Here is a 95,023-nt window from a genome sequence, read left to right as displayed (position 1 = left end):
CGGCGCCGACCGACCAGAGGCCGGCCAGCCCCTCGATGTACTCCTTGCCCTTGTCGTCCCACACGCGGATGCCCTCGCCGCGGGCGATCACCATCGGCCCCTGCGCCTCGTGCGCGCGAAGGTTCGTGTTCGGATGCAGCGTGTGCGCCATGTCGGCCGCAGCCAGCGAGTTCGAGAGTGTGTCCATGGGGGATCCCCGTTCTGAAGGCTCCGCGCGGGCCGGTCGGCACCGCCGGATGGTTTCACGTGTGACAACAGCGCCGATGCGCCGGATCGGTCAAGCCGCGGCGGTGCGCTTGCGGCGGTTCATCAGCGCGGCGAGCGCCGCCAGAAGCAGCGTGCCGACGATCAGCACGAAGGCGGCCGCCGCGATCGCCGGCGAGATGTTCTCGCGGATCGAGGAGAACATCTGGCGGGCGAGCGTGCGCTGATTGGGGCCGGCGACGAAGAGGGTCAGCACCACCTCGTCGAGGGAGGTGGCGAAGGCGAAGACCGCGCCGGTGACGACGCCGGGGAGCGCCAGCGGCAGCGTCACGCGGCGGAACACGGTGGCGGGCGAGGCGCCAAGGCTCGCCGCTGCGCGCTCGACCCGCCGGTCGATGCCCTGGAGCGCGGTCGAGACGCTGATCACGACGAAGGGCACGCAGAGGACGGCGTGCGAGAGGATCACGCCGAGATAGGTCGAGGTGAGATCGAGGCCGCCGAGCGAAATCTGCAGGCCGACGCCGAGCACCACCGCCGGCACCACCATCGGCAGTAGGAAGAAGGTGCGCAGGACGTTGGGGAAGGGGATCAGCCCGTTGCGAAGCCCGAGCGCGGCCAGCGTGCCGAGCACCACCGACAGGACCGTCGCGCCGGTTCCGATGATGAGGCTGTTGACGATCGACAGGCGCCAAGCGTCGGCGGTGGCGAGCTCGGTGAACCAGCGCGTCGAGAAGGACGGGATCGGGTAGTTCAGGAAGATGCCGCCGGTGAAGGCGAGCGGCAGGATGGCGACGAGCGGCGCGAGAAGGAACACCACCGCGAGCGCGCCGAAGAGGCCTTGAGCGGGCTTCAGCATGGTCAGGCCCCCAGCGGCGTGCCGGAGCGCGAAAGCCGGCCGTAGACGAGGTAGAGGATCGTGGTGACGACGAGGAGGATGAGGCCGAGCGCGCCGGCCATGCCCCAGTTCGCGGTCTGCAGCGCGTAGAAGGCGATGATCGAGGAGATCATCTGGTCGTTCGGGCCGCCGACGAGAGCCGGCGTGATGTAGTAGCCGATCGCCACCATGAAGACGAGGAGGCACCCCGACAGAATGCCGGGCATGGCGAGCGGCAGGAGGATGCGGCGGAAGGCGGCAAACGGCGGCGCGCCCATCGAGGCGGCGGCCGGCATCAGTGTCTTCGGGATGGCGTTCACCACCGAATAGATCGGCAGCACCATGAAGGGCAGGAGAACGTGCGTCATGGCGACGACGACGCCGGTGCGGTTGAAGATGAGGGGGAGGGGCCCGTCCGTCAGACCGATCGCTTGGAGCGCGCCGTTGATGACGCCCTGGTCCTGGAGAAGGATGAACCAGGCGGCGGTGCGCACCAGGAGCGAGGTCCAGAGCGGCAGGAGGACGGCCATCATCAGGACGTTGCGTTTCCAGCCGGTGGTCGCCGCCATCAGCATGGCGTAGGGCAGGCCGATCGCCAGGCAGCACAAGGTGATCGTCGCGGCGATCAGGAAGGTGCGGGTGATGATCAGCCGGTTGGCGGACGCGCCGGCGGGCAGGCTCTCGACCGCGCCGGCCTCGTTGCGCGTGAGATCGACGGCGGCCAGCAGATTGCGGTCGGTATAGGCGGAAGACGCGGTCTGGATCGCGCTCCAGAAGGCGGGGTCCGCCCAGCGCTTGTCGAGGGCGGCGAGATCAATGGCGCCGCCGTTCCCGTCCTTTGCGGCGCGCTGTGTCTTCGGGATCAGGGTGCGGAAGCCCGACACGTCGCTGTTGAGGCGGCGGACGGCCGCGCCGAGCCCGATCGCGTCGGCCTCGGCCAGATCGGCGACGAGCGCCGCTTGCGTTTCGGCATCCGGCACGCCCTCGCCGCTCCAGGACGAGATCGCGGCGGTCGTTCGCGGCAGGACGGCGCCGACCGCCGGGTCGCGCACCGAGACGGAGACCATGGTCCAGAGCGGCCAGAGGAAGAAGACGCCGAGAAACAGGAAGAGCGGCGCGACGAGGCCCAAGGCTCGAAGGGTTGAGCCGGTCCGCGTCATGCCGGGAACACCGCGACGTCGGCCGGATCGATCACGACATGGGCGGGCCCGCCGACGGCGGGAGCACCGAGGCGGCGCTCGGCGCGCGCGATGAGGCGCAAGGGGCCGCGCGACAGGTGGAGGCGCAGGTGGTCGCCCTGGTAGACGACGTCGTCGACGCGCGTCTCGATCGCGTCGGGCCGTGCTTCGGCGGACACGTGCAGCCGCTCCGGGCGCACCGAGACCATGACGGCGGTGCCCGGCCGGAAGGTCGGCCCGGGCACGGCCTCGAGGCTGGTGCCGCCCTCCAGCGCAAGGCGCGTGCCCTCGGTGTCGGAGGCGTCGACCGTTGCGCGGAGGAGGTTGGTCTCGCCGATGAACTGGGCGACGAAGGCGTTCTCGGGGTGGTCGTAGACCTCGGTCGCCGTGCCGATCTGCGAAATTCGGCCCTTGTCGAAGATCGCGATGCGGTTCGACATGGTCAGCGCCTCGCCCTGGTCGTGGGTGACGAAGACGACGGTGAGGCCGAGGCGGCGGTGCAGCTCGCGGATCTCGAGCTGCATCTCCTCGCGCAGCTGCTTGTCGAGCGCGCCGAGCGGCTCGTCCATCAGGACGACCTTGGGCTCGAACACGAGGGCGCGGGTCAGCGCCACGCGCTGCTGCTGGCCGCCCGACAGCTGGTCGGGGCGCCGGTCGCCGAGATGGCCGAGGCGGACGCGGTCGAGACCGGTCTTCACGCGGGTCGCGATCTCGGACTTGGAGAGCCCCCGCATCTGCAGGGGGAAGGCGACGTTCTCGGCGATCGTCATGTGGGGAAAGAGCGCGTAGTTCTGGAACACAACGCCGATGCCGCGCCGGTGCGGCGGCAGGTCCTCGATGCGCTCGCCGTCCATCAGGATCGTGCCGGAGGAGGCGTTCTCGAAGCCCGCCAGCATCATCAGGATCGTGGTCTTGCCGGAGCCGGACGGCCCGAGCAGCGACAGGAATTCGCCCTTCTCCACGGCAAGGTCGAGGTTCTCGACGACCCTTGTCTGGCCGAACGACTTCGACACGTCCTGGAAGTGGATGAAGGTCATCGAGCCTCGTCGCGGTGGTTCGGGGGTACGGAAGAAAACGGGCCCGGCAACGGAAGCCGCCGGACCCGAAAAGGGTTGTTTACTGCGCCACCCAGGCGTTGAAGCGCGTGTTCAGCGCCTCGATGTTGTCGACCCAGAAGTCGGTGTCGAGCGGGATCGCGACGTCCAGATTGGCCGGGGCCGTCGGCAGCTGCGCGGCGACCTCGGGCTTCAGCATCTCGCCGGCCGCCTTGTTGGGCAGGCCGTAGGCGATGTAGTCGGGCAGCTTCGACTGGTTCTCCGGCTGGCTGGCGAAGGCGATGAAGTCGAAGGCCGCGTCCTTGTTGGGCGAGCCCTTGAGGACGACCCAACTATCGACCGCGTAGATCGAGCCCGGCCAGACGATCTGGAAGTTCTTGCCTTCCGACTTGTTGATGCCGGCCAGACGCCCGTTATAGGCCGAGGTCATCACCACTTCGCCGGACGCCAGAAGCTGGATCGGCTGCGCACCGGCCTCCCACCAGACGAGGTCCTTCTTGATCGTGTCGAGCTTCTTGAAGGCGCGGTCGACGCCTTCCGGGGTCGCCAGGACCGTGTAGACCTCCTTCGGCTCGACGCCGTCGGCGATGAGGGCGAACTCGAGCGCGTATTTCGGGCCCTTGCGCAGCGCGCGCTTGCCGGGGAACTTCGCGGTGTCGAAGAAGTCGGCCCAGCTTTTCGGTGCTTCCTTCAGCTTGTCGGCGTCGTAGCCGAGGCCCGTCGTCCAGACGATCGCGCCGACGCCGCATTCGTTGACGGCCGACGGGATGAACTTGTCCTCGCCGCCGAGCTTCGACCAGTCCACCGGCTCGTAGATGCCGTCGGCGCAGCCGAGCGCGAGTTCCTCGGCCTCGACCTGGACGGCGTCCCAGTTCGGCGTGCCCCCTTGCATCTTGGCCGAGAGGACGCCGTAGCCGCCGTCCCACGATTCCTCCAGCACCGGCTTGCCGGTCTTGGCGGCATAGGGCTTGAAGTAGATCTCGCGCTGGGCGTCCTGGTAGTTGCCGCCCCAGGACACGACGGTGAGGTCGCGTGCGGCGGCCGGAACCGCCGCGAGAAGCGAGGCGGCCAGAAGGCCGCCGACGAGAGTGCGAATGGTGGACCGTGACATGGCGTTGCTTCCCCCGGCTTGTTGAACCGTTCGAAACTCAAGCACGAAAGGGGGAAACCGCAAAACCCTTCGCGCGGGCGCTCGAAATAGTTTCCATCGCCTCAATAGGTCGGCGGGGTGATGGCGCTGATCAGCTCGGCGGGCTCGGGTCCGGGATTGCGGAAGCGGTGCGGCGTCTCGCTGTCGAAGTAGTAGGCGTCGCCCGGCTCCAGCACGCGCGTCCGTTCGCCGACGCTGACCTCGACGCGGCCGGCGGTGACGATGCCCGCCTCCTGCGCCTTGTGTGAGAAAGCCTCGCCCGTGTCGGCGCCCGGCTGGTAGGTCTCGCGCAGCATCAGGAGCTTGCGGCCGGGATGGTTGATGCCGACCATGCGATAGGAAATGCTGGTCGTGCGGCCGATCTCGGGCAGGTCGCCGCCGCGGTAGAAGGGCGAGTGGGGCGCCGCCTCGCCGAGTTCGGAGAAGAAGCCGGTCAGCGTCGAGCCCATCGCCTCGAGGATGGCCTGGAGCGTATCCACCGACGGGCTCATCCGGTCGCGCTCGAGAAGCGAGATGGTGGAATGGGCGATGCCCGAGCGCACCGCGAGCTCGCGGGTCGACAGCTGGCGGCGGCGGCGCATCTCGCGGATGGCGGCTCCGATGGCGGGCATGGTCGTCTCCTCTGGCGGGCGGCCGGGCGGCGTTGAGTGCTCATCATACTGAACAGGGCGCGCGGTGTCCTTGCCGCCTGGTGGCGCTTCTGCGAGCGTCCTGCGTGCAAAACCAGCACGGAAACGCCCGATGCCCCACGAGATCGACAGCCTTCGCTCCCGCCTCCGCTTCGTCAAGGCTCCCAAGCCGCAAGGCGAGACGCATGCGAGCGTCGCCGGGACGGTGTCGGAGATTCTTGCCGCGGTGCGCAGCGAGGGCGATTCGGCGGTGAAGCGCTACTCCGCCGCCTTCGACAAGGTGGAGCCGGCGGCGGTCGAGGTGAGCCGCGAGGAGCGCGAGGCGGCGGTGGCCCGGCTCGACCCGCAGACGCGCGCCGACACCGAATTCGCCATCGCCAACGTGCGCGCGTTTGCCGAGGCGCAGCTCGAGACCATCATGCCGCTCGAGATCGAGCTTCGGCCCGGCCTCCATCTCGGCCACCGCGTCATTCCCGTCCAGCGCGTCGGCGCCTATGTGCCGGGCGGGCGCTACCCGCTCCTGTCGGCGCCGATCATGACCATCGTGCCGGCCAAGGTCGCCGGCTGCCCCGAGGTGATCGCCTGCCTGCCGCCGACGGCGGCGGAGGCCATGGTCGCGGGCTGCCACTTGTCGGGCGCGGACCGCATCTTCCGCATCGGCGGGGCGCAGGCGATCGCCGCGATGGCCTATGGCACCGAGACCATTCCGGCCGTGCACAAGATCGTCGGGCCCGGCAACGCCTACGTGAACGAGGCCAAGCGACAGGTCTTCGGGCCGGTCGGCATCGACCAGCTGGCGGGTCCGAGCGAGATCTATACGCTCGCCGACGAGACCGGCAACGCCGAGGTGATCGCGACCGATCTCCTCGCCCAGGCCGAGCACGACATCCACACCCGCGTCGGCCTGATCACGACGCACGCCCCGCTGGCGGAGGCGGTGATCGCGGAAGTTGAGCGCCAGCTGGAGACGCTGTCGACTGCCAACGTCGCCCGCGTCTCGTGGGAGGCGCAGGGCGAGGTGACGGTCTGTGCTTCCGAGGACGACATGGTCGCCTATTCCGACTGGATCGCGGCCGAGCACCTGCAGGTGCACACGCGCGACCCGAAGGCCTTCGCGGCGAGGCTGACGGGCTACGGCTCGCTGTTCATCGGCACGAAGGCGAGCGTCGTCTATTCCGACAAGTGCTGCGGCACCAACCACACACTGCCCACGATGGGCGCCGGACGCTACACCGGCGGGCTCTGGGTCGGCTCCTACGTCAAGATCGCGACGCACCAGTGGCTGGACGACGAGGGCGTCGCCGCGGTCGCGCCGCCCGCCTCGCGCCAGAGCGCTTCGGAAGGGCTCGAGGGCCATCGCCGCGCGGCCGCCCTGCGGCTGGAGAAGCCCGACCTCTTCCGCTGATCCGGGCGCGCGCCCCACGCCGCCGACGAGCGGGCGGCGGGCGGGGCGTTGGTGCGGGCGTCGTATATGATATGCTGGCGGGGCTCTCGGAGACCCGCCTCGTGACGAAGATCGAATACCGGACCCTCAACGACCTCGCCTACGATCGCATCCGCGAGGGTCTGATGGCCGGCAGCTTCCATCCCGGACAGGTCCTCGTGATCCGCACGCTGGCCGAAAGCTACGGCATCTCGACGACGCCGGTGCGCGAGGCGCTGCAGCGGCTGGTCGCCGAGCGGCTGCTGACGCTCCTGCCGAACCGCTCCATCGCGGTGCCGGCGCTGGAAGCGGGCAAGTATGCCGAGCTCGCGCGCATCCGTTGCGAGCTGGAGGGGCTGGCGGCGGAACTCGCCGCCGCGCGCGTGCGCAAGGCGACCCTGCGCAAGCTTGCGCGGCTCACTGACGACATGGACGAGAGCCTCGCCGCGCGCGACCACGACGCCTATCGCCGCCAGAACCAGGCCTTTCACTTCGCCGTCTACGGCGAGGCGGCCTCGCCGCGCCTGTTCGAGATGATCCAGGACCTGTGGAGCCAGACCGGCCCCTACATGAAGGAGCTGTTCGGGGCGCCGGCCTACGAGCCGAAGGCGAACGAGGCGCATCGCAGCGTGCTGGCCGCGCTGGAAGCAGGCGACGGCGCGCGCGCGCGCGCCGGCATCGTCGCCGACCTCACCGTCGCCGGCACCTTCCTCGTGCCCCACCTCGAGGCGGTGGAAGGGGCGCGGCGGCGCGTGTCGGAGCCGGCGTGAGGCAGAGCGCCTTCCAACCGGGTTAGAGTTTCGTCGTCGTCGTTCGGACGAGCGTTTCGCGGCGGGGCGTTTTCGTTCCGCGGCGGCGTTGCCCGCCGGTCACGATGCGGCGGCATCGCTTCCTCGTCACGCCTTGCCGCGAAACGACCTTCCCCATCGTGCCGATCCCCCCTCCAGCCGAGAGGCGCTCGATCTCAGGCCGTCGCCTGGAGCGAGGCTTCGAGCACCTCGGCGAAGAGGTCGGCGTTGCCGCGGTCGAAGACCAGCGGCGGACGGATCTTCAGGCTGTTGTGGTGCTTGCCCGAGACCGAGATCAGGACGCCGCGCTCGCGCATGGCGTTGACGACGCGCGAGGCGCGCGCACGGTCGGGGGCCCGCGTCTGCCGGTCGGCGACGAACTCCACCGCCATGAACAGGCCGGCGCCGCGCACGTCGCCGACGCCGGGATCGTCGGCCGAGACCGCCCGCACGCGCTCGAGGAGATGGCGGCCGGTCTGACGCGCGTTCTCCTGCAGCCCTTCGGCCTCGATCGCGTCGAGGACGGCGGCGGCGGCCGCGCACGAGACCGCGTTGCCGCCGAACGTGTTGAAGTAGCGGGCGTTGCGGCCGAAGTCGGCGACGATCTCGGGGCGCATGACGACCGCCGAGATCGGCTGGCCGTTGCCCATCGGCTTGCCGAGCGTCACCATGTCGGGCACGACGCCGTGGCGCTGGAACCCCCACATCGCCTCGCCGGTGCGCCCGAAGCCGGGCTGCACCTCGTCGGCGATGAAGAGGCCGCCCGCCGCGCGGATCGCCTCGGCCGCGCCCCGGAGGACGCCGGTCGGCCCGGCCAGCACGCCGTCGCTGGTGAAGAGGCTGTCGACGATCAGCACCGCCGGCCGGATGCCGTGACGCCGGAGGTCGGCGATCGCGGCCTCGACGGACGCCTGGAACGCCGCGCCGACGTCGCGCTCGCCCATGTGGTAGCGGTCGGGCGCGGGCACCGTGCGCACATGGGGCCCGAGATCGACGGAGGGCCCGAGCGAGGGCGAGAAGGCGGCGACGCTCTCGGTGATCCCGTGATAGGCGTTCTCGGTGACGATGATGCCGGTGCCGCCGGTGCGGGCCTTGGCGATCCGGAGGGCGAGGTCGTTGGCCTCGCTGCCGGTGCAGGCGAACATGACCTGGGACAGCTCGGCCGGGAAGGTCGCGACGAGACGCTCGGCATAGTCGAGGATCGCCGTGTGGAGGTAGCGCGTGTTGGTGGCGAGCACGCCGACCTGCGCGCGGATCGCCTCGACGACGCGCGGGTGGCAATGCCCGATCGAGGTGACGTTGTTGTAGGCGTCGAGAAAGGCGCGGCCGGTGTCGTCATAGAGCCAGACGCCGTCCCCGCGTACGAGATGGAGCGGCGTCTCGTACATCAGCCGATAGGCCGGTCCGAGGACGCGCGCGCGCCGCGCGACCAGCGCCTCGTTGTCGGGGCTGAGGTTGCCGCGCCCCGGCACGAAGGCGTTGGGCATGGACAGGTCGGCGGTGGCGCTCATGCGTGGGGCTCCGGCGGGTCGATCGACCGGGATCGGTCGCGGCAGCCAGGCATCGGCCGCCGATTTCGATACATGATATACCAGATGATGGGGCGGGCAAAGATGCGATCGGCCGGTGACGGCATGGGTGTCGGCCATGCCGAAAGTGTCGGCGAGTGGCGCATCGCCTTGCTGGATTGTCGTATATGGTATATCACAAATGGCGATCGCTGAGCCTGTCGGCTTTCCGCTTCCCGAAGCCATCTGGCGAAAGGCCGGCCATGTCCCATCCCGAGATCGCCGAGCCGCGTTCGGCCTTCACCACGGCGGCGCCCGCCTTCGGGCTCGACGAGATCGAGAGGATGGTGCGCGAGCGCTATGGGATCTCGGCCCGTGCCACGATGCTGACCAGCGAGCGCGACCTGACGGTGCGCCTCGACGCCGAGGACGGCGCGCGCTTCGTCCTCAAGATCGCCAACGCCGCCGAGGATCCGGGCGTCTCGGAGTTCCAGAACCGGGCGCTCGAGCATCTCGCCCGCGCCGTGCCGGACGTGCCCGCCTCGCGCCTCGTGCGCACGCTGGACGGCGCGCCGGAATTCTTCGCGCCGCGTGACGCTGAGCACCATTTCACGCGGCTCTTGACCTGGCTGCCCGGCCGCCCGCTGTTCGGGAGCGTCCGCACGCCCGCCCAGATGCGCGGCCTCGGCACGGCGCTCGGCCGGCTCGCCAAGGGATTGTCGTACTTTTCGCACCCCGCCGCCGAGCACGAGATCGTCTGGGACATCCGGCGCTCGCCCGGGCTTCTCCAGCACACGCGCCATGTCGCCAACCCCGCGCTGCGTGCGCGCGTAACGCGGATCTTCGAAGCCTTCCGCGACGAGATCGCGCCGCGCGAGGACGCGTTGCGGATGCAGGTCGTCCACAACGACTTCAACCCGTTCAACCTTCTGGTGGACGAGGCCGAGACCGACCGTCTCACCGGCATCCTCGACTTCGGCGATCTCGTCCGCACGCCCGCGATCTATGATCTCGCGATCGCCAGCGCCTATCAGGTGGCCGACGAGGGCCATCCGTTCGAGCCGGTCGCGGCGCTGGTGTCGGCCTATCATGCGGTGCATCCCGTGCCGGAGGCCGAGCTCGACCTCCTGCCGCAGCTCGTCGGCGTGCGGCAGGCGATGACGATCACGATCGGCGAATGGCGCGCCAGCCGCTATCCCGAGAACGCCTCCTATATCCTGCGCAACCACGCCAAGGCCCGCTCGGCCATGGCGCGCTGCGAGGCGGTGCCAGCGGGTGAGGCACGAGCGATGCTGCGCCGCGCCTGCGGGGTCTGAAGCGCGTTCCGACCGGGTCGAACGGCCGTCGTCGTGGTCCTTCGGCTGCCCGTCGGCAGTGAGACGTCATCATCGCCGTGCCGATCATTCCCATCCGGCCGGGAGAACGCTTCAGCCCTTCGCAAATCCTGCAGTGCCGCCGCTGCCGAGGCGCGGCGAGGGCGTGTCGAGGCTGAGCGCGGCGTCGCGGAAGCGGATCGGCGTGCGCAGGCCCGGCACCCCGTCCGGCTCGATCCGCATGCCGCGGTGTAGGACTTGGGGGTCGGCGAAGACGTCGGCGAGTGTGTTGATCGGACCGGCGGGCACGCCCTCGCGCTCCAGATCGGCGAGCAGCGCGTCGCGCGTCACAAGGAGAAGCCGCCCCTCCATGATCGCGACCAGCGCCGCCCGATGGGCGACGCGGGCCTCGTTGGTGGCAAAGCGCGGGTCGGTGGCGAGGTCGGGCTCGCCGATCACGGCGGCAAGTTTTGCGAACTGCCGGTCGTTGCCGCAGGCGATGACCACATGCCCGTCGGCGACCGCAAAGCCTTGGTAGGGCACGATGTTGGGATGGGCGTTGCCGAGGCGCTTCGGCGCCGTGCCGCTGGCGAAGTAGTTCAGCGCCTGGTTGGCGAGCACGCCGGTCATGCAGTCCATCAGCGCCATGTCGACATGGTCGCCGCGCCCGGTCCGCTCGCGCCGGGCCAGCGCCGCCTGGATCGCGATCACGCCGTAGAGGCCGGTGAAGATGTCGGCGAACGCGACGCCGATCTTTTGCGGCGTGCCGTCCGGCTCGCCGGTGAGGTCCATGATCCCGCCCATCGCCTGGATCATGAAATCGTAGCCGGCCCGTTGCGCATAGGGGCCGTCCTGCCCGAAGCCGGTGACTGAGCAGTAGACGAGGCGCGGGTTCTCGGCCGCCAGCGTCTCGTAGTCGAGGCCGTATTTCGCAAGGCCCCCGACCTTGAAGTTCTCGACGAGGACGTCGGCCTCGACAGCCAGCCGGCGCAGCAGCGCGCGGCCGTCCTCGGTCGAGAAGTCGGCGACCACCGACCGCTTGCCCCGGTTGGCGGCGTGGAAATAGGCCGCCGTGCGCTCGCCGTCGTGGGTGATGAAGGGCGGGCCCCATCGGCGGGTGTCGTCGCCGTCCGGCGCCTCGACCTTGATCACCTCGGCGCCGAGATCGGCCAGCGTCTGGCCGATCCAGGGCCCGGCGAGGATGCGGGCGAGTTCGAGGACCTTGAGGCCCCTCAGCGGCGTATCCGCCATCAGAAGAAGGCCTGCAGCCCGGTCTGCGCGCGGCCGAGGATCAGCGCGTGGACGTCGTGCGTGCCCTCGTAGGTGTTCACCGTCTCGAGGTTCTGCGCGTGTCGCATCACGTGATACTCGCCCATGATGCCGTTGCCGCCGTGCATGTCGCGGGCCTCGCGGGCGATGGCAAGTGCCTTGCCGCAGTTGTTGCGCTTGACGATCGAGATCATCTCCGGCGCCATGCGGCCCTCGTCGAACAGGCGCCCGACCCTTAAGCTCGCCTGGAGCCCGAGCGCGATCTCGGTCTGCATGTCGGCGAGCTTCTTCTGGACGAGCTGCGTCTGCGCCAGCGGGCGGCCGAACTGGGTGCGCTCCAGCGTATAGCTGCGCGCGCGGTGCCAGCAGTCCTCGGCCGCGCCGAGCGCTCCCCAGGAAATGCCGTAGCGCGCCCGGTTGAGGCAGCCGAACGGGCCCTTCAACCCGGAGACGTTCGGCAGCAGCGCATCCTCGCCGACCTCGACGCCGTCCATCACGATCTCGCCGGTGATCGAAGCGCGCAGGCTGAGCTTGCCCTCGATCTTCGGCGCGGTCAGGCCCTTCATGCCCTTGTCGAGCACGAAGCCGCGGATCGCGCCGTCATGGGCGTCCGACTTCGCCCAGACCACGAAGACGTCGGCGATCGGCGCGTTGGAGATCCACATCTTGGCGCCGTTCAGGACATAGCCGCCGTCTGTCTTGCGCGCCACGGTGCGCATGCCGGCGGGGTCGGAGCCGGCGTCGGGCTCGGTCAGGCCGAAGCAGCCGATCCATTCGCCGCTGGCGAGCTTGGGCAGATACTTCCGGCGCTGCTCCTCCGACCCGTAGGCGTAGATCGGATACATCACCAGCGAGGACTGGACCGACATCATCGAGCGGTAGCCCGAATCGACCCGCTCCACCGCGCGCGCCACCAGCCCGTAGGACACGTAGGAGGCACCGGCGCAGCCGTACTCCTCCGGCAGCGTCACGCCGAGGAGGCCGAGTTCGCCCATCTCGCGGAAGATATCAGGGTCGGTCGTCTCCTTGAGATAGGCCTCGACGACGCGCGGGCGCAGGCGCTCCTCGGCAAAGCCCGCGGCCGTCTCGGAGATCAGCCGCTCGTCCTCGCTCAGCTGGTCGGCGAGGAGGAACGGGTCGGCCCAGTCGAAGCTCGCCTTGGACGGAGCGGCGGGCGCGGCGTTCGGAATGGTGCTGGCGGGAAGGGCGGACATGGTCGCTTCTCCTGTCTGGTGCCGGCGATCCTGCGCCCGCTCGCGCGCTCGCGCAAACGATGATATCGGATCGAAACATTCATGCATTCGATGAAGTCGGCCGATGCGACCCGCCTACCATCCGACGATCGCCGAGCTGCGCGCCTTTGTCGCCTGCATGGACAAGGGGTCGGTGACGGAGGCCGCGGCCAGCCTCAACCTCACGCAGAGCACGGTCAGCCGCTCGCTCGCGCTTCTGGAAGACAAGCTCGGGGTGCCGCTCTTCCACCGCGTGCGCAAGCGCCTCGTGCCCTCCGATGCCGGGCGGCTCTTTGCGGTGGACGCGGCGGCCGTCCTCGCCCGGCTCGACGAGGCGAGCGTCAAGACCATGGCCTTCGGCGGGCGGCGCGAGATCCTGAACCTTGCCGTCCTGCCGACCTTCGCCGCGCGCTGGCTCGCCCCGCGCCTCGTCGCCTTCTCGCGCGCCGAGCCCGGCATCAGCCTCAACGTCAGTGCGCGGCTCGGCGCGGTGGACTTCGACCGCGACGGGTTCGACGCGGCGATTCGGCGCGTGGGCGCGGCGGCGGGAAGCGGGGGCGGTCTCGTCCTCCTGGCCGACCGGCTCTGCGCGGTGGCCAGCCCCGAGCTTCTCGACGGGCGCGAGGCACGAGGGGAGGGGGCGCTCACCGGCCTTCCGCTCCTCCAGCAGGCGACGCGCCCGACGCTCTGGCTCGAATGGTTCCGCGAGGCCGGGCTCGACGCGCGCGACATCCTGCGCGGCCACCGGTTCGAGCAGTTCGCGATGGTGGTCGAGGGCGCGGTCGCGGGCCTCGGCGTCGCGCTGGTGCCGGATTTCGCGGTGGAGCGGGAGCTTCGCGCCGGCCTCCTGACGCTCGCGTCGCCCCGCCGCCTCGCGCTGCCCGATCCCTATACGCTTCTCCATCCTCCGCGCAGCCTCGAGCGGCCGGCCTTTGCCAAGTTCCATCGCTGGCTGCGCGAGACGGTCGAGCGGGACGCCGCGTCCGCGCCCTGACGCCGAGACGGTCCGCGCCCGGCGCAAACTTCAACCGGGGCGGGTGAATCTCGACCCCCGGTGGCGGGATCAGCGTCAGCGTGCCTGGCGCCTGGTGCATGTGTCGCGGGCCGAAAACGCAGAGTTTTCAAAGGATTGATTTGCGGACCGGCGACGGCTGACGGCCGGCACCGAACGGTCCCGTGCGATTCATTCAAATCCTATCTTTTAACTTTTGACGGGTAATTTTTGGTCGTCAAGCAACCGAACGATCGGACCGACGTTGATGGCGCCTTTCTCGCTCGGGTCCACCTGCACCCTGTCGCAGGCCGAGACCATCCAGGCCGCCCTGAGCGAGCATCTTCTCGACCATGCGGGCGAAGGGCTTCTCGTCGACGCCTCAGCCGTCGAGGAGGCCGACATCAGCCTCGTCCAGATCCTCGTGTCGGCCGGGCGCACCGCCGCCTCGCGCCATCTCGCCATGACGCTCGAACCCTCGCCGACGGTCTCAGCGCTCCTCGCGCGTGCGGGCCTCGGCGACTGGGCCGCGAGCCTTCGCGCCTGAGCATTTCGAAAAAAGGTCAGTTCCCATGGGCAAGCCCGTTCTCTGCGTCGACGACAGCGCGAGCGTCCGTCAGATGGTGTCGTTCACGCTGGAATCGGCCGGCTACTCGCCGACCACGGCCGAGGACGGCGTCGATGCGCTCTCCAAGCTGTCGGGCCACCGCTTCGCGCTGGTGATCACCGATCTCAACATGCCCAACATGGACGGCATCACGATGATCTCGAAGATCCGTGCCATGCCCGAGCATGCCGGCATGCCGATCGTCATGCTGACCACCGAATCCGACGACGCCAAGAAGGCCGCCGGCAAGGCCGCCGGCGCCACGGGCTGGATCGTCAAGCCGTTCGACCAGACGCGTCTCCTGGCCGTCGTCAACAAGCTGATCGGGGCCTGATGCCATGAACAGCGGGAACGCCGTCGAGATCTTCCTGAACGAGGCCCGCGACCTCCTGGAGCAGCTGGAAGCGGCGCTGCTCGATCTCGAGGCGCGTCCCGACGATGCCGAGCTCATCAACACCACCTTCCGCGCGCTCCACACGCTGAAGGGCTCGGGCGGCATGTTCGGCCCGCCCGACATGGCCGCCTTCGCCCACAAGCTGGAGGACGCGTTCGAGCGGGTGCGTCGGGGCGAGGCGCCGCTGACGCCCGCCCTCGTCGGCGTGCTCCTGGCTGCCACCGACCAGATCCGCCGCCTCCTGTTCGAGCCGGCGCCGGCGCTCGCCGCGCGCAGCGCCGAGCTCGTCGAGGCGCTGCAGGCCGCCGTCGGCGGCGAGGCCTCCGGCACGCCGGCTGCCGTGCCCGCCGCCGCCGCCATGCCGCAGGCGCCGGCCGCCAGCCGCTTTGCCATCACGCTGCGCCTGCCTGCCAACGCGCTCCTCTTCGGCACCAACCCGCTGGCCCTCCTCGACGAGCTACGCGCGCTGGGCGAGGCCGAGGTCGAGGCGCTCACCGACGCGGTGCCGGAGCTCACCGTCCTCGCGCCGACCGAACTGCATCTCGCCTGGCGCATCACCCTTTCCACCGATCAGGGCCTCGGCGCGATCGAGGACGTCTTCATCTTCGTCGACGAGCCGGGCGCCGTCGCGATCGAGGCGCTCGGCACGGCCGAGGCCGCGCCCGCTCTCGCGCCGGAAAGTGTCGAGCCGGTCGCCGTCGCGGCTCCCCCCGCCGCCAAGGCCGAGCCGGCCAGGGCCGAGGCGAAGAGCCAGGCGCAGCCGGAGGCGAGCGTCCGCGTGTCGGCCTCGCGCCTCGACACGCTGCTCGACCAGGTGGGCGAGCTGGTGATCGCGCAGGCGCGCCTGACGGCTCTCACCCACCAGCGCCACGACCCCGTCCTCACCGCCGTGGTCGAGGAGATCGAGCGCATCTCGGCGGACCTGCGCGACAGCGCCATGGACATGCGCATGCTGCCGATCGACTCGCTCTTCTCGCGCTACCGGCGCGTGGTGCGAGACCTGTCGAGCGATCTCGGCAAGGAGATCGACCTCGTCCTTTCGGGCGAGGACACCGAGCTCGACAAGACCGTGCTCGACCGCCTCGGCGATCCGCTCGTCCACATCATCCGCAATTCGATCGACCACGGCATCGAGATGCAGGACCGCCGGCTGGCCGCGGGCAAGTCGAAGCGCGGCACGCTGCGCCTTTCGGCCCGCCAGTCCGGCACCGAGGTCATCATCACGATCGAGGACGACGGCGCCGGCCTCAACCGCGAGCGCATCCTCGACAAGGCACGCGCCGCCGGCATCGTCGCCGACGGCGTGACGCCGCCGAACCGCGAGATCGACGAGCTGATCTTCCACCCCGGCCTGTCGACGGCCGCCGCCGTGTCGAACCTGTCGGGTCGGGGCGTCGGCATGGACGTCGTGCGCCGCACGATCGGCGAACTGCACGGCTCGATCGAGATCGCGACCGAGCCCGGCCGGGGCACGCGCTTCACGCTGCGCCTGCCGCTGACGCTCGCCATCATCGACGGGCTCCTGGTGCGCGTCGGCGAGACGAAGTGCATCCTGCCGCTCGCCAATGTCGAGGAATGCGTCGAGCTCGCGGCGATCGAGTGCCGCACGTCGAGCGGGCGCAACTTCGTCGACATCCGCAACACGATCGTGCCGATCTTCCACATGGACGCGATCTTCGGCACCGCCTCGGCCGAGGACGGGATCGTGGTGGTGGCCGACACCGACACGGGCCGCGTCGGCGTGGTGGTGGACCAAGTGGTCGGCCAGCACCAGACCGTGATCAAGCCGCTCTCGCCGTTGCACCGCGCGACGCCGGGCCTGGCCGGCGCGACGATCCTCGGCGACGGCTCGGTGGCGCTGATCCTCGACATCAACACCCTGGTCCGGCAGGCGGGCGCCGCGCGCGCCGACCGCCTCGCCGCCTGAGCCGGAGCGCGAACCGATGACGCAAGCCCCCGCCGCCGCGCCCGACCTCGCCGCCGCGCCGCCCGTCGACTTCCTCACCGTCTCGCTCGGGCAGGATGTCTTCGCGCTCGCCGTCGAGGCGGTGCACGAGGTGCTCGACCCGCCGCCCGTCACCACCGTGCCGAACGCGCCGGCCTTTGCGCCCGGCCTCGTCAACGTGCGCGGCAACATCATGCCGCTGATCGATCTCCGCCGCCGCTTCGCCATGCCCGCGGTCGCCGACACCGAAAGCTCGCGCGTCATCGTCTCGCGCGTCGAGACGGGCGGCGAGGGCTTCTTCGTCGCGATCAAGGCCGACGCCGTGCACGAGGTCGTCTCGCTCGAGCGCGCGGCCGTCGAGCCCGTCCCCGAGAACGGCACGCGCTGGCCGCTGCGCTTCCTGCGCGGCGTCGTGCGCCACGGCGGCGGCTTCGTGGTCCTTCTCGACCTCGAGACCGTGCTGCAGGCCGATCCCGCGCCCCTGCCGAACTGAACGTTCCGCCCGCCCTTCGCCCAGCCTTCCACAACCCTTCGGCTCCCTTCCGATCCCGGACCCCTCCCGATGCGTATTACCATCAAGACCAAGCTGATCTGTTCGTTCGGTGCGGTTCTCGCCCTTCTGGGGACGGCCGGCTATTTCGGCATTTCCAGCCTCGGCCAGACCAACCAGTCGATGGCCGACTTCGCCGCCGGCCCCTTCCGCCAACTCGGCAGCGACATGGAGATGAAGGTCGCGATGATGGACACGCGCCGCGCGCTTGTCGGCATCCTCCTCTCCACCGATGCCGCCGAGATCGCGAAGCTGAAGGGAGCGGTGCAGCAGAACTGGCAGGACATCGAGCACCAGAGCGCGCTGATGCTCGGGACCTTGGACGACGAGGGGCGCAGGGCCGCCGCCGATCTCGCGCCCGCCGTGGTGAAGGCCCGTTCGGTGGTCGACGACGCTCTCTCCCTTCTCGAGCGCGCCGACAATGCCGCGGGCGACAAGGCGATCCGCGAGGTCGGCGCCGCGGTCGATCCGCTGCTCGCCGATCTGGCCGGGCTGAAGTCCGGCTTCGAGGCATCGGGCGCGCGCAGCGAGGCGGCCCTTGCCGGCGACATGGCCTCCGGTCTGGAACGCGCGCGCTTTGCCGCCGTCTCGGCCGTCGTGCTCGGCGATGCGCAGGCGATCCAGGGCGCGTCCGACCGCGTCGACGCGCTGACCAACGAGTTTGCGACACGGCTCGACGCGGTGGCCGCCAGCCCTGCGGCCGGCAGCCAGGCGGGCCTCATCCAGAAGCTGCGCGCCGAATGGAATGCGGCCGACACCGTCCTTTCGCAGACGGCGGCCTATGGCGTTCGCAACGATTTTGCCAACGCGCAGTCGGCCCTCGATACCCAGGTGGCCCCGACCCTCGGTGCCCTCAGCGACCGCCTCGACGAACTCGCCCGCCAGGCGTCCGAGAGCGCGCAGTCCTCGGTGACGAGCGCCCAGGCGAACTACGAGAGCACCCGCACCATGCTGATCGCGATCGTGATCGGCGCGCTGGCGATCGGTGCCGCCGCCGCGGCCTTCATGGCGCTGTCGATTTCGCGCGGGCTGCAGCGTTCGGTGAAGCTCGCCGAGGACATCGGCGCCGGCGACCTGACGCAGACCGTCGCGGTGCGCTCGGACGACGAGATCGGCGACCTGACCCGCGCCATGAACACGATGACCGAGAACCTGCGCACCATCGTGTCGGAGGTGACGCGCTCGGCCGAGCAGGTCGCCGCCGGCGCCCAGCAGTCGGCGGCGACCGCCGAGCAGCTGAGCCAGGGCGCAACCGAACAGGCGGCCTCCACCGAGCGCCTCGGCCAGGGCGCCGGCGAACAGGCGGCGGCGACGGAGCAGGCGTCGTCGGCGATGGAGGAGATGGCGGCCAACATCCGCCAGAACTCCGAGAACGCCTCGACGACGGAAAAGATCGCGGCGCAAGCCTCGACCAGCGCCGAGCGGAATGCGCACCATCGCCGACAAGATCCGGATCGTGCAGGAGATCGCCCGCCAGACCGACCTTCTGGCGCTGAACGCGGCGATCGAGGCGGCGCGGGCCGGCCAGCACGGCAAGGGCTTTGCGGTGGTGGCGTCCGAGGTGCGAAAGCTTGCCGAGCGCTCACAGATCGCGGCGACCGAGATCGGGGCGCTGTCGGGCACGACCCTGAAGATCGCCGAGGAAGCCGGCGGCATGCTGCAGCAGCTGGTGCCGGACATCCAGCGCACGTCGGAACTGGTGGCCGAGATCTCGGCGGCCTGCCGCGAGCAGAACGCCGGCGCCGAGCAGATCAACCAGGCCATCCAGCAGCTCGACAAGGTCACCCAGCAGACCAACGAGACCGTGGTCCAGCTCGACGAGGTGACGCAGCAGAACGCCTCGGCCGCCAACGAGATGGCCGCCACCGCCGAGCAGCTCTCGTCGGAAGCCTCGCGCCTCACCGACCGCGTCGCCTTCTTCCGCCTCGCCGAAGATGCCGGTGCCGCCACCCGAAAGGTCCCGGCGCCGCGCGCCAAGGCCGACGTGCGCCGCCTCCAGGCCGACGTCCGGGGCTTTGCCGAGAGCCGCGCCGGCGCTCCGGCTCGGTCCCCGGCCAAGCCGGTGGCCAAGCCCGCGGTCAAGGGCTTCGACCTCGACCTCGGGGACGGCGACGACAACGGCTTCGAGAAGATGAGCGCCTGACGCTTTTTCTGCCGGCCGCTTCGGCGGCCGGCCGCAGCCCCTCGAGACTTCCAGCATTCCTGAAAGGCAGATCCCGTGCGCCTCACCATCAAGACCAAGCTGATCGGTTCCTTCGGCGCGGTTCTCGCCCTTCTGGGCACTGCCGGCTACTTCGGCATTTCGAGCCTCAGCGCGTCCAACGCGATGATGCAGCGCTTTGCCGAGCGCCCGTTCGTCCAGGTCAACAACGCCAAGGACATCGCGACCGGCGTCGTAGACCTGCGCCGGCTGATGTTCCGCATGTATCTCGAAAGCGACCCGGCCGCGTTCGAGAAGCTGGCCGGCGAGTACGAGGGGCGCTGGGGGCAGATCGAAACCTCGTTCGAGCGTTTCGTCTCCGCGATCGATCCGTCGCGCCAGTCCGAAGTCGCCGATGTGAAGCCGGCGATCGACAGCCTCCGCCAGGTATCGGACAAGGGCATCCCGATGTTCCGGGAGGTGAATGTCGACCTCTCCGATGTCGCTCTCGTCGAGACCGGTTTCCTGTTCGACAAGCTGGTCGCGGAACTGAACGCCCTGTCGGATGGGGGAACCGTCAGCGCGCTCACCGATATGGCGGCTGCCAAGGAGGCGATCTACGAATCGCGGCTCGCCATGGTGTCCGCGCTGGATCTCAGCGATGTCGGCGCGATCGCCGCTCAGCGTGCCGCGCTCGACGACATCGCCAAGGGCTTCGACGCCGCACTGGCGAGGCTGGAGCGCGTTCCGGGCATCGCGCCGGCGGCACTTCAGTCGATCGAGACGAACTGGGCCGCCTTCAACAAGCTCGCGATCGGCTTTGCGGACCGGGGCGTCGACAACATCAACAGCCGCGCGCTCGCATACCAGACGGGGACCATCGTGCCCGAGGCGACGAAGCTCTCCGCCCGCCTCGACCAACTGGTGACGCGCGCCCAGCAGGTCGCCGACCAGTACGTGGCGGACGCGCAGGCAACCTACGTCTCCACCCGCAACATGCTCGTGGCCCTCGTGGCAGGCGCGCTCGCGATCGGCGCGGCGGCCGCCGCCTGGATGGCGCTGACCATCTCTCGCGGCCTTCAGCGCTCGGTGAAGCTTGCCGAGGACATCGGCGCCGGCGACCTGACGCAGACCGTCGCGGTACGCTCGGACGACGAGATCGGCGATCTGAACCGTGCCATGAACGCGATGACCGAGAACCTGCGCGGGATCGTGTCGGAGGTGACCGGGTCGGCAAGCCAGGTCGCCGCCGGCTCGCAGCAGTCCTCGGCGACCGCCGAGCAGCTGAGCCAGGGCTCAACCGAACAGGCGGCGGCGACGGAGCAGGCCTCGTCGGCGATGGAGGAGATGGCGGCCAACATCCGCCAGAACTCGGAGAACGCTTCGACCACCGAATGCGCACCATCGCCGACAAGATCCGGATCGTGCAGGAGATCGCCCGCCAGACCGACCTTCTGGCGCTGAACGCGGCGATCGAGGCGGCGCGGGCCGGTCAGCACGGCAAGGGCTTTGCGGTGGTGGCATCCGAGGTGCGAAAGCTTGCCGAGCGCTCCCAGATCGCGGCAACCGAAATCGGGGCGCTGTCGGGCACGACCTTGAAGATCGCCGAGGAAGCCGGCGGCATGCTGCAGCAGCTGGTGCCGGACATCCAGCGCACCTCGGAACTGGTGGCCGAGATCTCGGCAGCCTGCCGCGAGCAGAACGCCGGCGCCGAGCAGATCAACCAGGCCATCCAGCAGCTCGATCAGGTGACGCAGCAGAACGCGGCCGCCGCCAACGAGATGTCGGCCACCGCCGAGCAGCTGTCCGCCGAGGCCGGCCGCCTCAACGACCGCGCCGGCTACTTCCGGCTGGACGACGCGCGCCAGGCCGCCCGCTCGGCGGCGCACGCCGGCGACGCCCGCGCCCTCCAGGCCAAGGTCGGACGCTTCGCCGCCGCCACGGCCGCGCCGAAGAGCAAGGCGTCCGCGCGGCCGGTCGCCAAGGGCGGTTTCGACCTCGATCTCGGCGGCGACTGCCAGGATGCCGGCTTCGAAAGGATGAGCGCATGAGCTTTGCCGCCGGCTACGACCACGATGCGTCCGGCACGGATTCGCCGGACGAGGAGATCGCGCGCGAGATCTTGACCTTCCGCCTCGGCTCGGAGACGTTCGGCATCCGCGTCGCCCACGTGCGCGAGGTGCTCGACTACAAGCCGATCGCGCGCATCTCCAACGCCCCGTCGATGCTCCTCGGCATGATCGACGTGCGCGGCACCGGCGTGCCGGTGGTGGACCTCAAGTCGAAGCTGCGCATGCGCGGCTTCGACGACGGCGAGCCGACAGGCGACAGCCGCATCGTCGTCCTCGACTTCGAGGCGGGCGGCGTCCGGCGCACGGTGGCGGTGATCGCCGACACGGTGCACGAGGTGACCGAGTTCGCCGCGGAGGACGTCGAGCCGGCGCCCGAGTTCGGCGAGACGTGGAACTCGTCCTTCATGACGGGGCTCGGCCGGCGCGGCGAGACCTTCCTGACGCTGCTCGACCTGCCGCGGCTCTTCGAGGCGGAGCGCTTCGAGTTCGCCTGACGCGAGACGATGCCGCCTCCCCGGCGGCCCCACGCATGCGGGCCGTCCTTCTTCTTCCAGCACCGGACCCGACCATGGCGCGAGCCGCGACCCTTCCGAAAACCGCCCCCGTGTCCGCCGGCGCCCACACGGCGAGCCTCGACGCGGCGACCTTCCGCGAGCTGGCGGTGCTGGTGGACGAGAGCTGCGGCATCGTGATGAGCGACGCCAAGCGGGTGATGCTGGAAACGCGGCTGCGCCGCCGCCTCGTGGCGCGGGGCCTCGAGGACTTCCGCGCCTATCTGGCGCTCCTTCGCTCGCCCGAGGGGCGCGCCGCCGAGCTGCAGGCCTTCACCGACTGCGTCGTCACCAACGAGACCTCGTTCTTCCGCGAGCCGCCGCATTTCGAGTACCTGACGCCGGACGAACTGCGGCGCCTCGCCGAGGGCGGGCGCGAGCGCTCGCTGCGCATCTGGTCGGCCGCGTCCTCGAGCGGGCAGGAGGCCTACAGCCTCGCGATGATCGCCGACGACGCCTCGAACGGCGGCCAGCTCTTCCCGTGGACGGTGACGGCGACCGACATCTCGGTGCGCATGCTGAACGCCGTGCGCGAGGGCGTCTACCACGCCGACGCCGTGCGCAACGTGCCGGCGCGCCTGCGCCAGAAATACCTGACGCCGGTCGGCACGGCGGCCGACCAGGCGATGAGCGTGCGGCCCGAGCTTCGGCGCAACGTCCGCCTCGGCCAGATCAACCTGATGCACGGCGAGTACCGGCCGGGGCAGACGATGGATGTCGTCTTCTGCCGCAACGTCCTCATCTACTTCCAGCCCGACGCCCAGCTCGAGGTGGTCGGCAAGCTCCTGCGCCATCTTCGCGTCGGCGGCCTCCTGTTTCTCGGCCATGCCGAATCCATCCGCTCCACCCGGCTCCCGCTCCGGCTGATCCGCAGCAACATCTACGAGCGGACGGAGTGAGCGCGATGGCGTCCATCAAGGTCCTCATCGTCGACGATTCGGCGAGCGTGCGCACGATCCTGTCGGAGATCCTCAACGCCGAGGCCGACATCGAGGTGATCGCCACCGCCTCGAACCCGTATTTCGCGGCCGAGCGGATGCGCGAGGCGGTGCCGGACGTCATCGTCTGCGACATCGAGATGCCGCGCATGGACGGCATCACCTTCGTGCAGAAGCTGATGAGCCAACGCCCGATCCCGGTCGTGATCTGCTCGTCGCTCGCCGAGGCCGGCTCCAAGATGGCGCTGCAGGCGCTGGAGGCGGGCGCGGTCGAGATCATCACCAAGCCGCGCGTCGGAACGCCCCAGTTCCTGATGGAGGCGAAGACGCGCATCTGCGACGCGGTGCGCGCGGCGTCGAAAGCGCGCGTCGTCGCCCGTACCGCCACGATCGACGTCCAGAAGAAGCTGACCGCCGACGCCGTGCTGCCGCCGGTCTCGGGCCGGCCGATCGACCGCACCACCGACAAGGTCGTGGTGATCGGCGCCTCGACGGGCGGCACGGAGGCGCTGCGCCGGCTGCTCGAGGCGCTGCCCGAGAACTCGCCCGGCATCGTCATCGTCCAGCACATGCCGGCAGGCTTCACCAGCGCCTTCGCGCGCCGCCTCGATGGCCTCTGCCGCATGGAGGTACGCGAGGCGGCGACCGGCGACCGCGTGGTGCCGGGCCTCGCGCTGATCGCGCCCGGCAACCACCATCTCCTCCTCCAGCGCTCGGGCGCCCAGTACCATGTCGAGGTGCGCGACGGGCCGCTGGTGACGCGCCACCGCCCCTCGGTCGACGTGCTCTTCCGCTCGGCGGCGCGCGCGGCCGGCGCCAACGCGCTCGGCGTGATCCTCACGGGCATGGGCGACGATGGCGCCAAGGGCATGCTGGAGCTGCGCCAGACCGGCGCCCACACGCTCGGCCAGGACGAGGGAACTTGCGTCGTCTACGGCATGCCCAAGGAAGCCATGAAGGTCGGTGCGGTGGAGGCCGAACTGCCGCTCGACAAAATCCCCGCCGAAATCCTCCGGTTTGCGGCCGATCCCTCCTTCAAGCCAGCGGCGGCCAAGCGATGACGACACGCGCGAACACACTTTCCAGCGCGGCTCCCGCCGCCGCCGCCGCACCCGGCCCCGGCGACTTCGAGCGGCTCGCCACCGCGCTCGTCCGCTGGACGACGGCGAGCGAGAGCGTCTTCCTCGACGCCGGCGAGCGGTTGCGCACGACGCACGGCCGGATCGCGGGCGTGCGCGAGGGCATCGCGCGCGCGACCGAAATCTTCACCCAGCCCGTGATGGCCGAGGCGCGCGCCTCCCTCGTCGAGGCCGCGGCTAGCGTCGAGACGGCGTGGCAGCTGACCGCCGAGCGGCAGGAGCGGATCGGCGAACTGAACGCGGCGGTCGAGAGCGCCCGCAGCGCCTCCACCTCGCTGAAGACCGTGTTCCGCGTCCTCGACTACATCGTCGTGATCGCACGGGCCCAGGTCGAGAGCATGGCGGGCGCCGAGGTGGACCTCGTGTCCTTCTCGCGCACCGTCGACGATCTCGTCACGTCGGGCACGTCGGTCGCCCAGTCGATCGACGAGCGGATGGGGTCGCTCCGCGCCGCGCTTCAGGAAAGCCGCACCATCGCCGCGCGCGCGGTCACCACTGGCGACGAGCGCGCGCTCGCGGGCGGCTTCCAGGCGCTGATCGACCGGATCGCCGAACAGCAGGGCGCGGCGGCCAAGAGCCGGGACGAGGCGCAGCGCGCCTTCACCGCCGTCTGGCAGGCGGTCGCCGGCGCCGTGATGGGCCTTCAGGCCCACGACATGGCGCGCCAGCGGCTGGAGCACACCGTCCAGAACCTCGAGCGGATCGGGCCGCTGCGGCGCGACGGGTGGCTCGTCGAGGGCGAGGCGCCGCTCGAGCCCGCCCACCGGGAGGCCGCGGTGCGCCGCATCGCCCGGCTCGAGACGGCCCAACTCGACGATCTCGCCGCGACCTACGGCGCGCTGATGGACAAGCTCGGCCTCGACCTTGCCGCGATCGCCGACCGGCTCGACGACTGCGGCGACATTCTGGAAGGCCTGCGCGCGCCGGGCACCGGTACTGAGGGCATGGCGGCGCTGGAGGCGGGCGCCTCGCGCCTGCGGGCCGCGATGGAATCGGGCGCCGAGGCGCGCCGGACGCTCGCCGCCAGCCTGTCGCGCAGCGTCGAGCGCACCGCCCATCTCATCGAGATGACCGACCAGATGACGGGGCTCGAGTTCCACCTCAACCTCGCCGGCCTCAACGCCGCGATCCAGGCCGCCCATGTCGAGGGCGGCGACGAGACGATCGGCTATATCGCCCGCGTGATCCGCGAGCAGTCCTCGCAGGCGCGCGAGGAGGTGGACGTGATCCGCGTCGGCACCGAGCGCGCGGCCGCCGCCACGCAGGACCTCGCCGACCGCCTCCTGCCGGCGATCGCCGAGGCGGAAGCCTCGGTGGACCGCAATCTCACCACGGCCTGCACCGGCCTTGCCAGCGCCGAGGCCGAAAGCGCGCGCGCGCTTGCCGCCAGCGCCGAGGCCGCCGGCGGCATGGGCGACGAGATCCGCGCGGTCCTCGAGATGATGTCGCTGCACGAGGAGGGCACGGCGATGATGCGGGCGCTCTCCGTCGCGATCGCCTCGCTCGCCGCCGCATCCGCGGCCGGCGAACTCCCGGCCGGGGAGGCCGCGCGTCTCGATGCGCTCCTGTGCGCCGGCTACACGATGAAGGAGGAGCGCAGCGTCTTTGCCGCCGCACTCGGGGGTTCGGGCGGCGAGACCACCGCCACCGCTGCGCCCGCCGCTACTGCCCCGGCCGACGACGACTTCGACGACATCCTGTTCTGACGGCGGGCCGCGCCGTTACCAGCCGGGCGCGACCGCGCGCGGCGGGGGAACGAGCCCCGAGCGCGGCGTGAGGTCGCCCGGCGGCCAGGCGAGCCCGTCGAAACCGTCGCCACCCCGCCGCAGGAGCGGGCTCGTGAACGGATCGGCGGCCGCGACGCCTGCCCAGCGCACTGATAGCGTGTCGATCTCGCGCTGCAGCGCGGGCGCGGCCAGCCCGCCGGCGGCCTCGTCCGCCGGGGCCTCGCAGACGAGACGCGCATCCGGCGCGACCACGATGCGGCGTCCCAGCGCCTGAAGCTTCAAAGCATAGTCGGCTGAGAAGAGGTGGCGCGGGAACAGAACGGAATCGAACCCGCCGAGCGCCAGGAAGTCCGCCCGCCGCGTCGCGAACACGCGGCCGCTGACGGCCGACACCTGATGGGCGACGAGAAGGCCGTCGCCGTGACCGGGATCCTCCGCGCCTCGGCCGCGATAGCGCGGGCGCGGCGCGGCGCCGAGGTCGAGCGCGAGGCCCGCATCGACGATATCGCCGGCGCGGCCGATGAGAAGCGGCGCCACGAGGCCGGTCGCGGGATTGGCGAGGCGGCCGAGGAGCTCGTCCAGCCAGCGGTCGTCGAGCGGCGTGACGCCGACCGACAGGAGGCAGAGCGCCTCGCCGGACAATCGCGCCGCGGCATCGCTTAAGCGGCGAGCCGGCGAGCGGCCGGGTGCGGCGCCTTCCGCCTCGACCCCGCCGAGGCGCAGGCGCGCGAGCGCCGCACTGTCGAGGCGCGGCGAGGACACGAGGACCGTCGCCGCGCGGCGTCGGCGCGTCGGCTCCAGCGCCTCCAGGGCGGCGACGACCGCCGCCTCGTCCTGCCAGCCGGCGTCGAGAAGGATCGAGCAGGCACCGGGCAGCGGCTCGCGCCGGACCCTCACGGCGGGAAGGCTCGCGGGCGGGCGCGGCTCGACCGTGGCGGCAAGCCCGCGCGCGACGAGATGCGCGCGCACCGCCGCCGCCAGGCGATCCGTCGCGCCGGGAACAGCGGACGGGACGGTGAAGCCGAAACCCGGCACGTGAAGATGGCGCGCGGTGCCCGAGAGGGCCCGGTCGAGCGGATGCAGGAACAGACGATCGGCGTCGCCGACGCCGGCCTCGAGGGCGGCGAGCGCCGCTTGGCGACGGATCGCGAAGGGCGCGCCCGCGCAGCCCTGCTCCAGGGCGCGCTCGTGGTCGAAGGCGGTGGCGGCGAAGGGCGCCGGCTCGCCGCCCTCCAGCATCAGGAGGCGGTCGCCGAAGGCGATCGCAGCGCCGGGCTCCGAAAGGAGCGCCTCCACCAGACGCTCCGGCCCGCCGGGGCGGGCGAGCGTTCCGGCCGGCATCACCAGCACCGCCTCGCACTCGGCCGCCTCGCCCTCGAGGAACCCTTCGAGATCGGCAGGCTCGAAGCCGCCGTCGCGCGCCGGCAGGACGACGCCGATCCAGTCGCCGAGCGCGTCGAGCGCGGGCGCGGCAAGGCTCGCCTCCGCGCCGTCCTCGCCGACGAGGGCGACCGCGACGGGCGGGGTGCCGAGACGCGGCAGGGAGGAAAGCGGAAACCGCGCCTCCCACCGCGCGACATCGGCGAACGGCACCGCTTGCGGAAACCACCGGTCGAAGCGCTCGCCGCGCAACCGCTCGCCCTCGGTCTCGGCCCGTTCGTCGAGAAGGGCGCCGAGCGTATCGGCAAAAGCGAGGACCGCGACAGAGCCGCCCGGCAGCGGCTGGCCGTCGGCATGAACCTCGACCTCGTGCAGCCGACCGTCGGCGAACTCGTCCGGCAGCCGCAGGCGAAAGGCGGGCTCGGCGCGCAGGTGCCCGCCGCGCCGCACCTCGCGCCAGCGATCGGCGAAGGCGAGCGCGACGATGGCGTCGTCGATGCGCGCCTCGATCCGCGGCGGCGGGCCGTCCGCGGACGGGCGATGCACCCAGCCCTCGAGATCGAGGCCGCCCGGCCAGCGCACCGCGCCCGCCGGGCCGAGCGGCGCCGCGAAGGGCTCGCCCGCGTGCAAGGGGATCGGTGGCCCCACGGGCTCGCCGCCGTTGGCGAGGCGGATCGCGGCCGTCGTCGCATGGGGCAGCACCGCGGGGTCGAGCGCGAACACGAAGCCGTGGCACCCGTCGCCCACCGCCGCGGCGCCCTCGCGCTCCGCCCCGAGCCGCAGGTCGGCGCGCGCCAGCGCCACTGGCACGCCGTCGAGCAGGAGCTCCACGACGAAGCGATGCTCGGGATCGGCGGGATCGGCGGCCCAGCCTTCGATCAGCGTTTCGCCCGTGCGGCGGACGGCGAGGCGCATCGCGCCGTCGTCGGCGGGACGGGGCGGGGTGTCTGTCGTTCCGGCGGACAGGCGCCTACGCCGCGAGGCGACCAGCGAACCAATCGACGATGGCCTGGACGGTGTCTCGCTCATCGCGGCTCCGATCGAGAAGAAGGGACGGGGGGAGGGGATCGAGCGCGCCGTCGCTCCAGTCGACCTGCGCGCCGGGGCGGCCGGTCTCGGCGATGATCCGCTCGAAGAGGGCGAGCGAGGGATCGGCGGGCGGCAGCACCAGCGCGGCGGCGCCCGATGCGGCGGCGACGAACTCGCCGGGCCCGAGCCGGCCCGTGGCCGCGATGCCGCGCCCGATCAGCGCGAGGTCGTCTGCACTGGCGCCGACCACCGCGAGCCGCGCGCCGGGCAGGCGGGCGCGGAGCGCTGCGCCGAGGCGCTGCGCGAAGGCGAGCGAGGCCGGGGCGGGGACGCCCATGACGAGGGCAAGCCGGCCGTCCGTCTCGGCGGGCGGGAGATGCGGTTCGGCTTCCGGCGGTCCCCGGAGCCATGCCGCCGCCGGATCGCCCTCCAGCGCCCAGCGGAGCAAGGCTTCGGTGGCGCGGTCGAGGGCGAGGATCGAGACCGCGCGGTCGCCGAGTTCCGCGCGCCAGGCGAGCGCGTCGGCGGCCAGCGGATGGGCCCCGCCCGGCTGCGGCGTGCCGGCAAGGATCGTCATGGTGCCGCCGAGCGGCCGGATCGCGTCGAGCAGGCCGCTCGGCGGAGGCGCGCCGACGAGATCGATCTCGCCCGGCGCCAGCGCCGCGAGCCACGCTGCCAGCGCGCCGCCCTCCGCGGCCAGGTCGTACCCGAGCGACTGCGGCGCGCCGCCGCCGACGCTTGCGAGGTCCGCCCGGAGCCCGGCGCCCGACCGGCGCCACGTCAGCACCACCGCGCCGGCGGCCGCCTCGCCGAGGCGATGGAGATGTTCCACGAGTACCGCGCTGCCCGCAGGTGCGACGAGGAGGCGCGGGCGGCCGGTCGGCGGGCAGGCCTCCTCCAGCCTCGCCCGTGCCGCCCGCAGCGGATCGGCGCGGCGAAAGGCGGCGCTTTCCGCGCGGATGCCGGGACAGCGGCGACGAAGACGCCGCAGGTTGCGCGCCACCAGCATGGCCTTGTCCGGCCCGAACGAGCGCGAGCCGTGATGAGGCACGAAGAGCGCGGGAGCGGCGACGTTGCGAAACCCCGCCTGCCGCGCCGCCAGCGTCCATTCGAGGTCCTCGAAATAGCCGCGCTCGTAGATCTCCGACGGCGGACCCACGGCGGCGAGGCAGTCGTGGCGCAGGTACAGTGCGAAGCCGATGCCGTTCGGCAGCGCGACGGGCGCGGTGTCGAGGCGCCGCGCGGCGGCATCGAGCCGGGCGGCCTCGGTCTCAAGCGGCAGCGGCGCCGCCTGCCCGAGGCGCGGCCAGCTCGTCCACTCGCCGTTGTTCGACAAGGGTGTTGCGGTGCCGATGTCGGGCGCGGCATAGGCTGCGTCGGCCAGCCGCTGGAGGGCACCGGCCGGCAGGATCGCATCGGCGTTCAGCACCAGCGCGTCCGAGCCTTCGCCGCCCTCGAGGCCGAGCGCTACCGCGCCGGGAAAGCCGCGGTTCACGTCCGTGCGGCGAAGCTCGAGGAGACCGCGTGCGGCAAAGGTCTCGAGAAGCGCGGTGATGGCGGGAAAGGGCGAGCAGTCGTCGACCGCGACGAGCCGGGCGCCGGGGTGGCGGGCGACCTCGAGGACGGCCGCGCGGAGCGCCGCGCGCGTCGCGTCGGGATCGCCGAAGACGGGCATCACCACCCGCACCGGACGACGCGCCGGGATGGCGGTGGGCGGCGCGCCCAGGCGAGGCGCCTCGCGACGGCGCGAGCGGGCAGGGAGCGGGCCTTGCGCCACGATGCGCCCGTCGCGCTCCAGCCGCCAGCCCTCCACCGCCCCGGCCACCCCCTCGTCGAGCCGTGCGCCCGAGGCGCCCGGCGGCAGGAAGCCGAGATGGGGCAGGGGCAGGAGCGTGAAGCGTTGCTCGCCCGCCGGGCCGGGCAGCACGAGGCGGGGCGCGGGATCGCCGCGCCAGATCGCCCAGCCCGTCAGCCGGCCGTCCGCAAGATCGGCGATGAGCGCCGCGTCCTCACCGGCGCGAAAGAGCGCGGCCAGCGCCTGGGCCAGCGCGTCGTCGGCGGCCACGGGATTGGACAGGATGCGCCGGGCGGCGAGGCGCACGCTGTCGCGGTCGGCGGCGAGGCGCAGCGCGATCAGTGCGGCGGCGGGATCGAGCGGGTCGGCGAGGAGGGCGTGTGAGAGCTCGGCGTCGGCCGCCTCGCGCTCGCCCGCCGCCGAGAGGCCGAGCGCCAGAAGCGCGCGCTCGGCCGCCGTCGCGGGCTCGTCCAGCCGCACGCGCCGGCGCAGGAGCGCCACCGCCTCCTGCGGGGCGCCGTCGCGAAAGCGCCGGGCCGCCAGACGCGTCAGCGCCTCGGCGTGACGCTCCGGCAGCGCCAGCGCCGCGTCGCATGCCAGGAGGTCGGTCCAGTCCATCGCGCCTTCGAGCACCGTGATCGATCGCCCTTCCTTGGCAGAACTGGCTGGCGGCGGCCTGACCGGCGGCGCGGGCGGCCGTCGTCTTCACCCTTTGCTTGCCCTGTCCGCAGGTCCCGCTTGCGGCGTCGGCCGGTCGTGGCAAGCTGCAGGCTGACGCAGTGCGCCAGCCGGGATCCCGAGCCATGAGCCAGACCGACGACACGAAGGACACGGGCGACGCGCGCGACCGCTCGGGCGGCTCGTCGTCGTCGTCCGGCTCGAACGCCTCGGCGGCCGCAACGGTCGCCATGTCCGGCAGCATCGCGACCACCGCCACGGCGACGGCCGGCGCCACGGGCTCGGTGGCCGGTGGGGGCGGGTCCCGCGGCGGCGCGGACGGTGCGGGGAGCGCGGGCCCGACCGGTGCCGCGACGAGCACGACCGAGGCCGGTGGCGCGACCGGCGCGGCCGACGGATCGACGGGTGCCGGTTCGCAGGCCGGCGGCGGCATGGCCGCAGGACCCGGCGGCGCGCGGCAGGCGGGCCCGCATGCCGGGCCGGGCGGCGCATCCGCCGGTGTCGGCGGAGCGAGCCTCGGCGGATCGACGGCTGGCGCGGCCGCCGGCTCGGCCGGTAACGGCGGCGGTGCGCCGGCCGGCGGCGGTTCGGCCGCGGCGCGCGACGGCGGCCCCGAGCGCGGCGAGGCTGGCGGCGGGGGCGGCACGGAAAACAGTGGTTCAGGCGATGGCGGCGCTGCGGCCGGTTCCGGCGAGGGCGGAGGCGAGGGCGGCGCATCAGGCGGCGATGGCGGCGGGTCCGGTGGCGGCGGCAGTTCCGGCGGCAGCAGCGGCACGGCGGCGAGCGAAGCTGCCGCCGCCGCGACCGGTGGCTCGGACACCCACGGCTCGTCGGGCTCGACCGCTGGTGGTTCGGGCGGCGGTTCGTCCGGTGCCGGCGTCTCCAGTGGGGCCGGCCCCGGCGGCGGCGCCACCGGCGCGGACAGCGGCACCACGCTCGGCGGCAGTACCACCAGCGGCCTCACGCCCACCGTTTCAATCGACATCGCGCCCGTCTGCTTCCGGCCGGGGACGCGCATCGCGACGCCGGCCGGCTCGGCGGCGATCGAGGATCTGCGACCCGGCGACCTCGTCCTGACCGTGGACGGCGCGGCGGAAGCGGTGCGCTGGATCGGACGCCAGACGGTCCCGGTGCGCGGCAGCGACCCGCTGCGTGTCCTGCCGATCCGCATCCGGGCGGGCGCGATCGCGGACGCCGTGCCGAGCCGCGACCTGTTCCTGTCGCCCGACCATGCGGTCGGTCTCGGCGGCATCCTCGTCCATGCCTCGGCGCTGGTCGACGGCGTCGCTGTCACACGTGAAACGCCGGTCGGCGAGACGATCCTCTATCTCCATGTCGAACTCGCGCGCCACGCGCTGATCCTCGCCGAGGGGCTGGCGGCCGAGAGCTTCGTCGACAATCTCGAGCAACTCGGCTTCGACAACTGGGAGGAGCGCGAGGCGCTCGTGCCGGACGCCGCGCCGGTGGCCGAGATGGACCTGCCGCGGGCGAAGTCGCGCCGGCAGGTGCCCGCAGCCCTCCGCCGGGCGCTGGAGACGCGGGCCACCGCGCTGTTCGTGGACCGGGACCCGCTCGCCGCCTGACGGTCAGGACTTAGCGCAGCGGCATTTCAGACCGGGGACGCGACGCGACGGGTCCGCCGACCCCGCCCGAAGGCGGTGCGGCTCCAGTGCCGCTCGCTCGCCTTGTAGGCGGCGAGGCAATGGATCGCGACATGAGCGAGACAGTCCGCCCGGTCGAGGAGGAGCGCGTCGTCCGCCTCGCCCGATGACGGCCGGGCGAGAGCGCCGGCCCAGACCCGCGTCAGCAGGCCGGGACCCGTCGCCAGCCACAGGATGTCGCCGTCGCCGCGATTGACCGCCGCGCTCGCCTGAGCAAGCGCCCTGAGGACAAGGGGATGGCCGGGGCGCGCGGCAAGGAGATTGTTGCCGACCGAGCCGAGGTCCTCCTGATAGGCGAGGAGACCGGCGCCGCGGGCGATGAGCGGCGCGATCGGACGGAGGCACCGGTCGTCGGCATCGACCCAGACCCCGCCCTCGCGAGCGAGGAGCGCCAGGCGAAAGAGGTCCGCCTTCATCGCCGGCTCGCGGGCCCGCGCGAAGGCCGCGGCGGTGGCCGGCGGGGCGTGCGCCGCCAGCCAGCCTGCCGCCTCGCGCTCGCTCCAGACGCGGTGCGTGAAGCGGGGGTTGAGGTCGCGCCAGGTCGCCATGTAGGCGGCGACGTCGGCCGGCACCGCGTCGTCGGTCCAGAACTGGTGGATCGCCCGCGGCACGCCGCCGACGCCGACGCCGACGCGGGTCGCGAGCGCCCCCTGCCGGCGGGCCTCGATCAAATAGAGGACCGACGAGGCCGTGTGGTCGGGACAGGCGCGCAGGCACGCTGCGATCGCGGCAAGGCGCACGGCCGGCGGCTCGGCCAGCGCCGCCTGCAGCGCCGCCAGCGCCTCGGCGTCGAGGCGGAATTCGTCGAGCAGCTGGCCGTAGTGGCTCTGCGAGGGGTTGGCGGACTTGCCGCGCAGCGCGTTGGCCCCGGCCTCCAGCGCCGCGCCCTCTCGGAGCGCGCGGGCGGCGCGCGGCAGGTCGAGCGCCAGAAGCGCGGCATGGGCGAGGCGGTTGCGATACCAGCCGTCCGCCGGCTGCAGGCGCACGGCCGCCTCGCCTTCCGCGATGGCACGATCGAAGTCCCAGCCGGCGGCGGCGAGTTGGGCGCGGGCGAAATGCAGCCGCGCCGTGTCGGCCCGTGTCGCGGTGGTCAATCCCGACAGGAGCGCCTCGGCGCGCGGCAGCCGTGCGCCCTCGATCGCGGCCAGCGCGGCGGCGATCGCGACGGCGGGAACCCTCGCCCGCGCGAGGCTTTCGTCGAAGCAGCGCTCGGCCTCCGCGATCCGGCCGAGCTGGCGCAGCGTCTCGGCGCGCGCGAGCGTCAGTTCCGGCCGCTCGCCGAAGCGCTGCGCGATCGTCTCGAAGCGACCGAGCGCCGACGCCGGGTCGCCGCGCATCGCGGCCAGGCGCGCCAGCATCAGGGGCGGGCCGAGCCGGCCGGGATCGGCGGTCGCGGCCTCGTCGAAGAGAGCCACGGCGGCTTCGAGATCGTCGCGCGACAGGGCGAGCCGGGCCCGCGCCTCGAGAAGGCCGGGATGGCCGGGATGGCCGGGGTGACGCGCCTCGCCAACGGACAGCCACGCCAGCGCCGCCTCGGGCTGCCCCTGCCGCAGCGCTTCCTCGGCGGTCTCGACCGCAATCTCCGGCCGGTCCGGCCAGCGCCGCGCGGCGTCTTCGAGCACCCGCAGCGCGCCGGCGCCGTCGCCGTCGAGACGCCAGATGCGGGCGAGGGCGAGCGCAGCCTCTGCGGCGCGGGGATCGCCGGGCGCGACGCCGGCAAGGAGCGCGCGGGCGCCGTCGCCGTCGCCGCGCTCGGCGAGCCGCTGCGCGAGGAGGATGCGCGGATGGCTTTCGCCGGGATCGGCCGCGATCGCAGCACGGAGCGCCGACACCGCCTCATCTCCGTCGCCCCGCGCCTCGGCGAGGAGGGCGAGGCCGACATGGGCCCAGCCGAGGCCAGGCCGGCTTTCCAAGGCAGCGCGGTAGGCTGCCGCCGCCGCCTCGAAGCGCCCGAGCTCGCGCTCGATGTCGCCGAGGCAAAGGAGCGCGCGCGCATGCCCGGGCGAGAGGTGCAGCGCCTCGTCCAGGCGCGCGCGTGCGGCGTCGATGCCATCGAGGCGGCGGGCGAGGAGGGCGCGTTCGACGAGCGCCTCCGGTGCGGCGTCGGGGCGCCCGGCGAGGCGCTCGTAGACGGTTGCGGCGTCCGTGAAGACGCCGCCCGCGCGAAGGTCGGTGCCGAGCTCGAAGCCGGCCTGCGCCGGCCCCGCACCGTCCGCCCAGAGCGCGCGCATCCGATCGAGCGCGTCCGCCTCGCGGCCCTCGGCGCGCGCGACAAGGGCGAGGATGCGGTGGGCCCGCGGGGCGGTGGGGTCGATCGCGAGCGCGGCCTCGGCGTCGGCCTTCGCCTGCGCGACACGGCCAAGCGCGAGGGCCTCGCCCGCGCATTCGGCGCGCAGAGTGGCGTCCGCCGGAAGAAGGCGGGCCGCGGCGCGAAGATGGGCGAGTGCCCGCTCCGGGTCGCCGGTCTGCCGCGCTGCGCGCGCGAGCTGCCGCAGCGGTCGGGGCGCGGCGCCGCGCCGCACGAGATGACGGACGCAGATCGTCTCGGCCTCCGCGCGCTCGCTGTGATCGAGAAGTACGTCGGCGAGATCCAGCGCCCCGGCATCCGGGTCGAGGGCGGCGAGCGCGCGGGCCTCATCGAGCCGCATCGCCGCGTCACCGCGACGGGCGGCGAGCCGCATCAGGGCGCGGCGTGCGCCGGCAAAGCGGGGATGGCGCTGCGCGAGCGCGCGCAGCGCGACGTCCGCCTCGTCCAGCCGCTCCAGCGCCACGAGCGCCTCGGCATGGTCGAGCAGGAACCAGGGGTCGGCGGGCAGGAGATCCGACGCGACGCGAAGGGCGGCCAGCGCCTCCTCCGCGTTGCCGCGCGCGCGCGCCGCTGCGCCGAGCGCGCGAAGGGCGTGGGGCAGGGGCGTTCCGCTGGCGAGCGCGCGCAGCGCCGCGTCGGCTTCCTCGTCGCGGCCGAGCGCGCGCAAGGTTTCGGCGGCGTCGTAGGCGCTCCAAAGGTCGGCGCGGTCGCGCGCGGTGGCGGCCCGAAAATGGTGGAGCGCGGCATCGACATCGCCGGCGGCGCGCGCGACGAGCCCGAGCGTGCGGCGGGCGGGCGCGAAATCCGGCCGCTCCCCGGCGAGAGCCTCGGCCGTCCGGCGGGCGTCCTCGATCTCACCGAGCGCGAGATGTTCGAGCGCTTCGTCGTTGCGGCTCCACGGGTCGCCCGCCTCGCGGAACAGCGCCAGCGCGCGCGTCCGCTCGCCGGCCGCGCGGGCGGCGAGCGCGAGGTCGCGCAAGCTGGGGGTCGGGAGGGCGGACATCGGCGGGCGGCTCGTCGGGCGGAAGGGCACGGAGGCACCGACCTTGCACCGCGAACCCTGAACGGGCCCTTACGCAGGAAACGCCTCGCGTCGCGCGGCTTGCGGCGGCGTCCGGCTCGCGGGGCCGTCGGCGGCGGTCAGCCCGCCATCACGGTGTCCCTGAACTCCAGCTGGTCGGCGCCGGAATAACCGGGATCGTAGCCGTCGTGGTAGGAGACGGTGGTGCCGGTGTCGGTATGGGTCACGTGCCCGTCGGTGAGGTAGGGATCGTGATGCGCCGTGCCCGGGTCGGTGTGGCCGCTGTCGTAGCCGTCGGACCCGCCGGCATAGCCGAGAAGCGCGAACGGGTCGGACCCGTCGCCGCCGACCACGCTGTCGGGCGACCCGTAGGCGTAGACGCTGGCATCGTGGGCCGCATACGGATCGTGCGCCGCATAGGGGTCGTGGGTGCTGTAGGCGCCGGCCGTGTGGGCATCGTCGCCACCCGATGGCGGCATCGTGCCGGCGCCGTCGTGCAGGAGGATCGTGTCGCTGCCCGAGCCGCCCGGCAGGTCGGCGAAGGCCGACGAGCCGTCGGTGTGGACGGCCTGCGCGGAGGCCGAGCCGTCCATCGTCGCCCCCTCGCTGCCGGCATGGACGGTGTCGGTGTGGAGCGTCGTGGAATGGCCGGACGCGTAGATCGTGGCGTTGCCGCCGTAGATCGTCTCCATGCCGCCGGACGAGCGGATCGTGTCGCTGCCAGCGGGCGCGGGCGGCAGGGTGGAGAGCCCGTGCGTGCCCCCGTCGCTGCCCCAGAGCGTGTCGGTGCCGAAGCCCCCGAACGTCTCCGCCCCGGTGCCGGCATGGCCGCCGGGCACGCTGTCGGCGCCGGGCGGCGGCGCATAGGCGGTGGCGACATGGGTGTCGGCGGGCGGGGCGTGGAAGGCCGAGGCGCCGTCGGCGACGGGCTCTGTCGCGGGAGCGGCGGGGGTCTGCGGGAACGTGGTGTCGGAGCTGCCGGCGAGGATCGAGGCGGTGTGGTCGGGCTCGAACGCCGCGCCGTCGACAGGACCGGGGGTCGTCGCGGCCTCGGTGTGGGTCGCGGTCGGCGAGGGGCTCGAGGCGTCGCTCGCCACCGGTTCGGCGCTCGTGCGCGAGACGTCGGCCGAATCCGCAGACGGGCCGCCCAATCCGAGATCGGACAGCACGCTGTTGATGTGGTCGGACGTGTCCGGGGACATGTGTCCCTGGCTCGCGTTCACCGAATAGGTGTAGATCTCGGCCATTCAGGGCTTTCGGGATCCGGCGCCGCCGAGACGCGGTGCCGGGGCGGATGGATCAGGCGGCCGCGTCCACCGGGCCGGCCGCGCGGCGGAAGACCCGCAGGCGGCTCGGCTGGCGGACGGGGGTGGGCGGGGACAGGTGCGCGGAGACCCGTGCGGCCGCCACAAAGTCGAGGCGCACGCCGACGAGCGGGTCGAGCGGCGTCGGGCCGACGAGCTCGATCTCGCGGCCCTGGCGGGTCGACACCGACGAGCCGAGGAACACGGCGTCGGCCTTCAGCGCGAGGCCGGGCGCCGTGTCCGGCAGGAGGCGCACGCGCAGGCCGATCAGCGGCAGCGCCCGGCCGCGCGTGCCGGCATAGGTGCCGGCCGGCGTCCAGGGCGACCAGCCCGCGCCGCGCCCGCCCGACGCCACCTGATATTCGACCGGCAGCTCGGCGGCGACGCCGCGCATCTCCAGCCCCTCGATCCGGCCCGGCGTTTCCGGGCCGCAGATCCAGTGGCCGCGCGGGGCGGCGATGTCGCCGCGCAGCGACACGTGGGCGCGAAGCAGGAACTCGACGCCGCCGTCGGGAAGGTCGGGCCGCAGACGCAGTGCCGGCTCCGGCACCGCCTCGGACTCCGCGCCCATGCGCTTCAGCTCGAGACCCGCCGGCAGGGCGTTGCCGGGGCCTTTCGCGCGCATCACGACGTCGATCGCGCCCGCCTCCTCGGCGGTCACCACGAGCACCTGGCCCGGCCGCGACAGGAAACCCGGCCGCTCGCCGGGCGCGGTCAGAAGCGAGATGCCGGGCGACACGGCGACGATTTCGACCTCGGGCGCCTCGCCGGTCAGCAAGGCGTCCGTCCGGTACGAGAAGGCCGAGAGTCCTCGTTCCACCCGCAATGTCGCGCGTCGCTCGGATCCGTGCACAGCCCGCTCCATCCATTTCGTCTCCTGCAGAAGACGACGAGGGCGGGCGATATTCAAGTTAACGAAGACTGTTCCTGATGATGAGGAAAACAACAGATGAACTGCAACGGTGTCGTTGAATGCTTTGAGTAAAGATCAACGCAAAATTACCGAAGGTTTCCGCGACGGTCACCATCTTGCCGCCGCAGAGGCGCCCGCGTCCCGCACGCATCGACGCAACCGCACGTTACAGATGCGTAAGGAATATCGTTCATAGTCTAGAAGAATTGTCCGAGTGGGAGCCGTCCGCAGATGATCCGGGGTAGCATCGAGTTCGCCAGCACCGACCAGATTCAAGGCTGGATCCACACGTCCGACGGGCGGGTGCGCGATTACACGCTCCTCGCCTTCCAGGGGGATCAGTGCGTGGGCGCCGGCAAGGTCAACACCTTCCGCGGCGATCTCGCGGACGCGGGGCTCGGCGACGGCCATCTCGGCTTCAGCTTCCCGATCTCGGTGGCGCCCGAGCGCGTCGGCTCGGTGGTGCTGCGCCTCGAGGGCGGCGACGCGGTGATCCTGCAGAACGGCGCCCATGTCGCGGGCGGTTCCAAGGCGCGCGCCGGCTTGTCGCGCGACGAGGTGCGCGAGCGCCTCGCCTCGCTGAAATGGGCGCTGAAGCACGGGCGCATCTCGCAGGCCGACTTCGACTTCCTGCGCATCCTCTGGTCCTTCGGCGTCTACGAGCGCGGCCTCCTGCGCCGCTCGGCGGGCGACGATGCAGTGGTGGCGGAAAAGCCGGCGGCCGTCGCCGCCGCGCTTCTGGAATCCTACGCCGGCACCGACGTGCGCACGAGCACGGAAACGGTCCGCACCCCGGCCGAGTTCGCGGCCGCGCTCGCCCGCACGCTCGCCGCCTCGGCCGCCCCGCCGGTGGTCGCCCTCCATGCCAGCGGGCGCGCCAGCGTGCGCGTGGCCGAAGGCACGCATGTCTCCGACACCGAGGGCGCGCAGGCCGTGCCCTTCACCGACTATGCGCTGACCGGCGAGCAGCTTCTGATCCTCGACGCGCGGGCGCGCTCCGAGATCCAGATCGGCGACGGCGCCTCGGTCGAGATCGTCCGCGCCGAACCCGTCGCCTGACGCGGCGGCCGATCGGATTTCGACGCCCACGAAGTAGCGTCCCCTGCCCATGCTGCACGTCCTTCCCCTGTCCGCCTACGCGGCGAGCGATCTCGTGGACCACGAGGCCGGGCGCTGGTGCGGGCGCATCGAGCGCCTCGAGGCGGGACACGGCGTGTCGGGGTGGGTGCTCTCGGTGGACGTGCCGGAGGCGGCGACGGACCTCGAGCTGACGGTCGGCGACGACGCCTTCGCGCTCGGTGCGACCGGCCTTGCCCATCCGCCGAGCGATCTGCGCCTCGGCCGCACCACGCAGGCCGCCTTCCGCTTCGGGCCCGACGTCTTCGCGCGGCTCGCGCGCCTGTCGCCGCGCCGCGCCGCGCTTCGCGTCGGCGTGCGGGTGGCGGGCACCGACGTGCGCCTGATGCCGCCGGGCGGGCGCGACCCGACGGTCGGCGAACTCGTCGCCGCCTGGCGCCAAGGGCTGGTGGCTGGCCTCACCGCCGGGGCCGTTGGCGAGACGCGCGGCGACCGGATGCTGCGCCGGCTGGCCGGATTGCGCGCCGAGGCGCTGGCGCTGCGCGACCGGCCGCTGCGTCCGATCTCCGACAACGAGGTCGGCCAGATCGACGCCCTGCATGCGGCCACCGATGGTCAGGTCTGGTTCGTCGGCTGGATGAAGCGCGGCGCCGACATCGACTTTCCCGCCGTGGTCGCCGACCGCGACAAGCTGCCCGCGGGCGGCGCGGTGCTGCGCTACGAGCGGCCCGACCTCAACTCCACCTGCGTCGGCGTCGTCGGTCTTCTCGACACCAGCTGGCAGCCGCCGCCGACGCTGCGCGACGGCTTCGTCTATCTCGGGGCAGGCGCCCAGTTTCACCTGCGCTACGGTGCCTATACGCGCGTCCTGAAGGCCGACGCCTTCGCCGCTGCCTTCGCGCAGGCGCAAGCGCTGTCGATCGGCGGCCATGCCGAGGCGCTGGCCGCCGTCCTCCATGCCGGCGGCAACTGGATGGCGGGCAACGCGAGTGCCGCCGGCATGGCGACGGAGGGCGGGATCGACAAGCTCCTGATGGTGCCGGGCTTCGGCTGCTTTGCGGACGGCTGGGCGGTCAGCCCCGCCAAGCGCATCGAGACCTTCCAGATGCGCGTCGGCGACTGCGTGCTGGCCGCGGGCGAAGGCTCGACGAGCTTTCGCCCGCGGCCCGACCTTGCGTCGGTCTTCGGCGGCGGCGGCACCACGGCGCGCGCCGGCTTCTCGACCGTGCTCCAGGGCGCGCTGCCGCCGGACGCCGCCGGCGCGCCGCTTCTGCGCATCGTCCACGACGACGGCACGGGGGCGGTCCTGCGCATCGAGCCCAAGCTCCTGCGCCGCCTCGATCCCGTGGCGGATGGCGAAGAGCTCCTGACGCTGTTTCCCGCGATCCGTCACGAGCCCTTCTGGGATGCGTTCCTCGCCGCGCAGCGCCGCAACCTCGGCAACCTGCGTCGTGAGCCGGCAAAGCTTCGCGCGGCCCCGTGCGAGCGGCTCGTCGTCGTGCGCTTGCCGGGCGAGGTGGGGAACCTCAACCTCGTCTACGATCGGCTGGCCCGGCACCTGCCCGAACTCGGCCCCGGCGCGGGCGTCTGCATCGTCGCCGACCAGGGACGCGGCCGGGCCGAGGCGCTGATGCGCTTCGAGGAGCTTCGCGCCGGCACCGAGGCGCCCCTGTCGCTCCTCGTGGTGCCCCACGGCCACGACATTCTGTCGGAGTTGCCCTTCGTGCTTCAGGCGCTGTCGCCGGAGCGCTTCGTCCATGTCGGGCGCGGGCTCGTCCTCAACGCGGCCGGCTGGCGTGCCGCCGCGGCAAGCCTTCTACGACGCGGCCACGGGCTCGACCGGTTCGAGGTCCTCGACGATGCCGGGCGGCCGGACCGCGTCGACGGCGCTTTTGGCGCGGCCTGCTTCGGGTGGAGCACGGCGGCGTTCCTCGCCCATGCGGCCGACGCCCCGGCGCTGACGCGCGGGCTCTACGGCGACAGCGGCCTGCCGGTCTCGCCGGCGCGCGACCGCGCCCACCCGGCGTCCGCCATGCGCATCGAGCGCACCGCCGCCTCGCGGCTCGCCGACATGATCGACGCCGACCTTCTCGCCGGTCGGGGAAGCGAGGCCGCATGATCCCCGCCAATCTCAACGTCTCTCACGCCGGCCCGGCCGCCGCCCGGCCGCGGGTCGCCGTCGTCTCCCACAGCCACCCGTCGCTGTCGAAGGGCGGAGCCGAGATCTCGGCCTATGCGCTGTTCCGGGGCCTGCGGCAGATCGGGGTCGACGCGATCTATATCGGCGCCTGCGCGTCCTCGACGCGCCACCGCCTCGCCTTTGCCGACGAGAACGAGTTCGCCGTCTTCCACGACGCCGAGCGCTACGACCATTTCTATCACCTCGCGCCGCGTTCGGTGACCGACCAGCTCGTCGAGATTCTTGGGCGCGAGGGCGTCGGGCTCGTCAACTTCCACCACTTCTACCATCTCGGCCTCGGGGCCCTGCGCGCCGTCAAGTCGATGCCGGGCATGCGCACGTATCTGACGATCCACGAGTTCCTGGCGATCTGCCAGAACCACGGCCAGATGATCACGCGCCAGGCGCGCATCCTGTGCGAGAGCGCGTCCAACGAGGCCTGCGCGACCTGCTTCCCCGAGCATCTGCGCTCGCAGTTCGCGATGCGCCGCGACACGATGCTCGACAGCTTCGGCGACTTCGACGGCTTCGTCTCGCCGAGCCGGTTCCTCGCCGACCGCTTCACCGACTGGGGTCTCGATTCGGGGCGTATGAGCGTGATCGAGAACGGCCTGCTCGCGCCCGCCGAGCCGATGCGCAACCCCAAGCGCGACAAGAGCTGGACCTTCGGCTTCTTCGGCCAGATCAACCCGTTCAAGGGCGTCGACGTGCTGCTCGACGCCGCCGACCTGATCGCCGCCGACAAGGCGCTGGCCGGCACGATGCGCCTTCGCATCCACGGCAACCTGATCGGCCAGGGCCCCGAGTTCACCGAGCGCTTCGAGAAGAGCCTCAAGGCCCACCCGTTCCTCACCTATGCCGGCGCCTACGACAACCGCTCGGTGCACCGGCTGATGAGCGAGTGCGACTATGTCGTGATCCCGTCGAAGTGGTGGGAGAACTCGCCCGTCGTGATCCAGGAGGCCTTCGGCGCCGGCGCGCCGGTGATCTGCACCGGCATCGGCGGCATGGCCGAAAAGGTGCCGGACGGCGTGGCCGGCCTTCACTTCCGGCTCGGCGACGCGGCCGACCTCCTTCGCGCGCTGCGGCTCGCCGCCGATCCGAACAACGCGGCGGTCCTGCGCGCCGGCCTGCCGCCGGTGATCTCGGCGGCCGAGATGGCGCGGCGCTACTGCGAGGCCTTCGGCTGGCGCGAGGAGCGCGTCCTGCCGCCGCTCGAGGCGGCCGAGTGATCCGCGGCCATATCGACCTCGCCACGCGCTCGCGCGTCGAGGGCTGGATCCATTGCGACCGGCTCGCGCTGCGCGGCGCGACGGTGCTCGCTTTCCACGACGACCAGTGCGTCGGCGGCGGGCGGGTCGATCTGTTCCGTCAGGATCTCGCCGATGCCGGACTCGGCGACGGTTTCGTCGGCTTCGGCTTTCCCGTGGCGCTCGCGCCCGGCCAGGATCCGCGCGTCCTCGACGTGCGCCTCGACGGCGGCACGCTGCTCCTGAAGCAGGGCTCCACCGCGCTCGCCCCGCGCGAGGCGCTGACCGAGGACCGGCGCCGGCAGGGGCGCGACCCCGCCGCCCTGTCCTGGATGCTCGGGCGCGGCTGGCTGGCGCAGGCGCAGCACGATGCGCTGCGCGGCCTTGCGCGCTTCGGCGCCCATCCCATGACGCTCGCCGTCGAGCGCCGCGGGCGCGACGCGCGAGGCGTCTGCGACGAGGTGGCCCTCCACGCCGCCGAGCTTCTCGAACTCTATCTCCAGACGGCGATCGACTGCGAGATCCGCGACGAGGTGCGAGGGCACGAGCTTCCCGCGATGCGAAGCGCGGTGCGCGAGGCCTTCCCGCATGCCCCGCCGGTCATCGGCCTCTGGGCGACCGGCGATCGCCGGATCGACCTCGTGGAGGGCTCCCATCTCGGCGGCGAGGCGGCGGGCGCGGGCGCCGGGCTCGAATACGCGTTCGGCGGGCGCACGCTCCTTCTTCTCGACCTCGACGCCACGATCGGCTTTCGCGCCGGCGACGCCGCCCTGCCGTTCACCGCCTTCGTGCCGTGCCGGCCGGAGGAGCGCCGATGATCTCCGAGCGCGCCGAGCCGCTGACCGGCGAGCGCATGGTCGCGCGCATCTATTCGCCCTTCTCCTATCCGCTGCCGCGCCAGGCGGGCCTCGTGCCGATCGTCGCCGCGGAAGCCGAGCGCCTCGCCTCCGCCTTCCCCGTGGTCTGGCAGCGGGGCGAGGAGGGGCCGCGCCTCGTGGTCCTGCGCTCGCTCCAGGAGGACGGCTCGGGCTTTGCGCCGGGCACCGCCGACGCGCTACCGCTCCTGCCGCTGCTTCTTCAGGCCTACCCGTTCGTGTTCCCGTCCGGCCCGCCGCGCGAGAGCGACAATCCGCGCCTTCTCGACGTCGCCGGGGCCGACCTGCCGACGGATGCCGGCGCGCCGATCACCACGGCCGACGGACGCCTGACCAAGGGCGCCGAACTCCGCCTGCGCGCCCTGTCGCTCTTCGAGCGCGATTTCCCGCGCACCTCCGCCCTCGGCCGGATGCTCGGCGAACTCGGCCTCCTCGAGCCCTGGCCGCTGTGCTTCGACCTCGGCCACGGGCGCGCCTGCGACATCGAGGGTCTTGCCGTGGTTCAGGCCGGCGCCTTCGACACGCCGCGCCTCGAACCCGTCGTCGCCCGCTTCGGCATGGCGGCCGCCCGGCTCCTGTCGCTGCACCGCCTGTCGCTGTTTCGCGCCGCAGCCCTCCTCACCGCCGCCCGTGCGAGCGCCGGCACGAGTGCGCCGCGATGACGCTGACGCTCACCCCCCTGTCCGCGATGGCAGGCGCGAGCTTCCGCCCGCCGGAGCATTTCGGCTTCGCAGCGGCGCTCGCCTGGGTGCCGGTCAACGACACCGAGTTCCATCTCACCGCCCATCACCTGCCGCTCGCCGTGCGCATGCTCGGCGGCATGCCGCGCCTCGGCGCCCTCGTCCACCCTGCCTTCCTGCGGCGCCCGGCGGTGGACGGGCAGGGCCAGTGGCAGGCCGGCTACCGGCCGCTGGCGATGCGCACCCATCCCTTCGTGCTGTCGAACCGCCGCGGCGGGCGCCCGATCGACGAGATCGACGTCGTCGCCGATGCCGGGCTCGTCGGCCCCTGGGGCATGCCGGTCTGCTCCGACCCGGCCGCCGGCACCCTGTCCGGCGAGATGGCGGCGATCCGCAACGCCCTCATCGCGATGCGGACCGGGGCGGTGAAGCTGTCGGCGGCGCTGGAACTCTTGCGCATCGCGGGCGTCCTCGTGCCGCTGCGCGATCCCGCCGGGCAGCCGGCCGCCGATCTCACGGTGGATGCCGCGCGGCTCGCCGCCCTCGACGACGGCGCGGCGGCGGCTCTCGCCACGCGCTCCTTCCTGCCGCTGGATCTGGCGGGCGCTCTCGTCTTCTCGCGCCGCCACTTCCGCCCCGAGCGGCTGCCGCAGGCGCCCGAGCGCGCCGCGCCCGGCCGACCCACGGCCGAGGCGGGACCGCGCCTTGCCGAGCCCGCCGACGTTGTTCTGGCGAGCCTCGAGGCGATGAACTTCGCGCTCGACGGCAGCGACCTCTTCGACATCCTGGCGATCGGCGACCTGTCGGACTTCGCAGCGCCGCCGCCGGTTCAAGACGGGGAGGAGCGGGCCGCCGGGCGCCCGTCGGCGGCCGCGGCATGAAGTACCTCTTCGTCCATAACAACTTTCCGGCCCAGTTCCGGCATCTCGCGCTGCATCTCGGCGCCGACCCGAAGAACGAGGTGCGCGCGATCGGCGCCGAGGGCTCGCGCCCGCTGCCCGGCGTCACCCTCCATCGCTACACGCTGCCCGCCGGCTCGCTCGCCGCGACCCACCCCTTCGCGCGGCGCTTCGACGGCGAGGCGCGCCGCGCCGAGCAGGCCCTCTACGTCGCCACCATGCTGCGCGCCTCGGGCTTCACGCCCGACATCGTCGTCGCCCATTCCGGCTGGGGCGAGGCCATGCCGCTGCGCGCCGTGTTTCCGGACGCGCGCCTCGTGGTCTATTGCGAGTACTTCTACCGACCGCGCGAGTCCGACGTGAACTTCGACCCGGAGTTTCCCGAACTCGGCCTCGACGGGCTGGTCGGCCTCCACGCGCGCAACGCCGCGAGCCTTCTGGCGCTTGCCGACTGCGACATCGCCCTGTCGCCGACGCTCTGGCAGCGCTCGACCTTCCCCGCCGAGTTCCGGCCGAAGATCCGCACCGTGCACGAAGGCGTCGACACGCGCCTCGTCGCGCCCGACCCCGCCGCGACGCTCCGGCTCGACGACGGCACGACCTTGCGCGCCGGCGAGGAAACCGTGACCTTCGTCGCACGCAACCTCGAGCCGCTCCGCGGCTACCACGTCTTCTGCCGCGCGCTGCCGGAGATTCTGAAACGCCGGCCGGAGGCGCGCGTGCTCGTCGTCGGCGGCTTCGACGTGAGCTACGGGCAGCGCCCGCCGTCGGGCGACAGCTGGCACCGCATCTTCCTCAACGAGGTGGCCGGCGAGATCGACCTCAACCGCGTCCACTTCCTCGGGCACCTGCCCTTCGCGCGCTATCTCGACGTCCTCAAGGTCTCGCGCGCCCACGTCTATCTCACCTATCCCTTCGTCCTCTCCTGGTCGTGCCTCGAGGCGATGGCGACGGGCTGCGCGATGATCGCTTCGGACACGCCGCCGGTGCGCGAGGTGATCGACGGGCGGAACGGCCTGCTCGTGCCCTTCCACGATCCGAAGGCGCTGGCGGGCGCCGTGACGAAGGTGCTGGCCGAGCCCGAGCGCTACGAGGCGATGCGGGCCGCCGCCCGCCGCACCGTGGTGACCCGCTACGACATGGCCGGCGTCTGCGTTCCGCAGGCCATGCGCCTCATCCACGCGCCGACCGTCGCTCCCCGCCTTGCCGCTCCCGCCTTCGAGCCCGGCCTCTTCGGCGCGGCGTGAGCGGCCCATCGAGTTTTAAGGTTTTGCGACGATGCTGTCGGCCGACTTTCGTCCTCCGCACGACCATGAGCAAAGGTTGAATCCCATGCGCGCAGCCCTGGTGAAGTATTCCGGCCGGCGGCTCAACAACCACGAGGCCGTGTGGTTCGACGTCCCCTTCCGCAACACGCTGGAGGACTACTACAACACCGGCGACATCTGCGTGTACGATTCGACGCTGCGTCTCGTCGACTATACCGAGGGCCACTCGCTCAACATCGACGAGCCGGTCACCGAGGAAGGCGTGCGCCGGATCAAGGAGCGCTGCGACTTCATCCTCCTGCGCGGCTCCAACTACATCCACGAGGCGATGGACTGGGGCCATTTCCCGCAATGGCTGGAGGCGCTGGACCTGCCGGTCCTGTGCATCGGCGTCGGCGCGCAGGCCGAGACCGAGCGGCCGGTCGTGCTGCCGCCGGAGGGGCGCCGCCTATGGCAGATGATCGCCGAGCGCGCGACGATCGGGGTGCGCGGCGCGTTCTCGGCCGAGACGCTCCACCGCAACGGCATCCACAATCTCGAGATCATCGGCTGCCCGTCCCTGTTCCGAGCCCGCGACCGCGCCATGGCGCTGCGCCACCGCGAGGACGGCCCGAAGCGCGTGACCTTCTCGCTGCGCCGCGAGGTCGGCTCGACCTATGCGGTCGATCCGGCCGAGTTCCAGGCGACGCAGAAGCGCATCATCGCCAAGCTCGACCTCGCCGCCGACCTCTACCTCTCCTGCCACGGCGAGCCGGAGGAGAAGGCCTTCTTCTTCCGCGCGCCGCTCCACAAGGACCGGGCCACCGCCAAGCTCGTGGCGGAAGGCTGGTTCGACGAGGTGACCGGCGCCCGCCTCAAGGCGCTCTATGAGCAGCGCCTCTACTATGTCGGCGCGCCGGGCGACTACGACGTCTACGCGCCCCAGTTCGACGCCGCGCTCGGCTACCGCGTCCACGCGGTGCTGCCGGCCGTCGCGATGGGCGTGCCGGGCGTCCTCTTCTCCTACGACACGCGCTCGCGCGAACTCGCCGAGACCTTTGACCTGCCGATCTACACACCCGGCGAATTCGAGCGCCAGACGCTCGCCGACGCGCTCGCGCCTGCGCGCTTCGCCCGCTTCTCCCAGCTTTTCCCCGAGCGCTACGACCGGATGAAGGCCTTCATCGAGAAGAACGGCGTGAAGACGCGGATGTGAGGCCGGCCGAAGGCGCGTCGTCGATCCACCGTCGCAAGGCATCGTTGACGCGGCTCTGCCAGCCGGGACCGGACGCACGCAGCTTGTCCACCAAGTCGTCGTCCAGACGAATGGAGATGGGCGTCTTCGTGCGCGCGGGGCCACGCTTGCGAAGCGTCTCGACGATGCTGGCGTAAAGTTCGGGCATCTCTTCGGAAAAAGGCTTGGCGCGGGCGAAATCGTCGTCCGTCCATTCCGGGTTGTCACTCACGTCGTCCCAATCGGCTCGCGTATACCCATGGGCGGCGGCGTGAACGGGGTCAAAGTCCTTGCTCATGTCGCAGTCTCTCATTCTTGGACGCGGGACGAAGGCTGACAACCGAAAGCGCCTGACTCCCCAGAGGCTGGAAGACGACCGATACGACGAGCATTCCATCCATCCAGCCTATGGCTCGCCGCCGTCCGGTATGAGCAGGCAGAAGCGTCGCGGAAGCAAAGAAGTAGACGTCGAGATCGGCGAAATCCAAACCGTGTTTGGCGAGATTGATCTCGCGCTTATGCTCGTCCCAGACGATCTGCATCGGTTCGTATATACGAGTTTTATGTTGGCGGGGCAAGGTCGCAAGCGGCGGCCCTATCGCCCCTCGATCTCCACCGGCACGGCCACGATGTCGCGGTCGGGGCCGACCTCGCAGCCGTCGAGGCGGGCGCGCACGAAGGTCAGCAGCGCGCGGTCGCCGACGCCGGTGAAGTTGCGGTCGGGGCTCGCCGGGTCGACGAGGGCGGGATAGCCGATCGGCCAGTCGGGCGCGCAAGGGGTGCCGCTGCCCATCAGCGGCGCCTTGAGGAGCAGCGCCGGGCCCTGCCAGTGGAGGAGGTCGGGGCTGGTGGAAAAGAACACGCCGGTGCGCTCGATGCCGGCTTGGTCAGCGCGGCGGCCCTTCATCGTGGCGATCCAGAGCCCGGAGCCCTCGTGGCGGGTCAGGCTCGTCACCGGCCAGGGCAGGGCGGCCGGGTCGATCGGCTCGCAGAGATGCGCTCCGGGATCGACGTCGGCGCGGTAGGGGTCCTCGAAGCGGACGCGATAGGCGCCGTCCGCCCAGCCCCGCCAGCGCGTGGCGTCGGCGAGGTCGTCGGTGCGCAGGAGGCAGTTGCCGGACGGCCAGGGCGCGGGCGCGACGACGTTCGCCATCATCGCGAAGCCCCCGGTGATCGCCACGATGTTGGTCGGCTCGAAGAGGCCGGCGCGGCGCCCTTGCGTGTCCTCGGCGCGGCGGGGCAGGGCGGCGACGAGGCGCGGCTCGGCCGGCCGGAAGGTCGCGCCGCCGTCGTGCGAGATCGCGGCGGTCAGCGTGTTGTACCAGCAGGCGTCGGCCTCGTCCGCCTCGCAGGCGCCGGTCTCGTGACCGCGGTATTCGTCGTGGACGACGGCGTGCACCGTGCGCCCGTCCGGCGTGAAGGTGCTGGCGATCCAGCTGCGATTGTCGAAGGAGGCGGGGTCGTCCCGCCCGGCGCCCTCGAAGGCGACGCGGCAGGAATGGCGCAGCGAGGCGAAGTCCGGCCCCGCGAGCGCCCGCGCCCGGTGATGGCTCTGGAAAACGTGGATCGTGCCCGACGCGTCGCGATAGGCGCGCGTCGGCGTATCGGGGATGTCCCAGGTCTCGCAGGCGTCGCGATCGTGGTCGAAGACGAGGCGCTCCTCGCTCGGGCGGGCGGTGATGCGCAGGGCCGGCAACTCGCCTGCGCCGGCGGCGGGCAGGGCTCCCGCGACGAGACCGGCCGCCAGCGTTCCGCGAACGGCCCCGGACGGGCGGCGCCGGGTCGTGGCTGCCTTTTTAAACAGAGCTTTACTCCCCCCGTGCCATTTTTCGTCGAATGTCCGGCGTTGCGGTTCGTCCGCGCCTGCCGGGAGGGAACGGGCGGCGGGCGGCTTTGATCCCGATCGTCATGCCACGACGGCAGGCCGGAAAGGAACGGGCCATGCGCGATCCCCGGAGAACCGGGAAGCGCCAGGGGGCGGGAGGCGACGGCGCGGCAGGCGCGCCGGAGGCCTTGCCGCGCCTTGCCGGCGGGAGGGGTGCGGATTGAAGCCCGTCCTGTCCTCGCCGCTCGTCGCGATCGTCCGCTCCCTGTCCTTCGGCTACCTCAACCTCTTCGCCTTCGGCTTCTTCCTGCCCTTCCTGTTCATGGCCATGTCGGTCGTGCCGATGAGCATCGTGGAGCGCGTCGGGACGAGCCGCAACGCCTCGACCCTCATTACGCTCCTCCTGATCGCCGCCGTGGTCGCGGCGACCTACACGATCATGGAGCAGATTCGCGGCCAGGTGCTGGAGCGCATGGGCCTCGTCATCGACGAGCGCCTGACGCGCGTCTGCTTCGACGCGGTGAACCGGGCGCAGGGGCGCGCCGGCGCACCGGCCGCCCAGGCGCTCGCCGACCTCCAGACCGTGCGCCGCTTCCTGTGCGGGCCGTCGCTGTCGGCGATGATCGACGCGTTCTGGTCGCCGCTCTTTGTGCTGGCCATGTTCTTCATCAACGCCGCCTTCGGCTTCCTGATGCTCGGGCTCCTCGCCTTCTCGGCGGCGGCCTCGGTGGCGACGCACTACTGGGTGTCGGCGCATCTCGCCTCGGCCCAGCGGCTCGACCTCGAGGCCAACGAGTTCGGTCTCGCCGTGTCTCGCAACGCCGAGGCGCTGCGCGTCATGGGCATGCTGCCGGCGCTCGCCGAGCGCTGGTACGCGCTGCATCGCGACGGGCTCGGCTGGCGGGGCCTCGCCCAGGCACGCGCCGCCCAGATCGGCCTCGTGCCGCGCATGGTGCAGAACGCCCAGATGATCGTGGTCTACGGGCTCGGCGGCTTCCTGTTCCTCTCGGACCGCATCCAGCTCTCAGTCCTCTTCGTGGTCCTGATGGTGATGATGCGCGCGCAGGGGCCGCTCCAGCACATCATCAACAACTGGAGCCAGATCCAGTCCTTCGCCTCGGCCGCCCGCCGCCTCGACGCGCTCCTGCGCGGCATCGAGGCGAGCCCGCATCCCCTGTCGCTGCCGCGCCCCTCCGGCGCGCTGAAGGTCTCGCGCCTCGTCGGCGGTCCGCCCTCGATGAACCGGCCGGTGATCAACGACGTGTCGTTCACGCTGGAGCCGGGCCGGATTCTCGGCGTCGTCGGCCCGAGCGGGGCGGGCAAGTCCTGCCTGTCGCGCCTCGTCACCGGCATCTGGAAGCCGGCGCGCGGTACGATCGTCTTCGGCGAGCAGGACCTGTCGCACTGGGACCCGGACGAACTCGGCCGCCATATCGGCTACGTGCCGCAGGACGTCGAGTTCCTGCCGGGCACGATCGCCGAGAACATCGCGCGCTTCGACCCGCACGCCACCAGCGAGGCGATCCTCCAGGCGGTGGAGCTCGCCGGCATCCACGACATCCTGCGCGGTCTCGCCGACGGTTACGCGACGCGGCTCGGCGGCCCCGGCGGCCATGTCCTGTCCGGCGGCCAGCGCCAGCGCGTGGCGCTGGCGCGCGCGGTCTACGGCCGCCCGCGCCTCGTGGTGCTGGACGAGCCGAACTCCAACCTCGACGCCGGCGCCGAGCAGGTGCTCGGCCGCACCATGCAGCGCCTGCGCGACGACGGCGCGGCGGTTATCGTGGTCTCGCACCGCATCAGCCTTCTCGGCTTCTGCGACGATCTCCTCGTCCTCAACGAGGGCGTGGTGCAGGCGATCGGCGCGCGCGAGCGAATCTTCAACCGCCTGCCGCGCTTCCGCGACGCGCCCGCGCCGCCCGTCCTCGACCTGCCGCGCACCGGGACCGGCGGATGAGCGCGCTCGGCCCGGCCCTCGGTTCCGCAACGACCCCCGCCGCCGCGCCGCTCGTCGCGGCCCCCGCGCCCGACACCAACTGGCGCGGCTCGCTGCGCACCGGCTGGATCGTGCTCGGCCTGTCGGTGGGGCTCGCCGGCGGCTGGGCGGCCTTCGCCCACGTGAACTCGGCCGTCGTCACGGCCGGCACCTTCGCGGTGGAATCGCATCGCCAGAGCGTCCAGCATCTGGAGGGCGGCATCGTCGAGGAGATCCTGGCGCGCGACGGCGACCGGGTGGAGGCGGGCCAGGTCCTCCTCCGGCTCGACACGACGCGCTCGCAGGCGGCCGCCGCCGCGGCCGCGCAGGCGCTCGCCGGCGCGCTCGCGACGGAGGCCCGCCTCGTCGCCCAGCGCGACATGGCCGACTACATGGTCCTGCCCGAGGAGGCCGCGAGCCTGATGCGCGGGCTCGACGGCGGCGAGCTGCAGGACAACTACCGCGAATTCGAGGAGCGCCGGCAGGTGCTCGCCGGCTCGCTGGAACTCCTCGACACGCAAGGCAGGCAGGCCCGCAACGACATCGCCCAGACCAAGCTCGACGCGCAAGCCGCCTCCGACCAGCTGGCCAGCATCGGGCGCGAGCTGAAGAGCGTGAAGCCGCTCTTCGACAAGGGCCTGGTGGCGCTCAGCCGTCTCACCACGCTGGAGCGCCAGAAGGCGCAGTTCGAGGGCACGATCCGCAAGAGCCGCAACGACGAGCAGAAGGGGCTCGACAAGCTCGCCGAGATCGACCTGAAGCGCGAGGCGCTGCGCAAGGACTATCGGCAGGAGGCGTCGGCCAAGCTCATCGAGACGGGGCGCCAGATCGCCTCGCTGCGCCAGGAGCGGCAGGTCGCGCTCGACATGCTCGCCCGCTCCACCATCCGCTCGCCGGTCGCCGGCACGGTTCAGGCGTCGCGCCAGTTCACGGTCGGCGGCATCGTGCGGCCGGGCGAGACGATCCTCGAGGTCGTGCCGGAGGGCGAGGAGATGCGGGTGCGCGTGCGCATTCCGCCGAGCGAGATCGACCGCGTGCACGAGGGCATGACGGTCGAGGTGCATCCGGGTTCGCTCATGAAGTTCCGGCGCGAGAAGGTTTCAGGGACGCTCGTCGCCCTGTCGCGCGACACGGTCGCCGCGAGCGATCCCGGCCAGCCCCCGGCCTATGCCGCCGAGGTCGAGATCGACGACGCCACGCTTCCCGCCGACGTGCGCGCCCGGCTGGTGGCGGGCATGGACGCCTCGGTGGTGATCCCGACCGAAGGCCGCACGGTGCTGGAATACCTGATCGAGCCCGTCCTGAAGAACGTCGAGCAGTCGCTGCGCGAGCGCTGAAACGTCAGGCCTGCGGCCCGGCGCCCCGCCAGCGGGCGGCGAAGAACGGCTCGCTCGACAGACCCTCGCCCGACAGAAAAGCGTGCGGCACGACCGCTTCCAGTCCCGCCGCGTCGAGCCGCTCGATCCGGCCGAAGAGTTGACGCTCCAGGCAGAGGCGCACCAGCCGGAGGCCGAAGCCCGGCAGACCGAGGCGGTCGCCCGGCGCCCCGCGCACGATCCAGGCGAGACGCACGCCCTCGTCCTCGATGGCTGTCCGGAACACCACCTGACGCTCGCCCGCACCCCCGTGGCGGCACTGGTTCACGGACAGCTCGTGCAACACCTGGGCCACCGGCGCGACCGCTTCGGCCCGGAGCCGGATGTCCGGTCCCTCGAAGGCGACGGGGAAGCCTTCCTCCTCGCTCGTGCGCCGCACGAGATCGGTGAGGCTGACAGGCGACCATTCGGCGTGGCTGAGGAGATCGTGGGCGCGCGACAGGGCCATGATGCGGCCCGAGGTCTTCTCGGCCATCGCGTCGTCGCCGCCGGAGCGGATCGTGTGGTTCACCACCGAGAGCAGCACGGTGAGCGTGTTGCGGACGCGGTGGTTCAGCTCGGAGAGGAGAAGGTCGCGCGTCCGGTTGCGCTCGACCAGCGAGGCGTCGGAGGCGCGCAGGGCTTCGGCGATGTCCTCGAGTTCGCTGACGCGGCCGGGACGGCGCTCGGCCATCGCGCCGCTGCCGGTGACTGCTGCCATCGCCTGGAGCGAGGTGACCTCGCGCACGAGGCGCATCGAATAAAGCCGTGCGAGCACCACCGAGCTTCCCAGCGCGAGCAGCGCGATGGCGGCGAGCGTGCCGACGAGAATGCGGAACGGGGCGTTCAGCGCGGCCACGGGCACCCCCACGACGACCCGCCAGTCGCTCGTATCCAGCGTGTTGAAGGCGATGAACTGCCGCGTTCCGTCGAGTCCCGTCGCGCTCTGGATCACGCCCGCCCGCCGGCCGGTGAACTCCTGCAGCAGGGGCATGGGCGGACGCTCGCCGAGAAAGCGCGTCTGTTCACGCGAGCGGGCGACCACGCGGTCGTTGGTGTCGAGCACCGTGATCACCCAGTCCTTGGGAAGGCGCGTGCGCACGAGGATGTCGAGGATCGCGTTCGGCCGGAGCGCCATGCTCATGGCGTAGCGGGTCTCCCCGTTCGTGGCGAGCGGCACGATCACCGCGGTGAAAAGCCCCTCGGACAAGGGGCTCTTGAACAGGTCGGAAACGCCCGGCCGGCCGGTGGCGAAGACGCGCTCGTCCGAGGCCACGAGGACCGGGTCGAGGTTCTGGGGCAGCGGCTGCCCCTCCGGCGCGAGCGTGTTGAGAAGATGCCGGTGGTCGCGGTCGCGAACCGCCAGCATGGCTTTGCGCGGCGTCAGGAGGGTCTCGGCCTGCGCGCGGAGCGCTGGAAAATCGGCGGCCGTGGCATTGGGCGAGGTGGCGAGCGCGAGCAGCGCCGCCTTCATCGATTCGAGTTCGCGGTCGAGCTGGTCGCTGACCGCCGCCGCCGCCGCCACGGCCCCCTGTTCCAGGCGCTTGTGCTCGGCCTGTGAGTACCACCAGCCGAGGCACAGGCCGAGCGCGATCTGCGGCACCAGCACGAGCGACACGAACAGGACGAGGTGCCAGCGGATCGGAAGGGTGAAGGGTCGCTTCCGGGCCGTCTCGGGCGATACGGGCGGTGCGTCGTCCGCGCCCGGCGTCACGGCGCGCCGCCCCGGCCGGACCTGCGCGGCGTCGTCCGGCGGTCGCGGCGGTACGCCGTCCCCTTCGGGGCGGCAACGCCTGCGGGACCTCGGGAGAGCTCGCATCCAACGGGGCCGGGCCTGCGCATCGCTAACGGTCTGCCTTCGATTGTTCGTCGCGAACAGGAATCGGCGACGAGGTCAGCCTCCGGTCTTGGACGCCGGGCCGATAGATAGCCGTCACCCGATCGATGGCGAGGGTGCTCGCCGCGATGGACGCGCGCGCCGCACGGGTCTCGTGCCGCGGGAGGTCAACCAATCGCCCGGCGGCGCGTTGGAAGGCTTTCGAAGGAGAAGCCGATGACCGACGACACCGCCGTTGAGGCCCGCCGCCGCGAGATCGCGGTCGAACACGTTCTGTTCAAGCTGATCGAATATGTCGAGGACCGCCATCCCGGCCTCCTCGACTTCGTGGAGGGCAGTCTCGACCACCTCGGCGACCCCGCCCGCGACGGCACCAAGGACGACGAGGCGGTACGCGCGATCGCGTGCCGGATGCTGAAGGGCGCGCGCCGGCAGGGTGTCGACTGACGAGATCGTCAGGCCGCGAGGAGCTCGCGCACGCGCGGCGCCACCTCGCGGCCGTAGAGCTCGATGCAGCGCATCAGCCGCGCGTGCGGCAGCGGGCCGGCGCTGTATTTCAGGTCGAAACGGGTGAGGCTGAGCGCCGAAGCGGTGGCGGCGATCTTGCGTGCCACGGTCTCGGGCGAACCGACATAGAGCGAGCCGTGCTCTATCTCGCGCTCGAAGGCTGCGCGCTCCAAGGGCGGCCAGCCGCGCTCGGCCCCGATCCTCGCGTGCATGGCGCGGTAGTCGTCGAAGAACTCGGCGCGCGCGGCCGCGTCCGTGTCGGCGACGTAGCCCGGCGAATGGACGCCGAGCGGCAGCGCCTCGCGGCCCATCTCGGCCAGCGCCCGCGCATAAAGGTCGGCATAGGGGCGGAAGCGGCCGGGCGCCCCGCCGATGATCGCCAGCATCATCGGCAGGCCGTAGCGCGCCGCGCGCACCACCGATTCCGGGCTGCCGCCGACGCCGATCCAGGTCCTGAAGCCCTCGCCCTCCACCGACGGATAGATGCCCGGCGCGTCGAGCGGCGGGCGCACCGATCCCTGCCACGCCACCGGTCCCCCTTTGAGGAGCGCGGCGAAGAGGTCGAGCTTCTCGCCGAACAAGCGCTCGTAGTCGGCGAGGGGAAGGCCGAAGAGGGGAAAGGATTCGGTGAAGGAGCCGCGCCCGAGGATCACCTCGGCGCGCCCGTTCGACAGGGCGTCGAGGGTCGAGAAGCGCTGGAACACGCGGACCGGATCGTCCGAGGAGAGGACGGTGACGGCCGAGCCGAGGCGGATGCGGCGGGTGCGCGCGGCGAGCGCCGCCAGCACCGTCTCGGGTGCCGAGACGGCGAAGTCGGCGCGGTGGTGCTCGCCGATGCCGAAGAAGTCGAGGCCGACCTCCTCCGCCATGACGCCTTCCTCCACGACGTCGCGGATCACCGCGGCGTGGGACTTCTCCGCGCCGTCGTCGCCGCGCGTGACGTCGCCGAACGTGTCGAGCCCGAGTTCGAGGGATGCGCTCATGGGGATCTTTCCAGGGACCGGGCGTCGTCGACGCGTCGTCCCGCTTCTAGACCGGGCGGGCGCGCGAGGACAGCACGCGCGCCCGCGCCCGTCCCGGACGCACCGTTCACAGCTCGCAGCCGTACCTCATCGCTCGATGGCGACGATCTCCGCACTGTCCGGCCCGATCCGCACGCTTTCGCCCTCTTCCTTGCCGACCAGCTGCCGGGCCAGCGGCGACAGATAGGACACGAGCCCTTGCGCGGGGTCGGCCTCGTCGATGCCGACGATGCGATAGGTCTCCACCCGTCCCTTCCGCCTGACACTGACGGCGTGACCGAACTGCACGGTGTCGCTGTCGGCATCGGGCTCGACGACCTGCGCCGTCGAGCGGCGCGCGCGCCAGTAGCGCAGGTCCCGGTGGAGCATGGCGACAGCGATCTTGTCGCCCGCGGCGCGGGCGCGCTCGACGGCCGCGGTGTTCATCGCGATCTCTTCGTCGAGCAGCGAGAGGCCACGCGGCGTGACGAAGTTCGGATCGGTCCCGAGGTCGCGCTCGGGCAGGGCCTCGACCTGGTCCTCGTTCGGCTCCTTCACGAAGGCGACGCTCACGGCAACGGTTCTCCCGGCTGGATGCGCCGGGCGCTCTTGCCCGGCTCTCGCGCTATCATATGGGATGCCGGAGCGCCTTTGTCGCCCGTCACGCGCTCCAGGCGACCCGGTTCCGGCCGTTGCGCTTGGCCTGGTAGAGGTGGGCGTCGGCGACGCGATGGAACTCGTCCCAGTCAAGGCGGCGGCCGGCGGGCACGAAGTGGACGCCGAAGCTCGCGGTGACCGAGAGGCTCGGCTCGTCGAGAAGCACCGTGCCGGCGAGCCGCAGGCGCAGGCCCTCGATGCGCGCGTAGAGCTCGTCGCGGCCGAGGCCCGAAAGCGCCAGCACGAACTCCTCGCCCCCGAACCGCGCCACGCGGCTGCCGGTGGGGGCCGCCCGGAGGAGGAAGCGGCCGAACTCGCGCAGCACCGCGTCGCCGATCGCATGGCCGAAACGGTCGTTGATCGACTTGAAATGGTCGATGTCGATCATGACGATGCCAAGGCCCGCCCCCCAGGCGGCAGGTGCCGCAAAGAGCTCGGCGACCTCGGTCTCGAAGGCGCGGCGGTTCATCAGTCCGGTGAGCGGATCGGTGGTGGCGAGGCGCCGAAGCTCGCGCGCCATGACCTCGCGCTCGTCCTCCAGGCGCTTGAGTTCGATCTGCTGGCGGCGCAACTTCTCGATGTCGCGGTCGAGATCGGTCATCTCGCGGAACGGCGCGGAAGCCTTGCCCACGGCCGCGTCGAGGTCGCCCTCGAGGATGCGGGCCATGCGGGCGCGGGCCTGGACCAGTGGGCGGAAGACGCCGCGGTCGAAGACGACGAGCGAGGACACGCCGACCAGCGTGCCGACCACCGCGGCAACGAGACTGGCGACGGCAAGGCGCAGGCTCCGGTCGCGCTCGGCCGCCAGGCGCTCGCCCCCGACCTTGAGGATCGCGTCGCGCAGCGCTTCCGTCGTGCGGATCGCCGGGCTGTAGCGCTTGTTGAACGCCTCGACGCTGGACGCGGGATCGCCGACGGGCGCGGCAAACACCGTTTCGGCGTGGGCGCGCGCGCCGGCGAAGTAGCCGAAGGTGACCGCCGTCATCGCCCGGTCGACCGCGGGGTCGGCGATGAACGGCGCGGCGTAATGTTCGATCTGCTGCTGCAGGATGTCGGTGAGCGCGAGCATCGAGGCGAACTCGGCCGCGGCGGCGGGGCTCGGGCTCCCGCCGGCGTTCAGCCGGATCGCCACCAGCGAGCGGATGCGCCCGGCATATTCGCGCAGGTCGCTGGCGGCCATCGCCGCCGTCATGAAGGGTGTGAGGTCCGGCGTCAGGCCGATCAGGACCTCGCCGAGATCGTCGCGCAGGACCTGCGCCTGATCGGCCGCGGCATAGATCGTGCGTACGGCCCGCTCGACGTCGGCCGGTGATCTCGTCTCCCGCGGCGCCGCCAGGAGGGCATCGACCTGCGCGCGCGCGTTCATCAGGATCTTGCGATAGGTCCCGGCGTCCTCCTCGAGGACGACGCTCTCTTGTCGCTCCAGCGCGGTGAGGGCGAGGAGCCCGGTCCAGAGCCCGTCCATCCTCGTCCGCGTGGCGGCGAGCTCGGACCGCAGTTTCCCGTCGTCGCCGCGCAGCGTCATCGCGAGGACGGATTGCCCGCGTTCCGACGAGGTCGCTCCCATGAGTTCGATCGAAGCCGAGAAATGCCCGAACTGCGAAAGCGCCTGCGCCCGGCGGCCGTAGACCCCGAGCTGCCAAGTGCACACGAGCGCCGCCGTCACCACGCACGCGACCAACGCGGTGGCGACGCCGACACCCATGAGGCGCTGGAGTCTGGGCTTCGTCACGAGGGACCCCGAATTCGTTCGGATGCAACCCTACGTCACATTCCTCGCCGATCCGTTTCCATCGCGATCGATCTTTTCAAGGATCCGTCGATCAGGCCGAACGTCAGGACACGGCGTCGAGGCCGCCCGCCTCCAGCCGGTCGAGAAGCGCCACCTCGTCGGGCGTCAGCGCGATCCCGTCCGCCGCCGCGCGGGCGCGCGCCGCAAAGCGCCGCTGCGAGGGCAGGCGCGCGCCCTGGTCGAGGATCGCTGCGAAGAGCGCCTCGCCGGCCGCGAAGGGGTCGCCCGGCCGCCCGGCGGCGAAGCGCTCGGGGCTGAAGGCGAGAATCAGTTCGCCGTGGCGGGGCGCGAGCGTCGTGGTGCCGAGCGCGTCGAGCGCGCCGCGGCTCGTCAGGTCGCCGATCATCGCGCCGGCCAGAAGCTCGATCATCGTGGCGATCGCCGAACCCTTGTGGCCGCCGAAGGGCAGCATGGCGCCGGCGAGGGCTGCCGCCGGATCGTTGGTCGGCGCGCCCTCGGCATCGATCGCCCAGGCGTCCGGCAGCGGCTTGCCGGCGCGGCGGTGCAGCTCGATCTCGCCGCGCGCGGCGACCGAGGTCGCAAAATCGAAGACGTACGGGGCCTCCGCGCCCGGCCTCGGCCAGGCGAAGGCGAGCGGATTGGTGCCGAGCAGCGGCCGCGTGCCACCCGCGGGCGCGACGGTCGCATAGCTCGGGCACAGCGCCAGCGCGGCGACGCCGTGCCCCGCGAGCGCCTCGACCTCCGGCCACAGCGCCGAGAAGTGGACGCAGTCGTTGATCGCGAGCGCGGCAAGACCGAGCGCGCGCGCACGCTCGACGAGACGCGGCACGCCGCATTCAAAGGCGGCGGGCGAGAAGGCGCCGCCGGCCGCGACCCGGATGACGCCGGACCCGTCGTCGAGGAGTTCGGGCTCGGCGTCCGCCGACACCTTGCCGGCCTTCAGGGTCCGCAGGCACCCCTCGATCCGGTAGATCCCGTGCGACTTCGCCCCGTCCCGCTCGCCGGCCGCGATGACGCGCGCGAGCGCCTCTGCATGGAGCGGCGCGAGGCCGCCGCGCCGGAGGATCGTCGCGATGCGCTGGCGCAGCGTGTCGAAGTCGAGGTGGATGGGCGCGTTCACCGTGGCGTCTCCGGGCTCCGTGTCGTTCCCCCGCGCATACGCGAGCGTTGGGGCCACTGGAAGGCTCCCGCGACCCTTGCCCTTGAAGAACCGGTTGAAACGCCTCAGTTTCCTTCCTGAAACCCCGGTTCGTGGGAGGCGGTCGTGACGACGCTGAAGGAGTTCGAGGACGCGCTGAAGGCGCACGGCCTGCGCTCGGCGCTCGATGTCCTGGAATTGCTGCGCAAGCGCGACAAGGCCAAGCGCTCGCTCAATCCCGCCCGCCGGGTGACGGGGCGCAAGATGACGCCCGAGCTCGCGCGCCAGATCCTGCATCTGCACGAGACCACCGGCCAGACCCAGCAGGAGATCGCCTTCCAGCTCGGTGTCAACCAAGGCCGGGTGAACGAGGTCATCAAGCGCGGCAAGTGGCTGACCGAAAACCCGGAGGCACCGGAAGCCAAGGCGCGCGACGCCGCGCTCCAGCGCATGCGCCGCCCGGCGCCCCTGCCGAAGGCATCTGCGAAACCCCCGATCAAGCCGGCAACGGCGAGGCGCCGGGCCCCGCCGTCGCCGCAACTCAGCCTCGGCGACTTCTAGGCGGCTTCCAGATCCCACCCGAAAAGTCCGCCGGGTCGGCGCGGCGGTGCTCTCCGCTACCCATTTCGTTGCCGATCCTCACTGACGCCGCCGGCATCGACCGCGTTCGGCGCCTCGTGGGCGACGAACATCCCTCGCCGATCCTTTAGCCGGAGGTGTTCCGGACGGGCTCTCAGGCCGCCAGCGCCTTTGCGAGCTCGGCCTTGGTCATGGTGGAGCGGCCGTCGATGCCGCGCTTCTTCGCCTCGGCATAAAGTTCGGCCTTCGTCGCCTCGTGGCCGTGCTTGCGGAACGGGGCGGCCTTTTTCGCGATATCCTTCGGCTGGGCCGAGAACTGCTCGCCCTTCTTCGTGTCGCGGCGCTTCTTGGCGGTGGTGCGCTCGTACTCTTCCTTCGTCAGGTGCTCGCGCGCCTTCTTGGGCAGGTAGCGCTCGCCGGTCTGGCCGCTTGTCCGGCCGGACTTCGTGCCCCAGTCCTCTTGCGACCACTGGTGCAGGCTGTTGTCGTCGGACTTCTCGCCCTTGTAGCCGCCGCCTTCCTCCTTGTACTCGTGGACGGCAAGCTGCGCCTTGCGGGCGGACCACTGCCCCGGCTTCCCGCCCTTGGCGCCCTTGGTCACCTTCGTCTTCACGCTTTCCCAAAGCTTCGGATCGATCTTCTCGGCGGTCTCGCTCATGGCTCTGGCCTCGGACGGGTTGTTGGCTTGGCCGTGCAACGACGACGCCGGGGAATCGATGCGCGGCTGCGGCAATGCGGCAGATGCCTTCAGCCGCCCCCGGCCAGCGAGGAGACGATCGGGCAGGGGCCGTCCGTCCCCCCGCGGCAGGCGGCGGCCAGATGCTGCAGCCGGTCGCGCGCGGCGGTCAGCTCGCCGATGCGCTCGTCCAGCGCCCGCACCCGCGCCTCGGCGAGTTCGCGCGCGCGGGGCCGGTCCCGGACCGCGTCGAGCCGCAGAAGCTCGGCGATCTCGCCCAGCGTGAACCCGGCGACCTTGGCGGCGCGGATGAAGCGCAGGCGTTCGGCATCCCGCTCGCCGTAGCGGCGGTGCCCGCCCGCCGACCCGCCGCCCGCGGGGCGCTCGGGCTCATCGAGGAGGCCGCGGCGCTGGTAGAAGCGCACCGTCTCGACCCCGATGCCGGCCTCCGCAGCGAGGCCCCCGATCGTCCATCCCGTCATCGCTTGACTCCGTACCATGGTACGGACCCTATATCGGGTGCGGCCCTCCTTCCTGCCATCCCTTGCGAAAGCCGCCCCGATGTCCGCCGCCATCTCCCCCACCGCCAGCCCCCGCCGCGCCGCGATCCATCGCATGGTGATGGAGACGCACACCTGTCCTTACGGGTTGAAGGCGCTCGATCTCCTGAAGCGACAGGGTTTCGAGGTGGAGGACCATCCCTTGCGCACGCGCGAGGCGGTGGACGCGTTCAAGGCCGAGCACGGCGTGAAGACGACGCCGCAGATCTTCATCGACGGGGAGCGGATCGGCGGCTACGACGACACGCGCCGCTACTTCGGCAAGCCCGTCGCCGATCCCAAGGCGACCACCTACAAGCCGGTGATCGCGATCTTCGCCATGAGCGCGCTGATGGCGCTCGCGATCGCCTATGCCGCCCTCGGCACGCCGTTCGCCGCGCGCACGGTGGAATGGTTCATCGCGGTCGCCATGTGCCTTCTCGCCGTCCAGAAGCTGCAGAACGTCGAGACCTTCGCGACGATGTTCCTGAACTACGATCTCCTGGCCAAGCGCTGGGTGCCCTATTCCTACATCTACCCCTTCGCCGAAGGGCTCGCGGGCATCCTGATGCTGGCGGGCGCCCTGACGTTCGTGTCCGTGCCGGTCGCCCTCTTCATCGGCACGGTGGGCGCGGTCTCGGTGTTCAAGGCGGTCTATGTCGACAAACGCGAGCTGAAATGCGCCTGCGTCGGCGGCTCGTCCAACGTGCCGCTCGGTTTCGTTTCGCTCACCGAGAACGTGATGATGGTCGCGATGGCGCTCTGGATGGGCGCGCACGCGTTCCTGTGATCAGCCGGCTTCGCCCCGCCAGAGCGAGGCGATCGGCTCGCCCGCAAGGTCGGGCTTGGACTGGCCGATGAAGATCACGACGGGGCCGGGCCGCTCCGTTGTGGGATCGTAGAAGTCGAGAAGGCCGGGATGGCGTGCCTGCAGGAAGGGCGGCACCCGGTCCTCGCGCCGCAGGAGATGATCCACCACGACCTGGTCGCCGTGGACGCTGTTGGGCACGGCGCCGCAGGAGCCCGGCTGCATCCAGCGCTCCGGGTCGGCCGCGAAGGTCTCGTAGAGGGGGCTGAGTTCGTCGCCGTCCCAGCGCAGGAGCGCGGTGGAGACGCGGCCCTTCAGGAAATAGTCCTCCATCGCGCAAAGGCCCGGCTCGGCGAGCGCCGAGGCGTCGCCCGCAAACACCGTGTCGAGGTCGCAGAGCACCGTGGTGCCGGTGGCGAGGCCCGGCCGGAAGGCCTCCATCTTGGACCACCAGACGGGCCAGTCGTGCCGAAGCGGCACGGGCTCGACGCCCTCGACGCGAAGATCCATGTCGGTGAGGCAGAGGATGCGGGTGAAGGCGGGGGCGAAGCGCCGCGTGCCGCGCGCCAGCCGTTCGACCCAGCGCGCGTCGTAGCGGCCACCGCCGCGAAGCACCGTCAGAAGCGTCGCCATGCCGGGATCATCCGACGACCTTGAGGGCGGGGGCCGCCTCGTCCCGGCTCTTCGCGCCCTCCCAGAGCTCGTCCGTCAGCCCTTCCAGCCAGCCGGCGGCGCGCCGGGCGGCGTCCGGCTCGTGGAGCGTACGGATCGCCTCGCCGTCGAGGGCACGGGCCTCAGCCAGCAGTGCCTGCCAGCCGGCGAGATCGCCCGGCCAGATCGGTGCGGTCACCGCCGCGCCGAGCTTCACCAGCGCCTCGGCCTTGCGCGTCTGCTCGCCGAAATAGCGCCATTCCGGCATGACGATGAGCCGGGCGCCGACGCGTGCGACCTCGTGGATCGTGTTGTCGCCGGCCGACGCGATCACGATGTCGGCGGCCGCGAGATAGTCGGTCACGCCGGGCACCCAGCCGAGCTCGGTGAGGTTGGCGAAATCCGTCTCGTGGCCCTCGCGGTGGGTGGGGCCGAGCGTCAGCCAGAGCGCGTCGGGCGCGGCGCGGGCCGCCACGGTGAGGGGCGCGTAAGGGGTGCCGCTGCCGCCGCCGCCCGTCACCGTCACGATGATTTCGCGGGCCGGGTCGAGCCCGAGGCGGCGACGCGCCTCGGCCTTCTCCGGCACCGCGTCGAGCGTGGTGCACAGGCCCCCGGAATAGAAGGTCTTGGCGCGCAGATGCGCGGGATAGTCGTCCTGCTCCAGCCGCTCGTCGAAGGGCGCGAGCATGCCGACCGAGGCCTCGTAGGAGCCGATGTGGCCGATGTCGGAGCGGTCGCCGTGCATGCGGATCTGGACGGCGGGAACGCTCGCGATGCGCGACAGGAGCGCGATCTCGGACGAGACGTCCACCACGAAGAGCCCGACCTCGCGCTCGTCGAGATGGTCGAGGATGGTGCGCATCGTGCGCCGCATCTCGGCAAGGCCGAGCGGCACGCAGTGCATCACCTGCGGCGTCGGCTCGGCGTAAAGGCGCGGCGTCGGCACCGCCGCGCCGATCATGTTGGGCAGCGGCACGATCTCGATGTCGCGTGAGAAGCCGTCGAAGAGGTGCGGCCCCGCCGTCATCACCGAGACCGGCCGGTCGCGCGAGAACTCGGACACCAGCGCCATGGTGCGGTTGGCGTGGCCGCGGCCCTGGTGATGGACGAAGAAGGTGATCGGCTTCGGCACGGTTGAGCGTTCCCCTCGGGTCTCCCGCGCCGAACCCCCGTTCGGCCGAATGCGAGGGAGAGAAATCTATGGCTCCCTTCGCATTTGTCATCGCAACCTGCGCAAAGTGACGCAGCCGGGCCCTTCCCGGCCGGCCGCACGAGGGCATGTAGCGGGGAGGCGGACGGGAACGAGGACGGGCTGATGTCGGACATGCCGCGTGGCGGGCCTTCGCCCCTGCGCCGAACCCCTCGTCGCATCGCGATCGTCGGCAACGCGCCGGAACTCGGCGATTGCGGCGCGGCGATCGACGCCGCCGACTGGGTGGTGCGCTTCAACAACGCCGCCGGCTTCGGGACCCGTGCGGGGCGCCGCGTGACCCATCTCGCCCTCGTCAATCACGGCGGGCAGATGCGCGAGTGGCTGGACGATCCGGGCTTCCTCGATCGTCCCGCGGTGCGGGCCGCCGAGACCTTTCTGTTTCCTTTTCCCCGCAAGCCGGCCTCGGCCCGCCCGGAGAACGAGGACGGGCGCGACTGGACCGACGAGGCGGAGGCGCGGCTCCGCCCGCTCGGCCGGCCCGTCACGCTTCTGCCCGTCGCCGTCCACCGCGAGGCGGCGGCGCTGATCCACACGCCCGGCGGCCCGACGCCGCCGCCGAGCACCGGCTTCCTCGTATCGCTCCATCTCCTGCGCCGCTACGGCGGCATGGTGGAGATCGACGTCCACGGCTTCGGCTTTGCGGGCTGGGACGGTCACGACTGGGCGCGCGAGCGGCGCTGGTTCGAGGCGATGGCCGCGGGCGGCCTTCTGCGCCTCCATCCGCTCGCCGCCTCGCTCGCCGCGTGAGCGCACCCGCGCCGCGCTGCTTCCTGTGCGGCGGCCGGGCGCTTGCGCCGAGCGACCGGCACTTGTTCTGGCCGGACGGTGCCACGCGGCGTTTTGCGCTCGCCTGCGGCTTCTGCGGCGTCCTGACCGATCGGGCGGAGGGGGCGGACGCGCTGGCGCATCTGGAGGAGGCGATGGGCGCCGAACGGTTCCAACTCGACCGGGCCGCCCCGTACGGGCTCGACATCTTCACGGCTCGCACCGCCGCCACGCGCTGGCGTCGCGCCGCAACGCCGGCGGATGCCGCGCAGCGCGCGGCGCTGGCCCATCCACACGCCGGCCTTGCGGCCGAGGCCGATCTCGACGATCTCGATGAAAACGGCGCAGACCCCATCGCGATCGGGCTGATGTGCCGTGCCGGAGAATGGGAGGCGGCGCTGGAGATGCTCCGCCCGCACCGGGCGACGGGCGCCTCGATCGTGATCCTTGCCGACGGCGAGGGGCCGGCCCTCACGCCGGAGCCCGGCATTCTCGTCGCGCGCCGTCCGATGGCGGGTGATTTCGCCGCCCAGCGCAACGCGCTGCAGGATCTCTCGCCCGCGCGCTGGATGCTGCAACTCGACACCGACGAGACGCTGGCGCCGGGCACAGCCGCGCTTCTCCCGGCGCTCGCAAGGCTGGCCGAGGCGGGCGGCGCCGTGTCGATCGGCCTGCCGCGGCGCAATCTCGTCGACGGCCGGCTCGCCGACCTCTTTCCCGATACGCAGTACCGGCTCAACCGACGCGAGGTCCGCTATGCCGGCCGCGTCCACGAGCGGCCGGACCGGCCGTGGCAGCGCAGTCTCGTCGCGCTGCACGGGGCGATCGACCACCATCTGTCGCTCGCGCGGGTCGAGACCCGTTCGCGCGCCTACGAGGCGATGGAACCCGGTGGCGGGCGGCTCGAGGAGGAGGACGCGCTGCTTCAGCCCTTTCGCGACTGAAAGCGCGCGACGGCCTCCTCGTAGAGCGCCAGCGTCTCCCGCCCCAGCGTCTCGCGGGTGAAGCGGCCGGCCGCCGTCAGCGCACGCTGGCGCAGGGTCTCGCGCACGCCGGGCTCGGCGATCACCGGGCGCAGCGCCTCGGCGAGCGCGGGCCCGGTCGTCTCGCGCGCCATGGCGCCGGCCCCCGTCGCGCCCACGAACTCGCGGGCGCTAGCGTCCTCCATCGAGGCCACCATCGGCCGGCCGTAGGCCATGCCCTCCTGGTAGACGAGGCCGAAGCTCTCGTAGCGCGACGGGGCGAGGACCGCGTGCGCCGCCTCGTATTCGCGCGCGAGATCGTCCTCGTGCAGGCGGCCGAGCGGCAGGAGGCGCGCGCGGGGCCCTGCCGCCACGCCGTCGAGCGCCGCCCCGTCGACGCCGGCCAGCCGGACCTCGAATGGGGGCAGGGCGCCGGCGTCCGCCTCGCGGCCGAGGATCTCCACCGCCCCGAGGATCGCATCGAAGCCCTTGCGGTGCTCCGGCCGCCCGACGAAAAGAAGGCGGATCGGCTCGCCGTCGGCGGCGGCGGGATAACCCGCCGCCCGCGCGCGGGCCAGCATGGCGGGCGCGAGGCTGAGGCCGATCACGGCATGCGGCCGGTCGCCCTCGACCAGCCCGTATTCGGCCGCGATGCGCCGCCCGTGGTCGGCGGTGTTGGAGATGAGCCCGTGGCTGCCGCGCGCCTGCCGCGCCTCCAGCCGGTCGGCCGCCCAGCCGTCGAGCCGGTCGCGCAAGGTGTCCGCCGTCTCGCGCGAGAAGGCGGCCGGCGTCGAGTTGCGCGTGACGAGCGCCATGGGCGGGCGGCGGGCGAGTAGGCAGGCGGGCGCGTACCAGTTCGTCGCCTCGACGACGTCGAACGGGCGTCGGGCGTGCTCGGCAAGGATCGCACGGCGCACGGCCAGCGGCGCGGCGAGATGCCCGACCGCGCCGTAGAGGCGCAGCCGCGCGACGCCGCCGCCCGAAACGGGTTCGGCGCCGACGATCCGCACGCCGCCAGCCTCCGACACGCCGCGCCGGTCGAGCGTCAGCACGGTCACGTCGGCGCCCGATGCGACGAGGCTTTCGGCGATCTCGCGCGCGGCGGTCGACAGGCCGCTCGGGGCCGGCGGATAGTCCCAGGCGATCAGGGCGGTGCGCATCAGCGGTCCAGAAGCTTGCGGTAGAGGGCGAGGTAGTCGGCGGCCATGCGGCGGGCGGTGAAGCGTTCCTCGAAGCGGCGGCGCACGCCCGCGCGGTCGAGCGTCCGAGCCTTTGCGACGGCCTCGACGGCTTCAGCCTCGCTCGACACCACGAAGCCCGTGACGCCCTCGTCGACGATCTCGCGGACCGAGCCCCGATCCCAGGCGACGACCGGCGTGCCACAGGCCATCGCCTCGATCATCACGAGGCCGAAGGGCTCCGGCCAGTCGATCGGAAAGAGCAGCGCCTCGGCGCCGCCGAGCATCTCGCCCTTGGCCGCGTCGCCGAGCGGGCCGACATAGGTCGCCGTGTCCGACAGGAGCGGGCGCACCTCGCGCTCGAAATAGGTCGGATTGCCGACATCGACCGTGCCGGCGAGGCGGATCGGGCGGCCTGCGGCGTCGGCCACCCGGATCGCCCGGTCGGGCCGCTTCTGGTCGGTCATCCGGCCGACGAAGGCGAGATAGCCGCCCGCGCCGCCCGCCAGCGCGTAGCGGTCCTCGGCGATGCCGTGATGAACGACGCCCGCGCGGTTGGCGGCCGGGAGCATTGCCTCCTGCGCGCCCGAGATCGCCGCGACTGGAAGGTCCGGGAAGGTCCGGAAGAAGATTTCCCGGTCGAGCTCGTCCACCCGCCAGTGGATGGTGGTGAGGCTGTGCCGGCGGCGCTCGCCAAGGAGCGCCGCGTGGAAGAACTCGCCGTGGCAATGCACGATGTCGAAGGCGTCGAGGCGCGTCCGCAGGTCCTCCAGCCGCGCCGCTTCCAGGACGGCGGGGATCGAGGGTGGGACCGTCCCGTGACTCGCTTCCAAGCTAAACAAACTCGGCCAGATTCCGACCCTTGGTACATCGGTCGCACTGTCCGCGGGCGCCAATAGCGTTACCTCGACTCCGAGGTCCTGCAGCGCAGTGGAGAGATCGTGAATGACTCTCTCCGTCCCGCCGTGATCTTTGGGTGGCACCGGAAATATTGTCGGAGCAACTTGGGCGACCCGGATATTTTGACCGGGCTCCGCCGTTGAATTTGCCTGCATGAGCCGTTGCTCTGATCTGTTCGAGTGGTTTTGCGTCAAGGGTTGGAGAGAGCCATGTTCATTCTTCATGTCGCACTTCAAGGGTGCCTGCGCGCAAAGGACGTGGAATACGGGCTGACGGCCGACACCGGCGGCCACATCCGCTACCTCCTCGACCTCGTGGCGGCCTCCGTGGCCGACCCCGCCGTCACCCGCACCGTGATCGCCACGCGCCGCTTCGAGGACACGCGACTCGGCGCCGACTACGCGCAAGGGTTCGAGCGGATCGACGAGAAGACCGAGATCGTCCGCTTCTGGACCGAGGACCCCGCCTATCTCGAAAAGGAAGCGCTCCACACCGAGGTCGGCAGCTTCGCCGACGCGCTGGTCGCCTTCATCGAGGCCGGGGACCGGCGCCCCGACGTCCTCCACGCCCACTATGCCGACGCCGCGAGCGTCGCCGCGATCGTGGAGGCGCGGCTCGGCATCCCCTTCGTCTTCACCGCCCACTCGCTGGGGCGCGTGAAGCGCGAGACGCTGGGCCTCCGGCCCGGCGACGATGCGGCGCTCGACCGGCGCATCGGGGCCGAGAACGCGGCGCTCGCCGACGCCTCGCTCGTCATCGCCTCCTCGCGCGACGAAGCCGAGGTGCAGTGGATGGGCTACGAGGCGTACGAGCCCGGGCGGATCCGCATCCTCGCGCCGGGCAGCGACCTCCAGCGCTTCGCCGGCGCGCCGACCTGCGCGCGCGTCGACGCCTCGATCGCCCGCTTCCTGCGCGAGCCGGAGAAGCCGGTGATCCTGGCGCTCGCGCGTCCCGTCGCCAAGAAGAACCTCGCCGCCCTGGTGCGGGCCTTCGGCGAGAACCCGGCGCTGCAGGAGCGCGCCAATCTCGTCCTGTTCGCCGGCGCGCGCGAGGACTACGCGACGCTCGACGGCGACATGGCCGAGACCGTCGCCGAGCTTCTCGCGCTCATCGACCGCTACGACCTCTACGGGCGAGTCGCCTACCCGAAGCATCACCGGCCCGAGGACGTGCCGGCGATCTACGCCCATGCGCGGGCGCGCGGCGGCGTCTTCGTCAATCCGGCGCTGAACGAGCCCTTCGGCCTGACGCTGCTCGAGGCGTCTGCCGCCGGCCTGCCGCTGGTCGCGACCGATTCCGGCGGCCCCAACGACATCGTCGAGATGTGCGGCAACGGTATCCTGGTGAACCCGCGCCTCGACGCGGCGATCGGCGAGGCCGCGCTGTCGATCCTGTCGGACGAGGCGATCTACGCGCGTTTTTCGGCCGCCGGCGCCAAGGTCTCGGCGGCCTACGACTGGACGCGCCACGCCGCGCGCTACCACGCGCTTCTCGCCTCGCTCACGACCGCGTGCGAACCCGTCGCCCACCCCGAGCAGCTCCTGATCTGCGACATCGACAACACGCTCGTCGGCTGCGCGGACGGCGTGCGCACCTTCGGAACCTGGCGCGAACGCCAGCCGGGGCTCGCCTTCGGCGTCGCGACCGGCCGCTCGTTCCATTCCGCGCTCGCCATCCTCGAACAGCAGGACGCGCCGCGCCCGCAGGTCGTGATCTCCTCGGTCGGCTCGGAGATCCACCACCTCGATCCGAACGGCACCACCTACACGCAGGACGCCGAGTGGCGCGCCATCGTCTCGCGCGCCTGGGACCGGGACGAGGCGCGCCGGGCGCTGGCACGGGTGCCGGGTCTCCTGCCGCAGGCGCCGCTCGAGCAGCGCGCCCACAAGCTCAGCTATTTCACCGAAGGCCAGCCCGGCATCGTCGGGCGGGTGCGCGCGGCGCTGGAACGGGCCGTGCTGCGATGCTCGGTGATCCACAGCCACGGGCGCTATCTCGACATCCTGCCGATCCGCGCCTCCAAGGGCACCGCGGTCGACTTCGTGCGCGCCCGCCTCGGCCTGTCGCAGGACGCCGTGTTCGTCGCCGGGGATTCCGGCAACGACATCGAGATGCTGCGCACCATCCCGCAGGCGATCATCGTCGGCAACTTCTCCGACGGGCTCGCCGCCATGCCGGCGCTCCGCCACTCCTATGTCGCGCGCAACACCCATGCGCGCGGCGTGATCGAGGGCGTCCTCCACTTCCGCGACAAGGCGAGGGCCGCATGCAAGCCAGCGTCCTGACGCTGGTGCGCGGGCGGCGGGATCATCTCGCCCGCCTGATGGAGGGGCTCGCCCGCCAGACGCGCCGCCCGGCGGAACTCGTGATCGCCTGGATGCAGGACACGGCCTTCGCGGACCTGCCCGATCCCGGCTGCCCCGTGCGCCACGTCATGGTGCCGGGCGAGCCGATGCCGCTCGCCGAGGCGCGCAACCGGGCGGCCGAAACGGCGGCTTCTGAGCTCCTTGTCTTCCTCGACGTCGACTGCATCCCCTCGCCGACCGTGGTCGAGGCTTATTGCGCCGCCGCCGAGGCGCAGGACGGCCTGTTTCTCGGCGAGGTCCTGTACCTTCCGGCGGGCACCGTGGAGGCCGGGCTCGACTTCGCGCGGCTCGACGCGCTCGGCCGCGTCCATCCCTCCAAGCCCGCCGTGCCGAACGAGGGCGTGCGCCGCGAGCCGGATGCGGGCGAGCTCTGGGGCCTCTCCTTCGCACTGCCCGCCGCGCGCTGGCACGCCGTCGGCGGCATGGACGAGGGCTTCGTCGGCTATGGCGGCGAGGAAACCGACTTTGCCGTGCGCATGGCCGCCTCCGGCCTGCCCTTCTTCTGGACGGCGGGGGCGCGGTGCTATCACCAGCACCACCCCGTCCGCGTGCCCCCGCTCCACCACTTCGACCACATCCTGCGCAACGCCGCGCTGTTTCGCGCGCGGCACGGGCGCTGGTGCATGGACTACTGGCTCGGCCAGTTCCGCGACGCCGGGCTGATCGATTGGGGGGACGACGCGATCCGTCTCCTGCGCGCGCCCTCGCTGGCCGAAATCGAAGCGTCCGGCGCGGGCGCAGCGGAGCGCCTTTTCTCCTGACCCGTCAGCGCCGGTGATCGAGCCGGGCGACGAGCCGGTCGCCCGCCCACTGCAGGAGGCAGACGAGCACGACGAGGACGGCGACCACGGCCACCATGACCTCGGTCTGGAAGCGCTGGTAGCCGTAGCGGATGGCAAGGTCGCCGAGCCCGCCGGCGCCGATCGCGCCCGCCACCGCCGTCGCGCCGACCAGCGTGATCAGCGTGACGATGAAGCCCGCGACGAGGCCCGGCATCGCCTCCGACAGGAGGACGTGGCGCACGATCGTCCAGCGCCCGGCGCCCATGGCGCGCGCCGTCTCGACGAGGTTCGGGTCGACCTCGCGAAGGCTCACCTCGGCGATCCGGGCGTAATAGGGGATCGCGGCGATCGAGAGCGGCACGATCGCGGCATAGGTGCCGATCGACGTGCCGACGATGAGGCGCGTCAGCGGGATCAGCGCGACGAGGAGGATGATGAAGGGCACCGAGCGGAAGGCGTTGACGAAGCCGCCGAGGATGCTGTTCGTCCAGGGCTCCTCCAGGATGCCGCCCTTGGCGGTCACGGTGAGAAGGAGGCCGATCGGCAGGCCAATGATAAGCGAGACGAGGCCAGAGGCCAGCGTCATCAGGATCGTCTCCCACGTCGCGCGGATCAGGAGGTCAGTCAGCGCGGACGACATGGCCGAGAAGCTCCGTGCGGATGGTGGACGAGGCGAGATGGGCGAGGATCGGCTCGAGATCGTCCGGCCGGGCCGGGGTCACGCCGACGAAGAGGCGACCGACCGGGACGCCGCCGACCGGCTCGACACCGCCCGATAGGATGCGGGCCGAGGCGCCGAACCGGGCGCCGAGGTCCGACAGGAGCGGGGCGCCGGCGCCGGGCCCCCCGAGGTCGATGCGGACCAGCGCCTCGCCGGAGCCGGCCGGCGCCAGCACGAGGCCCGGCGGCAGCGCGGCGGCGTCATGCCCGAGAAGGCTCTTCGTGACGGCCGCCTGCGGGTCGGCGAAGACGCGCCACGTCTCGCCGGTTTCCGCGATCCGGCCGTTCTCGAGCACCACGACGCGTCCCGCGATGCGCCGCACGACGTCCATCTCGTGGGTGATGAGAAGGATGGTGAGGCCAAGGCGGCGGTTGATGTCGGCGAGAAGCGACAGGATCTGCTCGGTTGTTTCCGGGTCGAGCGCCGAGGTCGCCTCGTCGGAGAGGAGCATCGCCGGCTCGGGCGCCAGGGCTCTTGCGATGCCGACGCGCTGCTTCTGGCCGCCCGAAAGCTGCGCGGGATAGCGGTCCTCGCGCCCTTCCAGCCCGACGAGCTGCAGGAGGTCGCGCACGCGGGCCTGCCGCGCGCCCCGCGCCATGCCCGCGATGATGAGCGGCAGCTCGACATTCTCGGCCGCCGTTCGGTTGGCCAGGAGGTTGAAGTGCTGGAACACCATGCCGATGCGCCGGCGCACCGGCTTCAGCGCGCTTTCCCCAAGGGTCTGGATCTCGCGTCCCTCGATCGCGACCGTGCCGGCGTCCGGGCGTTCCAGCCCGTTGATGCAGCGGATCAGGGTCGACTTGCCGGCGCCGCTGCGGCCGATGATGCCGAGGATTTCGCCCGAGCCGACCGTGAGGTCGATGTCGGAGAGGGCCACATGGTCGCCGAAGCGCTTGCGCACGCCGGCGAGGCTGAGGATGGGGTTTGACGAGGTCATGGGAGGGACATGCCGAAGGCCGAGGGAGAAGGAAAGACCTGCCGGCCGGATGAGAACGCACCCGGGCCCGCCTTCGGTCAAGGCGGGCCCACTTTGCGAAACGAACGGGACGGGCGGAGGGCGCTTACCAGGCGGGCAGCGTCGTGCCCTTGTAGGCGTCGTTCAGCGCGGCCTTCACCGCGTCGGTCTGGTAGGCCGCGACCAGCGTCTTCACCCAGGGCGCGTCCTTGTCGGCGCCGCGCACGGCGATGAAGTTGCGATAGGGATTGTTCTCCAGCGGCTCCTGCGCGATCCGCTCCTTGGCCGGGTCGATGCCGCTCTTCAGCGCCCAGTCGGTGTTCACGACGCCCGCATCGAGATCGTCGATCGAGCGGCCGACGATGCCGGCGTCGAGCTCGCGGATCTCGAGGTTCTTCGGGTTCTCCTCGACGTCGATCGCCGTGGCGAGGATGCCGGCCCCTTCGCGGAGCTTGAGAAGACCCTGCGCGGCGAGAAGGTTCAGCGCGCGGCCGGCATTCGACGGATCGTTCGGGATGCCGATCGAGCCGCCTTCCGGGATTTCCGCAACGCTCTTGTGCTTGCGCGAGTAGAGGCCGATCGGCTGGACCAGCGTGTAGCCGACCGGCACGATGTCGTAGCCGTGCTGCTGCACCTGCGCGTCGAGATAGGGCTGGTGCTGGAAGGCGTTGGCCTGGAGCTCGCCGTTCGCCAGCGCCTCGTTCGGCTGGACGTAGTCGGAGAAGGCGACAGTCTCGACGGTGAGCCCGGCCTTCGCCGCCTCCTGCGTGACGACCTGCCAGACCGCCTCGTCCTCGCCCGACATGATGCCGACCTTCACCGTCTCGGCCGCGGCGCCAGCGGCCGTGGCGGCCAGCATCGCGCCGGACATCAGGCCGAGGACGGTGCGGCGCGACAGGGCGGACAGGAAGGACGAGGGGCGGCGCATCGGCGTGTCTCCGGCTGTGGAATGGTGCGGACCGCACGGGATGCGATCCGATGGGAGGACCCTAGCGTTTCGCATTGCAGCACGAAAAGGATCGGCTGCCTAAAATTCCGGCTCGACGCGACAAATTCGACCATTCCGGTGGATTGAAGCGCCGCGCCGCGGCCTGTCGACCGCCGTCAGCCCGGCAGGACGCGGTAGCGCAGATGCACCGCGCCGCCCTCGATCGTCTCGGCCGACTGGAGCGACAGTTGGGCCTTGCCCTTCAGTCCCTCCCGGCCGAAGGCGACGATGCCCTCGACCTCGGTGCCGCCGTCGAGCGCGGGCGCCAGCACGACGCTGAACTCGTCGACGAGCCCGGCGGCAAAGAACGAGCCGTTGATCGCGGCGCCGCCCTCGACGAGGAGGCGCCGGACGCCGAACTCGGTTGCGAGGACCTCCAGCGCCCGTCCCAGATCGACCTCGGGCCCGTCCGAGACGACGTAGCTGACGCCATCGCCAACGAGTTCGGCGAGATGGGCGTCGGACACGCCGTTGCCGAGAAGCACGACCACCGGATCGCCGCCGACGTCGGGGCCGCGGAAGTGGAGCTTGCCCGCGGTGTCCGGCGCGATCGCCAGCGGGCGCTTATCCGCGCGGGGCGCGCGGTGGATCGGGCGCGCCGGCCGGTCGAAGGTCTCGGGCCGATGCGGCTCGCCCTTGGCCATCTCGGCCATCGTGGTGCGCCCGACGAGCCAGGCGTCGCCCTTCAGCGTTTCGTGGATCGCCTCGTAGGCGCCGCTCCAGTCCTTCACCGCGCCGTCGGGGCTCTGCGTGTAGCGGCTCGGGTGTAGACGGCCGTCGATCGAGGACGTCATGTGGCAGACGACATGGGGGCGTTGGCTCATGGGACAGGCTCCTTCCGGAAAAGAGCCCCGCGCCGTCGGCCGGTCCCCTGTGGCACGCTGTCGTCAGGCGACGGCGGCGACCACGATCAGGGGAAGGGCGAGGGCCAGCATGCCGAAGGCGATGCCGAGGCGGGGCGAGGGAGGTGGGCGGCGCATGAGGCGTCTCCGGTCCGTTGCGGGAACGGATCAGCCTCGGCGGGTGAGGTTAACGAAAGGTTACGACGGGGTTTCCGGCCGGAATCCGAGGACGAAGCGGGCCACCACCTCGGCCGGCATCTCGCAGGGGCGCAGGAGCACCTCGCCGTCCGCCAGACGGTAGAGGTTGGCGCTGACGATGCCGCCGCCGCCCCGCTCCTCGCCGTAGAGCCAGATCCGGCGACCGTCGCCGGACCGGTGCAGCGTCACGCCGAAGCGCCGCCCCTCGAACGAGCCTTCGCAGTGCCCGTCCGGCCAGCCGTCGAGGCGTTCGGCGAGGACGCGGGGATCGTGGTCCGGCGCGGTCATGGCTTCAGTGCGTCAGTGGCCGGCGTGCGCGTCGCCGCCGCTGCCGTCCGAGGCGGAGGACTGCTGGCTCTGCGTCAGGGTCTGCGTCGTGGCCGAGCCGGCGCCCGGCTGGGTTTCCACCGTGCCGTTGTCCTTGCAGGCGGCAAGGCCGAGAACGGCGAGAAGGGCGGCGGCGGTGAGGGTCGGGCGAAGCGTCATCGATCGAAGTCTCCTTGCATCTGGACGCAACGCACGAGGGCCGCGCCGGTTCGACGGCCCGGACCTTTCGCTGCGGGTCGATCAGGACGGCTCGTGATACGGGCAGCCGTTGAACCGGGCGCGGAAGTCGGCCGAATGGCGGTAGGGCTCGCGGCGGGCCCGGTTGATGTTGCCGAGCGGCTGGTGGTCCGCGATGCCGGTCCAGACCGAGAAGCGCATCTCCTCGTTGACCGTCTGCACGCGGGCGTCGTCCCAGCTGTCCTGCGCCCTGGCGCGGATGGTGCCGACGCGCTGGAAGGGGGCCTCGGTCTCGTCCCAGGCGACGGTCGCATCCTCGACCGGCTGCCGATCGAGGTCGCGGCAGAGCTGGACGCGGAACTCCCACTCGGCGTCGATGCCGGCCATCTCGCGCCGCACCTCCTCGCGCACCGCATTCTCGCGGCCCTTGACCTCGATCTCGCGACCGGTCAGCGCCGTCATCGCGGGAGCCACGGGCTTCAGGCTGAACTTGGCGATATGCTCGCCGTATCGGAACGGCGTCGTGGAATAGTAGGTCTCGCCGAGCGGCTCGACATTCGGCGCGCCGCCGAGCGTGTTGACGGTCGGGCTCTCGATGCCGACCGTCTCCAGCGCCGTGCGCACGCCGCGCAGCACCTTCGAGGCGACTTTCTTGGTGCCCTCGATCCGGTCGGTCGTGGCGGCGAGAAGCTTGAGGCTGCCGAGGAACTCCTTGGCGCTCCGAGCCTGGAACACCGGCGCGTTGACCATCACGAAGTCCTGCGCCGTGCCTTCCGAGCCGGGCAGCCGCTCGCCGAGAACGCCCAGCACCTTGATCGCGAGACCGCGCGGCAGGCTGATCGCGTCGGGCAGGATGTCGCCCGCATTGGTCGACATGCGCAGGAACACCTTGTGGGTGCCGGCCTTGGCGAAGAGACCCTGCGCCAGTTCGGGCGGCAGACCTTCGTCGATCGTCAGCTCGCCCTCCAGGATGCCGTGGGACTTGGCATGCACCGAGCGCACGGCATGGCCGTAGTCTTCCGCGGTACGCTCCAGGATCGTGTCGAACGTCTCCTTCAGGCCCTCGACGGTTTCGTTCTCGCCCGGATCGACGAACTCGACCTCCGGCCGGTATTGTACGGGTCGCGCGATCATATCCTGCTCCATCGAGAGATCAGGGGCCCAACTCGCGCCGGGGCCGGGGAGTTCCGGCCCCTCCCGGCTCACATCGTGGGATGCGCGGCGACAGGCGGCGCGGCGATGGTATGACGCAGTCCGCTGGGGCGCAGCCCGGTGGGGCGCAGGAGCCGGTCGAGGGGCGCCTCCACGACATGGTGGAACGCAAGGCCCGCAGCAAGGCACACGAGCACTGCGCCCGCGCTGTAGGCGAGACCCATCGCTCCCGCCGCGCTGAAGCCGACCTGCCGCCAGAGGATCTGCGTGACCGGCGCGATCGGCAGGTGGACGAGGTAGATCGAATAGGAGGCATCGCCGAGGCGCCCTATCGCGGGCAGGCGCCACGGGCCGCCGGCGCGCTCGTCGAAAACCGCGCCCAGGACGATCAGCGCGGCGGGCAGGCCGGCGGTCGGCAGGCGGTTGGCCTGCACGGCGCCGAGCATCAGGAGGATGCCGGCGGCGACCAGTGCGAGGCAGGCGGCGCGCGGCAGGCGCAGGCCGGTGCCGTGGAGCCCGCCGATCGCAAGGCCGAGCGCGAACTCGACGATCACCGGATCGGTGTAGAAGCCGGCGGCGCCGCCGGGCTGGAAGACACGCCCCGCCAGCGCGATGAGGATGAGCGCGAGCGCCGCGGCCGGCACCTGCCAGCGCGCCGGCAGGAAAAGCGCGAGCGCGAACAGCGCGTAGAACGCCATCTCGTAGTTCAGCGTCCAGCCGACGAGGAGCAGCGGATTGTAGAGACCGATCACGGGGTGCGAGGTCGGCCAGAAGATGAACGAGGCAAACGTGTGCCACGGCACGAAGACCGTCGCGCCCGACAGGCCCGGCATCAGCACCGCGGCGTTGGCGACGAGCGCCGTGAGAAGCCAGTAGGGCGGGGCGACGCGCAGGGCGCGTCGCTGGAAGAAGGGGAGCGGTCGCCCGGCTTCCGGCGTGCGGGTCGTCACGCCGATGATGAACCCGGACAGGACGAAGAACAGGTCGACGCCGACGAAGCCGAGGGAGAAGCAGGAGAGATGGACGCCCTCGCCGAGGCGCGCCGCGCCGCAGGTGACGTGGAACACCACGACCATCAAGGCAGCGATCCCGCGCAGGACTTGAAGATTGCGGATCATCGTCGAAGGTTCCGTGCCGCATGCCGGCGGGCTTGCGGAACGCGAGCATATCCGTGGTGACATTAAGAGGTCCTGACGAAACCTCCTGGGCGGCGGTCTGCCGGGTCTTGGACCATCCGGCGTCGTCGCCGATGATCACCGTGGCGCTGCACGGGCTCCGCTCGGCTCCTGGCCGGCGGCCCCGATCCCTCGCCGTCCCCCGGCCCGAAGGCCTTCCTCAGGCAGTCGAAGAGGTCCTGACGGAGCCTCGTGCGAGGGGGCTGTCGGCGCGTCGGCTTCTCGGCCTGTAGGGCCGAGCCGGTGCCCGGCTTTCGGCAACGCCTGATCCTCTCCCGGCTCCCGCCCAGCACGCCTCGAGGCTTCCCGATCGCCCCCGCCGGGCGGGGGATGCTTGTGGCACGGCGTTCTTTGCGGCAAGGAAGGTCTCCTTCCCTCCGGTTCCGGTTCCCATGGCGCAGCACCCCTTTCCCGGCCGCCGCTTCGGCGGCTTCCTGTTCGACATGGACGGCACGATCCTCAACTCGATCGTGGCGGCCGAACGGGTGTGGGGCGCCTGGGCGCGCCGGCAGGGGCTCGACGTCGACAGCTTCCTGCCGACGATCCACGGCATGCGGGCGATCGAGACGATGCGCCGTGTCGGCATCCCGGAAGAGGTGCTGGAGGTCGAGATCGCCGGGCTGGTGCAGGCCGAGATCGACGACGTCGAGGGCATCGTCGAGATCGCGGGCGCGGCGATCTTCCTCAAGTCGCTGCCGCCGGAGCGCTGGACGATCGTGACCTCGGCGCCGCGCGCGCTCGCCGAGAAGCGGCTCGCCGTCGCCGGGCTGCCCGTTCCCCCGCTGATGGTGACGGGCGAGGACGTCGTGAACGGCAAGCCGGCGCCCGACTGCTTCCTTCTGGGTGCCCGCAAGCTCGGCCTTGCGATCGAGGACTGCCTGGTGTTCGAGGACGCCCCCGCCGGGATCCGGGCGGGCGAGGCGGCAGGCGCGGCCGTTCTCGTGATCGACGCCACCCACAGCCACAGGCTGGATACGCCCCATCCGAGCGTGGCCGGCTACGACGCGCTCGGCGTCTCCAGCGCCCCGGACGGGACGCTGGAAATCATCGCGAAGGGGTAGGGGTCGCCGTGCGGCGACAGTCCGCGCGGCGTTGGGGCGTTCTTCCCGGCACCGGATGAACCAGCCGGGGGGTCGGTTCGCGGGGTGCGGTACGAGGCCTACCAGCAGGTGAAGCCGGCGTCGGCCTGCACCGTGGTGCCGGTCATCAGGCTGGAGGCGTCCGAGGCCAGGAAGTGGACGACGGAGGCGATCTCGTGCGGCTGGCCCATGCGGTGCATCGGCGTGTCGCGCAGCCAGACGTCGATCATGCCCTCGTTGCCCTCGCTGTAGCGCGTCATTTCGGTCTCGATGTAGGTCGGCGCGACCGCGTTGACGCGCACGCCCCGATCGGCCCATTCGGCGGCGAGCGAGGACGTCAGCTGGTGCACGGCGGCTTTCGAGGCGTTGTAGTAGGTCTGCTTCTGCGGCCGGTTGGAGATGAAGCCCGACATCGAGCCGATGTTGACGATCGCCCCGCCGCCGGCCTTCAGCATGTGCCGGCCGAAGGCGCGGTTGCACCAGAAGACGCCGTTGTAGTTGACGTCGTTGACCTTCAGCCAGCGCTCGTCCTCCGTATCCTCCGCCGCGACGCCGGACATGCCGATGCCGGCATTGGCGACGAGGATGTGGACGCGCCCGTGCGCCGCGACGATCCTCTCGGCGAAGGCCTCGACGTCGCGGGGCTTCGTCACGTCGAGGACATGGGCTTCGGCCTCGAAGCCCTTGCCCTTGAGGGCTGCCAGGCCGGCGTCCGCGACGGCGCGGTCGATGTCGGCGATGACGATGCGCGCCCCGAACTCGGCGAGAGCCTCGGCGATCGACAGGCCGATGCCGCGCCCGCCCCCGGTGACGACGGCCGTGCGCCCGTCGAGACGGAACTTCTCCTGAAACATCGAAAGGTCTCCTCAAGCGTCTATGAAGGGGTGGAGGCCGGGGCGCGCGGAGCCGCCGGCTTGGCGGACCCGCGGGCGCGCAATTCGGTTTCCCTCAGGCGACCATGAACCCGCCGTCCACCGGCATCGACAGGCCGTGGACCATGGCGGCGGCGTCCGACAGGAGGAAGAGGATCACCTCGGCGATGTCGTCCGGCTCGGCAAAGCGGCCGAGCGGGATGCGCTGGAGCATCGCGGCCGCCTTGTCCGGGTCGCTCCAGGCCTTCACCGCCATCGGCGTCAGGGTCACGGTCGGATGGAGACCGTTGACGCGGATGCCCTTCGGCCCGAGCTCTTTCGCCATGACGCGGGTCAGCCCGTCGAGCCCGGCCTTGGAGGCGCAGTAGGCGGCGTGGTCGGGAATGCCGACGAAGGAGGCGCAGCTCGACACGTTGACGATCGCGCCGGGCCGGCCCGCCGCCACCCGCTCGCGGGCGTATTCCTGTGCGACGATCATCGGCGCGCGCGTGTTGACGGCGTAGAGGAGGTCGAAGTTCTCGACGGAGACGTCGAGGAAGGATTCGAGCTCGGTCGTGCCCGCGCAATTGACGAGAAGGTCGGCGGGCAGCGCCTGCCTCGCCGCCGCGCGCGTTGCCTCTGCGTCCGCGAGGTCGACGACGACGGTCTCGCAGCCCGTCTCGGCCTTTAGGGTTTCGAGATCGGCGCCCGAGCGGGTCAGCGCGATCACCTGGGCGCCGCGCCTTGCCAGCATCAGCGCGGTGGCGCGCCCGATGCCCTTGCCGGCGCCGGTGACGACGACGCGTCGGCCGGTGAAGTCGGCGCTCACAGCCGGCGCCCCGTCTCGCGGTCGAAGAGATGGACGCGGCGCGTGTCGATCATGAAGGAGACCTCCTCGCCCGGCTGCGCGCCGATGCGGTCCTTGACCACGGCGTCGAGCGAATCCTTGCCGACCTTCGCGAAGACCTGCGTTTCCGAGCCCGTCGGCTCGAGCACCGAGACGCGTGCGGGAACGCCGCCCGGTCCGATGTCGATGTGCTCGGGGCGGATGCCGTAGGTGACGGTGCGGCCGGGCTCGACCTGTCTCTCCCCGAGCGGCAGGCGGGCGCCGCCGTCGGCGGCGAAGACGGCGCCGTTCGGGCCCGCCTCGATCCGCCCGTGGACGAAGTTCATGGCGGGCGAGCCGATGAAGCCGGCGACGAACGTATTGACCGGGTTGTCGTAGAGGTCGAGCGGCGCGCCGATCTGCTCCACGCGCCCGTCGCGCATGACGACGATCTTGTCGGCCATGGTCATCGCCTCGATCTGGTCGTGTGTGACGTAGACGATCGTGGTCTTCAGCCGCTGGTGGAGTTCCTTGATCTCGACGCGCATGGCGACGCGCAGCTTGGCGTCGAGGTTCGACAGCGGCTCGTCGAAGAGGAAGACCTGCGGATCGCGAACGATGGCGCGGCCCATGGCGACGCGCTGGCGCTGGCCGCCGGACAGCTCCTTCGGGTAGCGGTCGAGATACTTTTCCAGATCGAGGATAGAGGCCGCCTTCCTCACCTTCTGCTCGATCTCGGATTTCGGCGCGCCCTTGATCTTCAGCGCGAAGCCCATGTTCTCGGCCACCGTCTTGTGCGGGTAGAGCGCGTAGGACTGGAACACCATGGCGATGTCGCGATCCTTGGGGGCCACGTCGTTGACGACGCGCCCGCCGATCGAGATCGTGCCGCCCGAGATCGGCTCCAGCCCCGCGATCATGCGCAAGAGCGTGGACTTGCCGCAGCCCGACGGGCCGACCAGCACCACGAACTGCCCGTCGCCGACATCGACGTCGACGCCGTGCATGACCTGCACCTGGCCGTAGCGCTTGACGACGTTCTGGATGGTGACCTGTGCCATGGGGAACCTTGGAAAGTGAGGGGCGTGTCGGGCGAGCCGGGCGAGGAGCCCGCCTCAGCCCTTCCAGACGATCAGCGCGCCGAGCGCGATCGCGATGACGTGGCAGACGGTGAGGGGGATCGCCTGCTCCAGGAAGCGCATCCAGAGAAGCTCCAGCGCGACGAAGAGGTAGATCCCGATGAAGAGCCGGTCGAACCAGTTGGTGCTGATCGGCAGGAAGCCGTGGCGCACCGCGGGCGGCTTGGCGCTGGCTTCCTCGTCGGCGGCGTCGAGGTCGACGGTCTTGTCCATGGGGTTACTCCTTCACCGCGCCGAAGGTGAGGCCGGCCACGATGTGGCGCTGCACGACGGCGAAGACGACGAGGGCGGGGATGAGGGTGATGATGGCGATCGAGGCCATCGTGCCCCATTCGGTGCCGGTGGTGGTGACGTATTCCGACAGGCCCGTGGTGATGGTGCGGGCGTTGAAGCTCGTGAGCGTCGCGGCCAGCAGGAACTCGTTCCAGGCGAAGACCCAGGTGAGGATCAAGGTGACGGCGAGCCCGGGACGCGCCAGCGGGAAGATCACCTCGCGGATCACCTGCCAGGTCGAGGCGCCGTCGACGGTCGCCGCCTCGTCGAGTTCCTTCGGCAGCCCGTCGATGGTGGGCCGGAGCGTCCAGATCGCGAACGGCAGGTTGAAGGTGCAGTAGAGAAGGATCATGCCGATCCGCGTATCGTAGAGCTTGAAGTCCCCGATCGCGAAGACCTGCGTGAACAGGAGGAAGAAGGGCAGGAGGAAGACCGCGGCCGGCGCCATGCGGTTGGTGATCGTCCAGAAGAAGATGTTCTCCTTGCCGCCGAGATCGTATCGCGACAGCGCGTAGCAGGCCATGAAGGCGAGCGTCGTGCAGAGGACCGCGTTTCCGCTGGAGATGATGATCGAGTTGATCATGTAGCGGCGCAGCGTCTCGTTGCCGAGGACGTTGGCGTAGTTGTCCCAGAACACGGTGTCGAGGAAGACGCTCGGCGTCGTGAAGAGGTCGACCGCCGGCTTCACCGAGATGACGAACAGCCAGTAGATCGGGAAGAGGGTCAGGAAGGAGAGCGCGATCCACAGGAGGATCGAGACGAAGGGGCGCGACTGGCGCATCAGAACGTCCTCTTCTTGCGGGTGCGGGGGGCGACGAGGGCGACGTAGAGGATCCAGCACATCACGAGCGTGAGGTAGAGGACGATCACCGAGATCGCCGAGCCGTAGCCGTAGTCGGTCTTCGGGAAGACGACCTTCCAGATGTGGAGGCCGATGTAGCGGGTGGCGGCGCCCGGGCCGCCGCCGGTCAGCATCCACACCTCGTCCACGGTGCGCAGCGCGTCCATCAGGCGGATGAAGACGGTGGCGAGGATCGCCGGGCGGATCATCGGCAGCGTGATGTGCCAGAACACCTGCCAGCGGCTGGCGCCGTCGATCTGCGCCTGCTCGAAGGGCTCCTTGGGCAAGGACACGAGGGCGGCGAGCAGCGTCAGGGTGACGAGCGGCGTCCAGTGCCAGATGTCCATGATGACGGTGAGGACGAAGGCGGCGCCGGCGTCGCGCCCGATGTTCAGCTCGTAGCCGAACCAGGCGTTGAGATAGTAGGGGATGATGCCGATCGAGGGCGTCGTCAGAAGGCGCCAGACCGAACCGACGACGATCGGGGCGACGATCAGCGGCAGGGTGTGGATCGTGCGGAAGAAGCCGCGCCCGGGAAACTCCTTCATGAAAAGCTGGGCCAGGAGGTAGCCGATGACGACTTCCGAGGCGACCGCGAAGAAGGCGAACTTCAGCGTGTACCAGATGGCCGTGAGGAACGCCTTGTCGAAGACGAGGCGGCGGAAGTTGTTGGCGCCGTTGAAGATCATGTCCGGGCTGGCGCCGAACGGGTTCCACTGGTGGAACGCGACGTAGAGCACGTAGACGAACGGCACGATGCCGAAGGTCGCCAGGATGATGATCGTCGGGGCGAGAAGCAGCCAGCCGACCTTGTTGGAACGCATGGGAACCATCCTCTCGAGGGGCTCGCGGTCGAGGATTCGGGCAAGGGGAGGGCGCCACGCGAAGGCGCGTGCGGCGGCCCGCGGACGGGCGCCCTGCTCGGTCGCGGTCGCTCCGGGGCGACCGCAAAAGCCGGCCCCGGAGGAGAGCGTCAGCGAAGCCGCCGGTGATGCCGGCGGCCTCCGAGCTCTTGGCCTACTTGCGGTAGCCGAGGCTCGTCAGTTCCTCTTCCGTCGCGGCAGCCATCTCGTCGAGGCCTTCGTCCGGTCCGACCTCGCCGGTCAGGATGCGGTAGAAGATCGGCGCGACGGTCTCGCGGACCTGCGCGTGGAACGGATACTTCGGCGCGCCGGCGAACAGCTTCCCGTCGTTCTTCAGCATCGTGTAGTAGCCGCCGAGCGTCGTATCCATCTCCTTCACCTTCGGGTCGTCGTAGGTGGCGGTGTTGGTGATGCGCGGCGCGGCGACGGCCCAGTCGGGCTGCACCGAGTTCTGGCCGATGTACTGGAGGAAGAGAAGCGCGGCGTCCTGGTTCTTGGCTGTAACCGGCACGCCGAAGGCGCCACCGTCGTAGTAGCCGATATAGCCCTTGCCCGATTCCGCGTCCGCCATGACGCCCTCCGACAGCGGGGGCAGCGCGATGCCGACCTTGCCGACGACCTTGGACTTCGAAGCGTCGGACGCGATCCAGGCCGCGTTCTCGCCGTAGACGAGGCCTTGCGCGGCGCGGCCGGCCGCGAAGGTCGTGGCGACCTCGGACCAGGTGCTGGAGGCCGATTCCGGCGGCGCGATGTCGCGCAGGTGCAGGAAGTACTTCAGTGCGGCCTTGGCCTTGTCGCTGTTCATCGTGCCGCCGTGCTCGACGGTGGCGCCGTAGTTGTCGTCGGCGTTGATGCCCCAGTTGTAGACGCCGAAGGTGGGCGCGACGGACTCGACGTATTCGTACCAGGAGGCGGGATGGCCGGTGTGCGCCTGGGAGGTCGTGCCCCAGAGCTGTCCGCCGTTCTCCTTGCCGTATTCGGTGAAGAACTCGGCGATCTGGGTGTAGTCCTCGTGCGTCTTGGCGGGCGCGAGGTCCTTGCCGGTCTTGGCCTTGAAGGCCTCCTTGATCTTCGGATCGTCGAAGAGGTCCTTGCGGTAGAGGTAGACCTTGATGAAGGCCTCCATCGGCACGCCGAAGAGGTCGTTGTTGGTGCCGCGGAAATAGTCGGCGAAGGTGGTGAAGTTCTTCTCGTCGAACTCGGGCGCCTTGAGGTCCGGCTTGTCGGCGAGCGTCTTCGTGATGTCGGTCAGGAAGTTGCGCTGCAGGTAGGCGTAGACGATGTCCTGCTCGATATAGACCATGTCATAGATGCCGGTCTTGGCCTCCATGTCCTTGATGGCCTTGTCGTACATCTGGTCCCACGAGGTGGTTTCCAGCTCGACCTTGATGCCGGTCTTCTCCTCGAACTGCTTGGCGAGCACGTCCTTGACGTAGTTCGACGGCGGCGTGCTCTCGGTCACGCCGTGCAGCGTCACGCCCTTGAACTTGGCGCCGGCGTCGGACCAGAAGTCCGCATGCGCGGTGGACAGGCCGCCGACGAGGCCGATCGTCAGGGCGATCAGGCTGGTGCTGAAGTTTCGCTTCATGAGTTTCGTTCCTCCCCAAGGTCCGCCTTGCTCGGCGGCGCGTTGCTCCCGCCCTTGTTGGCCGGGCGGTTTCTCCTTTTGGAAAAGCGGGCCATCGGTCCGCCGGACGCGCCGGGCGGGAAGGCCGTGCCCTTATGCCTAGACCATCACGGGCCCGTGCACAACATTTGTTGCGCGATCTGTCATATTATGTTGCATGCGGCGCAAGAAACGCTGCATCGTCGACGTTGGCATAACCGCAGCGCTTGTTTCCCAGCGAGCATCTGCACAATATGGCAATGCTGCAGCGCATATCACTGACTTTGCGGCGCAGCACGTCGGGCGCTTGACAAATCATGGTTGCGCAGATTTTGTTGCGTAATCCAACAATAAAGGAGCGCGCGATGAAGCGGCTGGGGATCCATTCGTTCGTCTGGACGGGCGGCGGAACGCAGGACGAACTGGAGCGCGCGCTCGACCGCTCGGCCGAATGCGGCTACCGCCTCATCGAATTCGCCTACCTGCGCCCCGAGAAGTTCGATCTCGACCGCCTCGGGCAAAAGGCGCGCTCGCTCGACATCGAGATCGCCGTCACCATGGGCCTGCCGCTTGCCGCCGACGTGTCGAGCACCGACGCGGGCGTGGTGAAGGCGGGCGAGGCGCTGCTTGCCGACGCCGTGAAGGCGGTGCGCGACGTCGGCGGCAAGACGCTCGGCGGCATCCTCTACTCCGCCCATACGAAGTACGGCGCGATGCCGACCGAGCGCGGCCGCCAGAACGCGATCGCGGCCATCGCCAAGACCGCCGACATTGCCAAGGACGCCGGCGTCGACCTCGTGCTCGAGGTCGTCAACCGCTTCGAGAGCAACGTCCTCAACACCACCGCGCAAGGGCTCGACTTCATCGAGAAGACCGGCTCCGACCATGTGCGGCTCCACCTCGACACGTTCCACATGAACATCGAGGAGGCCAATCCCGCCGCCGCCCTGCGCCTGGCCGGCGACAAGCTCGGCTACTTCCATATCGGCGAGAGCAACCGCGGCTATCTCGGCGACGGCGTGATCGACTTCGAGCTGATCTTCGACGCGCTGCTCGACATCGACTACGCCAGAAACATCACGTTCGAGTCCTTCTCCTCCGCCGTGGTGGACGAGGCGCTCTCGCTCGCCTGCGCGATCTGGCGCGACACCTGGACCGACAACATGCCGCTCGCACGCCATGCCAAGACCTTCATCGAGCTGAAGCAGGACGAAGCCAAGCGCCGCCGCGCCACCAACGCGCGGCCGTAAGCCGACGGGAGCGCCCGTGTCGCACGCCGCGTCCCTCGATCCCGCACTCCGCCGCGTCCGGCAGGGCAGCGAGATGGCGGCGCTGCGCGCGCTGCACCGCTTCGGGCGGCTGAGCCGGGCGGATCTGGCGCGCGTCCTCGGGCTCAACCGCTCTTCGTCCGGCCACATCGTCGCCGCGCTCACCGCCGAGGGGCTGGTGCGCGAGGTGGCCGACGCGCCGGACGGGGCGGAGCGCGCGGCCAAGGGCCGGGCGGGGCGGCCGGGCATTCTTCTCGAACTCCAGCCGGACGCCGTGTTCTTTGCCGGCGTCGAGATCGGCGTCGAGCACATCAGCTTCGTCGCGATCGACCTGTCAGGCACGATCGTCGCGCAGCGCATCGCGGCCTTCGACGCGCCGGCGGCCGGGCTCGACGACGCCTTCGAGACCGCCGCGCGCCTCGCCGCCGACGCGCTGCCGACGGACGGCTGGGCGCGCTGCGAGGGGTTCGGCATCGCCATCCCCGCGCAGATGGAGCGCGGCGGGCGCGTGCGCGTCGCGCCGCTTCTCGGCTGGCGCGACGTCCATCCCGCCGCGCTCATGCGCGCCCATCTACCGGACAATGTGCCGGTCGCCGCCGAGAACGATGCCAACGCGTTCGCGATCGGCGACGCCTACGGACGCGATGCCGCCCGGCCCGGCGTCACCCTGGCGCTGGTGCTGGAAACCGGCGTCGGCGGCGGCATCCTCGTCGACGGTGCGCTCTTCCGGGGCGGCCACGGGCTCGCCGGCGAGATCGGCCATCTTCTCGTGCCGGCCGGCGACGGCGCGTGGCGGCGGCTGGAGGAACTCGTCGGGCTGGAGGGTGTCCTTTCCGCCTGGCGCGCCAGCGCGCCTGACGGCGCGGCGACGCTGGAGGCGTTTCTGAGTGAGGTTCAGGACCGCGCGCCGGGCGCCGTCGCGATCGCGGAAGGCTGGGCGCGCGCGCTCGCCTTCGGCCTGTCGCAGGGCTGCCGGCTCGTCGACCCCGACCAGATCGTGCTCGGCGGCTCGCTCGCCGCGCTCTATCCCCTGGTCGGCGCGCGCGTCGCCGCGCACTGGGCGCGCATCCAGGACCCCGGCTTTCCCATGCCCGGCATCGTCGTCAACGCCGACCCGACCTTCGGTGCCGCCTTCGGTGCCGCCTGCATCCTTCACCAGCGGTTCCTGGCGGCCGACGCCGAACCCGCCCATGTCTGACGGGAGACCACACACCATGCTGGATCGGTTTCGACTGGACGGAAAGGTCGCCCTCGTGACCGGCGGCAACCGGGGCATCGGGCTCGCGATCGCCGAAGCGCTTGGGGATGCCGGTGCGCGCTGCCTCGTCACCGCCCGGCGCGACAACCCGGAGGGCGAGGCGGCGCTTCGCGTGTCGGGCACCGAGTTCGACGTGGCGCGCGGCGACGTGCGCGACCCCGGCATGCCGGCGCGCGCGCTCGCGCAGTGCATCGAGCGCTTCGGACGCATCGACATCCTCGTCAACAATGCCGGCGTCGCCTCGCACGGCGAGACGGAAACCTTCGACGACGAGCGGCTGGAGCTGATCCTCTCGACCAACGTCGCCTCCGTCTTCCGCTTCTGCCGAGAGGCGCTGCCGCACCTGAAGGCGGCGGGCGAGAGCGTGATCCTCAACGTCGGATCGGTGTCCGGCTTCATCTCCAACATTCCGCAGAACCAGGCGGCCTACAACGCGTCCAAGGCCGCAGTGCATATGCTGACGAAATCGCTCGCCAGCGAGTTCGCGCCGGACGGCGTGCGCGTCAACGCGGTGGCGCCCGGCTATATCGACACGGACATGACGCGCGGCGGCTTCGACAACCCGGACTGGGACCCGGTCTGGCGGCGGATGACGCCGATGGGCCGCTACGGCCAGCCGGAGGAGGTCGCGGCCTGCGCCCTGTTCCTCTGCTCGCCCGCCGCAAGCTACGTGACCGGCGCCGTGCTGCCGGTCGACGGCGGATATCTCACGCGTTGACCGACGCGTCACCCGCTGACCGACGCGTCACGCGCCGACGAATTTCCAAAGGGAGGAACCATCGACATGGCAGAGAAACTGGCGGGCAAGGTCGCGGCCGTCACGGGCGGCGCCTCGGGCATCGGCCTCGAATGCGCCCGCATCATGCTGGCGAACGGGGCGCGCGTCTTCATCGTCGACAACAACGACGAGCGCCTGGACAAGGCGGTCGCCGATCTCGGGACGGGCGCGAGCGCGCTGAAAGTGGACATCACCGATGCCGCGAGCACCGACACGATGCTGCCGCGCATCCTGGAGGAGGCCGGCCAGCTCGACATCTTCCACGCCAACGCCGGCTCCTACATCGGCGGCGACCTCGTGGACGGCAACGCCGACGCTTTCGACCGGATGCTGAACCTCAACGTCAATGCCGTGTTCCGCGGCGTCCATGCCGTGCTGCCGCACATGATCGGCCGCGGCACCGGCGACGTGATCGTGACGAGCTCGGTCGCCGGCCATCAGGCGATCCCGTGGGAGCCTGTCTACACGGCCTCCAAGCACGCGGTGCAGGCCTTCACCCATGCCGTGCGCCGGCAGGTGGCCAAGCACGGCGTGCGCGTCGGCGCCATCGCGCCGGGACCGGTGGTGACGCCCCTCGTCCAGGACTGGCCGGCCGAGAACCTGAAGCGGGCGATCGAGAACGGCGCGCTGTTCCAGCCGGTGGAGGTCGCCGAGGCTGTCCTCTTCATGTTGACGCGCCCGCGCAACACGGTGGTGCGCGACCTCGTGCTCCTGCCGCAGAACTTCGACATCTGAGACAGCCCGTCGCCGCTTGAAACCTCAGCCCCGAGCCGCCATGTCGCGGCTCGGTTTGAGGCCAGAGAGGGACACGGCATGACGGCGGAAACGGCAACGGGCGAGACGACGAAGAGCTTCGAGGCGGACGTCGCCCGGCTCCTGCACCTGATGGTGCACTCGGTCTATTCCGACAAGGACGTGTTCCTGCGCGAGCTCGTCTCCAACGCCGCCGACGCCTGCGAGAAGCTGCGCTTCGAGGCGATCGCGAACCCCGATATCCTTGGCGCGGGCGGCGAGCCGCTGATCACCCTGACGATCGACCCTGCGGCCCGCACGCTCACCGTCGAGGACAACGGCATCGGCATGAGCGAGGCCGAGATGACCGAAGCGCTCGGCACCATCGCGCGCTCCGGCACGCGCGCCTTCATGGACCGGATGGCGGAAGAGGCGAAGGGCGGCGAAAGCCGGCTCATCGGCCAGTTCGGCGTCGGCTTCTATTCCGCCTTCATGGTGGCGGACCGGGTCGACGCCGTCTCGCGCCGTGCCGGCGGCGACACGGCGGCGCGCTGGAGTTCGGACGGCCTCGGCACCTTCACGGTCGGCGCCGCCGATCCGGCCGAGGCGCCGCCGCGCGGCACGCGCGTGACGCTCCACGTCAAGGAGGACGCCGGAACCTATCTCGAGCCCCACGTCATCGAACAGACCGTGCGCGCCCAGTCCGGCCACGTGCCGGTGCCGATCGCTCTGAAGACCGCACCCGATGCCGAGCCGCGGCGCATCGCCGACGGCGCGGCGCTGTGGACGAAGCCGAAGTCCGAGATTTCGGCCGACGACTACGCCGACGCCTATCGCACGCTCGCCGGCCAGTTCGACGACCCCGCGCTGACGCTGCACTATCGCGCCGAGGGCCTGCACGAATACACCGTCCTCGCCTTCGTGCCGGGTTCGAAGCCCTTCGACCTCTTCGACCCCGAGCGCGCCGGCCGCATGAAGCTCTACGTGCGTCGCGTCTTCATCACCGACGAGACCGAGATCCTGCCGCGCTGGCTGCGCTTCGTTCGCGGCCTCGTGGATTCGGCCGACCTGCCGCTCAACGTCTCGCGCGAGATGATCCAGGAAAGCCGGGTGCTCGCCGCGATCCGCAAGGGCGTGACGAGCCGGGTCCTGTCGGAGCTGGGCAAGCTCGCTGAGAGCGACCCGGACCGCTACGCCGGCGTCTGGGAGAATTTCGGCGCCGTCCTGAAGGAAGGGCTCTACGAGGACGAGGACCGGCGCGCCGCCCTCCTCGGCCTCGCCCGCTTCCACACCACGACGGGCGGGACGGCCTGGCGCAGCCTCAAGGATGTCGTCGCCGACATGAAGGAGGGGCAGGCGGCGATCTACTATGCCGTCGGCGCGGATGCCGAGCGGCTGAAGGCCTCGCCGCAGCTCGAGGGCTTTGCCGCGCGCGGCATCGAGGTGCTTCTCCTGACCGATCAGGTCGACGGGTTCTGGACCTCGATGGTCCCCGAGTTCGAGGGCAAGCCGCTGCGCTCGGTGACGCAGGGGCTCGCCGATCTCGGCGCCGTGCCGCTGAAGGAGGGCTCGGAGCCCGCCGCCACCGAGGCCGTACCGGAGGTCGAGGGCTTCATCGCCTATCTCAAGGAGACGCTCGGGGCGGATGTCTCGGACGTGCGCGCCAGCGAGCGCCTGACCGACAGCGCCGTCTGCCTCGTGGCGAACGATCGCGGCATGGACCGGCAGCTGGAGCGTCTCCTGGCGAGCGCCGGCCGGCTCGGCGGCGCGGCTGCAAAGCCCATTCTCGAGGTCAACCCGCGCCACGATCTCGTGGCGCGCCTGGCGCGGCTGGGTGCCGGCGACGCCGCGCTGCGCGAGGACGCCGCGCGCCTTCTTCTCGACGAGGCGCGCGTCGCCGACGGCGAGGCGCCGTCCGACCCCCGGGCCTTCGCCGCGCGCCTCGGCCGCGTGCTGGCGCGCGCGCTCGGCTGAGGCTCGGCCCGGCGCCTGACGCACCGGGGTTGAACGCTGCGTCAGGCGGGTGCCTGCTGGTTTGCGTGCGGTGCAGCCCGTAAGGATGGGGGACGTTCGTTCCCCCGTTCCGAAAGGCTGCCCCTCGTGCTTCTCGGCCTCTTCGTGCTTCTCGCCTGCCAGCTGGCCGGCGAGACGGTCGTCCGCCTTCTCGGCCTGCCGGTGCCGGGCCCGGTGCTCGGCATCGTCTTCCTGCTCGGCATCCTCGCCGTCACCGAGCGACGCCGGGCGGGACGCGTGGCGGCGGCGGACGCACCGGTCGGCCGCGTCGCCGACGGGCTTCTCGCCCATCTCGGCCTCCTCTTCGTGCCGGCGGGCGTCGGTATCGCACGCTCGCCCGATCTCCTCCTTGCCAACGGGCCGGGCGTGCTGGCCGCCCTCGTCCTGTCGACGGTGCTGACGCTCCTCGTCACCGTCGGCGTCTTCCGTCTCGTCCGCCGCCGGCGGGAAGGCGGTGCCGCATGAACGGCGGGGCGTCCCTCTTCGAGCTCTGGGTCTATCTCTCCGCGAGCCCGCTTCTCTGGCTGACGCTGACGATCGGCGTCTTCCTCGCTGCGCGCGCCGTGGCGCGGGCGAGCGGCGACCATCCGCTGGTCAACCCGATCCTCCTGTCGATCGCGGTCCTCGTCGCGCTTCTCGCGGCGACCGATACGCCCTACGCCACGTATTTCTCGGGCGCTCAGTTCGTCCATTTCATGCTGGGGCCGGCGACCGTCGCGCTCGCCGTGCCGCTCTGGCGCAACCGCGCGATGGTGCGCTCGATGCTGGGGCCGGTGCTCCTTGCGCTTCCCGCGGGCGCGCTGGCCGCCACCGGCTCGGCCGTCGGGCTCGGGCTCCTCTTCGGCGTGCCCGAGCCGCTGCTCCTGGCGCTCGCGCCCAAATCCGTGACCGCCGGCATCGCCATGGGCATCGCGGGCGAGATCGGCGGTGACCCGGCGCTGACCGCCGTCTTCGTGATCGCCACCGGCATCATCGGCGCGATCCTCGTCACGCCCCTCATGAACGCGCTCGGCATCCGCGATTATGCCGCGCGCGGCTTTGCCGCAGGCCTCGCTTCGCACGGCATCGGCACCGCTCGCGCCTTCCAGGTGGACGGCGTGGCCGGCACCTTCGCCGGGCTCGCCATGGCGCTGAACGGGCTCCTGACGGCGCTCGTCGTTCCGATCGTCGTCGGGCTGCTCCGCTGAGACGCCGTCAGCCGCGCCGCTCCAGGCTGAACTCGACGGCGGCGTGCGGCCGCAACGGCAGGCGCTGGGCGTAAAGGCGCGAGGGCGCGTCCTCGCGGCGTGCGATCGCGGCGTCGGGGCGTCCGAGCGCGTCGCGGATCAAGGCCTCGGCCTCCGCCCAGCTTTCGGCGAGAACGGCGAACAGGCGGGTGCCGTGAAGGGGTTCGCGGTCGCGCGCTTCGGGTTCGGCGGCGCCGACGAACAGGGATGTGGGATCAAGCATGTCGCCTCCAGTCCCCGGGAAGGATGGGGCATCGTTGGGCGGCTGACAGACTGCCGGGTCCACGGGAGAGGGGGAAGTTAAACTAGTTAATGGACGAACGAACCCCAATCCATTCGGAAGGGCCTGTTCCGGAGGGCTGGTCTTGGTCGTTTATCTCATCCGCAAACTGCAGAACTTCGCGCCGCTGTCCGACGAGGAGCGCCTGGCGCTGCAGGATCTCGCCGGCCGGCGGCCACGCGTTCTCAACAGCCGCGACGACATCATCGAGCAGGGGCAGAAGCCCGGCTTCGTCAATCTCGTGCTCGAGGGCTTCGCCTGCCGCTACAAGATCCTGCCGGACGGCCGGCGGCAGATCCTGTCCTTCTTCATTCCGGGCGACCTCTGCGACCTTCACAACGACGTGCTGGGCGTCATGGACCATTCGATCGGCGCCATCTCGCCGCTGCGCATCGCGCAGATCGGGTCGGACGAGATCGAGGCGCTGATGACGCGCTGCCCGCGCCTGCGCCGCGCCTTCTGGTGGAACGAGCTGGTGGGCGAGGCGACGACGCGCGAATGGCTGACCAATCTCGGCCAGAGGACGGGCTCGGAGCGCGTCGCCCATCTCCTGTGCGAGACCTTCGTGCGCATGCGCTCGATCGGGCTCGTCGACGAGACCGGCGCCTGCCCGTTTCCGATCACGCAGGCCGACATGTCGGATGCGCTCGGCATCTCGATCGTCCACACCAACCGCATGCTGCAGGACCTGCGCGCCGAAGGGCTGATCGTCCTGAAAGGGCGCTCGCTGCAGGTCGACGACCTCGGCGCGCTGATGCGGCTCGCCAATTTCGAGCCGAGCTACCTGCACCTGCGCCGCCCCGGCGCCGAGGAGGTGGGTCACCAGACCGAGGCGGACCGCGAGACGCTCGTCTGACCGGCGCCCCGGCCGGCCCACCTCAGGCCGGCGGCGCGGTGAGGTGGATGCCCTCGGAGCGGAAGCGCCCGAGCAGCGTGAAGAGGATCGCGCTGCGCGTGCCGTAGACTTGGCGCGGGCCGCCGACGAAGGCGAAGGACTTGAAGGTCACCTTGCCGTCGTCGATCCCGTCGATGAAGACGGAGGGCGCGGGCTCCGCCAGCACCGTCTCGTGTCCGGCGAAGGTCTCGAGGATCGCGCCGCGCACCGCCACGACGTCGGCGTCGATCGGTACCGACAACATGATCTGGATGCGCCCGAGCGGGTCGGCCAGCGTCATGTTGCGGATCGACTTCGTCACCAGCTCGGAATTGGGGACGATCAGGGTCGAGCGGTCGGCGATCTGGATCTCGGTGGAGCGCACGCTGATGCGCTTCACGTCGCCCTCGTCGGTGCCGATGCGCACCGTGTCGCCGATCTTCACCGGGCGCTCGGCGAGAAGGATCAGCCCGGAGACGAAGTTCTGGGTGATCGCCTGGAGGCCGAAGCCGATACCGACCGACAGGGCCGAGACGACCAGCGCGATGCGCTCGACGCCGATGCCGAGCGTCGTGATCGCCCAGAACCCGGCGAGCAGGATGCCGGCATAGGTGACGATCGTCGAGACCGAGTTGCGCGCGCCGGGGTCGAGGTCGGTCGCCGGCAGGTAGCGCTCCTCCAGCCAGTGGCGCACGACGCGCATCAGGCCGATGCCGACCGCCAGCACCACGGCGGCCTTCAGGATCGCGCCCGGCACGATGGTGAAGCCGCCGATCTGGATTTCGGCCGAGGAGCCGATCTGGTAGAACAGCGAGCTCGCGCCGGGCCCGAGCGGTCCCGACAGGAGAAGCGCCGCCCAGACGAGGATGGCGATGCGCAGGATCGCCGACAGGAGGACGCCGAGCTGCCCGACCTGCGCGCGCCGGAGGCCGAGCCCCGTGTGCAGCGAGCGCCCGAGCCGGCTGTCGCCCGACAGGAATGTGGTGCACAGGTCGTCCACCACGACGAGGAGCAGGAACGCGCTGGCCGAGACGACGGCCGTCCAGATCACCTGCCGCGTCAGGAAGAGGGCAAAGTTCACATAGCCCTGGAGCGCGGCGACGAGGCTGGCCGCGACGCAGGCCCAGGCGAGGAGCGTGGCGATCGTCACCAGCGTCGTGCGCGCGCTCGGCTGGCGGCTGGCCGCGTCGGGGTGGGCGCGGCGGATGCGCCCGAGGGTGACGAGGACCGAGACGATCAGCGCGCCGTAGACGACGGCGACGACGTAGTTGACGACGATCGCGGCCGGCTGGCTGACGCCCACGGCCCGCCCGCCTTCCACCAGGAGGACGCCGAGGAAGGTGAGGACCGCGGCGAGCGCCGGGAACGGTCGCAGGCGCTGCACGGCCGTCTCGTCGAGCGGCAGGAGCCGCCAAGACGGCTGACCGACGAGGAGAAGCCCGGCGCCGAGCGAGAGGACGAAGGCGCCGAGCGCCGCGGTCTGGGCGAGGCTCTCGGCGAGCGGGCGCACGGTGCGCGTCAGGACCCCGGCCCAGCCGAGGCCGAAGAAGAAGATCGAGACGCCGAGCGCGGCGGTGAGCGTGCCGACCACCACGAACCACAGCGCCAGCGCCGAGCGGCGCGCGCGCGTGCTCGGCACCTGTTCGGAGGCGACGCGCCGGCCGACCTCGCGCAGGCGTCGGCGCAGCGGCAGGGCGAGCACGAGGGCGAGCGCCAGCGACCCGGCCACGGCCGCGATGCGCGTCAGCGGCCCCGTCTGCGGGATCTGGTTGCGCCAGTCGCGCGCGAAATCGCGGGCACGGGCGAGATCGTCGGGCAGGCGGTTCGCGACCTGGGTCCACAGGAGCGGCGAGAGCGGGGAGGCGACCTCCTTGAACGTGTCGCGGCTGAAGGCCTCGTTGATCTCGCGG

86 protein-coding genes and 2 pseudogenes (1 of these 88 running past the window's edge) are annotated in these 95,023 nt (G+C 71.3%); 43 read left to right on the top strand and 45 right to left on the bottom strand.

Features of this window, described 5'->3' with window-relative positions; translation table 11 throughout:
- From ASF65_RS16895 to ASF65_RS16870, 6 genes and pseudogenes are all read right to left on the bottom strand, one after another.
- Nucleotides 1-187, bottom strand: a pseudogene (locus tag ASF65_RS16895) (aspartate aminotransferase family protein); the annotation flags it as partial.
- 90 nt (nt 188-277) lie between these two features.
- Entirely contained in the window at nt 278-1,060 is a 783-nt protein-coding gene (locus tag ASF65_RS16890; protein WP_055891670.1) for an ABC transporter permease, read from the bottom strand.
- A gap of 2 nt (nt 1,061-1,062) precedes the next feature.
- Nucleotides 1,063-2,238 carry an ABC transporter permease gene (locus ASF65_RS16885; protein ID WP_055891668.1) on the bottom strand — a complete coding sequence of 392 codons (1,176 nt, stop codon included), beginning with the start codon at nt 2,236-2,238 and terminating at the stop codon, nt 1,063-1,065.
- Nucleotides 2,235-3,293, bottom strand: a complete 1,059-nt coding sequence (locus ASF65_RS16880) for an ABC transporter ATP-binding protein (protein ID WP_055891665.1) — start codon at nt 3,291-3,293, stop codon at nt 2,235-2,237. The genes ASF65_RS16885 and ASF65_RS16880 overlap by 4 nt, the downstream gene beginning before the upstream one ends.
- A gap of 79 nt (nt 3,294-3,372) precedes the next feature.
- Entirely contained in the window at nt 3,373-4,422 is a 1,050-nt protein-coding gene (locus tag ASF65_RS16875; protein ID WP_055891663.1) for an ABC transporter substrate-binding protein, read from the bottom strand.
- 101 nt (nt 4,423-4,523) lie between these two features.
- On the bottom strand, nt 4,524-5,072 hold the full coding sequence (locus ASF65_RS16870) for a cupin domain-containing protein (protein ID WP_055891660.1): 549 nt from the start codon (nt 5,070-5,072) through the stop codon (nt 4,524-4,526).
- Between the two features lie 130 nt (nt 5,073-5,202).
- Here ASF65_RS16870 and hisD point away from each other — a divergent pair, with 130 nt between their 5' ends.
- Nucleotides 5,203-6,495: a histidinol dehydrogenase gene (gene hisD / locus ASF65_RS16865; protein WP_055891657.1), complete on the top strand. Its 1,293-nt coding sequence runs from the start codon at nt 5,203-5,205 to the stop codon at nt 6,493-6,495.
- A 101-nt stretch (nt 6,496-6,596) separates the two neighbouring features.
- Complete coding sequence (locus tag ASF65_RS16860) at nt 6,597-7,283, top strand: GntR family transcriptional regulator (RefSeq protein WP_082505784.1); 687 nt, start codon at nt 6,597-6,599, stop codon at nt 7,281-7,283.
- A gap of 194 nt (nt 7,284-7,477) precedes the next feature.
- Here the strand turns inward: ASF65_RS16860 and ASF65_RS16855 are convergent, their stop codons facing one another.
- Nucleotides 7,478-8,788 (bottom strand): aminotransferase class III-fold pyridoxal phosphate-dependent enzyme, encoded by a 1,311-nt coding sequence (locus tag ASF65_RS16855; protein ID WP_244486790.1) that lies wholly within the window; start codon nt 8,786-8,788, stop codon nt 7,478-7,480.
- A gap of 284 nt (nt 8,789-9,072) precedes the next feature.
- Between ASF65_RS16855 and ASF65_RS16850 the strand changes: the two genes are divergently transcribed.
- The gene (locus ASF65_RS16850) at nt 9,073-10,125 is read left to right on the top strand and encodes a phosphotransferase (protein WP_055891652.1); all 1,053 of its coding nucleotides are present in this window, start codon (nt 9,073-9,075) and stop codon (nt 10,123-10,125) included.
- A 111-nt stretch (nt 10,126-10,236) separates the two neighbouring features.
- On the opposite strand, the gene ASF65_RS16845 is transcribed toward ASF65_RS16850, so the two are convergent.
- A complete protein-coding gene (locus tag ASF65_RS16845) occupies nt 10,237-11,373 on the bottom strand; it encodes a CaiB/BaiF CoA-transferase family protein (RefSeq protein ID WP_055891649.1) in 1,137 nt (378 codons plus the stop codon).
- Nucleotides 11,373-12,605 carry an acyl-CoA dehydrogenase gene (locus ASF65_RS16840; protein ID WP_055891646.1) on the bottom strand — a complete coding sequence of 411 codons (1,233 nt, stop codon included), beginning with the start codon at nt 12,603-12,605 and terminating at the stop codon, nt 11,373-11,375. Before ASF65_RS16840 ends, ASF65_RS16845 begins: the two co-directional genes overlap by 1 nt.
- A 103-nt stretch (nt 12,606-12,708) precedes the next feature.
- Between ASF65_RS16840 and ASF65_RS16835 the strand changes: the two genes are divergently transcribed.
- From ASF65_RS16835 to ASF65_RS16770, 13 genes and pseudogenes are all read left to right on the top strand, one after another.
- On the top strand, nt 12,709-13,617 hold the full coding sequence (locus ASF65_RS16835; RefSeq protein ID WP_055891643.1) for a LysR substrate-binding domain-containing protein: 909 nt from the start codon (nt 12,709-12,711) through the stop codon (nt 13,615-13,617).
- A 265-nt stretch (nt 13,618-13,882) separates the two neighbouring features.
- Nucleotides 13,883-14,161, top strand: coding sequence for an STAS domain-containing protein (locus tag ASF65_RS16830; protein ID WP_055891640.1), 279 nt, complete (start codon nt 13,883-13,885; stop codon nt 14,159-14,161).
- 25 nt (nt 14,162-14,186) lie between these two features.
- The gene (locus tag ASF65_RS16825; protein WP_055891637.1) at nt 14,187-14,555 is read left to right on the top strand and encodes a response regulator; all 369 of its coding nucleotides are present in this window, start codon (nt 14,187-14,189) and stop codon (nt 14,553-14,555) included.
- Nucleotides 14,556-14,559: 4 nt separating this feature from the next.
- Nucleotides 14,560-16,542 carry a chemotaxis protein CheA gene (locus tag ASF65_RS16820; protein WP_055891634.1) on the top strand — a complete coding sequence of 661 codons (1,983 nt, stop codon included), beginning with the start codon at nt 14,560-14,562 and terminating at the stop codon, nt 16,540-16,542.
- Nucleotides 16,543-16,558: 16 nt separating this feature from the next.
- Complete coding sequence (locus ASF65_RS16815; RefSeq protein WP_055891631.1) at nt 16,559-17,053, top strand: chemotaxis protein CheW; 495 nt, start codon at nt 16,559-16,561, stop codon at nt 17,051-17,053.
- A 69-nt stretch (nt 17,054-17,122) separates the two neighbouring features.
- Nucleotides 17,123-18,211, top strand: a pseudogene (locus tag ASF65_RS22355) (MCP four helix bundle domain-containing protein); the annotation flags it as partial.
- 325 nt (nt 18,212-18,536) lie between these two features.
- On the top strand, nt 18,537-19,253 hold the full coding sequence (locus tag ASF65_RS22350) for a methyl-accepting chemotaxis protein (protein WP_055891624.1): 717 nt from the start codon (nt 18,537-18,539) through the stop codon (nt 19,251-19,253).
- Between the two features lie 75 nt (nt 19,254-19,328).
- The gene (locus tag ASF65_RS22160) at nt 19,329-20,714 is read left to right on the top strand and encodes a methyl-accepting chemotaxis protein (protein ID WP_055891621.1); all 1,386 of its coding nucleotides are present in this window, start codon (nt 19,329-19,331) and stop codon (nt 20,712-20,714) included.
- Nucleotides 20,645-21,301 (top strand): methyl-accepting chemotaxis protein, encoded by a 657-nt coding sequence (locus ASF65_RS22155; protein WP_055891619.1) that lies wholly within the window; start codon nt 20,645-20,647, stop codon nt 21,299-21,301. Before ASF65_RS22160 ends, ASF65_RS22155 begins: the two co-directional genes overlap by 70 nt.
- Nucleotides 21,298-21,816, top strand: coding sequence for a chemotaxis protein CheW (locus ASF65_RS16785; RefSeq protein ID WP_055891616.1), 519 nt, complete (start codon nt 21,298-21,300; stop codon nt 21,814-21,816). The genes ASF65_RS22155 and ASF65_RS16785 overlap by 4 nt, the downstream gene beginning before the upstream one ends.
- Nucleotides 21,817-21,890: 74 nt before the next feature.
- Nucleotides 21,891-22,772: a CheR family methyltransferase gene (locus ASF65_RS16780; protein WP_162239505.1), complete on the top strand. Its 882-nt coding sequence runs from the start codon at nt 21,891-21,893 to the stop codon at nt 22,770-22,772.
- Nucleotides 22,773-22,777: 5 nt separating this feature from the next.
- The gene (locus tag ASF65_RS16775) at nt 22,778-23,872 is read left to right on the top strand and encodes a chemotaxis response regulator protein-glutamate methylesterase (RefSeq protein ID WP_055891611.1); all 1,095 of its coding nucleotides are present in this window, start codon (nt 22,778-22,780) and stop codon (nt 23,870-23,872) included.
- Entirely contained in the window at nt 23,869-25,656 is a 1,788-nt protein-coding gene (locus ASF65_RS16770) for a hypothetical protein (protein WP_055891608.1), read from the top strand. Before ASF65_RS16775 ends, ASF65_RS16770 begins: the two co-directional genes overlap by 4 nt.
- A 15-nt stretch (nt 25,657-25,671) precedes the next feature.
- Here the strand turns inward: ASF65_RS16770 and ASF65_RS16765 are convergent, their stop codons facing one another.
- On the bottom strand, nt 25,672-27,972 hold the full coding sequence (locus ASF65_RS16765; protein WP_055891606.1) for a hypothetical protein: 2,301 nt from the start codon (nt 27,970-27,972) through the stop codon (nt 25,672-25,674).
- Between the two features lie 55 nt (nt 27,973-28,027).
- Nucleotides 28,028-30,499 carry a glycosyltransferase gene (locus ASF65_RS16760; protein WP_055891604.1) on the bottom strand — a complete coding sequence of 824 codons (2,472 nt, stop codon included), beginning with the start codon at nt 30,497-30,499 and terminating at the stop codon, nt 28,028-28,030.
- A 185-nt stretch (nt 30,500-30,684) separates the two neighbouring features.
- Between ASF65_RS16760 and ASF65_RS22300 the strand changes: the two genes are divergently transcribed.
- Nucleotides 30,685-32,142 carry a Hint domain-containing protein gene (locus ASF65_RS22300; RefSeq protein ID WP_055891602.1) on the top strand — a complete coding sequence of 486 codons (1,458 nt, stop codon included), beginning with the start codon at nt 30,685-30,687 and terminating at the stop codon, nt 32,140-32,142.
- 26 nt (nt 32,143-32,168) lie between these two features.
- Here the strand turns inward: ASF65_RS22300 and ASF65_RS16750 are convergent, their stop codons facing one another.
- The 3 genes from ASF65_RS16750 to ASF65_RS16740 form a co-directional block, all read right to left on the bottom strand.
- Nucleotides 32,169-35,531: a tetratricopeptide repeat protein gene (locus tag ASF65_RS16750; RefSeq protein WP_055891600.1), complete on the bottom strand. Its 3,363-nt coding sequence runs from the start codon at nt 35,529-35,531 to the stop codon at nt 32,169-32,171.
- Between the two features lie 137 nt (nt 35,532-35,668).
- The gene (locus ASF65_RS16745) at nt 35,669-36,796 is read right to left on the bottom strand and encodes a hypothetical protein (protein ID WP_055891598.1); all 1,128 of its coding nucleotides are present in this window, start codon (nt 36,794-36,796) and stop codon (nt 35,669-35,671) included.
- A gap of 52 nt (nt 36,797-36,848) precedes the next feature.
- The gene (locus tag ASF65_RS16740; protein ID WP_055891591.1) at nt 36,849-37,673 is read right to left on the bottom strand and encodes a hypothetical protein; all 825 of its coding nucleotides are present in this window, start codon (nt 37,671-37,673) and stop codon (nt 36,849-36,851) included.
- A 324-nt stretch (nt 37,674-37,997) separates the two neighbouring features.
- Here ASF65_RS16740 and ASF65_RS16735 point away from each other — a divergent pair, with 324 nt between their 5' ends.
- From ASF65_RS16735 to ASF65_RS16700, 8 genes are all read left to right on the top strand, one after another.
- Nucleotides 37,998-38,825, top strand: coding sequence for a hypothetical protein (locus tag ASF65_RS16735; protein WP_055891588.1), 828 nt, complete (start codon nt 37,998-38,000; stop codon nt 38,823-38,825).
- Nucleotides 38,826-38,874: 49 nt separating this feature from the next.
- Nucleotides 38,875-40,962 (top strand): hypothetical protein, encoded by a 2,088-nt coding sequence (locus ASF65_RS16730; protein WP_055891587.1) that lies wholly within the window; start codon nt 38,875-38,877, stop codon nt 40,960-40,962.
- Entirely contained in the window at nt 40,959-42,254 is a 1,296-nt protein-coding gene (locus tag ASF65_RS16725) for a glycosyltransferase family 4 protein (protein WP_055891584.1), read from the top strand. The genes ASF65_RS16730 and ASF65_RS16725 overlap by 4 nt, the downstream gene beginning before the upstream one ends.
- Nucleotides 42,251-43,090: a hypothetical protein gene (locus ASF65_RS16720; RefSeq protein ID WP_055891582.1), complete on the top strand. Its 840-nt coding sequence runs from the start codon at nt 42,251-42,253 to the stop codon at nt 43,088-43,090. Before ASF65_RS16725 ends, ASF65_RS16720 begins: the two co-directional genes overlap by 4 nt.
- Nucleotides 43,087-43,809 (top strand): SapC family protein, encoded by a 723-nt coding sequence (locus tag ASF65_RS16715; RefSeq protein WP_055891579.1) that lies wholly within the window; start codon nt 43,087-43,089, stop codon nt 43,807-43,809. Before ASF65_RS16720 ends, ASF65_RS16715 begins: the two co-directional genes overlap by 4 nt.
- On the top strand, nt 43,806-44,708 hold the full coding sequence (locus ASF65_RS16710; RefSeq protein ID WP_055891576.1) for a SapC family protein: 903 nt from the start codon (nt 43,806-43,808) through the stop codon (nt 44,706-44,708). The genes ASF65_RS16715 and ASF65_RS16710 overlap by 4 nt, the downstream gene beginning before the upstream one ends.
- Nucleotides 44,705-45,973, top strand: coding sequence for a glycosyltransferase (locus ASF65_RS16705; RefSeq protein ID WP_082505781.1), 1,269 nt, complete (start codon nt 44,705-44,707; stop codon nt 45,971-45,973). Before ASF65_RS16710 ends, ASF65_RS16705 begins: the two co-directional genes overlap by 4 nt.
- Before the next feature lie 85 nt (nt 45,974-46,058).
- Nucleotides 46,059-47,189 (top strand): polysaccharide pyruvyl transferase family protein, encoded by a 1,131-nt coding sequence (locus ASF65_RS16700; protein WP_055891574.1) that lies wholly within the window; start codon nt 46,059-46,061, stop codon nt 47,187-47,189.
- Here ASF65_RS16700 and ASF65_RS21040 read toward each other — a convergent pair.
- The 3 genes from ASF65_RS21040 to ASF65_RS16690 are packed head-to-tail and all read right to left on the bottom strand — an operon-like array spanning nt 47,155 to nt 48,903.
- Complete coding sequence (locus ASF65_RS21040) at nt 47,155-47,505, bottom strand: BrnA antitoxin family protein (protein ID WP_156369352.1); 351 nt, start codon at nt 47,503-47,505, stop codon at nt 47,155-47,157. The two genes, ASF65_RS16700 and ASF65_RS21040, sit on opposite strands and share 35 nt — an antisense overlap.
- Nucleotides 47,489-47,749, bottom strand: coding sequence for a BrnT family toxin (locus ASF65_RS16695; protein ID WP_055891571.1), 261 nt, complete (start codon nt 47,747-47,749; stop codon nt 47,489-47,491). The genes ASF65_RS21040 and ASF65_RS16695 overlap by 17 nt, the downstream gene beginning before the upstream one ends.
- Before the next feature lie 53 nt (nt 47,750-47,802).
- The gene (locus ASF65_RS16690) at nt 47,803-48,903 is read right to left on the bottom strand and encodes a hypothetical protein (protein WP_055891567.1); all 1,101 of its coding nucleotides are present in this window, start codon (nt 48,901-48,903) and stop codon (nt 47,803-47,805) included.
- 349 nt (nt 48,904-49,252) lie between these two features.
- On the opposite strand from ASF65_RS16690, the gene ASF65_RS16685 reads away from it, so the two are divergent.
- Both ASF65_RS16685 and ASF65_RS16680 read left to right on the top strand, forming a co-directional pair.
- Nucleotides 49,253-50,986 carry an ATP-binding cassette domain-containing protein gene (locus tag ASF65_RS16685; RefSeq protein ID WP_055891564.1) on the top strand — a complete coding sequence of 578 codons (1,734 nt, stop codon included), beginning with the start codon at nt 49,253-49,255 and terminating at the stop codon, nt 50,984-50,986.
- Nucleotides 50,983-52,341 (top strand): HlyD family type I secretion periplasmic adaptor subunit, encoded by a 1,359-nt coding sequence (locus ASF65_RS16680; RefSeq protein ID WP_055891561.1) that lies wholly within the window; start codon nt 50,983-50,985, stop codon nt 52,339-52,341. The genes ASF65_RS16685 and ASF65_RS16680 overlap by 4 nt, the downstream gene beginning before the upstream one ends.
- Before the next feature lie 4 nt (nt 52,342-52,345).
- On the opposite strand, the gene ASF65_RS16675 is transcribed toward ASF65_RS16680, so the two are convergent.
- Nucleotides 52,346-54,073 (bottom strand): HWE histidine kinase domain-containing protein, encoded by a 1,728-nt coding sequence (locus ASF65_RS16675; RefSeq protein ID WP_055891559.1) that lies wholly within the window; start codon nt 54,071-54,073, stop codon nt 52,346-52,348.
- 339 nt (nt 54,074-54,412) lie between these two features.
- Between ASF65_RS16675 and ASF65_RS16670 the strand changes: the two genes are divergently transcribed.
- A complete protein-coding gene (locus ASF65_RS16670; protein ID WP_055891556.1) occupies nt 54,413-54,643 on the top strand; it encodes a hypothetical protein in 231 nt (76 codons plus the stop codon).
- A gap of 8 nt (nt 54,644-54,651) precedes the next feature.
- Here the strand turns inward: ASF65_RS16670 and ASF65_RS16665 are convergent, their stop codons facing one another.
- From ASF65_RS16665 to ASF65_RS16650, 4 genes are all read right to left on the bottom strand, one after another.
- A complete protein-coding gene (locus ASF65_RS16665; protein ID WP_055891553.1) occupies nt 54,652-55,686 on the bottom strand; it encodes an LLM class flavin-dependent oxidoreductase in 1,035 nt (344 codons plus the stop codon).
- A gap of 126 nt (nt 55,687-55,812) precedes the next feature.
- Nucleotides 55,813-56,277: a GreA/GreB family elongation factor gene (locus ASF65_RS16660; RefSeq protein WP_055891550.1), complete on the bottom strand. Its 465-nt coding sequence runs from the start codon at nt 56,275-56,277 to the stop codon at nt 55,813-55,815.
- A gap of 88 nt (nt 56,278-56,365) precedes the next feature.
- Nucleotides 56,366-58,093, bottom strand: a complete 1,728-nt coding sequence (locus ASF65_RS16655) for a GGDEF domain-containing protein (RefSeq protein ID WP_156369351.1) — start codon at nt 58,091-58,093, stop codon at nt 56,366-56,368.
- A gap of 103 nt (nt 58,094-58,196) precedes the next feature.
- Nucleotides 58,197-59,234, bottom strand: a complete 1,038-nt coding sequence (locus ASF65_RS16650; RefSeq protein ID WP_200940067.1) for an Ldh family oxidoreductase — start codon at nt 59,232-59,234, stop codon at nt 58,197-58,199.
- Nucleotides 59,235-59,378: 144 nt separating this feature from the next.
- On the opposite strand from ASF65_RS16650, the gene ASF65_RS16645 reads away from it, so the two are divergent.
- Complete coding sequence (locus tag ASF65_RS16645) at nt 59,379-59,813, top strand: hypothetical protein (RefSeq protein ID WP_055891545.1); 435 nt, start codon at nt 59,379-59,381, stop codon at nt 59,811-59,813.
- 172 nt (nt 59,814-59,985) lie between these two features.
- On the opposite strand, the gene ASF65_RS16640 is transcribed toward ASF65_RS16645, so the two are convergent.
- Both ASF65_RS16640 and ASF65_RS16635 read right to left on the bottom strand, forming a co-directional pair.
- Entirely contained in the window at nt 59,986-60,489 is a 504-nt protein-coding gene (locus ASF65_RS16640; protein ID WP_055891542.1) for a hypothetical protein, read from the bottom strand.
- Between the two features lie 89 nt (nt 60,490-60,578).
- The gene (locus ASF65_RS16635; RefSeq protein ID WP_200940066.1) at nt 60,579-61,007 is read right to left on the bottom strand and encodes a MerR family transcriptional regulator; all 429 of its coding nucleotides are present in this window, start codon (nt 61,005-61,007) and stop codon (nt 60,579-60,581) included.
- Between the two features lie 61 nt (nt 61,008-61,068).
- Here ASF65_RS16635 and ASF65_RS16630 point away from each other — a divergent pair, with 61 nt between their 5' ends.
- Nucleotides 61,069-61,836, top strand: coding sequence for a glutaredoxin (locus ASF65_RS16630; RefSeq protein WP_055891537.1), 768 nt, complete (start codon nt 61,069-61,071; stop codon nt 61,834-61,836).
- Here the strand turns inward: ASF65_RS16630 and ASF65_RS16625 are convergent, their stop codons facing one another.
- Together ASF65_RS16625 and ASF65_RS16620 are read right to left on the bottom strand one after the other, a co-directional pair.
- The gene (locus ASF65_RS16625; protein ID WP_055891536.1) at nt 61,837-62,487 is read right to left on the bottom strand and encodes a hypothetical protein; all 651 of its coding nucleotides are present in this window, start codon (nt 62,485-62,487) and stop codon (nt 61,837-61,839) included.
- A gap of 7 nt (nt 62,488-62,494) precedes the next feature.
- Nucleotides 62,495-63,637: a glycosyltransferase gene (locus tag ASF65_RS16620; RefSeq protein ID WP_055891533.1), complete on the bottom strand. Its 1,143-nt coding sequence runs from the start codon at nt 63,635-63,637 to the stop codon at nt 62,495-62,497.
- A 183-nt stretch (nt 63,638-63,820) separates the two neighbouring features.
- On the opposite strand from ASF65_RS16620, the gene ASF65_RS16615 reads away from it, so the two are divergent.
- Both ASF65_RS16615 and ASF65_RS16610 read left to right on the top strand, forming a co-directional pair.
- On the top strand, nt 63,821-64,465 hold the full coding sequence (locus tag ASF65_RS16615) for a hypothetical protein (RefSeq protein ID WP_055891531.1): 645 nt from the start codon (nt 63,821-63,823) through the stop codon (nt 64,463-64,465).
- Nucleotides 64,462-65,427, top strand: coding sequence for a hypothetical protein (locus tag ASF65_RS16610; RefSeq protein ID WP_055891529.1), 966 nt, complete (start codon nt 64,462-64,464; stop codon nt 65,425-65,427). Before ASF65_RS16615 ends, ASF65_RS16610 begins: the two co-directional genes overlap by 4 nt.
- Here ASF65_RS16610 and ASF65_RS16605 read toward each other — a convergent pair.
- Together ASF65_RS16605 and ASF65_RS16600 are read right to left on the bottom strand one after the other, a co-directional pair.
- Nucleotides 65,409-66,605 (bottom strand): glycosyltransferase family 4 protein, encoded by a 1,197-nt coding sequence (locus ASF65_RS16605; protein ID WP_055891526.1) that lies wholly within the window; start codon nt 66,603-66,605, stop codon nt 65,409-65,411. The genes ASF65_RS16610 and ASF65_RS16605 overlap by 19 nt on opposite strands.
- Entirely contained in the window at nt 66,605-67,678 is a 1,074-nt protein-coding gene (locus tag ASF65_RS16600; RefSeq protein WP_055891523.1) for a glycosyltransferase family 4 protein, read from the bottom strand. Before ASF65_RS16600 ends, ASF65_RS16605 begins: the two co-directional genes overlap by 1 nt.
- Before the next feature lie 54 nt (nt 67,679-67,732).
- Between ASF65_RS16600 and ASF65_RS16595 the strand changes: the two genes are divergently transcribed.
- Together ASF65_RS16595 and ASF65_RS16590 are read left to right on the top strand one after the other, a co-directional pair.
- Nucleotides 67,733-69,808, top strand: a complete 2,076-nt coding sequence (locus tag ASF65_RS16595) for an HAD-IIB family hydrolase (RefSeq protein ID WP_055891520.1) — start codon at nt 67,733-67,735, stop codon at nt 69,806-69,808.
- A complete protein-coding gene (locus ASF65_RS16590) occupies nt 69,790-70,650 on the top strand; it encodes a galactosyltransferase-related protein (protein WP_055891517.1) in 861 nt (286 codons plus the stop codon). Before ASF65_RS16595 ends, ASF65_RS16590 begins: the two co-directional genes overlap by 19 nt.
- A 4-nt stretch (nt 70,651-70,654) precedes the next feature.
- Here ASF65_RS16590 and ASF65_RS16585 read toward each other — a convergent pair whose 3' ends face one another.
- From ASF65_RS16585 to ASF65_RS16550, 8 genes are all read right to left on the bottom strand, one after another.
- Nucleotides 70,655-71,311, bottom strand: coding sequence for a methionine ABC transporter permease (locus tag ASF65_RS16585; protein ID WP_055891515.1), 657 nt, complete (start codon nt 71,309-71,311; stop codon nt 70,655-70,657).
- Nucleotides 71,292-72,329 (bottom strand): methionine ABC transporter ATP-binding protein, encoded by a 1,038-nt coding sequence (locus ASF65_RS16580; RefSeq protein WP_055891512.1) that lies wholly within the window; start codon nt 72,327-72,329, stop codon nt 71,292-71,294. Before ASF65_RS16580 ends, ASF65_RS16585 begins: the two co-directional genes overlap by 20 nt.
- Nucleotides 72,330-72,453: 124 nt before the next feature.
- Nucleotides 72,454-73,275: a MetQ/NlpA family ABC transporter substrate-binding protein gene (locus tag ASF65_RS16575; protein WP_055891511.1), complete on the bottom strand. Its 822-nt coding sequence runs from the start codon at nt 73,273-73,275 to the stop codon at nt 72,454-72,456.
- Nucleotides 73,276-73,451: 176 nt separating this feature from the next.
- Nucleotides 73,452-74,159: a RibD family protein gene (locus ASF65_RS16570; RefSeq protein ID WP_055891508.1), complete on the bottom strand. Its 708-nt coding sequence runs from the start codon at nt 74,157-74,159 to the stop codon at nt 73,452-73,454.
- 216 nt (nt 74,160-74,375) lie between these two features.
- Entirely contained in the window at nt 74,376-74,663 is a 288-nt protein-coding gene (locus ASF65_RS16565) for a hypothetical protein (protein WP_055891506.1), read from the bottom strand.
- Nucleotides 74,664-74,675: 12 nt separating this feature from the next.
- The gene (locus ASF65_RS16560; RefSeq protein ID WP_055891503.1) at nt 74,676-74,861 is read right to left on the bottom strand and encodes a hypothetical protein; all 186 of its coding nucleotides are present in this window, start codon (nt 74,859-74,861) and stop codon (nt 74,676-74,678) included.
- Between the two features lie 81 nt (nt 74,862-74,942).
- Nucleotides 74,943-76,013: a catalase family protein gene (locus tag ASF65_RS16555; RefSeq protein WP_055891501.1), complete on the bottom strand. Its 1,071-nt coding sequence runs from the start codon at nt 76,011-76,013 to the stop codon at nt 74,943-74,945.
- A gap of 68 nt (nt 76,014-76,081) precedes the next feature.
- On the bottom strand, nt 76,082-77,149 hold the full coding sequence (locus ASF65_RS16550; RefSeq protein ID WP_055891498.1) for an acyltransferase: 1,068 nt from the start codon (nt 77,147-77,149) through the stop codon (nt 76,082-76,084).
- A 449-nt stretch (nt 77,150-77,598) separates the two neighbouring features.
- Between ASF65_RS16550 and ASF65_RS16545 the strand changes: the two genes are divergently transcribed.
- Complete coding sequence (locus ASF65_RS16545) at nt 77,599-78,267, top strand: HAD family hydrolase (RefSeq protein ID WP_055891495.1); 669 nt, start codon at nt 77,599-77,601, stop codon at nt 78,265-78,267.
- Nucleotides 78,268-78,365: 98 nt separating this feature from the next.
- On the opposite strand, the gene ASF65_RS16540 is transcribed toward ASF65_RS16545, so the two are convergent.
- The 7 genes from ASF65_RS16540 to ASF65_RS16510 all read right to left on the bottom strand — a co-directional run bounded on the left by ASF65_RS16540 (nt 78,366) and on the right by ASF65_RS16510 (nt 84,666).
- Nucleotides 78,366-79,139 carry a glucose 1-dehydrogenase gene (locus ASF65_RS16540; RefSeq protein WP_055891492.1) on the bottom strand — a complete coding sequence of 258 codons (774 nt, stop codon included), beginning with the start codon at nt 79,137-79,139 and terminating at the stop codon, nt 78,366-78,368.
- A 94-nt stretch (nt 79,140-79,233) separates the two neighbouring features.
- Nucleotides 79,234-79,965, bottom strand: a complete 732-nt coding sequence (locus ASF65_RS16535) for an SDR family oxidoreductase (protein ID WP_055891491.1) — start codon at nt 79,963-79,965, stop codon at nt 79,234-79,236.
- Entirely contained in the window at nt 79,962-81,023 is a 1,062-nt protein-coding gene (ugpC, locus tag ASF65_RS16530) for a sn-glycerol-3-phosphate ABC transporter ATP-binding protein UgpC (RefSeq protein WP_055891488.1), read from the bottom strand. The genes ASF65_RS16535 and ugpC overlap by 4 nt, the downstream gene beginning before the upstream one ends.
- 54 nt (nt 81,024-81,077) lie before the next feature.
- Nucleotides 81,078-81,314: a DUF2160 family membrane protein gene (locus tag ASF65_RS16525; protein ID WP_055891486.1), complete on the bottom strand. Its 237-nt coding sequence runs from the start codon at nt 81,312-81,314 to the stop codon at nt 81,078-81,080.
- A gap of 4 nt (nt 81,315-81,318) precedes the next feature.
- Nucleotides 81,319-82,155: a carbohydrate ABC transporter permease gene (locus tag ASF65_RS16520; protein WP_055891483.1), complete on the bottom strand. Its 837-nt coding sequence runs from the start codon at nt 82,153-82,155 to the stop codon at nt 81,319-81,321.
- The gene (locus ASF65_RS16515; RefSeq protein WP_055891480.1) at nt 82,155-83,039 is read right to left on the bottom strand and encodes a sugar ABC transporter permease; all 885 of its coding nucleotides are present in this window, start codon (nt 83,037-83,039) and stop codon (nt 82,155-82,157) included. The genes ASF65_RS16520 and ASF65_RS16515 overlap by 1 nt, the downstream gene beginning before the upstream one ends.
- Nucleotides 83,040-83,232: 193 nt before the next feature.
- Nucleotides 83,233-84,666: an extracellular solute-binding protein gene (locus tag ASF65_RS16510; RefSeq protein WP_055891479.1), complete on the bottom strand. Its 1,434-nt coding sequence runs from the start codon at nt 84,664-84,666 to the stop codon at nt 83,233-83,235.
- Nucleotides 84,667-85,049: 383 nt separating this feature from the next.
- Between ASF65_RS16510 and ASF65_RS16505 the strand changes: the two genes are divergently transcribed.
- From ASF65_RS16505 to ASF65_RS16475, 7 genes are all read left to right on the top strand, one after another.
- On the top strand, nt 85,050-85,934 hold the full coding sequence (locus ASF65_RS16505) for a sugar phosphate isomerase/epimerase (RefSeq protein WP_055891476.1): 885 nt from the start codon (nt 85,050-85,052) through the stop codon (nt 85,932-85,934).
- Between the two features lie 16 nt (nt 85,935-85,950).
- Nucleotides 85,951-87,150: an ROK family transcriptional regulator gene (locus ASF65_RS16500; protein ID WP_055891473.1), complete on the top strand. Its 1,200-nt coding sequence runs from the start codon at nt 85,951-85,953 to the stop codon at nt 87,148-87,150.
- Between the two features lie 16 nt (nt 87,151-87,166).
- Nucleotides 87,167-87,928: a glucose 1-dehydrogenase gene (locus ASF65_RS16495; protein WP_055891470.1), complete on the top strand. Its 762-nt coding sequence runs from the start codon at nt 87,167-87,169 to the stop codon at nt 87,926-87,928.
- Nucleotides 87,929-87,994: 66 nt separating this feature from the next.
- Nucleotides 87,995-88,723: an SDR family oxidoreductase gene (locus tag ASF65_RS16490; RefSeq protein WP_055891468.1), complete on the top strand. Its 729-nt coding sequence runs from the start codon at nt 87,995-87,997 to the stop codon at nt 88,721-88,723.
- Nucleotides 88,724-88,801: 78 nt separating this feature from the next.
- Nucleotides 88,802-90,694: a molecular chaperone HtpG gene (gene htpG / locus ASF65_RS16485; RefSeq protein ID WP_055891464.1), complete on the top strand. Its 1,893-nt coding sequence runs from the start codon at nt 88,802-88,804 to the stop codon at nt 90,692-90,694.
- 126 nt (nt 90,695-90,820) lie between these two features.
- Complete coding sequence (locus ASF65_RS16480) at nt 90,821-91,198, top strand: CidA/LrgA family protein (RefSeq protein WP_055891461.1); 378 nt, start codon at nt 90,821-90,823, stop codon at nt 91,196-91,198.
- The gene (locus ASF65_RS16475) at nt 91,195-91,920 is read left to right on the top strand and encodes an LrgB family protein (RefSeq protein ID WP_055891457.1); all 726 of its coding nucleotides are present in this window, start codon (nt 91,195-91,197) and stop codon (nt 91,918-91,920) included. Before ASF65_RS16480 ends, ASF65_RS16475 begins: the two co-directional genes overlap by 4 nt.
- Before the next feature lie 7 nt (nt 91,921-91,927).
- On the opposite strand, the gene ASF65_RS16470 is transcribed toward ASF65_RS16475, so the two are convergent.
- The gene (locus ASF65_RS16470) at nt 91,928-92,182 is read right to left on the bottom strand and encodes a hypothetical protein (protein ID WP_055891454.1); all 255 of its coding nucleotides are present in this window, start codon (nt 92,180-92,182) and stop codon (nt 91,928-91,930) included.
- 142 nt (nt 92,183-92,324) lie between these two features.
- Between ASF65_RS16470 and ASF65_RS16465 the strand changes: the two genes are divergently transcribed.
- Complete coding sequence (locus tag ASF65_RS16465) at nt 92,325-93,095, top strand: Crp/Fnr family transcriptional regulator (protein WP_055891451.1); 771 nt, start codon at nt 92,325-92,327, stop codon at nt 93,093-93,095.
- Nucleotides 93,096-93,117: 22 nt separating this feature from the next.
- Here ASF65_RS16465 and ASF65_RS16460 read toward each other — a convergent pair whose 3' ends face one another.
- Nucleotides 93,118-95,023: the 3' portion of a DUF3772 domain-containing protein gene (locus ASF65_RS16460; protein ID WP_055891448.1), read on the bottom strand. 437 nt of this gene lie beyond the right edge of the window; 1,906 of the gene's 2,343 nt are visible here — the last part of the coding sequence; the start codon falls outside the window, past its right edge — the gene reads right to left on this strand; it ends in the stop codon at nt 93,118-93,120.

The sequence above is a fragment of the Aureimonas sp. Leaf324 genome, from assembly GCF_001423245.1.
GTDB lineage: Bacteria > Pseudomonadota > Alphaproteobacteria > Rhizobiales > Rhizobiaceae > Aureimonas.
The sequence above is the reverse complement of the archived record's forward strand: the minus strand, read 5'-3'. Positions and strand labels throughout refer to the sequence as shown.

Coding starts and splice junctions, on each gene's coding strand:
- ASF65_RS16890 (WP_055891670.1), bottom strand. CDS start 1,060: ATGCTGAAGCCCGCTCAAGGCCTCTTCGGCGCGCTCGCGGTGGTGTTC.
- ASF65_RS16885 (WP_055891668.1), bottom strand. CDS start 2,238: ATGACGCGGACCGGCTCAACCCTTCGAGCCTTGGGCCTCGTCGCGCCG.
- ASF65_RS16880 (WP_055891665.1), bottom strand. CDS start 3,293: ATGACCTTCATCCACTTCCAGGACGTGTCGAAGTCGTTCGGCCAGACA.
- ASF65_RS16875 (WP_055891663.1), bottom strand. CDS start 4,422: ATGTCACGGTCCACCATTCGCACTCTCGTCGGCGGCCTTCTGGCCGCC.
- ASF65_RS16870 (WP_055891660.1), bottom strand. CDS start 5,072: ATGCCCGCCATCGGAGCCGCCATCCGCGAGATGCGCCGCCGCCGCCAG.
- hisD (WP_055891657.1), top strand. CDS start 5,203: ATGCCCCACGAGATCGACAGCCTTCGCTCCCGCCTCCGCTTCGTCAAG.
- ASF65_RS16855 (WP_244486790.1), bottom strand. CDS start 8,788: ATGCCCAACGCCTTCGTGCCGGGGCGCGGCAACCTCAGCCCCGACAAC.
- ASF65_RS16850 (WP_055891652.1), top strand. CDS start 9,073: ATGTCCCATCCCGAGATCGCCGAGCCGCGTTCGGCCTTCACCACGGCG.
- ASF65_RS16845 (WP_055891649.1), bottom strand. CDS start 11,373: ATGGCGGATACGCCGCTGAGGGGCCTCAAGGTCCTCGAACTCGCCCGC.
- ASF65_RS16840 (WP_055891646.1), bottom strand. CDS start 12,605: ATGTCCGCCCTTCCCGCCAGCACCATTCCGAACGCCGCGCCCGCCGCT.
- ASF65_RS16835 (WP_055891643.1), top strand. CDS start 12,709: ATGCGACCCGCCTACCATCCGACGATCGCCGAGCTGCGCGCCTTTGTC.
- ASF65_RS16830 (WP_055891640.1), top strand. CDS start 13,883: ATGGCGCCTTTCTCGCTCGGGTCCACCTGCACCCTGTCGCAGGCCGAG.
- ASF65_RS16825 (WP_055891637.1), top strand. CDS start 14,187: ATGGGCAAGCCCGTTCTCTGCGTCGACGACAGCGCGAGCGTCCGTCAG.
- ASF65_RS16820 (WP_055891634.1), top strand. CDS start 14,560: ATGAACAGCGGGAACGCCGTCGAGATCTTCCTGAACGAGGCCCGCGAC.
- ASF65_RS16815 (WP_055891631.1), top strand. CDS start 16,559: ATGACGCAAGCCCCCGCCGCCGCGCCCGACCTCGCCGCCGCGCCGCCC.
- ASF65_RS22350 (WP_055891624.1), top strand. CDS start 18,537: ATGCGCACCATCGCCGACAAGATCCGGATCGTGCAGGAGATCGCCCGC.
- ASF65_RS22155 (WP_055891619.1), top strand. CDS start 20,645: ATGCGCACCATCGCCGACAAGATCCGGATCGTGCAGGAGATCGCCCGC.
- ASF65_RS16785 (WP_055891616.1), top strand. CDS start 21,298: ATGAGCTTTGCCGCCGGCTACGACCACGATGCGTCCGGCACGGATTCG.
- ASF65_RS16780 (WP_162239505.1), top strand. CDS start 21,891: ATGGCGCGAGCCGCGACCCTTCCGAAAACCGCCCCCGTGTCCGCCGGC.
- ASF65_RS16775 (WP_055891611.1), top strand. CDS start 22,778: ATGGCGTCCATCAAGGTCCTCATCGTCGACGATTCGGCGAGCGTGCGC.
- ASF65_RS16770 (WP_055891608.1), top strand. CDS start 23,869: ATGACGACACGCGCGAACACACTTTCCAGCGCGGCTCCCGCCGCCGCC.
- ASF65_RS16765 (WP_055891606.1), bottom strand. CDS start 27,972: ATGCGCCTCGCCGTCCGCCGCACGGGCGAAACGCTGATCGAAGGCTGG.
- ASF65_RS16760 (WP_055891604.1), bottom strand. CDS start 30,499: ATGGACTGGACCGACCTCCTGGCATGCGACGCGGCGCTGGCGCTGCCG.
- ASF65_RS22300 (WP_055891602.1), top strand. CDS start 30,685: ATGAGCCAGACCGACGACACGAAGGACACGGGCGACGCGCGCGACCGC.
- ASF65_RS16750 (WP_055891600.1), bottom strand. CDS start 35,531: ATGTCCGCCCTCCCGACCCCCAGCTTGCGCGACCTCGCGCTCGCCGCC.
- ASF65_RS16745 (WP_055891598.1), bottom strand. CDS start 36,796: ATGGCCGAGATCTACACCTATTCGGTGAACGCGAGCCAGGGACACATG.
- ASF65_RS16735 (WP_055891588.1), top strand. CDS start 37,998: ATGATCCGGGGTAGCATCGAGTTCGCCAGCACCGACCAGATTCAAGGC.
- ASF65_RS16730 (WP_055891587.1), top strand. CDS start 38,875: ATGCTGCACGTCCTTCCCCTGTCCGCCTACGCGGCGAGCGATCTCGTG.
- ASF65_RS16725 (WP_055891584.1), top strand. CDS start 40,959: ATGATCCCCGCCAATCTCAACGTCTCTCACGCCGGCCCGGCCGCCGCC.
- ASF65_RS16715 (WP_055891579.1), top strand. CDS start 43,087: ATGATCTCCGAGCGCGCCGAGCCGCTGACCGGCGAGCGCATGGTCGCG.
- ASF65_RS16710 (WP_055891576.1), top strand. CDS start 43,806: ATGACGCTGACGCTCACCCCCCTGTCCGCGATGGCAGGCGCGAGCTTC.
- ASF65_RS16705 (WP_082505781.1), top strand. CDS start 44,705: ATGAAGTACCTCTTCGTCCATAACAACTTTCCGGCCCAGTTCCGGCAT.
- ASF65_RS16700 (WP_055891574.1), top strand. CDS start 46,059: ATGCGCGCAGCCCTGGTGAAGTATTCCGGCCGGCGGCTCAACAACCAC.
- ASF65_RS21040 (WP_156369352.1), bottom strand. CDS start 47,505: ATGAGCAAGGACTTTGACCCCGTTCACGCCGCCGCCCATGGGTATACG.
- ASF65_RS16695 (WP_055891571.1), bottom strand. CDS start 47,749: ATGCAGATCGTCTGGGACGAGCATAAGCGCGAGATCAATCTCGCCAAA.
- ASF65_RS16680 (WP_055891561.1), top strand. CDS start 50,983: ATGAGCGCGCTCGGCCCGGCCCTCGGTTCCGCAACGACCCCCGCCGCC.
- ASF65_RS16670 (WP_055891556.1), top strand. CDS start 54,413: ATGACCGACGACACCGCCGTTGAGGCCCGCCGCCGCGAGATCGCGGTC.
- ASF65_RS16665 (WP_055891553.1), bottom strand. CDS start 55,686: ATGAGCGCATCCCTCGAACTCGGGCTCGACACGTTCGGCGACGTCACG.
- ASF65_RS16640 (WP_055891542.1), bottom strand. CDS start 60,489: ATGAGCGAGACCGCCGAGAAGATCGATCCGAAGCTTTGGGAAAGCGTG.
- ASF65_RS16635 (WP_200940066.1), bottom strand. CDS start 61,007: ATGGTACGGAGTCAAGCGATGACGGGATGGACGATCGGGGGCCTCGCT.
- ASF65_RS16630 (WP_055891537.1), top strand. CDS start 61,069: ATGTCCGCCGCCATCTCCCCCACCGCCAGCCCCCGCCGCGCCGCGATC.
- ASF65_RS16625 (WP_055891536.1), bottom strand. CDS start 62,487: ATGGCGACGCTTCTGACGGTGCTTCGCGGCGGTGGCCGCTACGACGCG.
- ASF65_RS16615 (WP_055891531.1), top strand. CDS start 63,821: ATGTCGGACATGCCGCGTGGCGGGCCTTCGCCCCTGCGCCGAACCCCT.
- ASF65_RS16605 (WP_055891526.1), bottom strand. CDS start 66,605: ATGCGCACCGCCCTGATCGCCTGGGACTATCCGCCGGCCCCGAGCGGC.
- ASF65_RS16600 (WP_055891523.1), bottom strand. CDS start 67,678: ATGCAGGCAAATTCAACGGCGGAGCCCGGTCAAAATATCCGGGTCGCC.
- ASF65_RS16595 (WP_055891520.1), top strand. CDS start 67,733: ATGTTCATTCTTCATGTCGCACTTCAAGGGTGCCTGCGCGCAAAGGAC.
- ASF65_RS16590 (WP_055891517.1), top strand. CDS start 69,790: ATGCAAGCCAGCGTCCTGACGCTGGTGCGCGGGCGGCGGGATCATCTC.
- ASF65_RS16585 (WP_055891515.1), bottom strand. CDS start 71,311: ATGTCGTCCGCGCTGACTGACCTCCTGATCCGCGCGACGTGGGAGACG.
- ASF65_RS16580 (WP_055891512.1), bottom strand. CDS start 72,329: ATGACCTCGTCAAACCCCATCCTCAGCCTCGCCGGCGTGCGCAAGCGC.
- ASF65_RS16575 (WP_055891511.1), bottom strand. CDS start 73,275: ATGCGCCGCCCCTCGTCCTTCCTGTCCGCCCTGTCGCGCCGCACCGTC.
- ASF65_RS16570 (WP_055891508.1), bottom strand. CDS start 74,159: ATGAGCCAACGCCCCCATGTCGTCTGCCACATGACGTCCTCGATCGAC.
- ASF65_RS16565 (WP_055891506.1), bottom strand. CDS start 74,663: ATGACCGCGCCGGACCACGATCCCCGCGTCCTCGCCGAACGCCTCGAC.
- ASF65_RS16560 (WP_055891503.1), bottom strand. CDS start 74,861: ATGACGCTTCGCCCGACCCTCACCGCCGCCGCCCTTCTCGCCGTTCTC.
- ASF65_RS16555 (WP_055891501.1), bottom strand. CDS start 76,013: ATGATCGCGCGACCCGTACAATACCGGCCGGAGGTCGAGTTCGTCGAT.
- ASF65_RS16550 (WP_055891498.1), bottom strand. CDS start 77,149: ATGATCCGCAATCTTCAAGTCCTGCGCGGGATCGCTGCCTTGATGGTC.
- ASF65_RS16545 (WP_055891495.1), top strand. CDS start 77,599: ATGGCGCAGCACCCCTTTCCCGGCCGCCGCTTCGGCGGCTTCCTGTTC.
- ASF65_RS16540 (WP_055891492.1), bottom strand. CDS start 79,139: ATGTTTCAGGAGAAGTTCCGTCTCGACGGGCGCACGGCCGTCGTCACC.
- ugpC (WP_055891488.1), bottom strand. CDS start 81,023: ATGGCACAGGTCACCATCCAGAACGTCGTCAAGCGCTACGGCCAGGTG.
- ASF65_RS16525 (WP_055891486.1), bottom strand. CDS start 81,314: ATGGACAAGACCGTCGACCTCGACGCCGCCGACGAGGAAGCCAGCGCC.
- ASF65_RS16520 (WP_055891483.1), bottom strand. CDS start 82,155: ATGCGCCAGTCGCGCCCCTTCGTCTCGATCCTCCTGTGGATCGCGCTC.
- ASF65_RS16515 (WP_055891480.1), bottom strand. CDS start 83,039: ATGCGTTCCAACAAGGTCGGCTGGCTGCTTCTCGCCCCGACGATCATC.
- ASF65_RS16510 (WP_055891479.1), bottom strand. CDS start 84,666: ATGAAGCGAAACTTCAGCACCAGCCTGATCGCCCTGACGATCGGCCTC.
- ASF65_RS16505 (WP_055891476.1), top strand. CDS start 85,050: ATGAAGCGGCTGGGGATCCATTCGTTCGTCTGGACGGGCGGCGGAACG.
- ASF65_RS16495 (WP_055891470.1), top strand. CDS start 87,167: ATGCTGGATCGGTTTCGACTGGACGGAAAGGTCGCCCTCGTGACCGGC.
- ASF65_RS16490 (WP_055891468.1), top strand. CDS start 87,995: ATGGCAGAGAAACTGGCGGGCAAGGTCGCGGCCGTCACGGGCGGCGCC.
- htpG (WP_055891464.1), top strand. CDS start 88,802: ATGACGGCGGAAACGGCAACGGGCGAGACGACGAAGAGCTTCGAGGCG.
- ASF65_RS16475 (WP_055891457.1), top strand. CDS start 91,195: ATGAACGGCGGGGCGTCCCTCTTCGAGCTCTGGGTCTATCTCTCCGCG.
- ASF65_RS16470 (WP_055891454.1), bottom strand. CDS start 92,182: ATGCTTGATCCCACATCCCTGTTCGTCGGCGCCGCCGAACCCGAAGCG.